At 63.3% G+C, this 111,864-nt stretch carries 109 protein-coding genes and 1 pseudogene (1 of these 110 only partly in view); 42 read left to right on the top strand and 68 right to left on the bottom strand.

The annotated features are described in order from the left end of the window. From U4Y90_RS26545 to U4Y90_RS26520, 6 genes are all read right to left on the bottom strand, one after another. On the bottom strand, positions 1-43 hold the 5' end (the start) of the coding sequence (locus U4Y90_RS26545; RefSeq protein WP_321799086.1) for a GntR family transcriptional regulator. 707 nt of this gene lie to the left of the window's left edge; 43 of the gene's 750 nt are visible here — the first part of the coding sequence; it begins with the start codon at positions 41-43; its stop codon lies beyond the left edge, outside the window. A 71-nt stretch (positions 44-114) separates the two neighbouring features. Beyond that, a complete protein-coding gene (locus tag U4Y90_RS26540; protein ID WP_321799079.1) occupies positions 115-1,305 on the bottom strand; it encodes a CoA transferase in 1,191 nt (396 codons plus the stop codon). Continuing rightward, the gene (locus U4Y90_RS26535; protein ID WP_321799078.1) at positions 1,302-2,486 is read right to left on the bottom strand and encodes an acyl-CoA dehydrogenase family protein; all 1,185 of its coding nucleotides are present in this window, start codon (positions 2,484-2,486) and stop codon (positions 1,302-1,304) included. The genes U4Y90_RS26540 and U4Y90_RS26535 overlap by 4 nt, the downstream gene beginning before the upstream one ends. A gap of 27 nt (positions 2,487-2,513) precedes the next feature. Next, entirely contained in the window at positions 2,514-3,914 is a 1,401-nt protein-coding gene (locus tag U4Y90_RS26530; RefSeq protein WP_321799077.1) for an MmgE/PrpD family protein, read from the bottom strand. Continuing rightward, the gene (locus U4Y90_RS26525; protein ID WP_415749416.1) at positions 3,911-5,257 is read right to left on the bottom strand and encodes an MFS transporter; all 1,347 of its coding nucleotides are present in this window, start codon (positions 5,255-5,257) and stop codon (positions 3,911-3,913) included. Before U4Y90_RS26525 ends, U4Y90_RS26530 begins: the two co-directional genes overlap by 4 nt. A gap of 174 nt (positions 5,258-5,431) precedes the next feature. Further along, positions 5,432-5,935, bottom strand: coding sequence for a MaoC family dehydratase (locus tag U4Y90_RS26520; RefSeq protein ID WP_008346896.1), 504 nt, complete (start codon positions 5,933-5,935; stop codon positions 5,432-5,434). Positions 5,936-6,236: 301 nt separating this feature from the next. Here U4Y90_RS26520 and U4Y90_RS26515 point away from each other — a divergent pair, with 301 nt between their 5' ends. Next, positions 6,237-6,518, top strand: a complete 282-nt coding sequence (locus U4Y90_RS26515) for a LysR substrate-binding domain-containing protein (protein ID WP_415749415.1) — start codon at positions 6,237-6,239, stop codon at positions 6,516-6,518. A gap of 108 nt (positions 6,519-6,626) precedes the next feature. On the opposite strand, the pseudogene U4Y90_RS26510 reads toward U4Y90_RS26515, so the two are convergent. From U4Y90_RS26510 to U4Y90_RS26495, 4 genes and pseudogenes are all read right to left on the bottom strand, one after another. Further along, positions 6,627-6,749: pseudogene (locus tag U4Y90_RS26510) on the bottom strand (LysR family transcriptional regulator); the annotation flags it as partial. 194 nt (positions 6,750-6,943) lie between these two features. Continuing rightward, positions 6,944-7,969: a histone deacetylase family protein gene (locus U4Y90_RS26505; RefSeq protein ID WP_321799073.1), complete on the bottom strand. Its 1,026-nt coding sequence runs from the start codon at positions 7,967-7,969 to the stop codon at positions 6,944-6,946. A gap of 10 nt (positions 7,970-7,979) precedes the next feature. Further along, the gene (locus U4Y90_RS26500) at positions 7,980-9,236 is read right to left on the bottom strand and encodes a Zn-dependent hydrolase (RefSeq protein ID WP_321799072.1); all 1,257 of its coding nucleotides are present in this window, start codon (positions 9,234-9,236) and stop codon (positions 7,980-7,982) included. A gap of 23 nt (positions 9,237-9,259) precedes the next feature. Continuing rightward, positions 9,260-10,570, bottom strand: a complete 1,311-nt coding sequence (locus U4Y90_RS26495; RefSeq protein WP_321799071.1) for an MFS transporter — start codon at positions 10,568-10,570, stop codon at positions 9,260-9,262. A gap of 128 nt (positions 10,571-10,698) precedes the next feature. Here U4Y90_RS26495 and U4Y90_RS26490 point away from each other — a divergent pair, with 128 nt between their 5' ends. After that, positions 10,699-11,655 (top strand): LysR family transcriptional regulator, encoded by a 957-nt coding sequence (locus tag U4Y90_RS26490; protein WP_321799070.1) that lies wholly within the window; start codon positions 10,699-10,701, stop codon positions 11,653-11,655. Between the two features lie 11 nt (positions 11,656-11,666). Here U4Y90_RS26490 and U4Y90_RS26485 read toward each other — a convergent pair whose 3' ends face one another. Beyond that, positions 11,667-11,891, bottom strand: coding sequence for a DUF6900 domain-containing protein (locus U4Y90_RS26485; RefSeq protein ID WP_321799068.1), 225 nt, complete (start codon positions 11,889-11,891; stop codon positions 11,667-11,669). A gap of 322 nt (positions 11,892-12,213) precedes the next feature. Here U4Y90_RS26485 and ptsP point away from each other — a divergent pair, with 322 nt between their 5' ends. Together ptsP and ptsG are read left to right on the top strand one after the other, a co-directional pair. Next, positions 12,214-14,745, top strand: a complete 2,532-nt coding sequence (gene ptsP / locus U4Y90_RS26480; RefSeq protein WP_321799067.1) for a phosphoenolpyruvate--protein phosphotransferase — start codon at positions 12,214-12,216, stop codon at positions 14,743-14,745. Positions 14,746-14,758: 13 nt separating this feature from the next. After that, positions 14,759-16,540: a PTS glucose transporter subunit IIBC gene (gene ptsG / locus U4Y90_RS26475; RefSeq protein ID WP_321799065.1), complete on the top strand. Its 1,782-nt coding sequence runs from the start codon at positions 14,759-14,761 to the stop codon at positions 16,538-16,540. A gap of 277 nt (positions 16,541-16,817) precedes the next feature. Here ptsG and U4Y90_RS26470 read toward each other — a convergent pair whose 3' ends face one another. Beyond that, positions 16,818-17,069: a hypothetical protein gene (locus tag U4Y90_RS26470; protein WP_321799063.1), complete on the bottom strand. Its 252-nt coding sequence runs from the start codon at positions 17,067-17,069 to the stop codon at positions 16,818-16,820. 181 nt (positions 17,070-17,250) lie between these two features. Here U4Y90_RS26470 and U4Y90_RS26465 point away from each other — a divergent pair, with 181 nt between their 5' ends. Both U4Y90_RS26465 and U4Y90_RS26460 read left to right on the top strand, forming a co-directional pair. Then, complete coding sequence (locus U4Y90_RS26465) at positions 17,251-17,931, top strand: dihydrofolate reductase family protein (protein ID WP_321799062.1); 681 nt, start codon at positions 17,251-17,253, stop codon at positions 17,929-17,931. A gap of 113 nt (positions 17,932-18,044) precedes the next feature. Continuing rightward, a complete protein-coding gene (locus U4Y90_RS26460) occupies positions 18,045-18,767 on the top strand; it encodes a DeoR/GlpR family DNA-binding transcription regulator (RefSeq protein ID WP_321799061.1) in 723 nt (240 codons plus the stop codon). Positions 18,768-18,840: 73 nt separating this feature from the next. Here U4Y90_RS26460 and U4Y90_RS26455 read toward each other — a convergent pair whose 3' ends face one another. The 8 genes from U4Y90_RS26455 to deoC all read right to left on the bottom strand — a co-directional run bounded on the left by U4Y90_RS26455 (position 18,841) and on the right by deoC (position 28,479). Next, positions 18,841-19,902 (bottom strand): ABC transporter permease, encoded by a 1,062-nt coding sequence (locus U4Y90_RS26455; RefSeq protein WP_321799060.1) that lies wholly within the window; start codon positions 19,900-19,902, stop codon positions 18,841-18,843. Next, positions 19,899-21,428: a sugar ABC transporter ATP-binding protein gene (locus tag U4Y90_RS26450; RefSeq protein WP_321799059.1), complete on the bottom strand. Its 1,530-nt coding sequence runs from the start codon at positions 21,426-21,428 to the stop codon at positions 19,899-19,901. The genes U4Y90_RS26455 and U4Y90_RS26450 overlap by 4 nt, the downstream gene beginning before the upstream one ends. Before the next feature lie 53 nt (positions 21,429-21,481). Beyond that, complete coding sequence (locus U4Y90_RS26445; RefSeq protein WP_321799057.1) at positions 21,482-22,486, bottom strand: autoinducer 2 ABC transporter substrate-binding protein; 1,005 nt, start codon at positions 22,484-22,486, stop codon at positions 21,482-21,484. 57 nt (positions 22,487-22,543) lie between these two features. After that, on the bottom strand, positions 22,544-23,587 hold the full coding sequence (locus U4Y90_RS26440) for an ABC transporter permease (RefSeq protein ID WP_321799055.1): 1,044 nt from the start codon (positions 23,585-23,587) through the stop codon (positions 22,544-22,546). Continuing rightward, positions 23,584-24,516, bottom strand: coding sequence for a ribokinase (gene rbsK, locus U4Y90_RS26435; RefSeq protein ID WP_321799053.1), 933 nt, complete (start codon positions 24,514-24,516; stop codon positions 23,584-23,586). Before rbsK ends, U4Y90_RS26440 begins: the two co-directional genes overlap by 4 nt. Next, positions 24,513-24,995, bottom strand: coding sequence for an RbsD/FucU family protein (locus U4Y90_RS26430; protein ID WP_321799083.1), 483 nt, complete (start codon positions 24,993-24,995; stop codon positions 24,513-24,515). The genes rbsK and U4Y90_RS26430 overlap by 4 nt, the downstream gene beginning before the upstream one ends. A gap of 62 nt (positions 24,996-25,057) precedes the next feature. Then, complete coding sequence (locus U4Y90_RS26425; protein ID WP_321799051.1) at positions 25,058-27,448, bottom strand: aldehyde dehydrogenase family protein; 2,391 nt, start codon at positions 27,446-27,448, stop codon at positions 25,058-25,060. Positions 27,449-27,474: 26 nt separating this feature from the next. Further along, entirely contained in the window at positions 27,475-28,479 is a 1,005-nt protein-coding gene (gene deoC, locus U4Y90_RS26420) for a deoxyribose-phosphate aldolase (RefSeq protein ID WP_321799049.1), read from the bottom strand. A gap of 186 nt (positions 28,480-28,665) precedes the next feature. Here deoC and U4Y90_RS26415 point away from each other — a divergent pair, with 186 nt between their 5' ends. After that, the gene (locus U4Y90_RS26415; RefSeq protein WP_321799048.1) at positions 28,666-29,205 is read left to right on the top strand and encodes a hemerythrin domain-containing protein; all 540 of its coding nucleotides are present in this window, start codon (positions 28,666-28,668) and stop codon (positions 29,203-29,205) included. A gap of 26 nt (positions 29,206-29,231) precedes the next feature. Beyond that, entirely contained in the window at positions 29,232-29,411 is a 180-nt protein-coding gene (locus U4Y90_RS26410; RefSeq protein WP_321799046.1) for a hypothetical protein, read from the top strand. A 27-nt stretch (positions 29,412-29,438) separates the two neighbouring features. Here U4Y90_RS26410 and U4Y90_RS26405 read toward each other — a convergent pair whose 3' ends face one another. The 5 genes from U4Y90_RS26405 to U4Y90_RS26385 form a co-directional block, all read right to left on the bottom strand. Further along, positions 29,439-29,741: a hypothetical protein gene (locus U4Y90_RS26405; protein ID WP_321799044.1), complete on the bottom strand. Its 303-nt coding sequence runs from the start codon at positions 29,739-29,741 to the stop codon at positions 29,439-29,441. Next, on the bottom strand, positions 29,738-30,112 hold the full coding sequence (locus U4Y90_RS26400; RefSeq protein WP_321799042.1) for a phage holin family protein: 375 nt from the start codon (positions 30,110-30,112) through the stop codon (positions 29,738-29,740). The genes U4Y90_RS26405 and U4Y90_RS26400 overlap by 4 nt, the downstream gene beginning before the upstream one ends. Positions 30,113-30,305: 193 nt before the next feature. Continuing rightward, positions 30,306-30,713 carry a DUF3597 domain-containing protein gene (locus tag U4Y90_RS26395; protein ID WP_321799041.1) on the bottom strand — a complete coding sequence of 136 codons (408 nt, stop codon included), beginning with the start codon at positions 30,711-30,713 and terminating at the stop codon, positions 30,306-30,308. A gap of 193 nt (positions 30,714-30,906) precedes the next feature. Further along, complete coding sequence (locus U4Y90_RS26390) at positions 30,907-32,223, bottom strand: MFS transporter (RefSeq protein WP_321799039.1); 1,317 nt, start codon at positions 32,221-32,223, stop codon at positions 30,907-30,909. 41 nt (positions 32,224-32,264) lie between these two features. After that, positions 32,265-33,539, bottom strand: a complete 1,275-nt coding sequence (locus U4Y90_RS26385; protein ID WP_321799037.1) for a glucarate dehydratase family protein — start codon at positions 33,537-33,539, stop codon at positions 32,265-32,267. Positions 33,540-33,704: 165 nt separating this feature from the next. Here U4Y90_RS26385 and U4Y90_RS26380 point away from each other — a divergent pair, with 165 nt between their 5' ends. Next, positions 33,705-34,406: a GntR family transcriptional regulator gene (locus U4Y90_RS26380; RefSeq protein ID WP_321799036.1), complete on the top strand. Its 702-nt coding sequence runs from the start codon at positions 33,705-33,707 to the stop codon at positions 34,404-34,406. 17 nt (positions 34,407-34,423) lie between these two features. Here U4Y90_RS26380 and U4Y90_RS26375 read toward each other — a convergent pair whose 3' ends face one another. The 11 genes from U4Y90_RS26375 to U4Y90_RS26325 all read right to left on the bottom strand — a co-directional run bounded on the left by U4Y90_RS26375 (position 34,424) and on the right by U4Y90_RS26325 (position 47,648). Further along, positions 34,424-35,680: an aromatic ring-hydroxylating dioxygenase subunit alpha gene (locus U4Y90_RS26375; protein WP_321799034.1), complete on the bottom strand. Its 1,257-nt coding sequence runs from the start codon at positions 35,678-35,680 to the stop codon at positions 34,424-34,426. 118 nt (positions 35,681-35,798) lie between these two features. After that, positions 35,799-36,725: a LysR substrate-binding domain-containing protein gene (locus tag U4Y90_RS26370; RefSeq protein ID WP_321799032.1), complete on the bottom strand. Its 927-nt coding sequence runs from the start codon at positions 36,723-36,725 to the stop codon at positions 35,799-35,801. 14 nt (positions 36,726-36,739) lie between these two features. Continuing rightward, complete coding sequence (locus U4Y90_RS26365; protein ID WP_321799031.1) at positions 36,740-37,741, bottom strand: LysR family transcriptional regulator; 1,002 nt, start codon at positions 37,739-37,741, stop codon at positions 36,740-36,742. A 54-nt stretch (positions 37,742-37,795) separates the two neighbouring features. Continuing rightward, positions 37,796-38,566 carry a pyrroline-5-carboxylate reductase gene (locus tag U4Y90_RS26360; protein ID WP_321799029.1) on the bottom strand — a complete coding sequence of 257 codons (771 nt, stop codon included), beginning with the start codon at positions 38,564-38,566 and terminating at the stop codon, positions 37,796-37,798. Between the two features lie 17 nt (positions 38,567-38,583). Next, positions 38,584-40,077, bottom strand: coding sequence for an aldehyde dehydrogenase (locus U4Y90_RS26355; protein ID WP_321799027.1), 1,494 nt, complete (start codon positions 40,075-40,077; stop codon positions 38,584-38,586). 17 nt (positions 40,078-40,094) lie between these two features. Continuing rightward, complete coding sequence (locus U4Y90_RS26350; RefSeq protein WP_321799025.1) at positions 40,095-41,426, bottom strand: FAD-binding oxidoreductase; 1,332 nt, start codon at positions 41,424-41,426, stop codon at positions 40,095-40,097. 9 nt (positions 41,427-41,435) lie between these two features. Beyond that, a complete protein-coding gene (locus tag U4Y90_RS26345) occupies positions 41,436-42,323 on the bottom strand; it encodes a dihydrodipicolinate synthase family protein (protein WP_321799023.1) in 888 nt (295 codons plus the stop codon). 94 nt (positions 42,324-42,417) lie between these two features. After that, positions 42,418-43,281 carry a glycine betaine ABC transporter substrate-binding protein gene (locus tag U4Y90_RS26340; protein ID WP_321799021.1) on the bottom strand — a complete coding sequence of 288 codons (864 nt, stop codon included), beginning with the start codon at positions 43,279-43,281 and terminating at the stop codon, positions 42,418-42,420. A 55-nt stretch (positions 43,282-43,336) separates the two neighbouring features. Next, entirely contained in the window at positions 43,337-44,224 is an 888-nt protein-coding gene (locus U4Y90_RS26335) for a proline/glycine betaine ABC transporter permease (protein WP_321799020.1), read from the bottom strand. Further along, the gene (locus U4Y90_RS26330; RefSeq protein WP_321799082.1) at positions 44,221-45,507 is read right to left on the bottom strand and encodes a glycine betaine/L-proline ABC transporter ATP-binding protein; all 1,287 of its coding nucleotides are present in this window, start codon (positions 45,505-45,507) and stop codon (positions 44,221-44,223) included. Before U4Y90_RS26330 ends, U4Y90_RS26335 begins: the two co-directional genes overlap by 4 nt. Positions 45,508-45,893: 386 nt before the next feature. Continuing rightward, positions 45,894-47,648 (bottom strand): cytochrome c biogenesis protein DipZ, encoded by a 1,755-nt coding sequence (locus tag U4Y90_RS26325; RefSeq protein ID WP_321799018.1) that lies wholly within the window; start codon positions 47,646-47,648, stop codon positions 45,894-45,896. 241 nt (positions 47,649-47,889) lie between these two features. Here U4Y90_RS26325 and U4Y90_RS26320 point away from each other — a divergent pair, with 241 nt between their 5' ends. After that, positions 47,890-48,465: a thioredoxin family protein gene (locus U4Y90_RS26320; RefSeq protein WP_321799017.1), complete on the top strand. Its 576-nt coding sequence runs from the start codon at positions 47,890-47,892 to the stop codon at positions 48,463-48,465. A 58-nt stretch (positions 48,466-48,523) separates the two neighbouring features. Here U4Y90_RS26320 and panS read toward each other — a convergent pair whose 3' ends face one another. Further along, entirely contained in the window at positions 48,524-49,483 is a 960-nt protein-coding gene (gene panS / locus U4Y90_RS26315; protein ID WP_321799015.1) for a ketopantoate/pantoate/pantothenate transporter PanS, read from the bottom strand. A 308-nt stretch (positions 49,484-49,791) separates the two neighbouring features. On the opposite strand from panS, the gene U4Y90_RS26310 reads away from it, so the two are divergent. Together U4Y90_RS26310 and U4Y90_RS26305 are read left to right on the top strand one after the other, a co-directional pair. Beyond that, positions 49,792-50,301, top strand: coding sequence for a DUF6622 family protein (locus U4Y90_RS26310; RefSeq protein WP_321799013.1), 510 nt, complete (start codon positions 49,792-49,794; stop codon positions 50,299-50,301). 193 nt (positions 50,302-50,494) lie between these two features. After that, a complete protein-coding gene (locus U4Y90_RS26305; protein ID WP_321799012.1) occupies positions 50,495-51,289 on the top strand; it encodes a DUF899 domain-containing protein in 795 nt (264 codons plus the stop codon). Positions 51,290-51,318: 29 nt separating this feature from the next. Here the strand turns inward: U4Y90_RS26305 and U4Y90_RS26300 are convergent, their stop codons facing one another. Next, positions 51,319-52,173, bottom strand: coding sequence for an alpha/beta hydrolase (locus tag U4Y90_RS26300; protein ID WP_321799010.1), 855 nt, complete (start codon positions 52,171-52,173; stop codon positions 51,319-51,321). A 123-nt stretch (positions 52,174-52,296) separates the two neighbouring features. On the opposite strand from U4Y90_RS26300, the gene U4Y90_RS26295 reads away from it, so the two are divergent. Further along, a complete protein-coding gene (locus tag U4Y90_RS26295; protein ID WP_321799008.1) occupies positions 52,297-52,677 on the top strand; it encodes a metalloregulator ArsR/SmtB family transcription factor in 381 nt (126 codons plus the stop codon). Then, positions 52,664-53,179: an SRPBCC domain-containing protein gene (locus U4Y90_RS26290; RefSeq protein ID WP_321799007.1), complete on the top strand. Its 516-nt coding sequence runs from the start codon at positions 52,664-52,666 to the stop codon at positions 53,177-53,179. The genes U4Y90_RS26295 and U4Y90_RS26290 overlap by 14 nt, the downstream gene beginning before the upstream one ends. 18 nt (positions 53,180-53,197) lie before the next feature. Here U4Y90_RS26290 and poxB read toward each other — a convergent pair whose 3' ends face one another. From poxB to U4Y90_RS26260, 6 genes are all read right to left on the bottom strand, one after another. Continuing rightward, a complete protein-coding gene (gene poxB / locus U4Y90_RS26285) occupies positions 53,198-54,919 on the bottom strand; it encodes a ubiquinone-dependent pyruvate dehydrogenase (RefSeq protein WP_321799005.1) in 1,722 nt (573 codons plus the stop codon). Positions 54,920-55,273: 354 nt separating this feature from the next. After that, on the bottom strand, positions 55,274-56,071 hold the full coding sequence (locus U4Y90_RS26280; protein WP_321799004.1) for a transporter substrate-binding domain-containing protein: 798 nt from the start codon (positions 56,069-56,071) through the stop codon (positions 55,274-55,276). Positions 56,072-56,119: 48 nt separating this feature from the next. Further along, complete coding sequence (locus U4Y90_RS26275; protein WP_321799003.1) at positions 56,120-56,848, bottom strand: amino acid ABC transporter ATP-binding protein; 729 nt, start codon at positions 56,846-56,848, stop codon at positions 56,120-56,122. Further along, entirely contained in the window at positions 56,832-57,485 is a 654-nt protein-coding gene (locus tag U4Y90_RS26270; protein WP_321799001.1) for an amino acid ABC transporter permease, read from the bottom strand. The genes U4Y90_RS26275 and U4Y90_RS26270 overlap by 17 nt, the downstream gene beginning before the upstream one ends. Continuing rightward, a complete protein-coding gene (locus U4Y90_RS26265) occupies positions 57,482-58,228 on the bottom strand; it encodes an amino acid ABC transporter permease (RefSeq protein WP_321798999.1) in 747 nt (248 codons plus the stop codon). The genes U4Y90_RS26270 and U4Y90_RS26265 overlap by 4 nt, the downstream gene beginning before the upstream one ends. A 103-nt stretch (positions 58,229-58,331) precedes the next feature. Beyond that, positions 58,332-59,177: an NAD(P)-dependent oxidoreductase gene (locus tag U4Y90_RS26260; protein ID WP_321798997.1), complete on the bottom strand. Its 846-nt coding sequence runs from the start codon at positions 59,175-59,177 to the stop codon at positions 58,332-58,334. Positions 59,178-59,317: 140 nt separating this feature from the next. On the opposite strand from U4Y90_RS26260, the gene U4Y90_RS26255 reads away from it, so the two are divergent. Beyond that, on the top strand, positions 59,318-60,079 hold the full coding sequence (locus U4Y90_RS26255) for a FadR/GntR family transcriptional regulator (RefSeq protein WP_321798995.1): 762 nt from the start codon (positions 59,318-59,320) through the stop codon (positions 60,077-60,079). Positions 60,080-60,125: 46 nt separating this feature from the next. Here U4Y90_RS26255 and U4Y90_RS26250 read toward each other — a convergent pair whose 3' ends face one another. The 3 genes from U4Y90_RS26250 to U4Y90_RS26240 form a co-directional block, all read right to left on the bottom strand. Further along, entirely contained in the window at positions 60,126-61,472 is a 1,347-nt protein-coding gene (locus U4Y90_RS26250; RefSeq protein WP_321798993.1) for an MFS transporter, read from the bottom strand. A gap of 221 nt (positions 61,473-61,693) precedes the next feature. Beyond that, positions 61,694-62,602, bottom strand: a complete 909-nt coding sequence (locus tag U4Y90_RS26245) for an SMP-30/gluconolactonase/LRE family protein (RefSeq protein WP_321798991.1) — start codon at positions 62,600-62,602, stop codon at positions 61,694-61,696. Further along, a complete protein-coding gene (locus tag U4Y90_RS26240) occupies positions 62,599-63,429 on the bottom strand; it encodes an NAD(P)-dependent oxidoreductase (protein ID WP_321798990.1) in 831 nt (276 codons plus the stop codon). The genes U4Y90_RS26245 and U4Y90_RS26240 overlap by 4 nt, the downstream gene beginning before the upstream one ends. 198 nt (positions 63,430-63,627) lie before the next feature. On the opposite strand from U4Y90_RS26240, the gene U4Y90_RS26235 reads away from it, so the two are divergent. After that, positions 63,628-64,617: a LacI family DNA-binding transcriptional regulator gene (locus U4Y90_RS26235; RefSeq protein WP_321798988.1), complete on the top strand. Its 990-nt coding sequence runs from the start codon at positions 63,628-63,630 to the stop codon at positions 64,615-64,617. A gap of 77 nt (positions 64,618-64,694) precedes the next feature. Here U4Y90_RS26235 and U4Y90_RS26230 read toward each other — a convergent pair whose 3' ends face one another. Further along, positions 64,695-65,984 (bottom strand): MFS transporter, encoded by a 1,290-nt coding sequence (locus tag U4Y90_RS26230; RefSeq protein ID WP_321798987.1) that lies wholly within the window; start codon positions 65,982-65,984, stop codon positions 64,695-64,697. A gap of 389 nt (positions 65,985-66,373) precedes the next feature. On the opposite strand from U4Y90_RS26230, the gene U4Y90_RS26225 reads away from it, so the two are divergent. Next, entirely contained in the window at positions 66,374-67,246 is an 873-nt protein-coding gene (locus tag U4Y90_RS26225; protein WP_321798985.1) for a DMT family transporter, read from the top strand. Positions 67,247-67,335: 89 nt separating this feature from the next. Beyond that, positions 67,336-67,497: a hypothetical protein gene (locus tag U4Y90_RS26220; protein ID WP_321798983.1), complete on the top strand. Its 162-nt coding sequence runs from the start codon at positions 67,336-67,338 to the stop codon at positions 67,495-67,497. A gap of 12 nt (positions 67,498-67,509) precedes the next feature. On the opposite strand, the gene U4Y90_RS26215 is transcribed toward U4Y90_RS26220, so the two are convergent. From U4Y90_RS26215 to U4Y90_RS26205, 3 genes are read right to left on the bottom strand one after another with little or no spacing between them, the layout of a single operon-like run. Further along, positions 67,510-68,319, bottom strand: coding sequence for an SDR family oxidoreductase (locus tag U4Y90_RS26215; protein ID WP_321798981.1), 810 nt, complete (start codon positions 68,317-68,319; stop codon positions 67,510-67,512). Positions 68,320-68,341: 22 nt separating this feature from the next. Further along, complete coding sequence (locus tag U4Y90_RS26210) at positions 68,342-68,650, bottom strand: non-heme iron oxygenase ferredoxin subunit (protein ID WP_321798979.1); 309 nt, start codon at positions 68,648-68,650, stop codon at positions 68,342-68,344. 17 nt (positions 68,651-68,667) lie between these two features. Then, the gene (locus U4Y90_RS26205) at positions 68,668-69,747 is read right to left on the bottom strand and encodes a fatty acid desaturase family protein (RefSeq protein ID WP_321798977.1); all 1,080 of its coding nucleotides are present in this window, start codon (positions 69,745-69,747) and stop codon (positions 68,668-68,670) included. A gap of 146 nt (positions 69,748-69,893) precedes the next feature. Here U4Y90_RS26205 and U4Y90_RS26200 point away from each other — a divergent pair, with 146 nt between their 5' ends. The 3 genes from U4Y90_RS26200 to U4Y90_RS26190 all read left to right on the top strand — a co-directional run bounded on the left by U4Y90_RS26200 (position 69,894) and on the right by U4Y90_RS26190 (position 73,102). Beyond that, a complete protein-coding gene (locus U4Y90_RS26200) occupies positions 69,894-70,946 on the top strand; it encodes a LacI family DNA-binding transcriptional regulator (protein ID WP_321798976.1) in 1,053 nt (350 codons plus the stop codon). Positions 70,947-71,027: 81 nt separating this feature from the next. Next, positions 71,028-71,273 carry a hypothetical protein gene (locus U4Y90_RS26195; RefSeq protein WP_321798974.1) on the top strand — a complete coding sequence of 82 codons (246 nt, stop codon included), beginning with the start codon at positions 71,028-71,030 and terminating at the stop codon, positions 71,271-71,273. A gap of 767 nt (positions 71,274-72,040) precedes the next feature. Further along, positions 72,041-73,102, top strand: coding sequence for a glycosyltransferase family 2 protein (locus U4Y90_RS26190; RefSeq protein ID WP_321798973.1), 1,062 nt, complete (start codon positions 72,041-72,043; stop codon positions 73,100-73,102). Between the two features lie 13 nt (positions 73,103-73,115). On the opposite strand, the gene U4Y90_RS26185 is transcribed toward U4Y90_RS26190, so the two are convergent. Continuing rightward, positions 73,116-73,754 (bottom strand): TetR/AcrR family transcriptional regulator, encoded by a 639-nt coding sequence (locus tag U4Y90_RS26185; RefSeq protein ID WP_321798972.1) that lies wholly within the window; start codon positions 73,752-73,754, stop codon positions 73,116-73,118. 112 nt (positions 73,755-73,866) lie between these two features. Between U4Y90_RS26185 and U4Y90_RS26180 the strand changes: the two genes are divergently transcribed. Both U4Y90_RS26180 and U4Y90_RS26175 read left to right on the top strand, forming a co-directional pair. Beyond that, entirely contained in the window at positions 73,867-74,706 is an 840-nt protein-coding gene (locus U4Y90_RS26180) for an NAD(P)H-binding protein (protein WP_321798970.1), read from the top strand. 39 nt (positions 74,707-74,745) lie between these two features. Further along, on the top strand, positions 74,746-75,003 hold the full coding sequence (locus tag U4Y90_RS26175; RefSeq protein ID WP_033536198.1) for a hypothetical protein: 258 nt from the start codon (positions 74,746-74,748) through the stop codon (positions 75,001-75,003). Between the two features lie 14 nt (positions 75,004-75,017). Here U4Y90_RS26175 and U4Y90_RS26170 read toward each other — a convergent pair whose 3' ends face one another. Further along, on the bottom strand, positions 75,018-76,430 hold the full coding sequence (locus U4Y90_RS26170; RefSeq protein ID WP_321798968.1) for a DUF308 domain-containing protein: 1,413 nt from the start codon (positions 76,428-76,430) through the stop codon (positions 75,018-75,020). Between the two features lie 173 nt (positions 76,431-76,603). Here U4Y90_RS26170 and U4Y90_RS26165 point away from each other — a divergent pair, with 173 nt between their 5' ends. The 5 genes from U4Y90_RS26165 (at position 76,604) to U4Y90_RS26145 (ending at position 82,265) form a co-directional block, all read left to right on the top strand. Then, positions 76,604-77,188, top strand: coding sequence for a DUF1349 domain-containing protein (locus tag U4Y90_RS26165; RefSeq protein WP_321798966.1), 585 nt, complete (start codon positions 76,604-76,606; stop codon positions 77,186-77,188). Between the two features lie 96 nt (positions 77,189-77,284). Then, entirely contained in the window at positions 77,285-78,367 is a 1,083-nt protein-coding gene (locus tag U4Y90_RS26160) for a LacI family DNA-binding transcriptional regulator (RefSeq protein ID WP_321798964.1), read from the top strand. Positions 78,368-78,471: 104 nt separating this feature from the next. Next, positions 78,472-79,446 carry a substrate-binding domain-containing protein gene (locus U4Y90_RS26155; RefSeq protein ID WP_321798963.1) on the top strand — a complete coding sequence of 325 codons (975 nt, stop codon included), beginning with the start codon at positions 78,472-78,474 and terminating at the stop codon, positions 79,444-79,446. A 3-nt stretch (positions 79,447-79,449) separates the two neighbouring features. Continuing rightward, positions 79,450-80,967 (top strand): sugar ABC transporter ATP-binding protein, encoded by a 1,518-nt coding sequence (locus tag U4Y90_RS26150; RefSeq protein WP_321798961.1) that lies wholly within the window; start codon positions 79,450-79,452, stop codon positions 80,965-80,967. A gap of 23 nt (positions 80,968-80,990) precedes the next feature. Further along, entirely contained in the window at positions 80,991-82,265 is a 1,275-nt protein-coding gene (locus U4Y90_RS26145) for an ABC transporter permease (RefSeq protein ID WP_321798959.1), read from the top strand. Here the strand turns inward: U4Y90_RS26145 and U4Y90_RS26140 are convergent, their stop codons facing one another. Then, a complete protein-coding gene (locus U4Y90_RS26140) occupies positions 82,266-83,054 on the bottom strand; it encodes an aldolase (RefSeq protein WP_321798958.1) in 789 nt (262 codons plus the stop codon). 242 nt (positions 83,055-83,296) lie between these two features. Here U4Y90_RS26140 and U4Y90_RS26135 point away from each other — a divergent pair, with 242 nt between their 5' ends. Beyond that, entirely contained in the window at positions 83,297-83,500 is a 204-nt protein-coding gene (locus U4Y90_RS26135) for a cold-shock protein (RefSeq protein ID WP_008347993.1), read from the top strand. Between the two features lie 299 nt (positions 83,501-83,799). Continuing rightward, on the top strand, positions 83,800-84,243 hold the full coding sequence (locus tag U4Y90_RS26130) for a hypothetical protein (protein ID WP_321798947.1): 444 nt from the start codon (positions 83,800-83,802) through the stop codon (positions 84,241-84,243). 215 nt (positions 84,244-84,458) lie between these two features. On the opposite strand, the gene U4Y90_RS26125 is transcribed toward U4Y90_RS26130, so the two are convergent. Next, positions 84,459-85,226: a sulfite exporter TauE/SafE family protein gene (locus U4Y90_RS26125; RefSeq protein ID WP_321798946.1), complete on the bottom strand. Its 768-nt coding sequence runs from the start codon at positions 85,224-85,226 to the stop codon at positions 84,459-84,461. A gap of 83 nt (positions 85,227-85,309) precedes the next feature. Here U4Y90_RS26125 and U4Y90_RS26120 point away from each other — a divergent pair, with 83 nt between their 5' ends. Then, positions 85,310-86,200 carry a LysR substrate-binding domain-containing protein gene (locus U4Y90_RS26120; protein ID WP_321798945.1) on the top strand — a complete coding sequence of 297 codons (891 nt, stop codon included), beginning with the start codon at positions 85,310-85,312 and terminating at the stop codon, positions 86,198-86,200. Here the strand turns inward: U4Y90_RS26120 and ppk2 are convergent. After that, positions 86,197-87,288 carry a polyphosphate kinase 2 gene (gene ppk2, locus U4Y90_RS26115; protein ID WP_321798943.1) on the bottom strand — a complete coding sequence of 364 codons (1,092 nt, stop codon included), beginning with the start codon at positions 87,286-87,288 and terminating at the stop codon, positions 86,197-86,199. The genes U4Y90_RS26120 and ppk2 overlap by 4 nt on opposite strands. A gap of 52 nt (positions 87,289-87,340) precedes the next feature. Continuing rightward, positions 87,341-87,562 (bottom strand): YdcH family protein, encoded by a 222-nt coding sequence (locus U4Y90_RS26110; protein ID WP_321798941.1) that lies wholly within the window; start codon positions 87,560-87,562, stop codon positions 87,341-87,343. Positions 87,563-87,784: 222 nt separating this feature from the next. Between U4Y90_RS26110 and U4Y90_RS26105 the strand changes: the two genes are divergently transcribed. Both U4Y90_RS26105 and U4Y90_RS26100 read left to right on the top strand, forming a co-directional pair. Beyond that, positions 87,785-88,093, top strand: coding sequence for a hypothetical protein (locus tag U4Y90_RS26105; RefSeq protein WP_321798940.1), 309 nt, complete (start codon positions 87,785-87,787; stop codon positions 88,091-88,093). A gap of 142 nt (positions 88,094-88,235) precedes the next feature. Beyond that, complete coding sequence (locus U4Y90_RS26100) at positions 88,236-88,883, top strand: VC0807 family protein (protein WP_321798938.1); 648 nt, start codon at positions 88,236-88,238, stop codon at positions 88,881-88,883. Here U4Y90_RS26100 and U4Y90_RS26095 read toward each other — a convergent pair. Both U4Y90_RS26095 and U4Y90_RS26090 read right to left on the bottom strand, forming a co-directional pair. Continuing rightward, positions 88,872-89,699 carry an alpha/beta fold hydrolase gene (locus U4Y90_RS26095; RefSeq protein WP_321798937.1) on the bottom strand — a complete coding sequence of 276 codons (828 nt, stop codon included), beginning with the start codon at positions 89,697-89,699 and terminating at the stop codon, positions 88,872-88,874. The genes U4Y90_RS26100 and U4Y90_RS26095 overlap by 12 nt on opposite strands. Before the next feature lie 22 nt (positions 89,700-89,721). Next, complete coding sequence (locus tag U4Y90_RS26090) at positions 89,722-89,895, bottom strand: hypothetical protein (protein WP_321798936.1); 174 nt, start codon at positions 89,893-89,895, stop codon at positions 89,722-89,724. Positions 89,896-90,380: 485 nt separating this feature from the next. On the opposite strand from U4Y90_RS26090, the gene U4Y90_RS26085 reads away from it, so the two are divergent. After that, positions 90,381-94,337 (top strand): response regulator, encoded by a 3,957-nt coding sequence (locus tag U4Y90_RS26085; protein WP_321798935.1) that lies wholly within the window; start codon positions 90,381-90,383, stop codon positions 94,335-94,337. Positions 94,338-94,353: 16 nt separating this feature from the next. Here U4Y90_RS26085 and U4Y90_RS26080 read toward each other — a convergent pair whose 3' ends face one another. Beyond that, positions 94,354-95,268 (bottom strand): response regulator, encoded by a 915-nt coding sequence (locus U4Y90_RS26080; protein WP_321798934.1) that lies wholly within the window; start codon positions 95,266-95,268, stop codon positions 94,354-94,356. A gap of 409 nt (positions 95,269-95,677) precedes the next feature. Between U4Y90_RS26080 and U4Y90_RS26075 the strand changes: the two genes are divergently transcribed. Continuing rightward, positions 95,678-97,051, top strand: coding sequence for a sigma-54 dependent transcriptional regulator (locus tag U4Y90_RS26075; protein WP_321798933.1), 1,374 nt, complete (start codon positions 95,678-95,680; stop codon positions 97,049-97,051). Positions 97,052-97,405: 354 nt separating this feature from the next. Continuing rightward, positions 97,406-98,764, top strand: a complete 1,359-nt coding sequence (locus U4Y90_RS26070) for an MATE family efflux transporter (protein WP_321798932.1) — start codon at positions 97,406-97,408, stop codon at positions 98,762-98,764. Here the strand turns inward: U4Y90_RS26070 and U4Y90_RS26065 are convergent. From U4Y90_RS26065 to U4Y90_RS26050, 4 genes are all read right to left on the bottom strand, one after another. Continuing rightward, positions 98,749-99,453: a class I SAM-dependent methyltransferase gene (locus U4Y90_RS26065; protein WP_321798930.1), complete on the bottom strand. Its 705-nt coding sequence runs from the start codon at positions 99,451-99,453 to the stop codon at positions 98,749-98,751. The genes U4Y90_RS26070 and U4Y90_RS26065 overlap by 16 nt on opposite strands. A gap of 14 nt (positions 99,454-99,467) precedes the next feature. Then, positions 99,468-100,664: an acyltransferase gene (locus tag U4Y90_RS26060; protein WP_321798929.1), complete on the bottom strand. Its 1,197-nt coding sequence runs from the start codon at positions 100,662-100,664 to the stop codon at positions 99,468-99,470. A gap of 147 nt (positions 100,665-100,811) precedes the next feature. Further along, complete coding sequence (locus U4Y90_RS26055) at positions 100,812-101,990, bottom strand: alpha/beta hydrolase (protein WP_321798927.1); 1,179 nt, start codon at positions 101,988-101,990, stop codon at positions 100,812-100,814. 41 nt (positions 101,991-102,031) lie between these two features. Then, positions 102,032-102,913, bottom strand: a complete 882-nt coding sequence (locus U4Y90_RS26050; protein WP_321798925.1) for a LysR family transcriptional regulator — start codon at positions 102,911-102,913, stop codon at positions 102,032-102,034. A 126-nt stretch (positions 102,914-103,039) separates the two neighbouring features. Between U4Y90_RS26050 and U4Y90_RS26045 the strand changes: the two genes are divergently transcribed. From U4Y90_RS26045 to U4Y90_RS26035, 3 genes are all read left to right on the top strand, one after another. Beyond that, positions 103,040-104,320: an MFS transporter gene (locus U4Y90_RS26045; protein WP_321798924.1), complete on the top strand. Its 1,281-nt coding sequence runs from the start codon at positions 103,040-103,042 to the stop codon at positions 104,318-104,320. Positions 104,321-104,327: 7 nt separating this feature from the next. Next, the gene (locus tag U4Y90_RS26040) at positions 104,328-105,197 is read left to right on the top strand and encodes an amidohydrolase family protein (protein WP_321798922.1); all 870 of its coding nucleotides are present in this window, start codon (positions 104,328-104,330) and stop codon (positions 105,195-105,197) included. 97 nt (positions 105,198-105,294) lie between these two features. Beyond that, positions 105,295-106,176, top strand: a complete 882-nt coding sequence (locus U4Y90_RS26035; RefSeq protein WP_321798920.1) for an isocitrate lyase/PEP mutase family protein — start codon at positions 105,295-105,297, stop codon at positions 106,174-106,176. A gap of 48 nt (positions 106,177-106,224) precedes the next feature. On the opposite strand, the gene U4Y90_RS26030 is transcribed toward U4Y90_RS26035, so the two are convergent. After that, positions 106,225-106,524 (bottom strand): DUF4148 domain-containing protein, encoded by a 300-nt coding sequence (locus tag U4Y90_RS26030; protein WP_321798918.1) that lies wholly within the window; start codon positions 106,522-106,524, stop codon positions 106,225-106,227. A gap of 228 nt (positions 106,525-106,752) precedes the next feature. Here U4Y90_RS26030 and U4Y90_RS26025 point away from each other — a divergent pair, with 228 nt between their 5' ends. Beyond that, positions 106,753-107,046, top strand: coding sequence for a DUF1330 domain-containing protein (locus U4Y90_RS26025; RefSeq protein WP_321798917.1), 294 nt, complete (start codon positions 106,753-106,755; stop codon positions 107,044-107,046). Positions 107,047-107,076: 30 nt separating this feature from the next. On the opposite strand, the gene U4Y90_RS26020 is transcribed toward U4Y90_RS26025, so the two are convergent. After that, complete coding sequence (locus U4Y90_RS26020; protein ID WP_321798915.1) at positions 107,077-107,799, bottom strand: haloacid dehalogenase type II; 723 nt, start codon at positions 107,797-107,799, stop codon at positions 107,077-107,079. 183 nt (positions 107,800-107,982) lie between these two features. On the opposite strand from U4Y90_RS26020, the gene U4Y90_RS26015 reads away from it, so the two are divergent. Next, entirely contained in the window at positions 107,983-108,693 is a 711-nt protein-coding gene (locus U4Y90_RS26015) for an SDR family oxidoreductase (RefSeq protein WP_321798914.1), read from the top strand. 68 nt (positions 108,694-108,761) lie between these two features. After that, positions 108,762-108,998: a 4-oxalocrotonate tautomerase family protein gene (locus U4Y90_RS26010; protein ID WP_321798913.1), complete on the top strand. Its 237-nt coding sequence runs from the start codon at positions 108,762-108,764 to the stop codon at positions 108,996-108,998. Positions 108,999-109,060: 62 nt separating this feature from the next. Here the strand turns inward: U4Y90_RS26010 and treA are convergent, their stop codons facing one another. Next, positions 109,061-110,710, bottom strand: coding sequence for an alpha,alpha-trehalase TreA (treA, locus tag U4Y90_RS26005; protein ID WP_321798911.1), 1,650 nt, complete (start codon positions 110,708-110,710; stop codon positions 109,061-109,063). A 134-nt stretch (positions 110,711-110,844) separates the two neighbouring features. After that, positions 110,845-111,738, bottom strand: a complete 894-nt coding sequence (locus U4Y90_RS26000) for a helix-turn-helix domain-containing protein (RefSeq protein WP_321798909.1) — start codon at positions 111,736-111,738, stop codon at positions 110,845-110,847. Positions 111,739-111,864: the final 126 nt, after the last annotated feature.

Below are 111,864 nucleotides of genomic sequence, written 5' to 3'. Positions count from 1 at the left end.
CCAGTTGCAGATAGCGCGGCTGCTGACCGAGCACGTTGACCATCTTTTGCACGCACGATGAAGGATTGACGGACGGACCCGCCTTTCGCGCGACATCATCCGGTGCAAGAATCATCATTGCACCGCGCCGCTTTCGCGCAATCGAGCGATCCGACCAGCATCGTAACCGAGTTCGGCCAGAAGCCTCTCATTGTCCTGCCCGAGCTCGGGCGCCGCACGCGCGGGCAAAGTCTCATTCACCCGCACCGGCGCCGCCACGTTGCGCACCTTTCCGAAGCGCGGATGCTCCGCTTCGGTCACGCCCTGCCGCTCCGCGACGAACGGATTGTCGAGCGCCTGCTTGACGTCGTAGACCGGCGCGGCAGGCACGCGCCCGCCCAGGCGTGCGAGCCATTCGGCGGTCGTCGCACGCGAGAGGGCCGCATCCAGCTCCTGCTCGACGAGATCGCGATTTGCGAGCCGCGCCTTGAAATTGCAGAAGCGTTCGTCGGTGATCCACGACGGCTTGTCGAGTATCTCGGCCAGCACGCCCCAGAACTTTTCCTTGTTGCACATCAGGAAGATCCAGCCATCCTTTGTCTTGTACAACTGGCTCGGCGTAAGCGAAGGATGCGCGGAACGCCGGTCGCGTCCGGTTACCGTGCCGCCATTCAGATACCACGTGCCGACATACGCGAGGTTATGCAGCGCGACGTCGAAGAGGCTCGTGTCCATGTCGCGGCCGATGCCTGTTGCACGCGCCTGCACGAGACCCGCGAGCAACGCCATCGCGGCCGTGGTGCCCGTCATCAGATCGATGATCGAGAGACCGAAGCGCGCGGGCGGACTGTCCGGCTCGCCAGTGACAGAGAGATAACCCGCTTCTGCCTGCATCAGATAGTCGTAGCCGGGCCACGATGCGCGGCTGCCGGTTCGTCCGTAGGCCGACAGATGCGCGCACACGATCGCCGGATTCGCGTCCTTCAACTGCTCGTAGGTGAGGCCCAGCTTCACGGGCAGATCGCCGCGCAGATTGTTGAAGACCGCATCGCTCGACTTCACGAGATCGAGCAGCACTTCGCGCCCTTCGGGCTTCTTCAGATCGAGCGTCAGGCTGCACTTGTTGCGATTGAACGCCTCGAAGAAATGGCTATCGCCTTCGCCGAAAAAATGCGGTCCCACGTTGCGGCCCACGTCGCCGCCTTCGCGGAAGTTCTCGATCTTGATGACTTCCGCGCCGAGATCGGCGAGATGTTGCGTCGCGAACGGACCCGCGCCGTATTGTTCGATGGCGACGATGCGTACGCCGGAGAGAGGCAGGCTCATGCGGGGTTCCTCGCAATCAGCATCTTGGCGATGATCAGGCGTTGCATCTCGTTGGTGCCTTCGCCGATGGTCAGGAGCGGCGCATCACGATAGAGCCGCTCCACGTTGTATTCCTTCGAGTAGCCATAGGCGCCATGAATACGCATGGCTTCCATGCTGTTCTCGACAGCCGCTTCGGTCGCGAAGTACTTCGCCATGCCCGCTTCCATGTCGCAGCGCAGGCCCTTGTCGTAGGCGCGTGCGGCGGAGTCCGTCAGGAGGCGCGCGGCTTCCACGCGTGTCGCCATTTCGCCGAGTTTCAGCGCGATGGCCTGATGCTCGCAGATCGGCTTGCCGAAGGTCTTGCGCTGCTGCGAATACGCAACCGCTTCATCGAGCGCGGCCTGGGCGACACCCACCCCGCGCGCCGCCACGTTGATGCGGCCCAGTTCGAGCCCGCTCAGGATCTGCTTGAGCCCCAGGCCTTCTTTCCCGCCGATCACGCTCGATACCGGCACACGGAAATCGCTGAACGTGAGCTCGCACGTATCGATGCCCTTGTAGCCGAGCTTCTGCAACTGCCGGCTCACCTCGAAACCCGGCCCCTTCTCGACGATCAGCAGGCTCATGCCCTTGTGGCGCGGCTGCGCTTCAGGATCGGTCTTGACGAGCAGCGCGAGGATGTTGCCGTACTTGCTGTTGGTGATCCAGGTCTTGCTGCCGTTGACGACATAGTGATCGCCGTCGCGCTTTGCGACCGTGCGGATCGCCTGAAGGTCCGTCCCGCAGTCCGGCTCGGTCAATCCAATGCCGCCGCGCAACTCACCCGTCGCCATGCGCGGCAGGAACTCGCGCTTCTGCGCCTCGGTGCCGTTGCGCTGGATCGTCATCGCCATGATGAGGTGCGAATTGATGATGCCGCTCACCGACATCCACACCGCCGAAATACGATCGACGATCTTTGCGTAGGTCGCCGTCGTGAGACCCAGACCGCCGTACTCGGTCGCGATCAGGCAACCGAAGAGGCCCATGTCCTTCATCTTCTCGACGATCTCGTGCGGATACTCGTCCTTCGCGTCGAGCTCGTGCACATAGGGCTTCACTTCCGTCTTGAGAAATCGGTCGAGCATGTCGAGAATGAGCGTCTCGTTCTCTTCGTACTCGCTCGTGTCCTGCTGTTGGTCGGCGTCGATGGTGGCCATTGCTTCTCCTGGATTCGTATGCATGTTTTACGCGAGCGCTTGCGCCAGACTGCGGGCCGGCTGTGTGTCGAGCGAGAGCACCGCTTCGCGGATGCGCTCGGCGGCAGCGCGAGAGACGTTGCGCTGCGCGTTGTCGAAGAACTTCGCGACGATGTCGTCGTTCGTGAGCGGCCTGTCCGACGAGCCGCGATTGATCGACTCGCGATGCGTCAGCGTGCGGCCGTCGCGCATATGGACGATCACTTCGCCCGTGTAGTGACGCGGGAAGGTCGAGTCCGGGTCTGCTTCGTGCGTGACGCGGGCTGCCACCGCGCGCACGGTTTCGTCGGCGAGCGCCTCGGCTTCCAGATCGTCGAGTGTGAAGCGGCCGCGCACCAGTCCGGTCGCGACGATGTACGGGATGCTGAACTGCGCGTCATAGCTGTTCGACGGCTTCTGCTTCGGCGCGACCGGCTCGCAGACGATCGGGATCGTCGGACCCGGCACGCGCACGACCACGCGCTCGATATCGCTCGCCTGCAAGCCGTGTGCGCGATGCAGCGCGACAGCCGCATCCGACGATGCATGCGTGAAGTGGCACGCGGGAATCGGCTTGAGCGCGACGCCGTCGATTTCCCATGTCTCGCCGAGGCCCGCTGTCGCGATGTCGATATCGCCGGCTTCGAGCGGCGTCTTCATGTAGAGGGCGTAGAGACCGAAGCGGCCTTCATAGGTCGCGCCGGGACCGATATAGCCATGCTTCGCGAGCGTCGCGGATGTCGCGCCCGCCACCGCCGCCCATCCCGGATGCAGACGCTTGGTCCATGCGCCGTCCTGCAGGAACTCCAGATTGCCCGAAGCCATCGACAACACGATGCCCTGCGCATGCTGCGCTTCTTCCACCGACAAACCCAGTAGACGCGCTGCGCCGAGCGAGCAGCCGAATGCGCCGACCAGTCCCGTCGGATGGAAGCCGGCGTTATGAAAGCCGCTCTTCGCCGCGGAGCCGACGCGTGTGGATACTTCCATCGCGCAAAGATAGGCGGTGAGCAGGTCCGCGCCGCTCGCGTTTTCGCGCTCCGCGAGATTGAACGCCACGGGCAACGCGCTCGCCGTCGAGTGGATCACGCCGCGCGCATGCGTATCGTCGAAGTCGAGGCTGTGGATCAGAAGACCGTTGAGCAGCATCGCATCGCGCAATGCGAGCTTTTGCTCGTGACCGAACACCGTCGCCTCGCCGCTGCCCAGTTCCTGCATGGCGGCGAGCGTCGAGCTTGCGTAAGGCAGCTTCAACGTCGCATATGCGAGTCCGATGCTGTCGAGGATCAGATGCTTCGCGCGCTCGCGTACGCTGTGCGGCACGTCGCTCAATTGCAGATGCGTCGTGAACGAGGCGAGGCGTTGCGATACGGTTCGGGCGTGCTGCTGAATGTCGTTTCGTGCGTTCATCGCGTGGCTCCCTGATGGTTGAGCGGCAGATCGTCGGCGTTGGCGTCTTCATCGGGCGAGACTTCTTCCAGCGAGAACTGGTTCGCATCCACGCCCAGGCTCAGCACGGCGATCACGAGCAGGATCAGAACGCCCGCGACCATGCCGAGCACGCCGAACAGGCCGAGTTGCGCGTACAGGATCACGGCGGCGTATGAGGTGAGCATCGACGCGACGCGTCCGCACACGCCCGCCACGCCCGTGCCGCGCAAGCGCAGCGCGGTCGGGAACAGTTCGGGCACGTAGCCGAAGAGGCCCAGCGTGACGATGCCGAAGATGCAACTGACGAGCGTGAAGCCCACGATGGCGATCGCCGCGTTGGCCGTCATTTGCGGATAGACGAAGCCGAGCACGATCGCGATGACGCTATAGAACACGAGACCCTTCGCACGTCCCAGACGGTCGGCGGTGAGATAGCCGAGCACCGCCCCGAACGGCGCGCCGAGGGACATCAGCGTCGTGAAGCCGAGCGACGTGACGATATCGCGTCCTTCGTGCACGAAGAAGGTCGGCAGCCAGGCGACGAAGCCGTACACCGCGACATTCACCGCCACCGCCGTCAACGCGGCCGTCAGCGTGCGACCGATCATGCAGCGGCGAAACAGTGCGGACAGCGGCGCACGCGGCACTTCCAGATTCTGCGTGCGGGCGCATTCCGTCAGCGGACCTTTTTGACGCGCGACTTCGGCTTCGATCGCGCTCACGGTTTCCTCGGCCTCCTGCGTGCGCCCGACCGATTCGAGCCAGCGCGGCGATTCCGGCATGCGATGACGCAGCGCCCACACGATCACCGCGCCGATGCCCGCGATGCCGAACATCCAGCGCCAGCCGAGATGCGGAATGACGACGTATCCGACGCTCGTCGCGAGCACGAGTCCCGAGTTGACGATGAGGCCGAGCAGCGAGATCCAGCGTCCCCGATACGCGGGCGGAATGAACTCGCACAAGGTGCCCGCCGCGACCACCAGCTCAGCGCCCAGCCCGATGCCCATGACGAAGCGCGCGCCGATCAGCCATTGGATAGTCGGCGCGAAGGCGGCCACGAAGGACATCAGCCCGAACAGCGCGAGATTGAACTGATACGACGAGCGGCGTCCGAAGCGGTCGCCGAGATAGCCCGACAGCCCCGCGCCGATCACCATGCCGAGAAAGCCCGACGAGACGAACAGCGCGTTGAGCTGCAGCGTCGAAAAGCCCGCCTTGAGCATGGCCGCGGACACGCCGCCCGCGAGATAGACGTCGAATGCATCGAGGCACGCGCCCGCGCTGATGAGGCCGAGAATCTTCCAGTGAAAACGCGACATCGGCAGCCGGTCCAGCCGGGCGCCCGAGCTTACGTAATGACTCACAGTTGTCTCCAGTACTGTGACGATGAACCGTCGCGCCGCCGTGCGTCGATGCGTCGATGCAATCGAACGGTCTTGTATGCGAAACGGAAACGGAATGCCGGCGCGGGAAAGCGCCGGCGATATGCGAGCTCAGTCTTCGGCGGTGCCGTGCCCGCGTTTGGCGATCAGCGCGGTACGGATGAAGTCCATGACGGGCTTGCCGTCCTGATTGAACGCACGCGTGTGCACCGTGACGATGCCCTGCGTCGGGCGTGATTTCGATTCGCGCACTTCGAGCACTTCCGACTCCGCATAGAGCGTATCGCCCGCAAAAACGGGGCCCGTCAGGCGGATTTCCTTCCAGCCGAGATTGGCGATCGCCTTGCCGCTCACGTCGTTCACCGACATGCCCAGCACGATCGCGACGGTCAGGCCGCTGCTCACCAGGAGCTTGCCGAACTCGCTCTTCGAAGCGTGATGCGCGTCGCAGTGCATCGGGTGGAAGTTCATCGTCAGCAGCGAGAACTGAATGTTGTCCGCGTCCGTGATCGTGCGGCCCGGGCGATGCTCGTAGATATCGCCGACGGTGAAATCCTCCAGATAACGACCGTAGCTGGCCCGGTAACGCTGTTTGCCTACTCTGTCCGAATGCATCTTGTCCCGCCTCCTGTCTTAAACATCACTTTGTACGGACAAAGTATCGTCCGCAACGTCGGCGGCGTCAAGCTGGAATGTGTAGCGGTAAACCCTGTTCAGCTCGCGTGGCGGCTATCGTCCCGCATCACGGCATAGGGTCGGCTGCGGATGCCTCGTACTCCATGGATTCGCGTGGGCCGTATCGGGCTGAAAGTTCTTCGCTGTTCATCGTGCTTTCTTCCGTGAATCGGCTGCCGACGTCCAGATTCGAGCCGCCGGCATCGGCCTGCTGGCGAGCACCTCGGATCTCCTCGCGACCATGCTGGCGGGCGAGGTTGCGAGACGCTATCCGCATATCCGCCTGCGACTGACCATCGGGTACGCGGGGCACTTGCAGGACTGGCTCGAAGCGGGGGATATCGACGCCGCGCTACTCTATGGGCAGAAGGAAACGCCTGCGCTTCATGTGAAGGCATTGCTCGAGGAAAGCCTGTGGGTGGTCGCCGAGCCGTCCGCGCGGCTGTCGCGTAAGCGGCCGGTCGCGCTGACGCGTGTCGCGCGCGAGTCGTTCATCTGGCCGGACGCACGCTGGCTCGGGTAATCGACTCGACCGTGCGGAGCGTTTTCCGCGCTGGCCGGACAGCGTGCTGTTGGTGAAGCCCGCGCGATGAAAGATCGAGAAGAGGTGATGGCGAAACGCTTCCCACGCATGGGACGTGCCGAGCACGAAGCGCTCATTCGCGAGGTTCGTAAGCTTCAGCACTTTCTTCTCCGACAACGGATGCGCGGTTGGCAGGAGCGCAACCATCGGCTCGCGGCCGAACACGCGCATTTTGACGCCGGGTGCCGAGAACGATCCGATCATGAAGCCGACGAACGGCAGCAGCGCAGCGGTGAGGCGGCGTCCGCCGTCAATGCCGGCGTCAACTGATACTTGAAATTCAACTCATCCGTATTGAAGAGCGCCGAGCCGCTGTAGCCGCGCGGATTCGGACCAGACGTCGACGTGTTCCCCAAGCGCAGCGCTCAACCGCGCGCAGCCGTGAACCCACCAAAAAACGCCCGCGCATTCGCTTCGAGACTTTCCAGGTGATATCCGCCTTCCTGAACGATCACCGAAGGCAAATCAAGTCCGCCGATCGCCGAGCCGAGCCGCCCAAACCCTTCGGTCGTCACAGCGACCTGCGCTTGCGGATCGTCCTTGTAGATATCGAACCCGAGCGCCAGCACGAGCGCATCCGGCTCGAAGCGTTTCAACACGCCCAATGCATCATCGAGTTTTTCGAAAAACACCGCTTCGGATGAACCATGTGGCATCGGCAGATTGACGTTGAAGCCGTCGCCCGCGCCCGCGCCTCGTTCTTCCTCATAGCCCGCGACGACCGGATAAAAATTGGTCGGATCGCCGTGAATGGAGATGTACAGCACGTCGTCGCGTCCGTAGAAAATTTCCTGCACGCCCTGACCGTGATGCATGTCGGTATCGAGAATCGCGACGCGTCCGAATCGGCCGCGCAACGCCTGCGCCGCGATCGCCGCGTTGTTCAGATAGCAGAATCCGCCGGCCGCATCGGCGCGCGCATGATGTCCGGGCGGACGGCACAACGCGTACGTTTCACGCGCGCCATCGTTGACGGCCGATGCCGCCGCCAGCGCGCCCTGCGCCGACCAGTACGCCGAACGCCACGTATTCGCGCCGACCGGACAACTGCCGTCGGCGAGATAACGCGCTGCTTTGCCGAGAATGCCTCTCAACGGATTCGGATCGCGGACATAGATATTCGACATGATCTCGTCGCCCCAGTCGTCGGGCATCTTCTTCCACTCACGATGACCCTCTTCGAGAAAGCGCAGATAGTTCATGTCATGCACGGCGGCGATCGCAGCCATGCCGTGATCCTTCGGCTCGATCACATCGAAATCGAGCGACTTCGCCGCGGCGACGAGCCGCGCCGCGCGCTCGGGCACTTCCTGCGGCGCGCGCATCTGTCCGCGCGACATGTAGCTGCGCGGATGATGCAGCAGTTGCTCAGGGTGAAAGAACGTTTTCATCGGGATTCCCTTATTGCGCATCGATAGTGGCAGAAACGCCCGCGCGCGCGAGCACCGCATTGAGCAGCACGTTTGCGCCGTGCGTCACGTCCTCGGGCAAGGCGTCTTCGGCTTCGTTGTGCGAAAGCCCGTCGACGCACGGAATGAACACCATCGCCGTCGGGCAATGGCGCGCCAGATGAATCGCATCGTGACCCGCGCCGCTGACGATGCGCTCGTTCGAGTAACCCAGCGCATCGACCGCCCGCGCGACATGTGCGACGCAATCCTGGTCGAACGGCGTCGCGGGACTGCGCCAGTACGTGTCGACCGATACTTCGACGCCGCGCGCCTTCGCGACGCTCGCAAAGGCTGCGCGCAGATCGCGCTCCATCGCATCGACTTCGTTATCGTCGTGATGACGCAGATCGACGGTGAACGCCACCTTCGCCGCAATCGTATTGCGCGACGCATTCGCGATGCCCACCTGCCCGATCGTCACGAGTCCGCGCGGCGCGTAGCGTGCGACGATCTTCTCCAGTTCCAGCGCCATCTGCGCCGCCGCGAAATACGCGTCCTTGCGATACGGCATCGGCGTCGTGCCCGCATGGGCGGCGATGCCGGTCACGGTGACATCGAGCCAGCGGATCGCCTGTCCGCCCGTCACGACGCCGATCGTCGTGCCGTTCGCTTCCAGCACCGGTCCCTGTTCGATGTGCGCCTCGAAGTACGAATCGACGGCCTGGCCTTGCACCGCGCGCGTGCCGCGATAACCGCTTTGCGTGAGCGCATCGGCGAGCGTGATGCCTTGCGCATCCTGCTTCGCGAGCGCTTCGTCCAGCGACGTGACGCCGGTGAACACCGCCGATCCGAGCATCGCCGGCGTGAAGCGCGCGCCCTCCTCGTTCGTCCACGAAACGATTTCGATCGGCTTCTCCGTGACGATGTCCGCATCGTTCAATGCGCGCACGAGTTCGAGCGCGGCCAGCACGCCATACACGCCGTCGAAGCGCCCGCCTTCGGGCTGCGTGTCGAGATGGCTGCCGATCAGAACCGGCGCCGCGTCGTCTTGCGCACCGTCGCGGCGCGCAAACAGATTGCCGATCTCATCGACGGACACCGTCATGCCCGCATCGCGGCACCATTGCGCGAAGAGATCGCGGCCGCGCACGTCTTCTTCGGTCAGGGCGAGCCGGCGCACGCCGCCCTTCTCCGTCGCGCCGATCCGGGCCATGTCCATGAGGCTTTGCCAGAGACGCTCACCATCGATTTGCAGCAGGTCTGTCATGTTCGATTCCATTGCTTTCAGATTCACATCGCGCCCACGGACTCGGCGTGCTCCGCATGCGACGCCCGGCGCGCATCGAGCGCGACGATGGACAGCAGCGAGATTCCCGCGAGACACGTATAGAACACCGCGAGCGGCCACCATTGTCCCGTGTAGCGATGCGCGAGCCAGGTGCCGACGAGCGGCGTCAGTCCGCCTGCGATCGCGCCGCACACCTGATACGCGAGCGAGATGCCGGAGTAACGCACGCGCGTCGGAAACACGCCGCTGACGAAGCCCGCGATCACCGAATAGAAGCTCGCCATGCAGACCACCGCGATCGCGATGCCGATGACCATCGGCACGGCCGAGCCGCTTTGCACGAGCACGAACATCGGATACGGCGAAATCATCGCGAGCAATGCCGTGATCTTCAGGAAGCGCGCGCCGCCCATGCGTTCGGCGAGCCACGCGGCGACGGGCTGCGCGAGCAACTGGATGATGGCGACGGCGAACAGGCAATCGAGAATGAGCGAGCGTGTGACGCCGACGTATTGCGTCGTGTACGCGATCATGAACGTGTTCGTGAAGTACACACCGGCAATGCCGATCGTGTTCGCGCCGATGCACAGCAGCACGAGGCCCCACGCGGAGCTGAACACTTCGGCGATCGGCAGCTTGGCCGTCCGGTTCGATTCCTTCACGCGCGCGAATTCCGGCGACTCGTTCACGCCGAGACGAATCACGATGCCGACGATCAGCAGCACCGCGCTCGCGAGAAACGGAACGCGCCAGCCCCACGACATGAAATCGGCCTTGTCCATCGACGTCACCGCGCGAAACGCGATCAGCGACAGGATCAGCCCCGCCGGGCTGCCGAGCTGCGCGAACGATGCGAAAAACGTGCGGCGTCCTTGCGGCGCATGTTCGCCCGCCATCAGCACCGCGCCGCCCCACTCGCCGCCGACCGCGATGCCCTGCACGACGCGCAGCACCACGAGCAGCACCGGCGCGAGCATGCCGACCTTCGAATACTCGGGCAGCAGGCCGACGCCGACGGTCGCGACGCCCATCATCATCAGCGTCGTCATCAGCGCCTTCTTGCGGCCGATCTTGTCGCCGAGATGCCCGAACACGATGCCGCCGAGCGGACGCGCGAAAAAGCCCACAGCGAAGGTCGCGAACGATGCCATCGTGCTGACGAACCGGTCGCCCGACGGAAAGTAGAGCTCGCCGAAGACGAGCGCCGCCGCGGTCGCATAAATATAAAAGTCGTACCACTCGATCATCGTGCCGATGAACGCCGCGGTCGCGGCGCGTCCCGGCTGACGGGTACTGACGATGGCTTGGGTCATGCTGGCTCCGATGCACCTGAGATGCGTTGACGGTCGATAGGCGTCTTTATCGTCAGCCATAAATTATTAGTCAAATTTCGCGTTATTATTCAGCGCATAAATTCAGCTAATAGTTCGACGAAACCACGATGCGCAACGAAATCGCCCGCTTCCTGAACGACCGCCTTGACTGGAATTTGCTGCGCACGTATCTGGTCATCATGCAGGAGCGCAGCCTGAGCCGCGCGGCGGCGCGCCTCTACGTGACGCAGCCCGCCGTGAGCCAGGCGCTGCGGCGCCTGGAGGAAACGCTGGGGCGCAAGCTGATCGAGCGGCGCGGCCCGTATTTCGCACCGACGCAGGCGGGCGAAGAGGTCTATCGGATCGCGAGCGATATTTACGGCAATATCTCGCGGCTCGAAACCGAGCTCGACGACCGCACCGAGGACATCAACGGGTCCATTCGTCTCCTGACGATCAGCCGCATCGAATCGCCTGTCTACGACGAATTCCTGGCCGACTTTCATCGGGCGTATCCGCGCATCGATCTGCAAATCGAGGTGATGCGTTCATCGGACATCATTTCGTCGCTGCTGCAGAAGACGGCGACGGCGGGGCTCGGCCTGTGCCGCACGCCGCACGAGAAGCTGGACATGCGCTGCTTTCTGCGCCAGCGCTACGCGATCTTCTGCGGCAGGCATCATCGCCTGTTCGGCAAATCGACGCTGACCATGGACGACCTGCTCGCCGAGAACTTCGTGTCGTTCACGAGCGATCAGATCGGCGACAGTCTCTCGCCGCTCACCGTGTTTCGCGATCAGAAGGGCTTCACCGGGCGCATCGTGGCTTCGTCACCGAGTCTCGACGAAGTGCGCCGGCTGATTTTCGCGGGCTTCGGCATCGGCTGCCTGCCCGAGCACATCGTGCGCGACGACATCGCGCAGCAACGTCTGTGGCGCCTGCCGCCGGAGGAAGGGCTCGTCGATGTCGACGTGCATCTGCTGTGGCATCGCGAGCGGAAGATGAATGCGGCGGACCATGCGTTTCTCGACAGCATGGAGCGCTGCATGCGGCGCTATTCGCTCGCGGAACGGCTGGGCAAATAGCGCGGCTTCGTTCAGGCGCACTGTCCTTTCACGCGTTCGGCGCGCGTCACCGTGTGCCCCACCAGCAAGCCGAAATCATAGGCGCGTTCGAGCGCGCGTCCGATGTCCTCGACGCGGCACATGCGTATGTCGGCGCTCGGCTTGCCCATCGGATCGAACGATTGAATGCCGAGCTCGTCGCGGGCAATCGTCAACAGGGGCTCCCAGTAGGCTTCGGATTTATTGCGGTAGATCATGATTCGGGTTCCTTTTGCTTGCATTTGCAACATATCAAGCTTAATAGGATCGCTGGCCAAATCATGCGACGGATCGCCGCGAATGGAATGTCATCTCTAGAAAACAATGTTGCACCGCGAAACAATAGCCCGCCTTTTGCCACCGTTCCTCCCGAAACGGGAACACGGTGTTTCAGAATCCGAATCAATGTGAACGTTCCGATGCGAAACGCATGCGCTAGCGAACGTCCATTCATTCGGCCAGCGAATCATGGAGCCGTTGCCTATGATTGATTTCAGGCCGGTTCCAGCTCATATCGTCAAAGGACAAGGAGTCGTTCACATGAAAGCTCCTCAAGGTTTGGCACGAATCGAGTTGATGGCGCCGTTGTCAGGCGTGATGGTGCAGCTCGAAACCGTTCCCGATCCGGTTTTCGCACAGAAGATGGTCGGCGACGGCGTGTCGATCGATCCCACATCCAACGAGTTGCTCGCCCCGCTTTCCGGCACGGTCACGCAATTGCATCGCGCGGCGCACGCGGCGACGATCACCGGTGCAAACGGTCTCCAGGTGCTGATCCACATCGGCCTCGACACGGTGATGCTGCGCGGCGAGGGCTTCACGCCGCTCGTCAAGGAAGGCGACACCGTCACGACGGGCCAGCCGCTGATCCGCTTCGATCCGGTCGTCGTCGGCGCGCGGGCCGTGAGCCTGCTCACGCAGATGGTCATCGCCAACGGCGAGCTCGTCACGCGTTACGTGCCCGCGACGGGTCTCGTCACGGCGGGCCAGGACGTCGCGTTGACGGTAGAGTTCGTCGGCGGCGCACGCGATGAAGCGAGCGGCGGCGCGGCAGGCGCGGTTCAGTCCGACGAAATCGAGTTGCCGAATCCGCAAGGCCTGCACGCGCGGCCCGCAGCCGTGTTCGCGGCCGAAGCGAAGAAGTACAAATCCGACATCCGTGTCTTGCGCGGCGGCGACAGCGCGAACGCGAAGTCCGTCGTCGCGCTGATGGCGCTCGCGACGAGCTTCGGCGACAAGCTGCGCGTCGAGGCCGCCGGCCCCGATGCGGGCGAAGCCGCCGCGGCGCTCGCGCGTCTGCTCGCGTCGGGCTCGGGCGAGAAGCCGGGCGATGCGCCCGCGCCTGCCGCGGACGCCGCCGAAGCCGTCGCGCTGAAACGCGCAGCGCCCACCGACGCCAACGAATTCACCGGCGTATCGGCGTCGCCGGGGCTGGCGGTCGGCAAGATCGTGCAGTTCCGTCAGGAAGTCATCGAGGTGTCCGAAGCGGGTGAATCGCCGCAACGTGAACGCGCTCGGCTTGACGCGGCGCATCACGAAGCGCGTCAGCAGATCGAGGCGTTGAAGGCGAAGCTGACCGATCCGTCCAAGGCGCAGATTCTCGACGCGCATCTCGAACTGCTCGACGATCCCGATCTCAACGACGCGGCCATCGCCGGCATCAGCGACGGCAAGAGCGCGGGCTTCGCGTGGCGCGCCGCGTTCGAGACGCAGGCGAACAATCTGGAGAAGCTCGACAACGCGCTGCTGCGCGAACGCGCGGGCGATATCCGCGATGTCGGCCGACGCGTGCTGGCGCTGCTCGCCGGTGTGAAGCAGGCGCATATCGATGTGCCCGCCGAATCGATCCTCATTGCCGAGGAGCTTTCGCCTTCCGATACGGCCTCGCTCGATCGCAGCAAGGTGCTCGGCTTCTGCACGACGACCGGCGGCGCGACGAGCCACGTTGCGATTCTCGCGCGCTCGCTCGGCATTCCGGCGGTCTGCGGCATCGACGAGGACGCGCTGCAGTTGCCTGACGGCACGCTCGTCGTGCTCGATGGCTCGCACGGAAGCCTGCGGCGCAATCCCGGCGCCGACGATCTGGCGAAGGCGCGCGAGCGCATCGAGCGTCAGACGAAAAAGCGCGAGGAAGAGAAAGTCGCCGCGAGCAAGCGCGCCGTCACCGCCGACGGACATCGCGTCGAAGTGGTCGCGAACATCCGCAATGCGCAGGAAGCGCGCGACGCGGTCGCCGCGGGCGCGGAAGGCGTCGGGCTGCTGCGCTCCGAGTTCCTGTTCGACAACCGCGACACCGCGCCGTCGGAAGACGAACAGGCCGCCGAATATTGCGCGGTCGCCGAAGCGCTCGGCCGCGAGCGTCCGCTCGTCGTGCGCACGCTCGATGTGGGCGGCGACAAGCCGCTGTCCTATCTGCCGCTGCCGAAGGAGGACAACCCGTTCCTCGGCCTGCGCGGCGTGCGCGTGAGCCTCGATCGTCCCGATTTCTTCCGCGTGCAGCTAAGGGCGATTCTGCGGGCCGCGCCGATCGGCAATCTGCACATCATGTTCCCGATGGTCGCGGCCATCGAGGAAGTCCGTGCGGCGAAGAAGATTCTTCAGGAAGAAGCGGGCGATCGCATCGGTGGCGTCAAGGTCGGCGTGATGATCGAAGTGCCGTCGGCCGCGCTGATCGCCGAGCCGCTCGCGCGCGAGGTCGATTTCTTCTCGATCGGCACCAACGATCTGACGCAGTACACCGTCGCGATGGATCGCGGTCATCCGAAGCTCGCGAAACAGGCGGACGCGCTGCATCCCGCGGTGCTGCGGCTGATCGGCATGACGGTCGAAGGCGCGCACAAGCACGGCAAATGGGTCGGCATCTGCGGCGGTATCGCGTCCGATGCGATGGCCGTGCCGGTGCTCGTCGGGCTCGGCGTCGACGAGCTGTCGGTCAGCGTGCCGGCCGTCGGCTCGATCAAGGCGCAGCTCGCGCGCCTCACGATGGACGAAGCGCGCAAGCTCGCGGCGCAAGTGATCACGCTCGGCACGGCGGCGGAAGTGCGCGCCCTGCTCGCCCCCTACGCTGAATAAGAGGAAACCTGTCATGTTCAAAAACGCATTCGGCGTGGTGCAGAAGGTCGGCAAATCGCTGATGCTGCCGGTCGCGGTGCTGCCGGTCGCCGGCCTTTTGCTCGGCCTCGGCGCGACCGATTTCCACGGCTACGTGCCGGCCATCGTGCTCGCGCTGATGAAGAACGCGGGCGACGTGATCTTCGGCAACCTGCCGCTCATTTTCGCGATCGGCGTCGCGCTCGGCTTCACGGAGAACGACGGCGTATCGGGCATCGCCGCGACCATCGGCTATCTCGTGATGACGGCGACGCTCGGCGTGATCGCGAAGGTCGAAGGCGTCGAGCCCGACATGATCATGGGCATTCCGTCGATCCAGACCGGCGTGTTCGGCGGCATTCTCGCGGGCGGCCTTGCGGCCTGGATGTTCAACCGTTATTACCGGATCACGCTGCCGGCCTATCTCGGCTTCTTCGCCGGCAAACGCTTCGTGCCGATCGTCACGGCCATTGGTTCGATCGTGCTCGGCGCGGTGCTGTCGGTGGTGTGGCCGCCGATCGGCGGCGTGATCAAGGCGTTCTCGCAATGGGCCGCGGTGTCCGATCCGCGCACCGCCGCGACCGTGTACGGTTTCGTCGAACGTCTGCTGATTCCGTTCGGTCTGCACCACATCTGGAATGTTCCGTTCTTCTTCGAAGCCGGCAGCTTCCTCGATCCGACGACCGGCAAGGTGGTGCATGGCGACATCAACCGTTTCTTCGCCGGCGATCCCACCGCGGGCATTCTGTCGGGCGCGTTCCTGTTCAAGATGTTCGGCCTGCCCGCTGCCGCGATCGCGATCTGGCATTGCGCGAAGCCCGAGAAGAAGGTCGCGGTCGGCGGCATGATGGTGTCGGCGGCGCTGACTTCCTTTCTCACGGGCATCACCGAGCCGATCGAGTTCGCGTTTCTGTTCGTCGCGCCCGTGCTGTACTTCATCCACGCATGTCTTGCGGCATCGGCGCAGTTCGTCGCCAATACGCTCAACATGCACATGGGCTTCACGTTCTCGCAAGGCGCGATCGACTTCCTGATGTTCAACCTGATCGGCAACAAGGCGACGCACGCGTGGTACGTGTTCATCCTCGGGCCGATCTATGCGGCGATCTATTACGTCGTGTTCCGCTTCGTGATCACCCGCTTCAACCTGAAGACGCCGGGCCGTGAGGACGATACCGTCGAGACCGCTGCGGTCAGCTCCAGCGGAGAAGGCGGACGATCGCGCGATCTCGTGCTCGCGTTTGGCGGTCGATCGAACATCAAGAGCCTCGATGCATGTATCACGCGGCTGCGCATTACCGTGAACGATCCATCGCTCGTCAACGATGCGAGGCTGAAGGCGCTCGGCGCGGCGGGCGTCGTGCGCGTTGGCAACGGCGTGCAGGCGATTTTCGGGCCGCTGTCGGAGAACATGAAGACCGACATGCAGGAGTACCTGAAGACAGCGGGCAGCGACGCCGATCTGCCGGTAGCGGGTGCGTCCGCTGCTGCTGCGTCGGAAGCGATGAGCGCGCCGGCTGCGGCGTCGGCGCCGGATGCCGCGCAGCAGAAGGCGCGCGCGGAGAAGATTCGCGCGGCGCTGGGCGGCGCGGCCAATATTCTGAAGCTCGAACCGCTTGCGGCCACGCGCTTGCGTGTCGCGCTCGGCGACGCATCGCGGCTCGACGGCGCCGCGTTGAAGGCCGCGGGTGTGCCCGCGACCCAGGCGCTGGCTAACGGTGAGGTGGATTTGATCGTGGGGCTGGAGGCGGAGAACCTGGCGGGCGCGATGCGGTGAGGTGAAGGGAAGGAACGGGGCATCGCGTGCTGCCGTGCACGCGCGGCCCTTCTTGCGCCATACCGTGCGCGTCACGGTCATTGCCTGTCGCCGGCGGCTCTCGGTGCCCTGAGTCATGGCATGAAAAATCGCTCATGAACGATGAGTCCGCCATGCACGAAACCCGCCGCGAGACTCGTGCAGCCGCTATAGCTGACGAGCCCGAGCGGACGTGCGACGAGGAAGCGATGCGCGAACGCGCATCGGAGAGCAGGAATTCGAACTGTGCGAGCGGCGCTTATTCTTCGCCGGTCACCCATTTTTTGGTGGCGTGGTAGCCGCGTCTGGATGTATCGGCGATGGCGTGGCCGGCCGACTTCGCGCCGTCGCCGATCGCGTGCGCGGCATCGCGGGCCGCGTGTCCGGTCTGGCGTCCGGCCGATTTCACGTCTTCCTTGAACTGGTGCGCGCCCGATTCGACGCTCGCGTGCGCAAGCGGGCTGAGCGCGATCAGCAAGGCCGGCACGATGAGCAGAGTAGTCTTTTTCATGCCGATGATTTTCGCATATCGCGCGGGCGCGCGACGCGAGGCCGGAATCCGACATGATTCACCGCGTTCCGAAAAAAAACGGAACGACCTGCGATATTTTTTCGTCTGCGTGATCTTCACAGGCGGCATGGCGCTTGCATCGACGTGCCCGTCGGAGCCATTTTCCCGCCTGGAGAAGAAGATGCATATCGCCTGTCACATGATGTCGTCGCTCGATGGCCGCAGTCTCACCGATAACTGGAATCTCGATTTCGCGTCGCCGACCTACGAAGACACCGCCGCTCGCTTCGAGGCCGATGCCTGGGTGTGCGGCCGCGTGACGATGCAGGAAATCTCGCACGCCAAGGACCGCGACTATCCGCGCGGTCTCGCCAAAGGTCCCGTTCCGCGCAGCGATCATTTCGCGAAACGCGACGCGAGCCAGTACGCGATTTCCGTCGATCCGAAGGGACGTGTCGCGTGGAAAAGCAACACGGCGCTCGAATCGCATATCGTCGAAGTGCTGGCCGAGAACGTCGAGGACGATTATCTCGCGTATCTGCAATCGATCGACGCGTCGTACGTGTTCGGCGGCAAGGACGATATCGAGTTGAAACGCGTCGTCGATACGCTCGAACGCGAGTTGAAGATCGAGAAGCTGATCGTCGAAGGTGGCGGACATGTATCGGGTGCGTTCGTCAATTCGCAGCTTGCCGATGAAGTCAGCGTACTGATCGTTCCGCTCGTCGATGGACGCGAAGCCCATACGTCATCGTTCGAAATCGCGATGGACAAGTGGCGAACGCCGACCTATCTCAAGCTCGAATCGGTCGAAAAACTGGAACACGACATCGTCTGGCTGCGTTATACGCGCAAGCCGTGAGCTCTCGGGATTTACCCGCGCCACGCGTCTCGGGTCGCTAAAAATGCGACTTGCATTGTTATAATCCTCCCATCTCGCGCACAAAAGCTAACATTACTTATCGCGCCGCCCTGATGGCCAAGAACGACCGCCTGCGCATCCTTTCTGGTGCGCTCGAAAAACAGAACGTAATGCGTCTGCGCGATGCCGCCGCTTTGCTCGGCGTATCGGAGATGACAGTGCGCCGTGATATCGCCGCGCATCCCGGCCAGTTCACGTATCTCGGCGGCTATATCGTCAGCGCCGCCGACGTGCCCAACGCGGGTTACACCATCGAGGAAGAGAAAGACCATTTCGCGCAGGCGAAAGCGATTGCATCGAATCATGCGGCGCGCCTGCTCGTGGACAGCGAAACCATCTTCATCGACTGCGGCACGACCCTGACGACGCTGGCGCGGCAGATTCCCATGGAGATGCATCTCACCGTCGTGTGCTATTCGCTCAACGTCGCAGAAATCCTGCGGCGCAAGCCGAATGTGCGGATGATCCTGCTCGGCGGCGTGTACGTGCCGTCATCGGAATCGTTTGCCAGCGACGAGAGCGTCGAAACGTTGCGGCGCATGGGGATCAACAAGGCGTTCATGTCGGCGGGCGGCGTCGATGAAGCGCGCGGCGTCACGTGCTGGAATTTTCATGAAGTCGCGATCAAGCAGGCCGCAATGGCGAGCGCGGTGGAACGGCATCTCGTCGTCGATGCGAGCAAGTTCGGCAAGGTGAAAGCGGTGCGCTTCTCGCAACTCTCGGAGTTCGACTCCGTGATCACCGAGCAAGGACAGGCACTTGGCAAACGCGTCTGAATCGTTCAGATAAAAAACAAAAAGGCTCGTTCAGGATTTGAACGAGCCTTTTTGTTCCGCTTTTTAAGAGGCTTTACTGCTTGCGCCCCAGCGCGAACAGCGTCCCCGCGACGAGAATGAAGGCGCCGATGATCACCTTCTGCCAGGTGCTCGGCACGCCGACGAGAATCAGCACGCTATTGATGAGCGTCACGAGCACGACACCCAGCAGCGTGCCCACCACCGTGCCCGTGCCGCCCGTGATGCGCGCGCCGCCGAGAATCACCGCCGCGATCACATCGAGTTCCGTGCCGACGAGATCGAACGGATTCGCGAGGCGGTTCGTCGATACGTGCAGGATGCCCGCGACGCCCGCCAGCAGGCCGGTATAGCCGAATACGAACAGATGGATCGCGCGCAGGTTGTAGCCCAGACGTTCGGCGATCGCGAGCGAGCCGCCCATCGCATAGACGCCGCGGCCCATCATCGTGCGATTGAGCAGCCACCATGTGACGACGGCCGCGATCACGAGTGCGAGCACGGATACCGGCAACACGGCGCGCAAGCCATCCGGCGTGTGATAGAAAAATAGCGGCAAGCGCCCGAAGGTATCCATGCTGTGCGGAATGTTCATGAAGAACTGCGTGCCGACGAAAGTCAGCAGCAACCCGCGATACAGATACTGCGTGCCGATGGTGACGATCAGCGAAGGCGCCTTCAACCGATGCACCAGCATCCCGTTGATCACGCCGAGCACCACGCCGCCGAGCGCGCCCGCGAGCAGAATCAGCACGAACGGACACTCGGGCCACCACGCGAAGACGGCCTTGGTGATCGAATACATCGTCAACGCGGCGATGGCCGTGAACGATACGTCGATCCCGCCCGATGCCAGCACGACCAGCGTGCCGAGCGCGAAGAGCGAGACCGTCGTCGCCGAATGCAGCATGTCGAACAGCGTGGCGAACTGAAAGAAGCGCGGGTTGATGCTGCCCACGACCAGACACGTCACCACGATCAGCCCGACCGTGAACCACTCCGGATTGCGCATCAGTTGCGCGTACAGATTGCCCTTGCGCACACGCGGCGCGACTTCGGCCACCTGCTGCGGCATCGTCTCGCTTCCCGTGCGGCGGATGGATTCGCTCATGCTCATGCTGCCTCTGAAAGTAGCGCGTGATAAAGATCGGCCTCGTTCAACCGGTCCGCGCGATATTCGTTCGCGACGCGGCCTTTCTTCATCAACAGAATACGGTCGCAGTTCTGCAGCAACTCGGGCAAGTCGTCGCTGATCAGGATGATGCCGATGCCCTCCTTCGACAGCCGCTGCATGATGCGATAAATGATGTCCTTCGATCCCACGTCGACGCCGACCGTCGGGCCATGCAGAATCAGCACGCGTGGGTCGATGGCGAGCCAGCGGCCGATCAGCACGCGCTGCTGGTTGCCGCCCGAAAGCGATTGCACCGGCTTGTCGACATCGGGCGTCGCGATCTGCAAGTCCTTCACCGTGCGTTCCGCGAGCGCTTGCGCGCGTTTGCGGTCGATCTGCCCGAAGCGGTCGCGCAGGCTCGCGATCATCGCGGTGACGACGTTGTCGCGAATCGGCTTGTCGAGGAACAAGCCTTCGTTCAGCCGATCTTCCGGCACATAGCCGATGCGCTGCGCCTTCGCATCCGCCGGCGAATGCAGACGCACGCGGTTGCCGTCCAGGGTCACGGTGCCCACGTCGGCGGGCACGACGCCCGCGAGCGCTCGCGCGAGCTCGTTGCGGCCCGAATCGAGCAGCCCCGTTACGCCGAGGATCTCGCCCTTGTGCAGCTTGAACGACACATCGGCGAACTGACCTTTGCTGCCGAGTCCCTGCACATCGAGCACGACCTGCGATGCGCCTTCGTCCCCTTGCGCGCGATAGCGTTCCGTCGACAGATGCTTGCCCGTCATGAGCTCGCTGATCTGTGCCTTCGTGTAGTTTTCGATCGGCCCTTGCGCCATCTTCTGGCCGTCGCGCAACACGATCACTTCGCCGCCGATCGCATAGCACTCGTCGAGCTTGTGACTCACGAACAGTACGGCGACGCCGTCCGCGCGCAGACGTGCAAGCACGGCGATGAGATTGTCGACTTCCTTCTGCGTGAGCGATGTCGTCGGCTCGTCCATGATGACGAACTTCGCCTCGCTGGCGATCGCACGCGCGATCGCGACGAGCTGACGCGTTGCGAGCGGCAGTTGTTCGATGAGCGTCTTCTGAAACTCCGCGTCGCCCGGCAGGCCGACGGCTTCGAGCGCGCGCGCTGCCGTCTGGGCGAGCGCACGGCGATCGAACGTGCGCGCGAGCTTGCCCGCGTGCTCCGCGAGTTCCGACGTCAGCGCGACATTCTCCGCGACACTCATGTTCGGCAGCAGCGACAAGTCCTGATACACCGTCTCGATACCCGCCGAAAGCGATTCGAGGGGCGACAGCTTCTTGTGACGCACGCCTTCGATCACGAGCTCGCCTTCGTCGGGCGGCTGCGCGCCCGAAATGATCTTGATGAGCGTGCTCTTGCCGCAACCGTTCTCGCCCAGCAAGTGATAGATCTGGCCGCGCTCGAATGCGAGGCTCACGCCACGCAGCGCATACACGCCGGTGAAGCGCTTGTGGATATCGACGACTTCGAGGAGCGGTGTCGTTGTGGTCATGTCTGTCCAGGGCATGCGGCGCGCATCGGAAGAAGCGCGCCGCGCGCATAACATCAGAAGTTGTATTGCTTGTAGTTCGTCTTGTCGACGTCGACCCAGCCGGTACCGCGCACGATCACGCCCTTGCCCGGGCCTTTGGTGACCGTCACCTTGTTGTAGCCGGTGATGCCGAGGTCCGCGCCGTTCTGCACTTCCTTGCCGTCGACGAGCATCTGCGCGACCTTGTTCATCGCGAGGCCGGCGAGCTTCGGATCCCAGAACGCGATGCCGTTGATCGCGCCGCTTTCGAGGAACTTGCCCGCTTCCGTCGGCAGGCCCGTGCCGTACACGCAGATCTTGCCGACCTTGCCCGCTTCTTCGACCGCGCGGCCGATGCCGATCACGTCGAGCGACGACGAGCCCTGGAAGCCGGTCAGATCCGGATGCTTGCGCAGCACTTCCTTCGCGACCTGATATGCGCGCTCACCGTCGTTGTTGGTTTCGAGCTTCGGCTCGACCAGATCCATCTTCGGATATTTGGCCTTCGCATTGCCGATGCCGCCATCCGCCCATTGAACCTGCGAGCGCGAGCCGAGCGAGCCGACGAGAACCGCCCACTTGCCCTGCTGGCCCATGCACTTCGCGAGACGCTCGTTCAGGCCCGCGCCATACGCGGTGTTGTCGAAGGCTTCGATGTCGACCATCGTGTTCTTCGCGTTGTCCGCTTCATGCGTGACGACCTTGATGCCGCGATCCATCGCTTTCTTCAGCGCGGGTTCGAGCGTCGGCGGATCGTAGGGCACGACGGCGATCGCGGTGACCTTCTTCGCGATCAGATCCTCGATGATCTTCAGTTGCTGCGCCGCGTCGGCGCGGCCCGGCCCCGTCTGATACGCGTTGATGTTCGGGTTCTCCTTGCCGAACTCCTTCACGCCTTCATCCATGCGATTGAACCAGTTGATGCCGGTCACCTTCACGACCGTCACGATGGTCTCGTTCGTTGCGGCCTGTGCTGCCGCAATCGCGCCTGCCGCGAGTGCGATCGCCGTGAGCGCGGTGCCGAGTCTGTTGAGCTTCATTGCGCTGTCTCCTTTATTCCTTATGTATCGATTGGTCTTGATAAATCACACGCAACACTAACGTCCGGTCGATGCGGGCGGCGGTGGAATATTGCTCTTGGGCGCGGCCCCGCCGATGCCGAAGATCGCGCGTACGCGATCGCCACCCGCGAATGCGAGCGATGCGAGCAACAGAAAGCCCCACGCGCAATCGCCGAAAAACTGCGATACGCCGAGCAGATTGAAGAGGCTCGACAGAAACTGCAGCACCGTCGCGGCGAGAAACACGCAGACGATGCGTCCATACCCGCCTGCCGGATTCACGCCACCCATCACGGCGATCAGGATCGCGATCAGCAGGTACGAATTGCCGTAGTCCCACTTCGCGCTCGACGTATGCGTTGCGCTGATGAGACCCGCGAGCGATGCCATCACGCCGCACATGCCGTACGTGAGGATCAGCATGCGCGCGCGCGGAATGCCCGCGTAGAACGCGGCTTTCGGGTTCGTGCCCATCAGATAGAGACGCAGGCCGAACGGCGTGCGCTTCAGGATCCAGCCGAGCAGCAGGACCGCTGCGATGAAGATCCAAAGCGAAATGGGCACTTGCAGGAAGGTGCCGTTGCCGATATTCGACAGCGGATCGACGTATTCCACGCGCACCGATGCGCCGTTGCTCAACACGACCGCGATGCCGGTGAACAGCAACTGCGTGCCGAGCGTGCAGAGAATGGGCGTGAGCTTCAGCTTCGCGATCACGACGCCGTTCAGCAAGCCGCCGATCGCGCCCATCGCCACGACGATGCAGACGAACACCGCCGTGTAGAGCGCGGGCGAATCGTCGGCGGAGACCATATGCGGCAGCAGCATCGCCGCGACCATGCCGGAGAGGTTCGCAAGCCCGACGCCCGACAGGTCGATGCCGCCGTTGCCAGACACCATCGACAACATGATGCCGAGCGCGAGCAGGCCGAGCTCGGGCAACTGGCCGCCCATCGACTGAAGATTGTCGATGTCGAGGAACTGTCCGTGCGACATCCACGTCGCGACGATCACGACGAGCACGTTCACGCCGATCAGGAAATTGAACTGGCGATCAGCGAGCCACTTCGACGCTTTCATTGCGTGACGCTCCTTTCCGCTAGCAGCGCGTTGATTTCATCGAGACGCGGCATCGACGGCGCGGTGCCCGCACGCGTCACCGAGATGCTCGCCAGCGCACAGCCGAAACGCACTGCATCGGTGGGGCTTTCGCCGCGTGCGAGCGCGGCCGCGAAACCGCCGGTGAAGCCATCGCCCGCGCCCGCCGTCTCGACGACGCGGCCGCAATCGAATGCCGGCACGAGCGTCGATTCATTCGGCGTATGCAAGAGCGCGCCCGCTTCGCCGAGCGTGACGATCACGGCGCGCGCGCCCTTCTTCAACAGCATATCGGCGGCGCGGCGTGCATCGTCGACGTTGGCGATGGCCACGCCCGTCAGCGCGGTCGCTTCGGTTTCGTTCGGCGTGATGTAGTCGCACAACGGATAGATATCGTCGGGAAGCGGCAACGCCGGCGCGGGATTGAAGACGGTCGTCACGCCATGCTTGCGCGCGAGTTCGAGTCCACGGCGCGCGGCCGGAATCGGTTGTTCGAGCTGCGTGACGAAGACACCGGCGCGCGCGATGTCGTCTTCGATCGCATCGACGTCTTCGGGCGCGAGCGTGCCCGCCGCGCCCGCCGCGACGATGATCGCGTTGCCGCCCGTGTTTTCATCGATGTAAATATGCGCGGCGCCCGTCGCGACGTCGCTCATTACGGTTGCGCGCGACGTGATGCCTTCGCTCGTCCACGTCGCCTGCGCGATATCGCCGAACGCGTCCGCGCCGATGCGCGTGCAGAAGATCACGTCGGCGCCCGCGCGCGCGGCCGCCACCGCCTGATTCGAGCCCTTGCCGCCAGGCCCCATCTTGAACGCGGAGCCCGCGACCGTCTCGCCGAGCAGCGGCATGCGTTGCGCGCGAAACGCGAGGTCCGTCACATAGATGCCGAGAATGACGACGCTCTTCATCGCGTGCCTCCATGCGCCGCCTCGGGCGCGTCGGGCGCGAGTTGCACGCCCTTCTTGAAGATGAAGCATCCGTAGCCGCGCGCTTCACCCGTCGCGATCACGCAATAGGCTTGCTTCGCGCGCTCGTAGAACGCGAAACGTTCGACCGGCGCGAACGGCAACTCGCGGCCCTCCGCATCGTCCACTTCGCGTTGTGCCTCGCGCTGCACTGCAGGCAACTTGGTTGCATCGCCCACTATTTCCATGCGGCCGGCGGGATCGTCGACGAATGTATCGAGCGGCAGCACCGACAGCACGGCGCGCACCGCACGCGGCGCGCTCACGCCGTCCATGCGCAGGACACGGCCCAGCACCGTTTTCCGCCCGATCGAATCGGCGGGGAAATGAGCGTCGCAGATCACCACTTCGTCGCCGTGACCCATCGCGGCGAGCGCGTACAGGATATCGGCGTTCAAGAGCGGATCGATGTTCTTCAGCACAGCGTCTCCTCCATGCATGAGCGCGTCTCGTATCGAGATCTGCGCCCGGTCGATTCTTTGAATCAGTCTCCGTACGGAACCCAGATGTTCTTCACCTGAACCGCCTGACGAAGGAACGGCAGCCCTTCGCTCGCGGCATCGTGCCAGTCGAACACGCGGCCCTGATCGACGAACGTGCGCTTCAGGTTGCCGATCGACTCGCGCTCGGCCATCGCGGAGATCGATGCGCCGTGGAAGCACCAGAGCGCATCGACGTCGTCGTGTTGCGCAAGCGTCTGGGCCAGCGAGCGCGCATCGCCCGTGACGATGTTCAGCGCGCCGCCCGGCACATCCGACGTCTCGACGACCTGATAGAAGTCCGTCGCCATCAGCGGACACGTTTCGCTCGGCACGACGACGACGCGATTGCCCAGCGCGAGCGCGGGCGCGACGAGCGACACGAAGCCGAGCAAAGGCGCTTCGTCCGGACACACGATGCCGATCACGCCGAGCGCCTCATGCATCGCGAGCGCGACGCCATGCAGCGGCGGCGCATGCACGGCGCCGTCGTACTTGTCGGCCCATGCGGCATAAGTGAAGAAACGCGCAATCGATGCATCGACTTCGCGCTTCGCGTCGCGCTCGCTCGAACCGGCACGCGCGACGAGTTGCCTCGCGAACTCGTCGGCACGCGCGCTCAGGTTCTCCGCGAGGTAATACAGCACCTGCGCGCGGTTGTGCGCACTCGCCGACGACCATTTCGTCATGCCGCGCGCGGCCGCCACCGCATTGCGGATGTCCTTGCGATTGCCCTCGCCCGCTTCACCGACGATATCGCCAGCGGGCGAACGCACGAGCCGCGAATATCCGCTGTCGGGACGCGCCTGCTTGCCGCCGATAAAGAGCTTCGCCGTGCGATCGAGCGCGCTGACATTGCCCGCATCGACGAGAGAATCCGGTTGCGCCTGCAAAGGTTTCGATTCGCCGCGAACCGGTAGCCTGGCCCAGGCGCGCGGCTTCAGGTATTCGTAAATGCCCTCGCGTCCGCCTTCGCGGCCGAAGCCCGACTCGCGATATCCGCCGAAGCCGACGGCCGCATCGAAGAGATTGGTCGCGTTGATCCACACGACGCCGCATTGCAGGCGCGGCGCGACATCGAGCGCGCGGCTGATGTTCTCGCTCCACACGCTCGCGGCCAGGCCGTAACGTGTGTTGTTCGCGAGCGCGACGGCTTCTTCCGGCGTGCGGAAGCTCATCGTCACGAGCACGGGGCCGAAGATCTCTTCCTGCGCGAGCGTCGACGCGGGCGCGACGTTCGTGACGAGCGTCGGCGGAAAGAACGCGCCGTTCTCGGGCAACGTGGCGCGCGGCGATCGATAGATCTCGCAGCCTTCGCTCTCGCCCTTGTCGACGAGCGCGCGAATGCGTTCGAGCTGGATATCGTCGACAACGGCGCTCATGTCGATGCCCTTGTCGAGCGACGTCCCGACGCGCAGCGTGTCCATGCGGCGCTTGAGCTTCTCGACAAAGCGCGCTTCGATGCCTTCCTGCACGAGCAGACGCGAGCCCGCGCAACAGACTTGTCCCTGGTTGAACCAGATCGCATCGACGACGCCTTCGACCGCGCTGTCGAGATCGGCATCGTCGAACACGATGAACGGCGACTTGCCGCCGAGTTCGAGCGTGAGCGACTTGCCCGAGCCCGCCGTGCTCGCGCGAATCTGGCGGCCCACTTCGGTCGATCCCGTGAACGCGATCTTCGCGACGCGCGAGTGCTCGACGAGCGCCGCGCCCGTGCCGCCATCGCCGGTGACGACATTGAGCACGCCCTTGGGAAGACCCGCGCGATGCGCCAGCTCCGCAAACAGCAGCGCGGTCAATGACGTGAATTCAGCGGGCTTCAACACGACGGTATTGCCGAGCGCGAGCGCGGGCGCGATCTTCCATGCGAGCATCAGCAGCGGAAAATTCCACGGCACGATCTGACCGATGACGCCGAGCGGCGCCCAGTCCGCAAACTCCTTGTCCTGCAACTGCGCCCAACCCGCGTGATGCAGAAAGTGCCTTGCCACGAGGGGTATGTCGATGTCGCGCGACTCGCGGATCGGCTTGCCGTTGTCGAGCGATTCGAGCACGGCGAGCAGGCGGCTGTGCCGTTGCACCATGCGCGAGAGCGCATACAGATGACGCGCGCGCCCCGCTCCGCCGAGCGCTTGCCAGCCTTCGAGCGCATCGTGCGCGGCTTGAACGGCGGCATCGACATCGGCTTGCGCGCCTTGTGCGATGGAGGCGAGCACGCGGCCCGTCGCGGGCTCGCGCGAGTCGAAGCGGCCGGCGTCGTCGCCATCGCGCCACGCGCCGTTGATGAAGTGACCGAAGCGCCCGTGATGCTGTTCGAGCCATGCGCGCGCGGCGCGATCGTCTTCCGGTGCGGGTCCGTATTCCATCGAGGAGAAGTATTCGGCAACGCTCATGAGGCTATCTATTGAAGTCCGTGGAGTCAGGCGACAGGATGGCGGTTGAACGCCGAATAGCGTCCGCTCACATGATGTTCGAGCTGGCGTTCGATATCCGCGAGCAGACTCGATGCGCCGATGCGCAACAGATCCGGCTCGAGCCATTCGCGTCCGAGCTCTTCCTTCATGAGGATCTGATATTCGAGCACCGATTTAGCGGTGGACACGCCGCCCGCCGGCTTGAAGCCGATCATGACGCCGGTGCGCGCGAGATAGTCGCGGATCATGCGCACCATCACGAGCGACACGTCGAGCGTCGCGTTGACACCCTCCTTGCCCGTCGATGTCTTGATGAAATCGGCGCCGGCCATCATGCAGATCATCGACGCCTTCGCGACATTCGACAGCGTGCGGATATCGCCGGTGGCGAGAATCGCCTTTACATGCGCATCGCCGCAGGCCGCGCGGAAATCGCGCATCTCGTCATAGAGCGCTTTCCAGTTGCCCGTCAGCACATGCTCGCGCGTGACGACGATATCGATTTCGGCCGCGCCATCTTTCACCGATGCCTCGATCTCGCGCAATTTGAGGTCGTGCGGATTGAGGCCGGCGGGAAAGCCCGTCGAAACGGCTGCGACCGGAATGCCGCTGCCTTCGAGCGCGTTCACGGCGGTCTTGACGTAGCGGTGATACACGCACACCGCGCCCGTTTTGATCGACCCGGGATTCATGCCGAGCGCGGCGAGCAGATCGTCGCGCAGCGGACGGCGTGCTTTTGCGCAGAGACGTTCGACGCGACCGTGGGTGTCGTCGCCGGAGAGCGTCGTGAGATCGATGCACGTGATGGCCTTCAGCAGCCACGCCGCCTGCGCGTCCTTTTTGACGGCACGGCGCGTGCCGAGCGTCGAGGCGCGGCGTGCGACCGCCGACTGGTTCACGCGCAGGCCGTCGAGCCACGAGAGATCGAACGGCACGCCGGGATTGCGGGCGCTGTGAGCCTGAGTCTTTCCGGGCCACGCGACGATGGACTTCGATGCAGTTTCCAGCATGAGATCGGTGTGCCGGCGTCTTGTGCGACGCACAACAGTTTTTGATAGGTTGATCTCAGTTTAAAGCATTCTTGTTAGGATCGTGACATAGGGAAAGTTCGGAGGCGGGTGTTGGCCGATCCATGCTTCGTGGGTCCGCGCTTTGCTGTGCAACGGGACCATCCACTTCCCGACAAGGAGCACACGATGCCGCGCCAAGCCACCACCCAGACGACGAACGCCGCTTCACGCGCCGCCCGAGGCCCGGACGCGATTCAGGTGTTGACGGAGGATCATCGCGCCGTGCAAAAACTCTTCGATGCATTCGATAAAACGCAGAATGACGACCTCGACGCCAAAACCGCGCTCGTGCGACGCGCCTGCGAAGAGCTGACCGTTCATGCAATGATCGAAGAAGAGCTGCTCTATCCGGCCGCGCAGGAGGCTTTGGATGAAGACGATCGGCCCGATGTCGAAGAGGCTTATGTCGAGCACTTTCTCGTGAAGGTATTGATCGACAAATTCACCACGCTGAAAGCGGGCGACAAAGGATTCGACGCGACCTTCAAGGTGTTGAGCGAGATGGTCCGTCACCACATCGACGAAGAGGAGTCGGATCTGTTCCCGAAACTGCGGAAGTCCGGCGCCGATCTGAATGCGCTGGGTTTCAAGATGATCGAGCGCAAGGAACGACTGGAAGCGAAGATCCCGAAGGATGCGGGCGACAACACGATGCGCCTGCATTGAACCGCCCGACGTTTTCCGGAGCCGCCATGAAAAACCCATGGGTGAAGAAGAATCCGTTCCTCAGCATGTGGCTTTCCGGTGCGAATGCGATCATCGGGTCGACGCGAGGCCGCGCCACCGCGCAGGCGAAGCGGCAAGCGTCGACACTCTGGTCGGCCGCGCTGACGCCGCCGCGCAAGCCGAAAAAGCAGCGAGCGCGGCGTTGAGCGCCAACGTGCCGCCACCCTGATCGGTCATGCGCGCAGCGCGTCGAGCAAATCGGCGAACGCCCGATGCGTCGACGCGCTCAATCCCGCGCCCACCGCTGTTTGCACCGTGCGTCGAACGCCGAGAATGGCGCCGCCGACGAGCGCGAGCGCGATCAACTCCGCATTCGGCGAACGCAGGAACCACGGCGCAGGTCGCGTGGCCGCCGGCAGCGTTCGCGGCGCGCGTGTGACGCGAACGGGTTCGTTCGCAATGTGCGCGGCGATCAGTTCCCTGCGAGATTCCGCCATGCGCGCAAGCACGGCTTTCTCGGCTTCGGCATGTTTCATTGCGCGGCCTCCCTGATTGCATCCACATCTTGACGCAACGCCTCGCGCAGCAACTGAAACGGCTCGGACGGTTTGCGCGACATCATCACGATGACGGCGATGAGCGCGACCGCGAGCCACGCACCCGCGACGCACCACGCCGTCAACACCAGATACGGCGTGCCGACGGCTGTCACGATCACCGCGATCGACACGAATGACAGCGTGAACAGCGCGCCGATCGTGAGCGCGACGAGCGCGACCACCTCATGCAGCACGCGCTTCTTGGTTTCCGCGAGTTCGATGGGAATCAGTTCGCCATAGTCGACGAGCCTTCTCGTGCAGAAATGGCCGATCCTGCGCCAGTTGGCGATTTTTCTCTGGATTGTCATCGTAGCTTCTCCGGCGCGGCGGTAGTCGGACAGCGTGATACGCCTCGACATCAGCAGCCCGCATGCCAGCATCCGGGCGCGTCGCGTCATTCATTTCGGCATCCTAATCAATTCACGCGACGAACAACTGGTTAATCGAAAGACGCACACCGGCCAGCGCATCGCGCGCGTCTTCCATCTGACGAAACCGCCCTTACTTCAGATCGTCCGGCACCTTTCCGCCGTTTTCGGCCAGCTTCTGCATGACTTGCTTGTGAAGCCAGATGTTCATCGCGGCCGAATCTTCAGTGTTGCCCGAGTAATTCAGTTCCGAAGCCAGTTCCTTGCGCGCCGACAAGCTGCTGTCGAGGCCGAGCAGCTTCATCAGGTCGACGATGGACGTGCGCCAGTTGAGTTGTTCGCCGTGGCTCGCCTGCATCTGCGTCAACACCGCTTCGACATCCACTTCCTTCATCGGCGCGGCGGGCTGCGCGGGTGCGGCGGTCGACGCTGCCGGCGCGGCGTCGGGCGCTGCCGGTTGAGCCGGGCTCGCGCTCGTGCCCGCCGCCGGTGCGCTGTCGTGATGGAAGATCTTGTTCAGGATATTGGAAAAGATACTCATGACGCCTCCTGTTGAAGTGGGTACACGCAAAGCGCAAGTCCCGTGCCGCCGCGCACGATGCGGAATCACGCTTGCGGGCGCGTTGCCGTGCCGGAACGAGAACGATAACGCGATTTCCCCTTCATCTCAGCGGCGCTGCAAAGCGGCCGAGGCGTCACGGCCTCCGGGACGCAGCGCGGTTTTAATGTCTCCCTTACTTATGCACGCCCGGCTGCAGCGTCGGCGCGGCGCGCCCTTCGCGCGGCGCCATGCGGGCGACGAACACGATCCCGGCGGCCAGGACCGACATCACCGCGAGACCCGTCAATCCGCCTTGAATCGAACCCGTCTTTTGTTCCAGAAAACCGAACGTGGCCGGCGCGACGAAACCGCCGAGGTTGCCGATCGAATTGATCAACGCGAGCACGGGCGCCGCGATGCGCGCATCGAGATAGCCTTGCGGAATCGGCCAGAACAGCGACGAAGCAGCCTTGAAGCCGATCGCCGCAAAGCAGATCGCGATGAACGAAAAGACCGGGCTGCCGAGCCCCGCGGCGTACATGCCGAGCGCCGCGATCAGCAGAACGCACGCGACCCACGCCTGCTGAAACTTGAAGCGCGCCGCGAGCGCCGCGAACAGATACATCGCGACAATGGAAATGAGCCACGGAATCGAATTGAACAGGCCGACCTGGAAGTCGTTCAGATGCCCCATCTTGCGGATGATGCTCGGCAACCAGAAGGTCGCGCCGTAGATCGTCAGCGAGACCGAGAAATAGATCAGGCAAAAGATCAGTATCTGCGGGTCGCGCAAGAGACTCCATGACGACGGCTTTTTCGCATGCACCGCATCGCGGCGGCGCTGCTCATCCTCGATCTCCGTGACGATCGCATCCTGCTCGGCGCGCGAGAGCCACTTCGCGTCGCGCGGCTTCGAGTCGAGCCAGAACCACACGAAGCCCGCGAGCACGACCGACGCCATGCCTTCGATGATGAACATCCACTGCCAGCCATGCAGGCCCGCGCCTTCGATCAGCATCAGCCCGCCCGAGATCGGGCCCGAGAACACCGACGCGAGCGCCGAGCCGCTCAGAAAGACGGCCATCGCCTTGCCGCGTTCATCGCGCGGCAGCCATTGGGTGAAATAGAACACGACGCCCGGAAAGAAGCCCGCTTCGGCCGCGCCGAGCACGAGACGCATCGCATAGAACGAAGTCTCGCCCCGCACGAAAGCCATGCCCACCGCCGCGAGTCCCCACGTGATCATGATGCGCGTGAGCCACGCCTTCGCGCCGAAGCGCTGCATCAGCATGTTCGACGGCACTTCGAACACCGCGTAGCTCACGAAGAACAGACCCGCGCCGAGCCCGTAGGCCGCCGCGCCGATGCCGAGATCCGCGCTCAGATGCTGCCGCACGAAACCGATGTTCACCCGGTCGATGTAATTGACGATGAACATCACGACGAAAAGCGGCAGCACATGCCACTTGATCTTGCGAACGGCGCTCGACAGCGCGCTGGAACTGCTCATGATTCGTCTCCTGAATGGGGCGCTGCGTATATTTTTTGAGCTTAGAAACGCGGATTCTTGCCGGTGAAGTCCGGCTGATACTTGCGCATCTGCGAGAGGTCGTCGCGATTGCGCACGCCGCACGTCTTGTATTGTTCGTGCAATTCGGCGAGCTTCTCGCGATCGAGCTCGACGCCCAGACCCGGCGTCGTCGGCACGCGCACCGCGCCGTTGTCGAACGCCACGCGGCCGCCCTTGATGACCTCCTCTTCCTGCCACGGGTAATGCGTGTCGCACGCATAGGTGAGGTTCGGCACGCTGGCCGCGACATGCGTCATCGCCATCAGGCTGATGCCGAGATGCGAGTTCGAATGCATCGACATGCCGAAGCCCCAGAGCTTCGCCATGCGCGCGAGCGTCTGCGTCGCACGCAGGCCGCCCCAGTAGTGGTGATCGGAGAGCAGCACCTTGATCGAGCCCATGTTGCAGCCGCGACGGAAGTCGTCCATCGTCGTGATGACCATGTTGGTCGCGAGCGGCAGCTTCGTATGTTTCTGCAGTTCGGCCATGCCTCCGAGGCCGGGGCACGGATCTTCGTAGTATTCGAGAATTTCGTCGAGTTGCGGCGCAGCCTTGATGCTGGTTTCGAGCGTCCAGTTCGCATTCGGATCGAGACGCAGCGGCATGCCGGGGAACGCCTTCGCGAGCGCCTGCATGCACGCGATTTCATGCGCCGGCTCGAACACGCCGCCCTTCAGCTTGATGCTCTGGAAACCGTACAGGTCGATCATGCGCCGCGCCTGCGCGACGATCTGCTCCGGGCTGATGCCCTCGCCCCACGCGTCCGGTGCGTACGGCGTGTCGATGTGCTCGGCGTACTTGAAGAACAGATATGCGCTGTACGGCACCGCGTCGCGCACCTTGCCGCCCAGCAGATCGACGACCGGCGCGCCGACGATCTGGCCTTGCAGATCGAGCATCGCCACTTCGAGCGTGCTGATGACCTTCGGCGCATTCTTCGCGGCGTGCGAGCCGGGCGCCAACTCGAATTCGACGGCGCCGGGCGTCGCCTTGATGGTCGCGCGCACGCGCTCTTCCATCTGGTTCAGATCGAACGGCGACAGGCCGATCACGAGGTCTTTCGCCTGATCGAGCACGCGCAGCATCGGCTCGTCGCCGTATGTCTCCGAAATGCCGACGCGCCCGTCGTTCGTCTCCAGTTCGACGATCGCACGCAGCGCCCACGGCTCGTGGATGCCCGCCGCGTTGAGCAACGGGCCGTCGCGGAAAGCGATCGGCGTGATTCGAACGTGGGTAATGGCGATATCGCGGGTCATGTCGGATGTCCGGAAGTAGCGAGGAATAGCCGCATGGTAAAGCACTAATATATTAGTGCGTCAGTCGGGTTAACGCTGATCCGCCATTTCCATACCGGGCCGCCGTTCGGACCGTCGCGCGGCTATAGTACTAATGTTTCAGTTGCCAATCGCCATCCGCTTGACATGAAAAACGCCGCTTCCGCATCGATCCATCGTCTCGACCGCTCTCGACACGCCGCGCCGCAAGTCTTCGAGCGGCTGCGCGAAATGATCCTGTCGCTCGAACTGGCGCCCGGCACGGTCTTGTCGCGCGCCGAACTCGCGACGCGTTACGGCCTCAGTCAGACGCCCGTGCGCGACGCGCTGATGAAGCTCGGCGAGGAAGGACTCGTCGACATCTTTCCGCAGCACGCAACGGTCGTGAGCCAGATCAACGTGGCGTCGGCGATGCAGGCGCACTTTCTGCGCCGTTCGATCGAACTGGAAGTGGTGCGCACGCTCGCCCGGGACCACAAGGCGTCGCTGGTCGCGCGGCTGCGCGCGACGATCGCGGAGCAGATGGAATGGATGAATCCGGAGGATGTCGAGCAGTTTTCATCGCTCGATCAGGCGTTTCACCGGCAGATGTATGAGGCTGCGGGCGTGCCGCAGCTTTGGGATCTGGTGCGTCGACTGAGCGGCCATATCGACCGTTTGCGCCGGTTGCATCTGCCGGTCGATGGCAAGACGCTGGCGGTAGTGCGCGATCACACCGCGATCGTCGATGCCATCGAGAAAGGCGATGCCGATGCCGCCGATGCCGCGTTGCGCAAGCATCTGTCAGGCACGCTGAGCCAGGTGGACGAAATCCGCACGCGTCACCCGACGTTCGTGACCGATCACTGAGCGGCGCGCACCGCCTTTCAGACGCCGTGCGCGCTCAGGCGAGCCGAGTACCAGCGCGAGAACTGCTCCACATAGCTTTCCGTGAACGGCGAGAACACGGCCGGCCGGAATGCCGGGTCCTGTGTGCCCTCGTGAGTGATTTCGACGAGATGCTTGTCCTGCGCGTTCGTCGCGACCCACACTTCGGTCAGATCCTGAAGCTGATAATCGACGCCTTCGACCGCATCCGCGTGCACGAGCCATTTCGAACGCACGAGCGTTTTGTCCGGCGCGAGCGGAATGATGTACGAAATCACCGCATGGTCGCTCATCACGTGCGTCCATGAGTTGTGCGTCCACAGATGCGTGTCGCCGAGATCGCGCCGCTGCAGCTTGCCCAGCAGCTTTTCGCTCGCGACCTTCGTGCTCATGGTCTGCGATTCGCCGTGGCCTGCGATCACGAGTTGCTGCGTTCTGAACTGCGTGACGGCGTCTTCGTCCAGCCATTCGACGGTCGCGCTCGTGAAGCCGTCTTGCTCCCAGCTCGCCTGACATGCGGCATTACGCGATTTGTAGGCCGCGAGCTCGCGCAGCGATTCCTCGCTGAGGTTCTCGGGACAGAAGCCGAAATCCTCGGGCAAAAACGACGCGGTCAGTTCGGGATGCGTCGCGGCGCAGTGATAGCACTCGCGATTGTTCTCGATCACGAGCTTCCAGTTGCCGTTCTCGACGATCTCCGACTCGAACGCGATCTTCGTGTTGCGCAGGTCGTAAGGGGCGAAGCGCGGCGCCATCGTGTCTTCGAGCCGGGCGATGTCCGGCGGCGGCGTATCGGCGAGACACACGAAAATATGCGTGCCGACGATGCGCGTATGAACCGGCAACAGGCTTCTGCACGTCGCGTCGAAATCCTTGCCCATGTGGGCGGCGTGGCGCAGGCTGCCGTCGAGATCGTAAGTCCACTGGTGATACGGGCATACCAGCATGCCGACGGTCGATTTCCCCGGCTCCTTCAGGCGCGCGCCGCGATGGCGGCAGACGTTGCGATAGGTGCGGATGTTCTCGTCGTCGTCGCGAACGATGATGATCGACGCCCGGCCGATATCGACGGTCGAGACATCGCCCGACTCCGGCACGTCCGCTGTCACGCCGACCAGAATCCAGTGCTTCTGGAAGAAAACCTCGACGTCCTTCTCGAACACGTCCTGCCGCCCGAACAACTCACCGGGCAATCCATGGCCGGGCTCGCGGCTGCGGATCAGTTCGCCATGCGTCTTGACTTGCACTTCGGACATCGTCGCTCTCCAGCGTTCAGGGGCATCCGGACCTGGAATGGTCCTGCAATGTTCCGAGTATCGAATCGCTGGAAAATAGCGTCAATGCGCTTTATTTTCGATGTCGAATGACTTTGGGTTATGCGAGCGCGCCCGCGCGCAGCCATTCGATCAGACCGCCGATCGCGGGCGTGAAGGCGCGGCCGTGCGGCACCACGGCGAAGTAGGAATCGGTCGGCTTGAACGATCCGACCTCCAGCCTGACGAGCTCTCCGCTCCCGATGAAATCGCGCACGAGCCGGCCCCAGCCGAGCGCCACGCCCTGGCCGTAACGCGCCGCCTGGATCGCGTCGGTGTAGAGGCTGCAACGCAGCGCGTAATTCAGGCGCATCGGCCGCACGCCGAGGGCCTGGAACCATGCTTCCCAGCCCATCCAGCCTTCGGACGTCGAATCCGACTCGACGAGCACGGCCCCCGCCAGTTCTTCGAGCGTTGCCGGCGCGGGCCGCGCCGCGAGCCACGACGGCGAACAGACCGGAAAGACTTCTTCGTCGAACAGCAAGGTCGCGGTGCCGTCCGGCCACAGGCCGTTGCCGAAGCGCACGGCGACGTCGATTTCCTTGTGCCGCAGATCCGCCGTGAACATCTGCGTGGCGAGGCGCAGTTGCAGATCGGGCTGCGCGGCCTTCAGCGACGCGAGCCGCGGCAGCAGACAGAAGTGCGAGAACGCGGAGGTCGCCGCGAGCACGAGTTCCTGCTGCACGGGTCCACGCGCGAGGCGATCGAACACGCTCGCGATTTTCTGCATCGATTCGGCGACGACACGGTATAGCGCGTCGCCTTCGTCGGTCAGCTCGATCGCGCGATGCAGACGGCGAAAGAGCCGCGTGCCGAGCGTTTCTTCGAGGAACCGGACCTGCCGGCTCACCGCGGCTTGCGTGACGCCCAGTTCGTGGGCCGCGAGCGTGAAGCTGCCGAGCCGCGCGACGGCTTCGAACTCGACCAGCGCGGTCACCGACGGAATGAGCCGCCGATAGCCTTTCGTCTTTTCGATTGCCGGCTTCATGCGGGGCTCGGCGCTCATACGATCGCTTTCGATTCGGCCGCGGGCCATCCCTGCATCATCGCGCCGATCTCCTCGTCGAGCCATTGGCGAAACAGAATGTATTCCGGCCGCGATTTCGCGTTGCGATGCGTGCTTACGTAGTGATGCCGGTCGTGGAACACGAGCGCATCGTCGACGGGGCGAACCAGCTTTTTCTGCTCGACCTGACGATGCACGAGATGATGCCAGCCGAGCAAGGTGCCCTCGCCGGCTTCGGCCTGCGCGACGAGCAGGCGATAGTCGTTGCTTTCGAGGTTGTCGTGCTGATCGAGGCGTTCGGAACCGTCGCCCTGCTGATACCAGTTTTTCCACACGCGCCAGTCGACGTGTTCGCACACTTGCGCGCGCCCGAGCAGCGACAGGCTCAGCGTGGGATGCGCGAGCAGATCGAGCGGCTTCAATGCGCGCCCGTGAAAATAGCGCTCGTAGAACGGCGCGCTGCACACCGGATAGACGACATCGTGAAAGAGCGGCTCGACTTCATATTCCGCGTCGCGCGGCGGATTTTTCGTGATGATGACATCCGGCTCCATCAGATCGTCGAGCTCCATGAAGTGCTCGGTCACCATCACATGCAGGCGGATATTCGGAAACCGCTGGCGAAACGCGGGCAGCCTGAACGAGAGCCAGAGCGCCGAGAACGTATGCGTGACGCAGAGCGTCAGCGCCTGACGATCGACGCGCCGCACCGCCTGCGCCGCCTCCGCGATGTTCATGATCGAGAGATACGACGCGTTGTACAGAATGCGCCCCGCGTCGGTCAGCGCGATGTGTCTGCCGGTGCGCTCGAAGAGCGCGACTTCGAGCGTGTCTTCCAGCTCCTTGATCTGCCGGCTCACGGCCGCCTGCGTGACGCACAGCACTTCCGCGGCCTGCGTGAAGCTTTCGTAACGCGCGGCGGTGACGAAGCACCGGAGCGCGCGCAGCGATGGCATCTGGGCGAGAAGCCTGTCCGCGAACTGCTGTTTCTTCTGCATGTGCATCACCTTCCAGGGGCTCGCGATTATCGCTTGTTCTCGTGTGCCGCGTGCTCATTCGCGCCCTTGCACCCGGCGCATGATGGCGTCGAGCGCTTGCGCGTAGTGCGCGTAGGTACCGCGCTCCGACAGCTCGCGGTTGAGCTGCTCGTTGAGGCCGCGAGGCGTGCTCGCGTGTCCGACCATCGCCGAGAAAGGCTCTGTGTCGAGCGTCGTTTCATGAGCGAGCCCCACATGATAGCCCGACAAAAACGAACGCGCGGACGCATACGGCACGCCTTGCTTCACGAGCCACGACGCCTGCTCCTCCAGCAGCGCGAAGAAAGCCGCCATCGTCGCGGTTGCGGCGGACAAGGCGTTGAACTGGTGTTCGTCGTCCACTTCGACCGCTTCGCCGAGCGGCGCGAACAGCGTACGAGCGATGTCGTCGCGCGGGCAGATCGCCGTGCTGCCCTTGCCTGCCGCCACCGCGGGCAAAGGCACCGCCCGCACGACCCGAGCCGAACGGCGCACGAGCGCGCGAATCTCGTCGAGCGACTTCCCCGCGATGAAGCTGATGACGTGATGCCGCGCATCGAAGGTCAGTTCGCCGAGCACGTCCGCGGCGATCTGCGGCACGACCGCGAGACACACGACATCCGATGAATCGAGCACGTCCTGATTGCTTGCGCCAACCGCGATACGCGCGTCGCGCGCGGCGAGCCGCGCCGCTGTTTGCGCGTTGCGCGGCGACAGCGCGACGCGCTCGAAAGGCACATCGAAACGAATCATGCCGTTCACGACCGCCTCCGTGATCGTGCCGGTGCCGATGAAGCCAATGCGCATGTTGCCTCGTCTGATGGTTAGTCGAGCTTCAGCCAGGTCGTCTTCAGCTCGCAGTATTGGTCGTGCGCGTAGACCGACTTGTCGCGTCCGCCGAAGCCGGACTGCTTGAAGCCGCCGAACGGTGTCGAGAGATCGCCCTCGCCGAAGCAGTTCACGGTCACGGTGCCCGCGCGGATGCGCGCGGCGACCTTGTGCGCCTGGTTCACGTTGTCGGTCCACAGCGATGCCGCGAGTCCGTAGCATGTGTCGTTCGCGATGCGCACGGCCTCGTCGACATCAGCATATTCGATAAAGCACACGACCGGGCCGAAGACTTCGTCGCGCGCGATGCTCATGTCCGGCGTGACGTTATCGAAGATGGTCGGCTCGACGAACCAGCCGCCCGTCTCCGTGAGCGTCGCGTTGCCGCCGCACGCGACGCGCGCGCCTTCGGCCTTCGCCTTCTCGATATGGCCGAGCACCTTGCGGTAATGCGCCTCTTCGATCAGCGAGCCGAGCTTGACATCGGGATCGAGCGGATCGCCGGTCTTCCAGCCTTCGAGCACGGCCTGCACCTTCTGCAGCAGTTCGGCCTTGTGGCTCGAATGCACGAGAATGCGCGAGCCCGCGCTGCAGTTCTCGCCCATGTTCCAGAACGCCGCCGCGACCGCCTGCTCCGCAACGGCATCGAGATTGGCGACGTCGGGCAACACGACTTGCGGGTTCTTGCCACCGCATTCCAGCACGACGCGCTTCATGTTCGTATCGGCGGAATAGCGCAGGAAGCGCTTGCCGGTTTCGGTCGAGCCCGTGAACGCGATGAGATCGACGTCCGCATGGGTGCCGAGCGCCTGCCCCGCGCTTTCCCCGAAGCCCGTCACCACGCTGAACACGCCGGGCGGCACGCCCGCTTCGAGCGCGAGATCGGCGATACGCAACGTCGACAGCGACGTCTGTTCCGCGGGCTTGACGATGACGCTATTGCCCACCGACAGCGCCGGCCCGATCTTCCACGCGAGCATCAACGCCGGAAAGTTCCACGGCAGCACCGCGCCTACGACGCCGATCGGCTCGCGCGTGATCATGCTGACGACACTCGAACCCGATGGCGACAGCGCGTCGTAACGCTTGTCGGTGACCTCGGCATGCCAGCGGATGCACGCCGCCGATTCGGGGATATCGAGCCCCATGCATTCGCTGATCGGCTTGCCCGCTTCGAGCGCTTCGAGCAGTGCGAGCTCCTCGGCGTTCTCGTCGATCAATTGCGCAAGACGCTGCAAAACCGCCTTTCTTTGCGATGGCGCCGTCTTCGACCACACGCCCGATTCGAACGCCTCGCGCGCCGCGACAACCGCGCGGTCGATGTCCTTGCCATCGCACTTCGCGATCTCCGCGAGCACTTTGCCCGTCGACGGATTCAGCGTGCCGAAGGTTTCGTTCGATGCCGCATTGCAGCGCGCGCCCGCGATAAGCGCGCGACCGTCGAGCGACAGATGCTCGGCCTGACGTTTCCATTCCTGATGCGTCGTCATGTCATGTCCTCACAGATTCAAAGCTCGGCGCCCGCCGAGAATTCCTTCACCCAGATCGCCGCCGATACCGCGACATCCGCGATCGGTCGAACGGGCAACGAGCGCGGATGCGGCTGTTTCAAGAGTTGATCGATCAGATCGTTCGTTTGCCCGAGCGCATGTTCGGCGATGAGCTTGCCTGCCGCCGACCCGCGGCTCAGGCCCAGTCCGTTGCAGCCGACCGCTTCGTACACGCCGTCCTCGCGCAATCCGAAGAGCGCGCCGTTGTTCGCCGACAGGCACAACGCGCCGCCCCACGTGTATTGCAGCTCGACATCCTCGAGCATCGGAAAACGGCGATCGAACGAACGTTGATGCAGATGCTTCGCCTTCGCGAGATCGCCTTCCGATACCGAAAGATTCGGCCGGAACGCGAAATGGTTGCGCACGCAAATGCGATTGGTCGCGAGACGGCGCACGGTGGTGCCCATCGGGTCCGCGGGAATGAGCGCCCACGAATCCGTTCCGCCGAGTGCCGCGATCTCGTCGTCGTTCATCACGCGCGACATCGACGCGAACGTGTAGACCGGCAGCAAGCCGTTCGGATGGCCGCCGAACGTCGCCGCATACGCGTTGGTGCACAGCACGACGCGCTTCGCTTCGATCTTGCCGTTCGCGAAGATCAACTGTTTCGTCTGGCCGCGCGTTTCCATGTTCTTCACCGCGCTCAGTTCGAACACTGTCACGTTCGAGGGCTGCGTCGCCGCGAGGCCGCGCATGAGCGCCGCTGGCTGGACCGTGCTGCATCCCGGCGTAAACAACGCGCTCTGGTAGAAGCGCGTGCCGCACACCTTTGCGATCGCGGCGTCGTCGAGCCATTCGCACGGCTCGTTGATGCGCGCGAGTCCGTCCGCGAAGTGAGTCAGCGCCGCGTGCCCCTTCTTGTTCACCGAGGCGTGAAACTTCCCGTCGTCGCGCCAGTTGCAATCGATGCCGTGTTGTCTGACGGTACGGCGCACATAATCGATGCCGTGACGTTGCAGCCGCACGTCCGCCTTGTCGGCCTCGACACTGCGCGAGTAGCTTTCGCTGCTGATGTCATGCGGCAGATCGACGAAAAAGCCGGAGTTGCGCCCTGCCGTCGTCCGTCCGATGCGATCGGCCTCGACGAGTGCGATCGATGCCTCCGGCGCAAGCTCGGCGAGCCGCCGCGCCGCACACAGACCGGTGATGCCGCCGCCCACCACCACGTAGTCGAAGCGCTGCTCGCCCGTCACGCTTCTCGCGGGCGCAGCGGCCGGCAGGGTTTCCCACCAGCCGTTCACGCCGTCAGGCGCGGGAAACCGCATGAAGTCCAGTTTCGAGCTCATTCACGTGACTTACTGAGCGTTGCGCAGCAGGGGTTGAACGATCTTGGCAAAGGCGCTGCGCTCTTCGTCGTCGAGCGTGCCGAGCGGCGCACGCGCATGGCCGACGCGCGTGCCCGCGAGCTCGCAGCCGTAACGCACGTACTGGATGAACTTGCCGCTGCGCTCCAGCAGTTCGAGCACGGGAAGCAATTGCGTCATCAGCTTGCGGCCCGCGATGAAGTCGCCGCGTTTCACACAGGCTTCGAGCAAGTCCGTATGCGCTTCAGGCAAAAAGTTCGATGCGCCCGCCACCCAGCTCCGCGCGCCCCATGCGAAGAATTCGAGCGCCTGATCGTCCATGCCGCAACTGAGCACGAAGCGCTCCGGCAGTTGCGTCGCGAGATGATGCAGATGCGCGATGTCGCCCGTGCTCTCCTTCATCGCGGCGAAGTTCGGGCGCTGCAGCAGCCTGTCGAGGACTTCGTCGCCGATGGGCGTGCCCGTGCGCGCGGGAAAGTTGTAGAGCATGATCGGCATGTCGAGCGCGTCGTCGACTTTCTGCAAGTGATCGAGCAGTTCGTCTTGCGTCGGCTGCACGTAGTAAGGCGCGGCGACCAGCAACGCGTCGTAGCCCGCGCGCTTCGCTTCATGACCGAGCCGCAGGACTTCCTTCGTCGTGGTTGCGTTGATGCCGGCGGTGAGATACGTCTTTCCGCCGACCGCCGACGCCACCGTATCGAACGTCTTCACGCGCTCTTCGAAGCTGAGCGCATAGTATTCGCCCGTCGTGCCGCCGACGCCCATGCCCGACACGCGGCCCACGAGACTGGCGGCATGCTTGCCGAGCATGTCGTGATCGATTTCGCCATCGGCCTTGAACGGGGTGACGAGCGGGGTATGTACGCCTTCGAAGCTCATTTTGGTCTCTCTGATGAATGGATCGTTTCGACATGCGCGGCGCTCATCGGGCGAGCGCTCGAGCATGTAAATACTTCGGTAACGTGCTTCTGAATCACTGTTCCAGCCAAGCCTTGACCTTGTCCGGATGCGCATCGACGAACTTCTTCGCGGCCGTCGCGTAATCGTTGGTCGAATTGCCTTCGAACTCGATCGCTTCCACATCCGCCAGCGTCAGTTTGAAGTGCTTGAAGAAGACATCCGCGCGCGGAAACTTCTTCGCGAACTGCTTGGATGCGAACGCGTGAACCTGCTCTTCGCCGCCGAGCGTGCCCTTCGGGTCCTTCAGATAGCGCATCTGCCATTTCTGGAACAACCAGTGCGGGCTCCAGACGGTCGCGACGATCCATTGCTTCGACCCGTATGCGCGTTGAATCGACGCGAGCATGCCGGCCTCGCTCGCCGATTGCAGCTTGTAGCCCGACAGGTCATACGCCTTGATGGTCTTCTCCGATGCCTGCATGAGACCGCCACCCGGCTCGATGCCCTGGATCACACCGTTGAGCTGCTTCTGCACCTCCGGTTTCTTCAGATCTTCGATCGACGAAAGTTGCGACTCCGGCACATACGCGGGCACGGCCCAGCCGTTCTTGCCACCCGTGTAGATAATGCCGACGTCGTCGAGCGTGTCCTTGTAGCGTGCGACATACTGACCATGCGTCACCGGCAGCCAGCCGCCGACCATGATGTCGAGATCGCCGCGCGATACACCTTGATACTGTATGCCGATATCCGCCTGAACGAACTGCACCGGCTGCTGAAGCCTGGTTTCGAGCACGTACTTGGACACATTGGCGACCGCGAGCACGTCTGCCCAGTTGGTGACCGCCATCTTGATGGGCTCGGCGGAGATCGCAGGACTTGCGCCGATCCCGAACGCCACGATGGTGAACAACGACGCGATGAATCTGCTTTTCATTTCGTACTCCGTATCTCTTTAAACAGGATGTGGACAGGGCCGACGCTCGTATCGCTCAGGTCTGCGCGGAGGTTCCGGTAGCGGCAGGCTTTGCCGGCGTGGAAATGACCTTCTTCTTTTTCTTCGCTTTCATGCCGAAGCTTTCCGTCAGGCGATCGAGGATGATCGCGAGCAGCACCACGCCGAGTCCGCCTTCGAAGCCGATGCCGATATCGAGCCGCTGAATGCCGCTCAGCACGTACTCGCCCAGACCGCCCGCGCCGATCATCGAAGCGACCACCACCATCGACAGCGCCATCATGATCGTCTGGTTCACGCCCGCCATGATCGAAGGCAGTGCATTGGGCAACTGAATCTTCCAGAGCAGTTGCGCATCCGTGCTGCCGAACGCGCGGCCCGCTTCGAGCAATTCCTCGCGCACCTGGCGGATGCCGAGTGTCGTCAATCGCACGACGGGCGGCATCGCGAACACGATCGTGGCGATCACCGCGGGCACGCGGCCCAGGCCGAACAGAATGACCGCGGGAATCAGGTACACGAACGCGGGCATCGTCTGCATGAAGTCGAGCAGGGAACGCAGCACGACTTCCACACGTTTGTTGCGCGCGCCCCAGATGCCGAGCGGCACGCCGATCACGAGACTGAAGAACGTCGCCGCGACGACGAGCGCGAGCGTCGACACCGTCTGCGCCCAGAGACCCATATAGTTGATCACATAGAGCGCCGCGCCGACGAACACCGCGAACACGACGCCCTTTCTCCACAGCGCGAGCGCCATGAGAATCACGAGCATCGCGATGAAAGGCACCGCGCCCAGGCCGTCTTCGAGCACCTTGATCACCGCGCCGAGCGCGGCGGAAAACGCGTCGAAGCCGCCGCGAAAATGTGAGAAAAGAAAGTTGACTGCGTCTTCGGCGAACTTTCCAAAGATCGAGGAATTCATGCTGCCCTCCGCTCCATGACCTGCTTGAGAATCGCGCGGCAGGACACCACGCCCGCGAGTCTGCCTTGTTCATCGGTGACCGGCACGTCGTGCTCCTGGCTGAGTGCGATGGTCGCGAGTTCATGCAAATCGGCTGTCAGCGCAACGGCCGCGACATCGCGAAGCAACGCGTCGCTGATCGGCCGGCTACCGCTCTTGTGCAGCGACGCGGGCGTCACGCAGCCCTGATAGCGCCCCGCCTCGTCGCAGACATATCCGCACTCGGCGCCGCTGTCGATCAGGCCGTTCAGATAGCGCTCGGACGGCGCGCTCGTATTGCACGCGATGAGTCCGCGCTCGACCTTCGTCATCAGGCTGGATGCGTCGAGAAAGCGCGACACGTCGACGTTGCGGAAGAAGTCGCGCACATAGTCATCGACGGGAGATTGAATGAGTTCCGCCGGCGTGCCGACCTGAATCAGGCGGCCGTCCTTCATGATGCCGATGCGCCCGCCGATCTTCACCGCTTCCTCGATGTCGTGCGAAATAAAAACGATCGTGCGCTGCTCTTCCTTCTGCAAACGCAACAGCTCGTTCTGCATTTCGAAGCGGATGAGCGGATCGAGTGCGGAAAACGCTTCGTCCATCAACAGCACGGCAGGATTCACCGCCAGCGCGCGCGCAAGACCGACGCGCTGCTGCATGCCGCCCGACAGTTCGCTCGGCAACAGCTTTTCGTACGAAGCAAGGCCGACGCGCGTCAATGCGGCGCGCGCGACTTCATAACGATCCGCCTTCTTCTTGCCCGCGACTTCGAGGCCGTAAGCGATGTTGTCGATGACCGAGCGGTTCGGCAGCAGCGCAAAAGACTGGAACACCATCGCCATTTTTTCCCGGCGCACGGCGCGCAGCTCGGGCGTGCTCATCGGCGCGATGTCGCGGCCTTCGAGAATCACCTGCCCCGAGGTCGGCTCGATCAGCCGGTTGAGCAGGCGCACGAGCGTCGATTTGCCCGAGCCGGAGAGGCCCATGATGACGAAGATCTCGCCTGCGTTGACGGCGAGGCTCACATCGTCGACGGCGACCATGTTGCCCGTCTGGGCGAAGATCTCGTTTCGGCCGAGACCTTGTTTCAAGAGCTCCTGAGCGCGTTCCGGCTTCGCGCCGAAGATCTTCGAAAGGTTCTTGACCGTGAGGATCTCGGTCTGGGATGCCGCGACCGAACGGGCCGGCGACGCGCTTGCGGACCGCGCGGAAGCCGTGTTCGTGACGTCGTTCGGTGCGAGCGTTAGGCTGGGAATCATCGGGTCATTCCACCTAGCAAGTTCAGAAAAGGGATTTGTCGCTGCCGGAGCATCCCGGCGTTCTTTGCGTTGAAAGAAGCGTACATGTCCAATTTCGATCACCCACCGACATTTTCTGGGCACTTTTCGATACTTCTGGTAATGCAAGCCGGCGGTGCGGAGCGCGCCCGGACATGGCGCATTCGTGCAGGCGGGCTACAGAGCCATGACTGGCGCGGCTTTGCGGGCAACGAACTCACTCGCGGACGACGTTCGCCTCGCGGACCGGGGCGGCAGACGCTAGGGAATGCACCTAGCCGGCGCTGTTTCAATGACTTTTTCTGATGGTAAACACGCGGACGCCGCGCAAAAGCGCGGCGTCGAAGCCGAGAAAGTTCGCAAGCGCGTTAGCCGAAGGTAAAGCTATACGCCCGCGCTCCCGGATCGAGAAACTCGATCTCGAAGGTGCGATCTTCAACCGCGCCGGCTTGGCGCACGAGCTGATAAAGACGCGCGCTCGTCACGACGCCGGCGCCATCGGCGGCTATGTCTGCGCCGTGCGATGCGCCCGGCGCGGCGCCGTCGATCGTCACGCGAAAGCGCACCGGCCTGCCGTCCGCCGAAGGCGCCAGAACGAGATGCAGATCGCGCGCATGGAAGCGATAAGCGATGCGCGCGTGCGGCGCGGCCGGCACCGCGAACTCGCCGCCGACATTCCACTTTCCTTCGAGCGCCCAGTCGTTGAGTGAAAGCCGCGCGGGCAATGTATAGGTTTCGACGGCATCGGGCATCACGCGTTGCGGCGACGCGAAGCCCTGCGCCTGCCTGTAGCCCACATATGTTTCGTCGGAGCCGATGTTCGCGGGATCGGCTGCCGCCTGAGCGCCGCTGACCTGCACCGCCTGCGTGTCGTGCGTGTTCGTCGGCTGGCCGTTTTCGGCGAGCAACTGGCGGATCGCGCTCTCGGCTTCACGATAACCGCCCTCGCCGAAGTGATGAAAGCGCACGCGACCTTGCGCATCGACGATGTAGAACGCCGGCCAGTATCGATTGCCGAACGCGCGCCAGATGGCGTAGTCGTTATCGATGGCCACGGGATAGCCGATGTTCAGATTCGCAAGCGCGTGCTTCACGTTGCCGGTGTCGCGCTCGAAGCCGAACTCGGGCGTATGCACGCCGACGACCACAAGCCCTTCATTACCGTAACGTTGCGACCACGTCTTGAGATAAGGCAAGGTGCGCAGGCAGTTGATGCATGAATATGTCCAGAAGTTGACCACGACCACCTTGCCGCGCAATGAATCGGCGGACAGCGGCGCGGCGTTGAGCCACGTCGTCGCGCCGTCGAGCGACGGAAGCCGTCCCTGCACGGGAAGCGCGGACGGCATCGAGACACGCATCATCCGCGCGTCGGGCCTGACATCGCGCGGTGCCTGCTGCGTCTTCAGCACGCCGACGAGCCTGCTTTCGATGCCGTTCGTCGGCGCACCGGGGATATGCGCGAGCACGTGGGTATCGAGGCCCGTCGCGATTGCGGCCACGGTCAATACGACGAGCGCGCCGGTCGCTCGGCGCAGATGCCCGCCCACGCCGAGCGAACGCTTGACGATATCCAGCGCGCGCTTGCCGAGACTGGACGCCACGGCAAGCGAGCTCGCCGCGCCGACCGCATAGGCGACGAGCGCCGCAGCCGTGTGCCAGGTCGCGCCATGCAGTGCCGCACTCGTGAGGATTACGCCGAGGATCGGGCCCGCGCACGGCGCCCACAGGAGGCCGGTCGCCGCGCCGAGCAACATCGATGAAGCGATACGGCGTGTCGTCCCTTGCGTCTGCGAACGCGCGACGATGCGATCCGCAAGCGCCGACAACGGAAGCGTGAGCCGCTCGGCGATCGATGGAAAGAGCAAGGCCGCGCCGAACAGCGCGAGCGTCGCGAGCGCGATCCAGCGGCCGTACTGGCTCAGTTGCGCAGCGCCCGCGAGACCCGCGACGCCGATGCCGGTCACGAGCGCGAACGTGCCCGCGAGGCCGGCGAGCAGCGGCAGGCGGTCGGTGACGAAGGGCTTGTCCGAGCGCGCGAACACGAACGGCACGACCGGCAGGATGCAGGGACTCAGGACGGTGAACACGCCGCCGAGGAACGCGATGACGATGAGTGACATGAGATCGGTCTTCTCCAGAGAGCGGTGGACGGACCGGCATCGAACGCCGGAGCACGGGCACATCGGGCCATGTGCCGTATTCCAGCGCCTTCATGTATCGCGGGGATTTCAGAAACGGCGCGCCGCGCAACGCCGTGTATCGACAGCGTCGCCGGATACATGGCGATACAAACGGGACACGCGCCCGATACATCGGCGCGTTTCAATACGCTCCAACGTCCAGGCGAAAGGAGAATCCACCATGTTCGACCGTCTCAAGATCGCGGCCGTCGCGACGGCGATGACCGCCGCGCTCGGCGCCGTCGCAGCGCTCGCCGCATTCTCGTCGACCGGTTCCGCCGCCGGCATGAAGACCGTTCAGCAGACCGGCACGCAGGCGCCCGACTTCACCGGCATCGACAACTGGATCAACAGCTCGCCGCTCGATCTCAAACAGTTGCGCGGCAAGGTCGTGCTCGTCGACTTCTGGACCTTCGATTGCATCAACTGCGCGCATACGCTGCCGCATGTGAAGGACTGGTACGCGCGCTATCGGGACAAAGGGCTCGTCGTGGTCGGTGTGCATACGCCCGAGTACACGTTCGAGCGCGACACCGGCAATCTGAAGAAAGCGATCGCGCGATATGGGATCGAATATCCGGTCGCGCAGGACAATCGCTATGCAACGTGGAACGCGTACGACAACCAGTATTGGCCAGCGCTCTATCTGATCGATCAGAACGGGAAGATCGTCTATACCCACTTCGGCGAAGGACGTTATGCCCAGACTGAAGAAGCGATTCGCGGATTGCTCGGCTTGAGCGGCAAGCAAGAGTGAACAAAAAAGCGCGCCACAACGGGCGCGCTTCGATCTTCGCATCGATCGATGCGGCCGCTCAGCCCTGTCGCGCGACAGCGCGTTGCGCGTTCGCATCGTGCGTCGAGCCCTTGGCGGGACGTCCGGCCCAATAACCCGCGAGCATCGAGCCCGACAGGTTGTGCCACACCGAGAACAGCGCGCCGGGCAACGCGGCGATCGGCGTGAAATACAGTTTGCCGAGCGTCGCCGCGAGGCCCGAGTTCTGCATGCCGACTTCGATCGCGAGCGTGCGGCACACGGCTTCATCGAAGCCGAGCAGACGGCCGCCCCAGTAGCCGCCCAAAAGCCCGATGCCGTTATGCAGCACCACGCCCACCGCGACGACCATGCCCACCGAGGCAATGCTCTTCTGCGTGCCGCCGACCACCGCGGCGATGATGAGCAGGATCGACACCATCGACACGAGCGGCAGCATCCATTCGATCCTGCGCACGAGCTTGCCGAACAGATGATTCACGACGAGGCCGATGACGATCGGCAGCGCGACGATCTGCACGATGCTCATCAGCATGCCGTGCACGTCGACGGCGATCGACGCATCGACGTAGAGACGCGTGAGCAGCGGCGTCGCGAACACGCCGACGAGCGTCGATAGCGCGCTGATCGTGACGGACAGCGCCACGTCGCCGCGCGCGAGATAGATCATCACGTTCGACGCCGTGCCGCTCGCGACGCTGCCGACGAGCACCATGCCCGCCATCAGATCGGGCGGCATGTGCAGCGCCTTCGCGATCACCCAGGCGGCGAGCGGCATCACGAGGTAATGCAGCACGATGCCCGCGATGACCGGTGCGGGCCGCGTGAACACGCGCCTGAAGTCGTCGATCGAAAGCGTCACGCCCATCGACAGCATGATGATCGTCAGCAGCGTGGTGACGTGCGGCGCGATGCCCGTCACGGACGAAGGGGCGCAATAGGCGGCGACAGAAGCCAGTACGGCCCAGAGCGGGAAAAGGCGGGTGATGCGGGCAAGCATGAAAACGATCCTCGAATGTCGTTGCGTGTCGTGTGTATCGGCGAAAGCGGCGGTGCGCGGGATGACCGGACGGACGCAGACGGACGAAAGCTTGCCTTCGTGGGGCGGACGCGGCCCGCGATGCCGCTGCGCGCGGGTACGCGCGCGCGCGGCCGAACGGCGGGCAGGCGCCGCATTTTACCCGGCGCGCGGCCCGTATTCGGAAGCCGCTTAATTCCCGCGATGCGCGAGCCGCCGCGCCGGCTCATTCGCCGCTAATTCCGCGGCCTCATGATGCGCATCAAACAACCGCTTTCAAGGAGATGATCATGACGCCAATCGCCATCGTTCAAGGCACGCCGACATGGGTCTGGGTGCTGCTCGCGTTTCTGCTGTTTCGCGGCTTCAAGGCGATGCAGGCGAGCACGACGCCGCTTTCGAAGCTCGCGATCGTGCCGGTGATTTTCGCGGGCATGGGCATCGCGCATCTGATGTCGTCGCCGCTAACGGGATGGATCGCCGTCGCCGTGTGGATCATCACGCTCGGCGCGGGTATCGTGGGAGGCGTGTTCGTCGCGAGCCAGAGCCGCTTCATCGTCGACCCGATCGCGCGAACGGTGATGCTGCCGGGGTCCATGTTGCCGATGCTGCTGATCGCCGCGACGTTCATCGCGAAGTTCTGGCTGGGCTTCGAGATGGCGACCGTAACCAACCTGGCCGCGCTCTCGACCTACGGTGTGATCGATGCCGCCGTGTCGGGCATTGTCGCGGGCATCTTCGCCGGACGCTTCTTCACATACTGGAAAACGATGCATGCGCTGCGCGCTTCGTGGGCCTGATCGAGCTTGCGAGGTCGTGATTACCGATGGACTCTGTAACAGCCATCCATCGCTAGCCCGCATCAGGAAAAACTTACGAGCACGGCCCGATGCAAATGGCGTCAAACTTGTTACTCCCGGCCATCCGCTTTCGAGTCCAGACTTACTCACGGCAAACAACAGCGAGTGTTCGAATCAGGAGGTTGCAAAAGCCATGACTACATCAGACAAAAAAGAAACGACGGGCGCACAAAGCGACATGCGTACGCCGCCCGTCGTGTCGCAGGCGGAGTGGGAAGCGGCGCGTCAGCAGTTGCTCGTGAAGGAAAAGGCCCATACGCGCGCACGCGACGCGCTCGCCGCCGAGCGTCGTCGCATGCCGTGGACCGCCGTGAAGACGGACTATCTATTCGAAGGGCCCGAAGGCAAGATCGGCTTTCTCGATCTGTTCGACGGGCGGCGTCAGTTGATCGTCTATCGCGCGTTCTATGAGCCTGGCGTGTTCGGCTGGCCCGAGCATGCGTGCCGGGGCTGCTCGATGGTCGCCGATCAGGTCGCTCACCTCGCGCACCTGAATGCACGCGATACCACGCTCGTTTTCGTATCGCGCGCGCCGCAGGCGGACATCGCGCGGCTGAAACAGCGCATGGGCTGGGACATTCCATGGTTCACGCTGACTGATCGTTTCGATGCCGATTTCGGCGTCGACGAATGGCACGGCACGAACGTGTTCTTCCGCGATGGAGATCGCGCATTCCGCACCTACTTCCTCAACAATCGCGGCGACGAGCAGATGGGCAACACATGGAACTATCTCGACATCACGCCGCTCGGCCGTCAGGAGCTATGGGAAGACTCGCCCGAAGGTTATCCGCAGACGCCGACCTACAAGTGGTGGAACTGGCATGACAGTTATGTCGACGATGCCCCGCCCGACAAAAAGTGGGTCGAAGTATCCGATGCGGGCGAAGCGGCGTTCAGGGCCGAAAGCGCGAAAAATAAAACGTGAAATCGTTGCAGAGACGGTCGTCGTCGACATCACTGACGTTCACGCATCGCGAACGTCAGCCATTCTCCGACGATCGCCTCGGGCGCATCCTCCTGCATCAGATGTCCTGACCCCTGCACTCGCGTAAAGCGCGCACCCGGAATCAGCGACGCGAGTTCGACACCGCGCTCGACCGGTATCCACGCGTCTTCCTCGCCCCATAAAATCGACACGGGGCACTTCAATTCGCCATAGCGCTGTTGCACCTCATCCGTAAAGCGCTGATCCATCTGCGCGATCTGTCGATAAAACGCGGCCTGCCCTTCGTCGCCCGTCCATGGCTGCGTATAGATGCGCAACGTCTCTTCCGGCAGTGGCCGATACGCCGCGCCTCGCAGATACGCATCGAGCATCGCCTGATGCATGTACGGCGGCACGCCCGCGAACGCCGCCTCATGCCGACGCACGTGACGCACGAAGGGTGATCCCCAGGGCGCGACGGCGACCGGATCGACGAGCATCAGCGAACGATATGCACAGCCGTCGAGCAACGCGGCCCTGAGCGATGTCGCGCCGCCGAAGTCATGCGCGAGCACGTCGGGCAAAGCGCCATTCCAGCCAGCGTTCCAATGCGCGAGAAGCGCCGCGAGCACGCGGTTCTGCACGCCGAGCGAGACGTCCTGTCCGTCGCGCATTTCCGACGCGCCGTAGCCCAGCAGATCGAAGTAATGCACGCGCCGCGAGCGTGCCGCAACCGGTGCGATGCGTCGCCATACCTGCGACGAAAACGGTGTCCCGTGCACCAGCACGAGCGGCGCGCCCTCGCCGATCACGCCGTAGCGCACGGCTTGCCCTTCGAAATCGAAAACATGATCGAGCGGCAAGCTCTCTTTCGGTTCGCTCATGGCATTTCTCTCGAATGTCGATCCATGAGGATAAAGCACGTGGCCGAACGCCGCACTTGATGATCGCGTGCGGATTGTCTATATTCCTTCTCAGTTATATAACCAACCGGCCAGTAAATCGCGATGCGCGAAGAAGACTTGAATCAGGTGTTCGCGGCTCTCGCCGATCCGACGCGCCGCGCGATCCTTGCGCGCCTCGCGAGCGGCGAGGCCACCGTGAACGAACTGGCCGAGCCGTTCGACATGACTCAGCCGTCTATCTCCAAGCATCTCAAGGTGCTGGAACGCGCGAAGCTGATTTCCCGATCGCGCGCCGCGCAGACACGCCCTTGCCGTCTCGAACCCGCCGCGCTCAACGAAGTGGCGAACTGGGTCGAAGCGTATCGGTCGCTTTGGGATGCGAGCTTCGACCGGCTCGATGCGTTGCTGAGCACGAAGACGAAGGCAAAGGCGAAGCCGAAGAAACCATCGACCTCGAAAGGAAGAAAACATGCAGCAAAGTAACGATACGGCCGTGCAAAGCGTGGCCTTCGAAATGAACCGCGTCTTCGATGCGCCCTGCGAGCGCGTCTGGCAGGCATGGAGCGAAGCCGGGCAAATCGCGCGCTGGTGGGGCCCGAAAGGCTGCACGCTGGATTTGCTTCGCTTCGAGTTCCGTCCCGGCGGTTTCTTCCATTACGCGATGAAGTTCGCCGGCGCGCCCGCGATGTGGGGCCGCTTCAACTATCGCGAGATCGTGGAGCGTGAGCGCATCGTGTGGCTCAACTCGTTCGCGAACGAGAACTGTGGCATCGCTCGCGCGCCGTTCAGCGAGGTGTGCCCGCTGGAGATCGAGAACGTCGTCACGTTCAGCGAAGCGAACGGCAAGACATCGATCGCGCTGCGTGCGAAGCCGTTCGGCGCAAGCGCGGAAGAGCAACGCTATTTCGACGCGTTGCGCCCGTCGCTCGAGCAAGGATATGGCAGCACGCTCGATCAGCTCGCCGAGTTGCTGCGCGGCGCATGACGCGCCGCGCATGGCGCTTCAACGCAGATTCGTGCGCGCGAGTTCGACGATCTCGTCGCCGCGGCCGCTCAGGATCGCTCGCAACATATAGAGGCTGAAGCCCTTCGCCTGCGACAGTTCGATGGTCGGCGGCATCGCGAGTTCATGCTTCGACGTGACGACATCGACGAGCGCCGGCCCCTTGTGCGCGAAGGCTTCCCGCAACGCATTCTCGAGTTGCTCGGACTCTTCGACGCGCACCGACCAGATGCCCGCGCCCTTTGCGATCTGCGCGAAATCGGTCTTGCTGAGATCAACGTTGGTGTCGAGATAGCCGCCCGCCTTCAATTCCATCGAGACGAAGCCGAGCAGGCTGTTGTTGAACACGACGACCTTGATCGGCAAGTCGAGTTGCACAGCGGAAAGAAGATCGCCGAGCAGCATCGACAAGCCGCCATCGCCCGATAGCGACACGACTTGCCGTTGCGGCCGGGCGGCTTGTGCGCCGAGCGCCTGTGGCATCGCGTTGGCCATCGAGCCGTGATTGAACGAGCCGTGCAACTGGCGCTTGCCGTTCATCGTCAGATAGCGCGCGGCCCAGAGCGTCGGCGTGCCGACGTCCACGGTGAAGATCGCGTCTTCGGCGGCGATTTCATCGACGAGCTTCGTCAGATATTGCGGATGGATCGGCCGTCCGGGCGCGGACGGCGTCGCGAGATCGTCGAGGTCCTTGCGCGCGCTGGCATAGTGCTTCAGCGCGTTCTCGAGGAATCGTCGCTCGCCCTTGCGCTGCAGTTTCGGCAGGAGCGCGGCGAGCGTCTGCTTGATCGTGCCGACGAGCCCCATTTCCAGCGGCGCGCGGCGTCCGAGTTGCGAGCCGCGCCAGTCGATCTGCACGATCTTCGCCTGCGGCGGATAGAACGGTCGATACGGGAAATCGCAACCGAGCAGGAGCAGCGTGTCGCACGACATCATCGCGTGATAGCCCGAACTGAATCCGATGAGTCCGGTCATGCCGACATCGAACGGATTGTCGTATTCGATGAATTGCTTGCCGCGCAACGCATGCACGATGGGTGCGCCGAGCGTATCGGCAAGCGCGACCACTTCGTCGTGCGAGCCCGCGACGCCGCTGCCGCACATGATCGTCACCGCTTCGCAACCGTTCAGGAGGCTCGCGAGCTTGTCAAGATCCGCATCGGCAGGCACGATCGCGCCCGGCGCGCTCGCGGTCCAGCGCGGCTCCACGCCCGGGCCTTCGCTCAATGCGACATCGCCCGGCAACACGATGACCGCGACGCCGCGCTGATCGATCGCCGCGCGCATCGCGCGTTCTAGCACGCGTGGAAACTGTGAAGCGTTCGACACCAACTCCACGAAGTGGCTGCATTCCTTGAACAACTCCTGCGGATGTGTTTCCTGGAAGTAGCCGAGACCGATTTCCGTCGACGGAATATGCGCCGCGATGGCGAGCACCGGCTGATGATTGCGATGGCAATCGTAGAGCCCGTTGATGAGATGCAGATTGCCCGGCCCGCAACTGCCCGCGCACACGGCGAGCTTGCCCGTCGCGGCAGCGTCCGCTCCGGCCGCGAAAGCGGCGGCTTCTTCATGACGCGTGTGCATCCATCGGATCGAACCCACGCGGTCGAGGCTGAACGCCAACCCGTTCAGGCTGTCGCCCGTGACGCCCCAGATGCGCTCCACGCCCGCTGCCGCGAGCGTCTTCGCCAGATAGTCCGCTATCGTGTTCTTTGCCATGGTACTTCCCGGAATAAAGAGAGGATGACAAATGAATGACGAAGTCGCTCATAGAGCGACGCGCCGCGCGTCCCTGTTGGTTCAACGCATGCAGGATTCGAAACGCAGAAGCGAGTGTACGCCGGAGCACGGCGGCTTGTCAGACACGGCGTCGGAGGGCCGCAGGCTGTGGCGGTTCAGCCTGCTTCGTGGAAAATTTCGGGATATTGAAATAGCGGCATTTCAAATGCAACATTCCCGATGGAATCTGGCATGCGAAATACCGCTGCAACAGGCCGGGTCGATCGACCCGGCCGTTCGGGCACGTCACGCGGACGCGGGAAAATCCCGCGGCACGCGCACGAAAGCTGAAGCTCAGGCGCCCTTGCGCATGTTCTCCGGCAGATCGCGCCCGTGATACTTCTTGTAGATGGTATTGAGATTACCGCTCTTCATATTCGTGCCGACCCAGTTGTTCACCCATTCCTTCAGGCGCGGCTGGTCCTTGTTCATCGCGATGCCGAGATCGAAGGTCTTCTGCTCGAACTTCATTTCGATATTGCGCTGTGGCGCGCGATCCTGCATTTCCTTCAGGTTCGAAGGCGTGCTCGAGAAGATATCGACCTGGCCCGTGACCATCGACGTGATGAGCGTCGCATCGTCCTCATAGCGCTGAATCTGCGCGCCCTTCGCCTGTTGCGTCGTAAGCGTGTCGTTCACCGTCGCGCGCGTGAGGCCGATGGTCTTGCCGTCGAGGTCCGCGTAGCTCTTCACGTTGGCCGACTTCACGCCGCCCACGATGATCGAGATCACCGCATAGGGGTTCGAGAAATCTACCACTTTCGCGCGTTCCGGCGTCACCGACAGCGAGGAGATCACGAGGTCCGCGCGCTTCGCCTGCAGCGTCGGAATGCGCGCGGCATTGGTGATCTGCACGAGTTCGAGCTTCACGCCGAGATCTTTCGCGAGCGCGGCCGCGGTATCGACATCGGAGCCCGCGGGCTTCAGGTTCTGGTCCGCATAGCTGAAGAGCGGCGTGCCGATCGCAATCGCGACGCGCACGACGCCCGCCTTCTTGATGTCGTCGAGCTGGTCGGCCAGCGCGGTGTGCGCCGCGCCTGCCATCATCAACGTTGCGAGAGCCGCGCGTGCAATGATCGATTTCGCTTTCAAGTGATGTCTCCGTCGTTATTAGCGTTGCTGGATTGGATGCTGCGAATTTCAAAGCCCGTTATCGAGGAATGCGCGCAATTCAGGCGTGCGCGGCGCATCGAGCATGCTGCCGTCGCCCACTTCCCATACCTTTCCCTGATGCATGTAGATGATGCGATCCGCCACGCGCTTCGCAAAAGCCATCTCGTGCGTGACAAGCAGCATCGTCATGCCGTCGGCCGCGAGGTCTTCCATCACGCGCAGCACTTCGCCCGTCAATTGCGGATCGAGTGCGGATGTCACTTCGTCGAACAGCATCACCTTCGGCGACATCGCGAGCGAACGCGCGATCGCCACGCGTTGCTGCTGTCCGCCCGACAACTGTTCGGGATACGCATCGGCCTTCTGACCGAGACCGACCTGCTCCAGCACGTTCATCGCGATACGCCGCGCTTCGTCGCGCGCCATCTTCTTCACATGGCGTAGCGCGAGCATGATGTTCTCTTCGACCGTCAGATGCGGGAACAGGTTATAGCTTTGAAATACGATGCCGACTTCGCGGCGCAACAGATGGAGATCGACCTTCGGGTCGTCGACGCGAATGCCGCACACTTCGATCTGCCCCTGATCTATCGTCTCCAGCCTGTCGATGCAACGCAACGCCGTGCTCTTGCCCGAGCCGCTCGCGCCGATCACGGCGATCATCTCGCCCTTGTTGACTTCGAAGGACACGCCCTTGAGAACATGATTGGAGCCGAAGCTCTTGTGAATATCGCCGACCTTAACGATTGCTGACATTGAGCTTGTTCTCCATCGATTGGCTCCAGCGAGAAAGCGGATAGCACAAGACGAAATAGAAAGCGCCGACCAGTCCGAAGATCAGGAACGGCTGGAAGATCGAGTTGTTGATGATCTGGCCCGCGCGCGTGAGTTCGACGAAGCCGATCACCGACGCGAGCGACGTCATCTTGATGAGTTGCACGAGAAAGCCGACCGTCGGCGGCAGCGCGAGCCGCATCGCCTGCGGAATGATCACGAGGCGCAGCGTCTGCCAGCGCGTGAGCGACAGGCACTCCGATGCTTCCCATTGCGGCTTCGGCATCGCTTCGATGCAACCGCGCCAGATGTCGCCGAGATAGGCGCTCGAATAGACCATCAACGCGAGACCGGCCGCAACGAGCGCGGGCACCTGATAGCCATAGACCGACAAACCGAAGTACACGATGAACAGCAGGATCAGCAGCGGAATGCCTTGAATCGCTTCTATATAGACAAGCGCGGTGCGCGCAAGCCATGCGCGCGGCGAGATGCGCGCGAGCATCACGACGAAGCCGCCGATGCCGCCGAGCACGAACGCGAGCGCGGAAAGCACGAGCGTCCAGCCGATCGATTGCACCAGATAGACGAGATGCGATGACGTGAATCCGCCGCTCATGCCGCACCTCCGGGAATGACCGTATCGACTCGCTGCGGATCGGGCGGCGTCTTGCCGGCACGTCTCGCGGCAAGACGGATCGCGCGCCGGCGCTTGAAGAGATGCTCGCCCACGGCCCACGCGATGAGCTTGATGACGAGCGACAACGCGAGATATAGCGCCGCGACCACGATGTACGTTTCGAGCGAGCGGAACGTATCGGACTGCACGGTGTTGGCGACCGCCGTGAGCTCTTCCGCGGAAATCTGCGAGGCGATCGCGGACGCCTGCATCATCAGCAGGAACTGGCTCGTCAACGCGGGATAGACCTTCTCGATGGACGGCTGAAGCATCACATGCCAGCCGATGCGCCACTTCGAAAGCCCGAGGCATTCGGCAGCTTCGATCTGTCCGCGCGGCACCGATTCCAGTCCCGCGCGAATGATCTCGGCGGCATACGCGCCGATGTTGATGGTCATCGCGAGCGCGGCGGCCGCGAACGTCGGCATGCGCAAGCCGATGCTCGCGAGGCCGAAGTACAGCAAAAAGATCTGCACCAGGAACGGCGTATTGCGCACCGCCTCGATATAGACGATGCACAGGCGCGAGAGCACCGGCACCCTGGCGCGCTTGGCGAATGCCACCAGCATGCCGAGAATCAGCCCGAAGAACACGGCCACGCAGGTCATCTTGAGCGTGAGCCATGCGCCCAGCAGGAACGTCGGCCAGTACGGCAGCAGCGGTGAGAAATCGAGAGAAAACATGGCGGCGAATGTTCCCTGTGAGGCTGGACGCTATGTCAAACACGGCCAGCGCTGGATGTATGACGACATACTACAAATGTCGTGATACTGCATTTCGCATGCATTAAACCGGGTCGAACGGGCCCGTCGTTGTGAATGTCCCGCCTTGCAGCACCGCCACGGGATCGGTCGGCTCGGGCGGTGGCGTCGCTTCGATCTTGTCGCGGAACTGCTCGGACGAGTCGCGTGGAATGAAGCCGAGATGCGCGGCGCAGCGGTTGTCCCACCATGTGTGGGCATTCGCGGACATGCCGAAGACGATCGTGTGGCCAACGTCCTTCGTGAAGAGGCTGCGGCGCAACAGCGCGTGAAAGTCGTCGTAGCTCATCCAGCTCGCCATCATGCGGCGGTCCTTCGGTTCGGGAAACACGGAGCCGATGCGAATGCTCACCGTCTCGATGCCATAGCGGTCGAAATACATCTGCGCCATGTCTTCGCCGAAGGATTTCGACAGGCCGTAGTAGCCATCGGGACGCTTGCGCGCGTCGGCGTCGATTCGTTCGTCCTGCCGATAGAAACCCGTCACATGATTCGAGCTCGCGAACACGATGCGCCTGACGGACTGACGGCGCGCCGCTTCATAGAGATTGAACACGCCCTTGATGTTGGCTTCCAGAATCTCTTCGAACGGACGCTCGACCGATACCCCGCCGAGGTGGATGATCGCATCACAATCCTTCGCGAGCGCATCGACGGCCTGACGGTCGGCCAGATCGCAAGGAACGATTTCTTCGTGAGGCGCGGCATCGCCCGGCGCGGCGCCGGGCAAGTCGGAGATGCGCACGCGTCGCGCGAACTCGGCGACGCGATGCCGGATCGCCCGGCCGATTCCGCCCGCGGCGCCCGTCAGCAGCAGACGATCGAATGGCGCGACGTCGTCGGCGAACGGCGTGCTGGTGTGTTGTTCCATCGCGTTGTGTCTCCTGAAGGCTTCGTCAGGGATTACCCTGCGCGCATCTTCTTGTACGTTGTCATATCACCGCATCACGCATATCATCATTTGCAGAACGATTTGTCAATGTGTGTAAAACCGATGCCAACGAGAATGCCGTGACGCTATCACCCGAACTTCATGCCGACACCGACGCATCTTCGATTGCAGTCCCCGGCGCACGACGCAGCCTCACCGCGCAACTGGTGGACGCACTGCGCGCGCAAATCGATGCGCGGGAGTTGAAGGCCGGCAGCCGCCTCGCGACCGAGGCGGAGATGGTGCAGCGTTTCGGCGTGAGCCGCACCGTCGTGCGTGAGGCGCTGTCGCGTCTGCAAGCGGCGGGGCTCGTCGAAACGCGGCATGGCATCGGCACGTTCGTGTGCGAAGCGGGCGCATCGCCGCTGCTGCACCTCGATCCCGCCGATGTCGCCGGCTCCATCGATGCATTGGCGATTCTCGAATTGCGCATCAGCCTCGAAACGGAAAGCGCGGGACTCGCCGCGACGCGTTGCGATGCCGCGCGCCTTGCCACGATGCGCGCCGCTCTAGCCGACTTCTCGCAGAGCGTGGGCGAAGCAAGCGATACGGTATCGCCCGATCTGCGCTTTCACATGGAGATCGCGCACGCGACGGGCAACCGCTATTTCGTCGAGATCATGGAGCACCTGGGCACACGCATGATCCCGCGCACGAGGATCACGGCGACGCCGATTCCGCGCGATCGCTACGCGGAATATCTGACGCGCGTGAATCGCGAGCATGAGCAGATCGCCGATGCGATCGAACGCGGCGATGCCGATTCGGCACGCACCGCGATGCGTCTGCATCTGATCAACAGCCGGGAGAGGTTGCGGCGGGCGCAGTCAACGCCCGAGTGAGCGCGCAAGGACCGCACATCGATACGGTCCCTGTATCGACACAACTTCAACGCGCCATGTTGGGCTCGCCATCCTCGATATCGTGCGCGCCGGAAATCGTCTCCAGCGCCTGATCGTGATGCAGCAGCAGGACCGCCGCCACGCCGACCATGCCCGCGCCGGCAAGGCACAGCAGGCCCGCGCCGAAGCCGCCCGTGCTGTCCTTGATCCAGCCCATCGCATAAGGACCGAAGAAGCCCGCGAGATTGCCGAGCGAGTTGATCGCCGCGATGCCGCCCGCCGCCGCCGCACCCGAGAGAAACGAAGCGGGCAGCGTCCAGATCACCGGCAGGCAGCCGAAGATGCCGAAGCCCGCGATCGACAGCGCGACCATCTTCAACACCGGGTTATCGAGTCCCGCCGATGCCGCGATGCCGCCCGCCGCCACCATCAGCGCAATCGCGACATGCCAGCGGCGCTCGAGCTTGCGATCCGAATGACGCCCCCACAGCACCATGCTGATCACGCCGACGACATAGGGCAACGACGTGACGAAGCCTGTCTGCACGTTGGAGAGGCCGAACGCCTTGACGATCTGCGGCAGGAAGAAGCTGAGGCCGTAGTTGGTCGCATTCGCGCCGAAGTAGATCAACGCAATCGCCAGCACGCGCGGATTGAAAATGGCTTCCTTCACGCTGAACGCATGCACGGATTCGCGATGCGCCCGCTCCTGCGCCTGCCGATTGACGAGCCAGTCACGCTCTTCCTTCGCGAGCCAGTGCGCGTCCGAAGGTCGGTCGGTCAGATAGAAGTACACGACGAACGCGAGCAGCAACGCCGGAATCGCTTCGATCAGATACAGCCATTGCCAGCCCTGCATGCCGTTGATGCCGTCCATCTGCAGGAGCGCGCCCGAGATCGGTCCGCCGATCACGGTGGACAGCGGAATCGCCGCCATGAAGTAGCCGACGACACGGCCCCGATATTTCGCCGGGAACCACAAGGTCAGCAGAAAGATGATGCCGGGAAAGAAGCCCGCTTCCGCGACGCCGAGCAGAATCCGCAAGCCATAGAACACGTAGGCGTTCGACAGGCCCGTTGCCTGCGCGATGTGCGGAATGTAGGCCATCGCCGCCGCGAGGATGCCCCAGGTGAACATGATGCGCGCGATCCAGCGGCGCGCGCCGAATCGTTCGAGCAACAGATTGGACGGAACCTCGAAAAAGAAATACGCGATAAAGAAAATGCCGGCGCCGAAACCGAACATGCTCGCCGTAAAGCCGAGCGCCTTGTTCATCTGCAACGCGGCAAAGCCCACGTTGACGCGGTCCAGATAGGCGATGAAGTAACACAAGATCAGGAACGGCACGAGGCGAACCATCACGCGCTTCATGGTGCGAGCTTCAAGGTCCATCAATGTCTCCTCCGGATAAGAGAATCTCGGTACTCGGGATACCTGCGGAGACTACTCTTTAAGAAGGAACTACAGCATTGGTGTTTGTTCTTGGTATCGGTTCCTAAGCTTGACTTGCGTGTCGATTCGACGCGCGCCAATGCGGTGCGTCGAATCGTTTGCGTCCCAAACTGTGCGAAAAAAATACCAACTAGGCGAACGATCGCCCGGTTTCGCGAGCTTTATGCGACCGGTAACAGCCCTGCGTATTCCGGCTCCGGTAAGCCTTGCACGCCGGGGTTCAATGCGAACACGTAGCCGTCGTCGTCAGTGGCATTCGATGCCGGACGAATCGTCGTGACATAGAGCGTCTTCAGATCGCTGCCGCCGAACGCGCACATCGACGGCTTGCTCGCGGGCAACGCGATCTCGCGATCGAGCTCGCCTCGCGGCGTGAAGCGCAGCAGGCGTGCGGCGTCGTTCGCGCAGGTCCAATAGCAGCCGTCCGCGTCGACCGCGGCGCCGTCGGGGCGGCCCGTGTAGTGATGCAGATCGGCGAACACGCGCTGCGCACCGGGCGTGCCGGTGTCGGGGTCGAAGTCGAAAGCCCACACGATGCGGCGCAGCGGATGCGAATCCGACAGATACATCGTCCGGCCATCGGGCGACCACGCGAGGCCGTTCTGGGTGATCAGACCGTCGACGACCGGCCCCGACAGCGCGCCCCGCTCGTCGAAGCGATACAGAGCACCGACCGCGCTCGCGAGCGACATGTCCTGCACCATCGTCCCGGCCCAGAAGCGCCCTTGCCTGTCGCAACGGCCATCGTTGAAGCGCATGCCCGTCGCGGGAAATGACGGCGCGGCGAGTTTCACCGCGTGCGCGTCGCCCGCATCGGAGAGCGTCACGCCGAACATGCCGCTCTCCATGCCCGCGACAACACGGCCGGCCTTGTCGAACGCAAAGCACGCGACCTGTTCGTCGAATGCCCAGTCCGTGCGACGCGCGCTTTCAATCTCGAGCCGGACGATACGGCGCGCCGGAATATCGACCCAGTACAACGCGCCCTCTTGCGCGCGCCAGACCGGACATTCGCCGACTGTCGCACGGCCCGCCGCGTCGAGCCGTTCCGCGCGCACGCCGGCGCTCATCGCTTGCGCTCCATCGGCTCACCCAGCACGAATGCGCCGCCCTGGAAGCGCTGCGCGGGGTCGTCGCGCTCGGCGGTCGGTCCGGTCACCGGAAAGAGCCCGTCGAACTGCGCCGAGCTGTCCTGCGGCTTGAAGCCGAGGAAGCCGGCCTTCGCGTTGTCCCACCACTTCACCGGATTGTCCGATGCACCGTACACGACCGCATGCCCGACGCGATTCGTGAAAAGCGAACAGCGCACGAGCTCGATGAAATCGCGGTAGCTCAGATACGTGACGAGCATGCGCGGATTCTTCGGCTCCTCGAAGGAAGAACCAATGCGCAGGTTCACCGTCTCGATGCCGAAGCGGTCGAAGTAATAGCGCGCCAGCGATTCGCCGAAACACTTGGTCACGCCATAGAGGCTGTCCGGGCGATGCGGCGAATCCGCGTCGAGCACTTCGGTGACCGGATGAAAGCCGATTGCATGGTTCGAGCTCGCGAACACGATGCGCTTCACGCCGTAACGGCGCGCCGCTTCATAGATGTTGTACGTGCCGCGGATATTCGCCTCGATCAGATCGTCGAACGGCGCGTCGATCGAGATGCCGCCGAGATGCACGATCGCATCGACGCCCTCGACGAGCTGCATCACCTTCTCGCGATCCGCGAGATCGACGGCGCTGACTTCTTCGTGGCTTGCTGCGTCATCGAGCGGTGCGATGTCGGAGAGCCGCACGACGTCCGCCCATTGCGCGAGCGCGCCGCGCAACTGACGACCCAGATTGCCGGCCGCGCCGGTCAGAAGCAGGCGCTTGAACGGCTTGGCCGCTGCGTTTGGCTGATTCATCGAGACTCCTGTCGAATTCGTGATAAAGCGTTGAAAGCAAAAAGGAAGAAAACGTTTTCTGGAATGATGAGACGGTTCTGCGCGCCATCAGTTCAAGATTGGCATGCAACACGCCGCATGCAAAATGCAAGATGCGATGTCATCGTTTCCTGATTTTCTGCGACAATCCGTTAACAGTGCGAAAACGTTACCCTCCGAATGAAGAAAAGTTCCCCGACCATTCGCGATGTCGCCGCCGCAGCGGGCGTATCTGTCGCGACCGTCTCCAAGTACATCAATGGGGCGCAGCGCTTTTCCGCGCCGGTCGAAGCGAAGCTCAAGGAAGCGATCGATTCGCTCGGCTATCGTTCGAACCCGCTCGCGCGTTCGATGATCACCGGCAAGACGCGCACCATCGGCCTCACGATCCTCGACATCAGCAATCCGCACTTCACCCATGTCGTGAAGGGCGCGAACCGCATCGCGCTGCGGCACGACTACACGCTGCTGCTCGTCGACATCGACGAAAACCAGGCGCGCGAGCGGCCGCTCATCGAGGCGCTCGCTCAGCGCGTGGACGGACTGCTCGTCAGCTCGCGCCTGCCCGACGAAGACGCGCAGTGGATGCTCGACCTCGACAAGCCCGTCGTGCTCCTGCGCAACGCCGAGCTGCCGATTCCGAGCGTCGGCATCAATAGCCGCCTCGCCACCTACATGCTCGCGCGGCATCTGCTCGATCTCGGGCATCGCCGTATCGCGTATCTCGGCTTCGAGCATGCGCGCATCAACGATGAGCGGATTCGCGGCGCGCGCGATTGTCTCGCCGAAGCGGGCCTCGAACTCGACATCTACGAGGCCCATGCGCCGACTTCGCTTGCCGGCGAGCAGGCTTGCTCGCGCGTGATGCTCGGTCCGAAGCGGCCGCAAGCGGTGATCTGCTACAACGACCTGATCGCGCTCGGCTTCATGAAGGAAGCCGCATCGCTCGGCATTCGCGTGCCGCAGGACGTGTCGGTGACCGGCATCGACAACGTGCCCTACGGTGCGTACGCCGCGCCCGGCCTCACGACCGTCGACATTCAAAGCGAGAAGATGGGCGAGCTCGCGATGCAAAAACTGATCGACGCCCTCGCCGGTCATCCCGATCCGGGCAACTCCATGTTCGAACCGCGGCTGATCGTGCGTGAATCGACTGCCGCGGCTGCATGACGCGCGCCGCGCCGCCTGCGCATTTCGATTGCTGGCGGCGCGGCGCATGATGAATCGGTTCACGCGTCGATGCGTGATTACGCCTGGAGCTTCGCCGGCGTCATCTTCGGCGTGAGCATGTGCATGATCGCGAAGGCGATGAGATAGGCCGATGCGCCGATCGCGAACAGCACCCAGTAGTGACCCGTGCGTTGCAGCACCTGGCCGATCACTTCCGAGAACAGCACGCCGCCGATCGAACCGGCCATGCCGCCGATGCCGACCACCGCGCCCACCGCACGACGCGGGAACAGGTCCGATGCCGTCGTGAAGAGATTGGCCGACCAGCCCTGGTGCGCCGCCGCCGCGAGACCCACGATACCCACTGCGACCCACAGATTCTCGGCTTGGGATACGAATGCGATCGGCAATACGGCGCATGCGCAGATCAGCATGGCGGTCTTGCGCGCCGCATTCACGGTCCAGCCCGCGCGCAGCAGTGCGGAAGAAATCCAGCCGCCGCCGATGCTGCCGATGGTGGTGATCGCATAGATCACGACGAGCGGCAAGCCGATATGCTGCATGTCCATGCCGCGCGATTCGTTGAGCCACTTCGGCAGCCAGAACAGATAGAACCACCACACCGGGTCGGTCAGGAACTTGCCGACGATGAACGCCCACGTCTCGCGCTTGCTGATGAGTTCCTTGAAACCCGGCGCGCGTGCCTTGGCGTTGGCTGCATCGGCGGCGTTGGTGTCATCGCCTTCATCGGCGATTTCGTCGTCGTGCGCGCGGCCGTCCGGCTGGCGATACATCACGAACCACACGACGAGCCATACGAGGCCGATCGCGCCGACCATCACGAATGCCGCGCGCCAGCCGAAGGCCACCGCGAGCGCCGGAATGAGCGCCGGTGCGAACACCGCGCCGATGTTCGCGCCGGAGTTGAAGATGCCGGTCGCGAGCGCGCGCTCACGGCGCGGGAACCATTCGGCGGTCGTCTTGATGGCGGCCGGGAAGTTGCCGCCCTCGCCGATGCCGAGCAGCGCGCGGACCATCGCGAAGCCCATCACCGAGCCGACGGCCGCATGCAGCATCGCGGCGATACTCCAGATGAACATCGCGAGCGCGTAGGAGATGCGCGTGCCGAGCCAGTCGACGATGCGCCCGAAGCAAAGGAGACCGATCGCGTAGAACGCCGAGAACGCGATCACGATGCGACCGTACTGCACCTGCGTCCAGCCGATGTCGTGCTGCAGCATCGGGGCGAGCAGACCGAGAATCTGCCGGTCCATGTAATTGATGACCGTGGCGAAGAAAAGCAGCGCGCACACGGTCCAGCGATAGCGGCTGGCGGTACGCACGACGCCGGCAACGACAGTGTTCATGAAAGTCTCCGGACGCGGCGGCGCTCGTCGTGCCGCGTTCTTTGTTGCGTGAACGGCGACGAGCGCCGTGGGCGATGGCTGTGCGTCGACGTGAAAACGCGAGCCGGCCGGGTTTGGAAAACGTTTTTTCGAAGAATAGTGGGTTTGCCGTCGACTGGCTATCCTGGTATTTGCCCTAATCACGCGCGAAATGCCGTCTGCTTGATGTTTCATGGGGCCGCGCTCCATGCCACCTGCAAGTTAATCGTTTTCTGGAAGCTTTCGGTCTACGGCTCTTACGGTCGATTGCATCAAGCATTCCGCATGCAAAATGCCGGCGATGGCCTTCGGTCGGCGCTGGCCGCCTGTATGATCGAACCCCGACGAACGACAACCACAATCCGACTTCCATGCCTGCTCGTCTGACGGGATTCATCTGTCTGCTCGTCACCGCCACCGGCTGGGCACTGAACTGGCCCGCCATGAAAGTTTTGCTGCGCGAGTGGCCACCGCTTTTTTCGCGCGGCGTCGCCGGCGTCGCGGCCGCCGTGCTGCTCGGCATCGTCGCGAAATGCGTCGGGGAAAACACGCGCGTGCCGCGCGCGCTGATCCCGAGGCTGTTGCTCGCGTCGGCGATCAATGTCTTCGCGTGGATGGGCTTTTCCACGCTCTCGATGAAATGGTTGTCGGTCAGCGAAGGCGCGCTGCTCGTCTACACGATGCCGATCTGGGCGATGCTGCTCGCGTGGCCGATCGCCAAGCGCAAGCCTTCCGTCGCCGGCTTTTGCGCGCTCGCGCTGGGTCTCGCGGGCGTTCTCGTGCTGTTGTGGGCGCACGGTCTTTCGTTCGACGGCGGCAAGCTCGCCGGCATCGCGTTCGCGCTCTCGGCCGCGGTGCTGTTCGCGCTCGGCACAGTGATCACGCACGGTCCGATGCCCATCCCGCCGATCACGCTCGTCGCGTGGCAAGTCGGCATCGGCTGTGCGCCGATGATCGCGCTCGGGCTCTATATCGAGCATCCGGTCTTTTCCGCGCTCGGCCCCGACGGCTGGGCCGTGCTCGTCTACATGAGCCTCGTGCCGATGGCCGTCTGCTATCTCGCGTGGTTCGCGACGCTGCGCCGGCTGCCCGCCGATGTCGCATCGATCGGCATGCTGCTCGTGCCGATCATGGGCATCGTCGCGGCCGCGCTCACGCTGGGCGAGCCGCTCGGCGCACGCGAAGCCATTGCGATGGCGCTTACGCTCTCGGGCGTCGCGCTCGCGATGAGGCAGCCCCGATAAAGCGCGTCACTCAGGCCGCCGACGATTAAAGTTTTGTTAAACGTCTGCCGATAAGGGACGTTACAACTCTTATCGTTCAGTCATTCCCCATGTTTCGTAATGCTAAGGTCCGGACCAATGTCGGGACCAAATTTGCCGTGCTCGCCTGCGCGAAGAACGCGGCGCTCGTCGGTGAAGCGGAGCACTCGACCGCCGAACTGCGCGATCAGGCAGAGCGCCTCGAGCGCGCCGTCAGCACGTTCCGCGTGTGATGCGACGATCGTTCAGAGCGGCTCCGACGGATGAGGCGCGTCATCGTAGGCGCCCCATACCGATTGATCGAAGTTGATCATCGAGCCGCTCATGAGGCCCGACTCCGCGCTTGCAAGATAAGCGACCGCACGCGCCGCTTCGTTCGTGTTGATCAATCGCCCGAAGGGTTGCGCGGCCGCGGCGCGTTCGAGCCAGCCGTCGTCCGCACCATGATGTGTGCGCTGGATGCGGTCTTCGCCTTCGCTCGCCATCCAGCCGAGATTCAGCCCGTTCACGCGAATGCGATTGCGAAGCAGCGCATAAGCCGTATTCTGCGTGAGCGTCGCGAGCGCGCCCTTCGACGCGCAATACGCGGCGATGAACGGCTGACCCGCCAGCGCAGACATCGAGCAGATGTTGACGATCGCGCCTTCCGTCTGTTCGCGCTTCATGATGCGGATGGTGTCCTGCATCAGGAAGAACGGCGCGCGCACGTTCGTCGCGAACATGCGGTCGAAGAGTTCCGGATCGGTGTCGAGAATCGTGCCGCGCTCGGTCGTCGCAGCGGCGTTCACCAGCACGTCGATGCGGCCGAACTGTTCGTCCGCGGCCGCGATGACCGCGCGGCAATCTTCCACGCGCGACAGATCGGCCGCGACGAAGCGCACTTGCGCTCCGCTCGCTTCGGCAAGCTCGCGCGCTTTCCTTTCTCCCTTGTCCTTCGAGCGCGCGCAAATCACGATGCCGTGCGCGCCGCGCTCCGCGAAGAGCGCCGCCACCGCCGCGCCGAGACCTTGCGCGCCGCCGGTGATGATCGCCACCTTGCCTTCGAACTGGCTCATCGTGCTTCTCTGTGTCGGGGCGTCAGACTTCGATGAAGATGCGCCCGCCCTCCACTTTAGCGGGGTACGTGCGCAACTTTTCGCAAACGGGCGCGCATAGCGGCTGGCCGTCGCGGATATCGAAGCGCCCGTTGTGCTTCGGACATTCGATGACGTGATCCATGACGAATCCGTCACTCAGATGGACATGCTCGTGCGTGCATAGACCGTCGCTCGCGTACACGTCATCGTTCACGCGGTAGATCGCGAAGGTGCGACCGTCGTGATCGAAGCGCATCACGTCTTCATCTTCGATATCGTCGAATGCGGCTGCATCGATCCATTGCGTCATGAAAGTTGTCTCCTTGGTCATGCCTGTGTCGCGGCGGGCACCGGCCGCTCGACGTGATACGACGGATCGCGCGTTTGCCGCACGAGCGCCGGAAGGATCTCCGCATAGGCCGCGATCGTGCTCGCATACGGCGGCGGCATGTCGTGCTTCACCGCTTCGTGCAGACGCGGCAGCGCGTGATACGGCACCATCGGAAACATGTGATGTTCGACGTGATAGTTCATGTTCAGATAGAGAAACCGGAACACGGGATTCATCATCACGGTGCGGCAGTTCTTGCGATGATCGAGCACGTTCTCAGGCATGCCCGCATGTTGAGTGAGGCCGAAGAAGAGATAGAGCCACGCGCCGTACAGGCTCGGCAAGCCGATATAAAGCAGCGGCAAAATCGAATGGAACACGAAGCACGCGCCGATCACCGTTGCATGGATCGCGAGCGTGACGCGCGCTTCCAGAATCACCTTCGGCCATTCCGATTCCGGAACGTAGGTCTTTTCCTCCTCGCCGATATGGCCGAATGCGGATGAAATGATCTTCGGCACTTCACCCGCCGCGTGCTTCAGCGCAAACACGTTCAGCGCGAGGCTCAGCCAGTCCGTGGGAAGCGGCACCGCAATCTCGCGATCGCGCCCGACCACGAGCGTATCCGTGTGATGACGCGCGTGGCTCCAGCGCCAGATCGTCGGACGGCGAAACACCTGAAACGAAGCAAGCTGATAGAGCGCCTTGTTCATCCATGGCGTCTTGAAAGCGGTGCCATGACCGCTTTCGTGCCAGCGCGAATCCGCGGGGCTGCAATAGAGCGTGCCATAGAGAAGAAACGCGGGGATCGCCCATAGCGAGTGCGCGTGCCACGCGAACCAGGCAAGCACGCCGCTCGCAACGATCGCCGCATACCACAGCAACGTGTCGCGAATGGCGCGTGCATCGCCGCGCTGCATCAGACTCTTCATGACTGGCCGCGGCACCGCGCACTTGTACCAGTCCGCGTTGACGAGACCCGCGGCCTTCGCGCGCTCGCCCGCACCGCCGATCAACTGGTAATCGCGATATCCATCCCGCGCGCCTGCGCCTCGGGACTGCTCCGATTCCATCATGTCACCTCATCCGATGATTGGAATTACATCATTCGTTATTGTTGGATCGATGATAGGAGCGTGCCCATTCTCTGCGCAAGGTGCGCGTGCATTTGCTATCTTTAGGCATCATCGCGCCCGTTTGAAACACATCAATTACATCAGAGATGAGCAAGCGTCCCACTCTTCAATCAGTGGCCGAAGCTGCCGGCGTCAGTCCCGCGACTGTCGACAGGGTGTTCAACGGACGCATCAACGTGCGCGAGGGCACGGCGTTGCGCGTCATCGAGGCGGCCGAGCGCATCGGCTATCACGGCGCCGGACTGATGCGCGATCGTCTGCGGGCGCAACGCGGCGAGCATCGTGAGCGATATACGCTGGGCTTTTGTCTGCAGAAGCGCGCCGATCCGTTCTATCAGACCTTTGCGCGAATCCTGTCGGACGCGGCAACACGCCATGAGCCCGAACATTGCAGCGCCGTCATCGAATACATGGACGAACTCGATCCGGCTTCCATCGCGCGCACGCTGCTTTCGCTCGGGGAGCAAGCGGATGCGCTCGGCGTGGTCGCGGTGGATCATCCTCACGTGACGGCCGCCATCGAGACGCTTCACGGCCAGGGCAAGCCCACTGTCACACTGTTATCGGATCTGAGCGCGCCCTTGCGCGCGGGCTATATCGGCGTCGATCCGCGCAAGAGCGGACGCACCGCAGCGTGGGCCGTGAGCCGCCTCACGCATCGCGACGCGGGTACGGTCGGGGTGTTCGTCGGCACGCCGCGCTATCTCGGTCAGGAAAGCTGCGAGATCAGCTTTCGCTCGTATTTGCGCGAGCATGCGCCCGGTTTGCGCGTGCTCGATACGCAGATCAATCTCGAAGACAAGCAACTCGCCTATGAAGCAACGCTCGCGATGCTCGCCCGTCATGCCGATCTCGCCGGTCTGTACATCCCCGGCGGCGGCGTGGGCGGCGTGATTCGCGCGCTGCGCGAAGAAGCCAAAGGACGCCGCATCGTGACGGTGTGCAGCGACCTGATGCCGGACCGGTACGAAGCGCTCGTCGAAGGCATCATCGATCTCGTCATCGACACACCGCTTCAACGCATCGCGGAAACGGCCATTCAGGCGATGCTGCGCGCGTTGCAAGCGCTGCCGGGCGAAGCCGCGCAAGCGAGTCAATATCCGCAGCCGGCGCAGCTCTACACCCCGGAAAACGTGTGAGCACGCCTGACGCGCTCATCGTCAACTCATTCTTCGGGCCTAGTCTCCTTGTCGAGTTCCACTCATTCAAGGAGAACGATCATGAAGAAACTCGCCGCCGCGCTCCTCGCCGCCACCGTCACGGTGCCGATGCTTTCCTACGCGCAATCGCCCACGCCCGCCGACGCCGCAACGCAGGATGGCAGTTCGCAACACGCCGATGCCCGCCATTCCGACAGCGTGTACGACCGCGAATACGGAGCCAGCACCGACGGCACCGTGCAAGGCGGCTGGACGACACAACCGTCGCCGCAGGCGCTCGGGCAATCGCTTTATAACCATCGCTGAACGTGCGATGACATCTGAAGCTAGCGTGTAATTTTTTCCTGTTCGCCGATGCAACATGCGGCGACAGGAAAAATATGCAGCGCCCGACTACAGTTGCTTGCACATGAAACCGTTTGTCACGCTTCGATGCTCGAGATGGTCGTCCCATGTGGCGAAGCGTACGGAGCGCAACGGTACGAGTCTGGACGATAACGTTTGCGAGGCACAAGGCATCGCGAATGCGGCGGCGTGTCGGTAACGCAGGGAAGCGATTCGACAAAATGCGGACTTCGCGTGGCCCGATTTTCTACTAGTATGTCCCGAAGGGCTTCATGTGGCGGTGTCACTGCTTCGTTGCTTTGAAGGGCTAACATGTAGCCGCCTGGGGGAACCCTCCCGGCAGAAGCCGCTCTATAGCGTTTGTTCCATCGACATGCACATCAGGCCGGGGCATCCGGGGCCGGCCATATGATGTGACATGCTCCAACAATAAAAAGCGTCGCAGGTTCTTTCATCGGTAGCCCGTGCGGCCATCTTTGAGCGCTTGCGCCGCATCGGCATTTCGAACGGACCTTTCCCGTGTCGTACGGTGATCGAGCCGGCCGCATCCATCAGACCAACTGCATGTCCCGCCGCGCCGTGTTTCACGCGGCACGTGCGCGATTGCACGTGCCGCGGTTGCGCGGGACGGCGGGACACAGACGACGGCTCTTCGCATCATGCGTGCGAAGAGACAGAGCCCAATCATTCGACGGAGAGCGTCATCCATGCCGTTTGAGAGTGACTCCTTGCGAGACACCAGTCCGCTGCTCAGCATCGTCGTGGCGGCGTATAACATCGAGGGATACATCGAGGAAGCACTCGAATCTCTCCTCGCCCAACCTCATATCGACGCGATGAAGATCATCGTGGTCGATGACGGTTCTCCCGACGAGACCTACGCGGCAGCACGCGCAGTCGTCGAGCGCGATCGCGGCGTGCACATCGAATTGCTGCACCAGGAAAACGGCGGCTTGAGCGCCGCGCGCAATACGGGCCTTGCCGCCGTGCGCACGCCGTATGTCGGCTTCCTGGATGGCGACGATATCTATCTGAAGGGCTTCAGCGAAGCCATGATTCCCATCCTCGCCGAACGCAAATGGGATCTGGTCGAATACAACGTCAAGATCATCGACGACGACGGACGCGAGCTCGACGAAATCAAGCTCGCCGACGAGACGACGAGCGGCGGCCATCCGATGAACCGCGCGGCCCTGCAGCACTTCGCCGACACGTTTCACACCTTCGCGTGGGCGCGTGTTTACCGCACCGACCTGTTCGACGAAGCACCGTTTCCTGTGGGAAGAAATTACGAGGACATGGCCCTCGTGCCCTCGACCTATCTTCGCGCGAGCAGTATCTATCGCATCCCCACGCCACTGATCGGCTATCGCCGGCGCTTCGGCAGCATCACGCAAACCGCCAAGCTGCGCGACATGCACAACCTGCGCGTCACCGGGCAGGAAGCGCTCGCGCATTGCGACGGCGGCGAGATGGACGATTTCTGGCTCACGGTGTTCGACAAGCTCTTTCACCGGGCATGCCACGTTTGCGCGCGCGTCGATCGCGCATCCTTCAAGCAGGCCTCCGAGACGCTCACGGCGATGGCCGTCGATCATCGGAAGATGCGCGAGAAACTCACCGAGCGCAGCGGCCGTGAAGTCGTCGAGCTCGCGCCTTTCGATCTGAACGTGCGCGCGGACCGCTCGATCCACTTCCTGAAAGGGCTCGTGAAGAAAGTATTGCGACGCAGCCTCGATCATCATCAGCGGGCGCGCCGCCCGAGCACGTCGAATCAACTGAGCGGATAAGCACGCACCGCTCTCAAAGCTCTTCGATGGCCCGCAAGCTCATTCGCTTGTAGGCGTCGACGAGCAATGCGCCCTCGCCGCGCTTGTGCGCGACGGCGAGGCGCATCGTCTCCTCGCCTAGCTGCCAGATCAGGAACGCGAGCGCGTTGACACGCTTGCTGTCCGCGCGCGGCATCACGCGCCGGATGGCCGCTGCGAGCAAAGCGCCGCACGCGCGGCTCTCCGCGATCTCGATGTGCATCAATTCCTTGTCCGAGCGCAGCGCCGACGAAATGTCCCGCATCACGGGCTTGTCCAGCACGATCGCATGGTACTGGTCGACCAGCGAGGCGAACGCGCTCGACAATTGCGCCTTGTCGCGCACGGCGTCGAAGGCTTCGCGCACGCAGCGACGGCTCTCGGCCGCGTAAAGCTCGGCGAGCGTGCGCACGATCGCGCGCTTGTCCGGAAAGTATTGATACAGCGAACCGATCGATATCTCCGCGAGCCCGGCGATCTCGCTCATCTTCACGTGCTCGCTGCCCTTCTCCGCGATCAGTTGTTGCGCGATCTCCAGAATGCGATCCAGACGCTCGCGGCTGCGTTGCTGCGCGGGCTGCCTGCGCGCGACGCCTGCTTCCGCTGCCCGTGCTCGTGACGGTTTCTCTTGCATGGCGATTCCTTTGCGGCATGAACGCGCGCTCAAAAGTGCTTGACAGTCGAATGTGAGTATCTATCATGTTTTAAACGTGAGCAACTCTCACATTTAAACTCAGGAGACGGTCATGACTCGTTCGGAATTCGACGGCGCGCCCATTCTCGTTCTGGGCGCCAATGGCAAAACAGGACGACGTGTGGCAGAGCGGCTGCGCGCACAAGGACTCTCGGTCCGCGCATGCGCGCGATCCACGCAGCCTCGTTTCGACTGGAACGATCGCGCGACGTGGCGAGCGGCGCTCGACGGCGTGAAGCGCGCATACGTGACGTATCAACCGGATCTCGCGGTGCCCGGCGCGCTCGATACGGTCAGCGCATTCTTCGACACGGCGCTGTCAGCCGGCGCCGAACGGATCGTGCTGCTTTCGGGACGCGGCGAGGAAGAAGCGCAAGCCGCCGAACATGCGCTGCAGCGCTCGGGCGCGCGCTGGACCATTCTGCGTTGCAGCTGGTTCATGCAGAACTTCAGCGAGAGCTTCCTGCTCGATCCGATCCGCGAAGGCACGCTCGCGCTGCCTGCAGGCGACATTAAGGAGCCGTTCGTCGATGCGGAAGACATCGCCGATGCAGCCGTCGCGGCGCTCACGCAACCGGGCCACGAAAACCGGCTCTACGAACTCACCGGCCCTCGCGCAATCTCGTTCGGCGAAGCGCTCGAATGCATCGCGAAGGCGTCGAAGCGTGATCTTCACTTCGTTCCTGTTGCGCCGGAAGCCTTTCGCGCGGGGCTGCTCGACGCCGGCGTATCGAAGCCGGAGACCGAGCTGATTCTGTATCTCTTCACCACCGTGCTCGATGGCCGCAACGAAAGGCCTGCCGACGGCCTGCGCGCCGCCTTGCATCGCGATGCCCGTTCGTTCGAAGACTATGCGGCGCGAGTCGCGGCAAGCGGCCTCTGGAACGCGTGAGGTGGGAAAGCCGTGGTTATTTCGCGGTAGACTTTGGAAATGGAAAAATGTCCCTACTGTGAGCGAATCCGTGACGAATGGGATTGTCACGGTCAGGAATGCCGCACCGCCATCGCCCGCGCGCTGCGCAGGCAGCGGATGGGATTGCCGATGGTGCCCAAAGTCATCCGCAATGAAATTCCGCCGGGCGCGTCGACGGGCGAAGTCATCGCACAGTTGTCGCGTCAGCGCTTGCGCGCGCGCCGGGCGAACGAAGAACGCCGCGCGCGCAAGGAAGCCGAAGACCTCGATCTGTAGCGGCGAGCGTCATATCAAACGCGCGCGGGCGGATCGACATTCGATCCGCCGCGCTGTGCAAGCGTCCCTTCCTCACGCCATGCGCGCCGCGATGCACGCATCTTCGCCAGCGCCATGCGCGCGACCTTGAGCCATGCATAAGGTCGCGGATCGGCGACCATGCTGAGCGCGCGTGCGTAGTCGAGCGTGAGGCCGGGCGTCCAGGCCATCGTCACCGCGCGCTTGCGCACCTGTGCCGCGATCCACAGTTCGGGCGTCACGATCATCCTGAAGAGCGCGTCCCAGCCCGCGCGCGGCCCGTACAAGCGCCCCGCCGCGCCTTCGAGTGCTGCGTCGAGCGCGCGCGAAACGCTGCTCGAACAATTGCGATACGTGAGGTTATATGTCGTGTCCTCGCGATACTCGCGCCAGAAACGATCGAGCCGGACCGGATCGTAGTTGCGGATGCGCACCCGCACCGTCGACGGGCACCATGCGTTCGATTCGATCGCATAGCTCGGTTGAAACAGGCCGGGCACATCGTTCTCGCGCGTGGCGCGCAAGAGGCGCGCGAAGTCGTCGGGCGAGCGATCGATCTCGACGGCCGGATAAAGACTCACGTAGACGCCTTCCGGCGATTCGAGCGCCGCGTGCCCGGTCGAAATCACGCCGTTGCGATCCACTGCGGCGATATAACGATCGACGATCGGATGCCATTGCGTCTCCGCCTTCGACGATCCCACCGGCGTCCATACGTGCACCGTGAGCGCCGCTTCGTCGGCTGCGGGCGGGCCATCCCATTCGCGGGCTTGCAATGGCGGGCGCGCGAGATCGTGCCCCTCGCCCGCAACGCTCGCCGCTTCCGCGCTCGCGTCGCCCCATACGGCCGGGTTGCTCGTCAGCTTGCGCACGCGCGTTGCGATCATGATCAGATTCCATCCCGCGAAGATGAAGAATGCGCCGATGCAATACGGCACCGTGCCCTTGTAATGCGTCGGATACGGCTGAATCATGAAGACGCCCAGAACGATTTCGAAGATCGCAAAGCCGAGCGCGACACGATAGCGCCGGTAACGCACGACGAGCGCCGAGGTCGCCTGCAACAGGCCGTCGAACAGAAACGCGAGGCTGATCAATATCGAAAGGATGAAGTGACCATGATGATTGCCCTCGAATATCAGCGTCGCCGTGAGCACGAACGCGATGCCCTTCGCATAGCGCAATCTGCGCTGGCCGCCGACGCCCGCCCATGAGACCGCGAGCGTGAGCGCGCCTTCGATCAGCAGCAGCCAGCCGACGAACGCGATCGGAAAGCCCAGCGCGCCGTCGAGCGCGTCGATGAACACGCCGATGCCGATAACGAGCAAGAGCCAGCCCGTCACCGTGAGGCTGCGCCAGCGGTTGCGCAAATAGTCCACGCCCAGCAGGATCATCATCAGCTTGACCATCGTGCTCTCTTTTCGAAAAGTGACGGTAAGTGCCCGTACATGGTAGTGCAGTCGCCACGCAAAACGGTTACGTCCGACCGATCGGCGCGCTGCACTGCACCACGAACGGCCGGCGTGTCGGCGAACGCGCCATGACATACTGGCTCTGCCCATTCTCACGCGACGGAGACGCCATGTTCGAGCAATGCCGATGGATCAACGAGCCCGCGCAATGGCGCATCGAGAGCGACACGCTCTTCGTCGCCACCGACATCAACACCGATTTCTGGCGCAACACGCACTACGGGTTCGTGCGCGACAACGGCCACGTATTCGCGGCGAGCGTGAATGGCGACTTCACCGCGGAGGTCGCGGTCGACGGCGATTTCTCCGCGCTCTACGACCAGGCGGGCCTGATGGTGCGCGAAAGCGCGCAACGCTGGATCAAATGCGGCGCCGAATACAACGACGGCGCGCTCACGTTCAGCACCGTTCTCACCGACGGCTCATCCGACTGGTCGCTCGGCGCGCGCGCCAACGCCAACCGCTTCCAGCTTCGCATGACCATCGCGCAAGGCGTCCTGAAGGTGCAATGCAGCGCCGATGAACGCAACTGGACGCTCATGCGTCTCGCGCCGTTTCAGTCGAGCGAAGCGAACGCGCGATGGCTCGTCGGCCCGATGTGCTGCACACCCGAGCGCGGCGGCCTCACGGTCCGTTTCTCAGACTTCAGGATCGGACCGCCCATCGTGAAGGACTTGCACGACATCGCGATGTAACGCGACGCATCCGGCTCGGTAAAAACACTCACTTGCTCCGCCCGGCCGCGCTTTCTAATATTTTGAAACGTTTCAGAATATCGATGACATCGCGCCTTGGACTCGAGAAAAAAACCGGCCAGCACGTTGAAGGACGTTGCCAACGCGGCGGGCGTTTCGCTCGGCACCGCGTCGAAGGTCATGGCGGGCGCGCAAGGCGTGAGCCCTGCGCGGCGGCAGCAGGTCCGGGACGCGGCGCGTCAGCTCGGCTATCGGCGCAACAGCCTCGCGGCGGAGTTGCGCAGCAACCGCTCCACTTCCATCGGCTTCGTCGTTCCCGATCTGACGAACTCGTTCTTCATCGAGTTGTTGTGCGTGGTCGAGGATCACGCACTCGCGAGCGGTTATCGGCTGCTGCTCGCGCATGCACAGGAGGATCCCGAGCGCGAAGCCGAACGCATCCGCTTCGTGCTCTCGCGGCAAGTTGCCGGCATGATCATCATTCCCTGTCACGGCTACGATCACGCGATAGAAGAACTGCGCGAATGCGATGTGCCGCTCGTGATGGCCGATCGCGTCGACAACAGCTTTCCCGCGAATACCGTCACCACCGATAGCCGGCGCGCCGCGCGCGACGGCACCGATCATCTGATCGCGCTCGGGCACAAGCGCATTACCTTCATCGTCAACGCGCTCGATCTCGTCAACAGCCGCGAGCGCGCGGACGGCTATCTCGATGCGATGAAGCGCGCGGGTCTCGCGCGTCATGCGCGTGTCGTCGTGTGCGGGATGACGGATACCGAGAGTCATGCGGCAACGCTCGGCTTGCTGTCGGAACGCGACCGTCCTACCGCGCTGTTCACGGGCGCGAACGTCGCGACGCTCGGCGCATTGCGCGCGATACGCGACGCCGAATTGCGGCTGCCGGACGACATCTCGCTGCTCTCCTTCGACGATGCGCCGTGGATGTCGGTGCTGCATCCGCGCATCAGCTCGATTCATCAGCCCGTGGAGGCCGTGGGACGCGCGATCTGGCAACTGCTGCATAAGCAGTTGCAAGGCGAAGCAGCGGAGCCGGTGCATCTGCGCATGAAAGCTGATTTGCGCGTGCGCGAGAGCACCGCGCCGCCGATCAAGCCGGCCGAAAAGGAAAGCCCTGCCGCACGCACCCGCAAACGAACCGCGCTCGCGGATCGCTGAGCGTGCGCGCTATAACGTTTTATTTTTCGAAGGCCGCAACCAGCGAGAGCAACACCCCCTTGAAACCAGACCCGAAGCTGGCGACCATAACTGGAGAGACGAGAATGGACAGCAAACGACGCATCATCACCGCGAGTCTCATCGCCGTGCCGCTGGCCGGCGCGGTCGGCACGTTCTCCGCGCTCATCGCGCAACCGGCGTTCGCGCAGCAGAAGAAATACCGCTTCGGGTTCTCGCAGGTCACGACCGTCGAGCCGTGGCGCGTGCAGTTCAACAAGGACATGAAGGCCGAAGCCGCGAAGCATCCCGAGGTCGAGTTGATCATTGCCGATGCAGGAGACCGCACCGACAAGCAGAACGCCGACATGGAGAACTTCATCGCGCAGAAGATGGACGCGATCTTCATCTCGCCCAAGGAGTCGGCGGGACTCACGGGCGTCGTCGAAAAGGCCTTCAAGGCAGGCATTCCCGTGTTCGTGCTCGATCGCGAAGTGAACGGCGATCAGTTCACGCAGTTCATCGGCGGGGATAACGTGCAGATCGGGCAGGAAGCGGGCAACTTCATCGTCAAGCTGATGGGCGGCCCGGGCAAGGCGCAAGGCAATCTCGTCGAGATCTGGGGCGGCTTCGGCGCGCAGCCGGCGCACGATCGCCACGACGGCGCGGACAAGGTCCTCGGCAAGGAGAAAGGCATCAAGCGCGTGGGCGAGCGCGTCGATTGCGACTGGAAGCAGGACAAGGCCTACGACTACATGAAGACCGTGCTGCGAGTGCAGCCGAAGATCGACGTGGTCTATGCGCACAACGATCCGATGGCCTATGGCGCGTACCTCGCCGCGAAGGATGCGGGCCGCGAGAAGAGCATCAAGTTCGTGGGTATCGACGGCCTGCCGCAGGAAGGCGCGACCTGGGTCGATCAAGGCCTGCTCGCGGGCACGTTCATGTACCCGACGCCGGGGGCGGAAGGCATCCGCCAGTCGCTCAAGGTGTTGCACGGCGACAAGGTGCCGAAGAAGGTCACGCTGCCGACGCAAGGCATCTTCGCCGACAACGCGAAGCAGTACATCGCTAGCCACTGAGCGATGGCAAGCGTGAGCGCGCCGCTCATCGAAGCCGCGGGCCTGTCGATCTCGTTCAACGGCAGCGCCGCGCTGTCGGACGTCGATTTCGATGTCGCCGCGGGCGAGGTGCATGCGCTCGTCGGCGAAAACGGCGCGGGCAAGTCGAGCCTGATGAAGATTCTCGGCGGCCTCTATGCGCCCGATGCGGGCAGCATTCGCGTGCGCGGCGAGCCGACGCGCATGTCGAGCGTGAATGACGCGACGCGCGCGGGCGTCGCGATCATTCATCAGGAGCTGAATCTCGTCGATACGCTGTCCGCCGTCGACAACATCTTTCTCGGCAAGGAAATACGCACGCGCATGGGCTTTCCCGATCGTCGCGCGATGCGTGCCGCCGCGGCGAGCGTGCTCGCGCAACTGGGCTTTCGCCTGGCCCCGGAGACGCTCGTCGGCACGCTGCGCGTCGGCGAGAAGCAGCTCGTCGAGATCGCGAAGGCATTGCTCGCGGATGCGCGCGTGCTGATCATGGACGAGCCGACGTCCGCGCTGTCCGACACCGAAACGCAGGCCCTGCTCGCGCTCACGAAGGACTTGCGCGCGCGCGGCATCGGCATCGTGCTCATCAGCCATCGACTGGGCGAAGTGTTCGCGGTCGCCGATCGCGTGACCGTGTTGCGCGACGGAAGACGCATCGCGACCCTGCAGATGCGGCAAGTGGAATCGTCGGAAGCGCTCGTCTCGATGATGATCGGCAAGGACTTCGCGCCGCCTGAGCGCACGGAAGCGGAAGCGCCGCAGGAACGGCCGCTCGCGGTCGACGTGCGCGGGCTCACGTTGTCGGGACCGGCGCGCGCGCTCGTATCGGATGTGTCGTTCACCGTGCAGCAAGGCGAGGTGTTCGGCATCTCGGGACTGCTCGGCGCGGGCAAGACGGAAATACTGGAGGCGATCTTCGGTGTCTCGCCGTATCGGCGCGAAGGCGAGATACGCATCGCGGGTCATGCGCGCACGATCGATGCGCCGGATCGCGCCGCCGCGGCCGGGCTCGCGTTCGTCACCGAGGACCGCAAGAAAGACGGCCTCGTGCTCGATCAATCGCTCGAAGCGAATCTGGTCTTGCCGTCGCTGTCACGCGCGCCGGGGTTTCCGTTCTATCGGCGCGCTCGCATGCATGCGTGGGCGAACGGTCAGGCGCGCGCATCGAACGTGAAGCATCGCAGTCTCGCCCAGGACGCGAGCACCTTGTCGGGCGGCAATCAGCAGAAGCTCATCATCGGCAAATGGCTGATGACGAGACCGCGCATTCTCCTGCTCGACGAACCCACGCGGGGCGTCGATGTCGCGGCGAAGGCCGAGATCTATCGACAGATACTCGCGGCGGCGCGCGGCGGCGTAACGGTGATCGTCGCGAGCTCGGAGATCGACGAACTGATGCTGCTCTCCGACCGCATTCTCGTCATGTGCGAAGGACACGCGCGCGGCGTGCTGGCGCGCGAGCAATTCTCGGGCGATGTGCTCATCAAGATGGCGTCGCCCTGAAGCAAGAACCGGAGACTCGCACCATGCTGCAAGCGCAGGACCAACTCGCCGAGCCCGCGGTCAACGCCCGCCGGCGGCACCTGAGCACGTTCCTCACGTATCTGAAGTATTACCTGGGGCTCATCGTGCTGCTCGTGGTGGGCGCGTTCACGTCGCCGCACGCGGCCGACGGCGGCAACATCTTTCTGTCGAGCGCGAATATCTCCGACGTGTTTCGTCAGGTGGCGAACGTCGGCGTGATTTCCATCGGCATGACGCTCGTGATCATCACGGCCGGCATCGATCTGTCGGTCGGCGCGATCATGGGGCTCGGCGGCGTGCTCACCGCGATGCTGCTCACCACCGACGGCTGGAATCGCGCGACATACGCGTCGCTCGCGCTCGATGCGATCGCCGTCTTCGCGATCGTGTTCGCCGCGCTCGGCGTCGCGCGCGGCATCCTGCGCGCCCGCGATACGCAGACGGTGCGCGTCGCGGAACGCGCGCCCGTCGCGATGCAGGCGGGCATTGCGTCGATCGTCGCGGCGGCGGCGTGCGCGTATATCGCGCTGCACGGCGGACATCGCATGCCCTTGCTCGCGGTGATGTGGATCGTGCCGCTCGCGGGCTTCACGCTCGGCGCGCTGAACGGCTGGATCATCACGCGAGGACGCATGCAGCCTTTCATCGTGACGCTCGCCGCGATGGTCGGCGTGCTCGGCGCCGCGCGCCTGATCGCCGGCCAGGACACGGCCGTCTATTCGATCTACAGCGGCACCAACGCGACGACCGATATCGAAGCATTGCGCGCGCTGCTGTTCAATGTCGTGCCGGTGCCCGCGCTCTTCTTTCTCGTGATCGCGGTGGTCGTCGGCTTCGTGATGAATCGCACCGTGTTCGGCAAGTATCTGTATGCGATCGGCGGCAACGAGAAATGCGCGGTCGTGTCGGGACTCAATGTCGCGCGCCACAAGATGGCCGCTTATGCGATTTCGGGGCTGCTGTCGGCGCTCGTCGGCGTGCTTTACGCGGCGCAGTACCGGCAAGGCAAGGCGGATGCCGGCATGGGCTGGGAACTGGATGCGATCGCCGCCGTGGTGATCGGCGGCACGAGTCTTTCGGGCGGCGTCGGACGCGTGTCGGGCACGGTTGCGGGCGTGCTGATCTTCGGCTTCTTGAGCAACATCCTGCTGCTCAACGATATCGACAGCAATACGCAGCTCGTGCTGAAGGGCTTGATCATCGTGATCGCCGTGTTCCTGCAGCAGACGGACATGGGCAGACGCGGGTGGTTCAGGCGCTTCGGTGCGAAGAAGTAGTCAGGCCTCGAAGTCGATGCCCCGCGCGCGCAACTGCCGCATGCCGCTCGCGAGATGCGCCCGCGCGCTCTCGGCATCGCCCGCGCGCATCTGCTCGGATGTGCGCTGCGCGACCTCATGCGGCACCGGCTTGAGCGGCCGGTTCGCGCTCATCGCGCGCAATTGCACTTCGGCCGCGCGCTCCAGATAGTAGAGATCGTCCCATGCCTCGGCGATGGTCGCGCCTGCGACCATCACGCCGTGATTCTTGAGGAAGAGGATATCGGCGTCGCCCATCGCGCCGGCAATGCGGTCGCCCTCGGCATTGTCGAGCGCCAGGCCGTTATAGTTCTCGTCGACCGCCGTGCGGCCATAGAACTTCAACGAGGTCTGCCCGAGCCACAGAAGCGGCGGCCCGTCGAGCAGGCACAGCGCGGTCGCGTTCGGCATATGCGTGTGGAAAGCCGCCTTCACGCGCGGCATCAGCTTGTGCACGCGCGCGTGAATATGGAATGCGGTCGCTTCGGGCTCGCCCTCACCAGCGATCACGTTCCCGTCGAAATCGCAGATCAGCAGCCGCGACGCTGTGATCTCGCCGAATGCATAGCCGTACGGGTTCACCAGGAACAGATCGTCGTGACCCGGCACCGTCGCGGAAAAATGATTGCAGACGCCCTCTTCGAACCCGTGCAGCGCCGCGAGCCGAAAGCAGGCTGCGAGCTGCCGGCGCGCCTCGGCGATCTCGGGCGCATCGAGCCGGACAGAAACGGGTGCGACGCGTTGCGCGGGGTTGGAGATGGTATGTGCCATATGATCGTGCCTTTGTCGTTTGCCCGACCGGACAGTCGAGGATAAGCAAGCGGGCGCCGAATAATGCCTGAACAAAAACATTTCAGCGAGACCGGCACCGCCGAGCGAGTATGACGTGTTTATGTCCCGTCTCTTAGCAGAAACGCTTATTTGAACTCGGCGTTCTGGCGTGGTAAAACTCACTGCCGCTCGACATTCGAAGCGCATCTCCAACGTAATTCGTCTCAATAGGGTTTGGAAAAATGGCAACAGGTACTGTGAAGTGGTTCAACGATGCAAAGGGTTTTGGTTTCATCACGCCGGACGACGGCGGTGAAGATCTGTTTGCACATTTCTCCGAAATCCAGTCCAAGGGTTTCAAGTCGCTCCAGGAGAACCAAAAGGTGAGCTTCGAAGTCAAGCAAGGCCCGAAGGGCAAGCAAGCTTCGACGATCCAGCCGCTGTAAGTTCAGCGCTGTCGCCTCAAGGCACGAAACGGCCCGTACGGGCCGTTTTGCATTGGTGCCCGACATGGGTGCCCGAAATAAATACCGACGCATTATTCATTGACCGGATGGACGGCTTTTGGCGGGTGCAAACATGCTGAATCGAGCATGCCGGATATATAAATAAATCCGTAGAATTGATAACTTCTTCGCAAGCTCATGCAATTCGCATCGACGCGAAATAATTTCCGCTGTTTCACGTGAAGCCGGCAAGTAATCGGAAAAAATACCGCACGCTCGTTCGGCACCAGACGAGAGCATTGCTCGTCTCCCTTTGGTTCCTCACCAGCGATACGCACGCGCAATCGTTCGCGGCCAATCAAAAGGCGGCGCGCTTTGTCGCCGAGGTGGTCATGAACGACTTCCGCACGGCGCAAGCGGGCGGCGGTTATGTCTTTTCCTACGATAGCCACGAAACCGAAGCGTCCCTCTCCGCGAGGCTCGACCGCTGGTTCTCGGGCGCCGATCCCCAGGCGATCCCCATGGAGCCCGCCGAAAAGCAGGCGCTGTTCGGCTTTTACTGGGCCGCGAGCATGATGCCCGCGCATTCGCCGTGTTTCCGCGATATCGCCGATCCGGCCTGCGGCGAGGATCTGTCGAAGTGGATGGCGCGCGAGCTCGACGACGATCCGCGATTCATCCGGGCCTACGAGTCCGCGAGAACGCCGCTCGGCCTGCCGCCAATCGAACGCAACGCGCACTGAACGGCGGGCGCGCGTGGCGCTCGTGATGGGCTTCGGTCCGCTCGTTGCCGCGTAAACACACGGCCCGGACGTGCCGGACCGGCGCGGGCTTCGGCGTCTCGGGCGCATCGATGTCGTCGTCGCGCAGGCGGTACAGCAACGCGATCTTCGCCGCGACACTCACGAGCAGCGAAAGCGCGCCGATGGTTTCGAGCAAGGCGGGAATCATGATGGTCTCATCGACGCGACAACATCGGTCCGTAGGTTTTCACGAAGAATGCGATCGTGATGCCGGCGCTGACGATCAGCGTGCCCGCACGGATCCAGTGCGGCGGCGCGCGCCGGCCTAGCTGCGCGCCGCTGTAACCGCCGGCGACCGCCGCGAGCAGCATCGCGATCGTCTCCGGCCAGCGCACGGCCTGCGCCGCCGCGAAGGTCAGCACCGCCACCGAGTTGGCCGCGCTCACCAGCAGCGTGCGCGGCGCGTTCAGGCTTTTCAGGTCGCGCGAATCGAGCAGGCCCCAGACGGCCATCATCATGATGCCGACCGCGCCGCCGAAATATCCGCCGTACACGCCGAGCGCGAACTGGATCGACAGCACCGCCGGGGCGCCGATATGCCAGCGCCGCCGCAACGCCTCGCCGAGCTTGCGGCCGAACGCCAGCGTGAGGCTCGCGCACAACAGAAGCCACGGCAGCACGAAGGAAAATGTCCTGGACGACGTGGACAACAAAAGCGCCGCGCCGACGAACCCGCCGATGAGCGTCGTCACGAGCATCTTGCGGATCGACACGGACCCGACGGGAGAGAGGCCGTCGCGATAGGCCCACGCGCTGACCACGCCGCCCGGGAAGAGCGCCACCGTGCTCGAAGCGTTCGCCTGAACCGGTGGCAAGCCGGCGGCGATCATCGCCGGAAGGCTCACGAACGAGCCGCCGCCTGCCAGCGCGTTCATCGCGCCCGCGAGAAAACCGGCGCCGATAACCAGAATAAAGGGTTCCATGCGACAGATGCTAACGACGCCGTGAGCCGCTTACAATCTGGCATTTCCAATGTGAGGCTTCGGTCTTTCCGAAGGATGCGGGCATGCGCTTCGATCTGACCGACATGCGGCTGTTCCTGACCGTGATCGAGCGCGGCAGCATCACGGCGGGCGCGCAGGCGATGCACCTGGCGCTGGCTTCGGCGAGCGAGCGCATCGCAGGAATGGAGGCCGCGCTCGGCGCGCCGCTGCTCGAACGCAACCGGCGCGGCGTGCAGGCGACCGCCGCGGGCGACGCCTTCGTGCGCCACGCGCGCGCGATTCTCGGTCAGGTCGAGCAGATGCGCGGCGAACTGCGCGCGTTCGCGACCGGCCTCAAAGGCCGCATCCGGATGATGTCGAACACGGCGGCGCTGGCGGCCTTCCTGCCGCCCCGGCTCTCGCGTTTTCTCGCCGCCTATCCGGATCTTTCGATAGATCTCGACGAGCGCCCGAGCGTCGAAATCGTGCAGGCGATCGCGGAAAGCCGCGCGGATCTCGGCGTGGTTTCAGATACGGCCGACCTCGGACGGCTGGAGACTCATCTGCTTACGCAGGATCAACTGGTGGTCGTGGCGAACCGCGCCCATCGGATCGCGGGGGAACGCGCGGTGGCGTTCGCGGAGATTGTCGGCGAGGCGTTCGTCGGACTATCGGATGCCGCGCTCGAACTGCATCTGGCCGAGCGCGCGTCACGGCTCGGCAGGCAGATCGGCTATCGCATCCGCATGCGCAGCATCGACAACGTCGGCATGCTGGTCGAGGCGGGCATCGGGCTCGTGATTTTGTCGGAGGCATCGGCGCGCATGCTGGAGCGGCCGACGCTTGCCATCGTGCCGCTCTCGGAGCCGTGGGCGACGCGCCGGCTGCATCTGTGCGCCCGTGACTTCGACGCACTCACCCCGCACGCGCGCCTGCTCGCCCAAACGTTGATGGACGACGCTAACGCGAGCTAGAACGGCCGCCCGACGATGAACGGATCGACCGCGCCGATCGCCTTCAGGTCGCGATTCGCATATGGCAGCTTGTGCAGCACGTAGCGCATCGCGTTGAGGCGCGCGCGCTTCTTGCAATCGGAACGCACGACGGTCCAGGGCGTGTCGGCGCTGTCGGTGTGCGCGAACATCGCTTCCTTGGCGTCGGTGTAGGCATCCCACTTGTCGAGCGACGCGAGATCCACGGGGCTCAGCTTCCACTGCTTGAGCGGATGAATCTCACGCTCCTTGAAGCGGCGGCGCTGCTCGGCGCGGCTCACGGAGAACCATAGCTTGATGACGTGCGTGCCGCTTTGCGAAAGATGCCGCTCGAACGCGGGCACCTGCTGCATGAAGTCGTCGTATTCGCGCGGCGAGCAGAAGCCCATCACGCGCTCGACGCCCGCGCGGTTGTACCACGAGCGGTCGAAGAGCACCAACTCGCCCGCCGTCGGCAGATGCTCGACATAGCGCTGAAAATACCATTGACCGCGCTCGCGCTCGGACGGCTTTTCCAGCGCAACCACGCGGGCGCCGCGCGGATTCAGATGTTCCATGAAGCGTTTGATGGCGCCGCCCTTGCCCGCCGCGTCGCGCCCTTCGAAGAGAATCACGACGCGTTGGCCGGTGTCCCGCACCCACGCCTGCAACTTCAGCAACTCCACTTGCAGACGATACTTCTGCTTTTCGTACGCCCGCCGCGACATCAGATTCCGGTACGGATAGCCGCCCTCGCGCCACGACGGCGACAGTTCATCGTCAGGATCGGGCGATGCCCTGGCCGATCGCCGCACGGTTGCGCCATCGAAAAGATGAGCGCGCAGCGTGGATATTTCGTCCGGCGACATCCCGCCGATCAAGGTTCTCACGGTATCGACGAGCGATAGCGTTTGTTCGCCTTCTCGAGACTCGAACCGCTCGAGTATGTCGTCCACGCTGTTGGTCAGCAGGCCATGCGCCGCTTCGATCGCGCGGCCCGTTTCTTCTTGTTCGATGCTGGCCGGCATCGCTCGCGCCACGACATCGCCGTCGTCCGATCCGGCTGCCTTTTCTGGCGATATCAACTTCATCGGCTCCTCATTGTTGTTGCTCCGGCGTCTCTGCCCTTGCGTCTTCTCTTTGTCAGGCCGCTTCGTGCGCTTTTCTCAAGACCGCGTACAGCTTGTCTTTCAATAGCAGCTTTTCTTTTTTCAGCGATTCGATGACGAACGAGTCTGCGGGCGTCACGCCGGTCTCCATGTTGTGGATCTGGTGATCCAGCTCGTTGTGACGCTCGAAGAGCCGCGAAAAATGATCGTCCTCGGTCTTGAGGCGCGAGATGAGGTCGCGATATTCGGGAAACATGCGGTGATCCTCCGACTAGTTGAAATCAGTAGTTCGAAGTACATATTACCGACCGGAGCAACTCATTTCTTAGACGATTATCAAGTCACACTGCGTTAGATCGTCGCAGACCGCGCTCGGGCGCACCTAGGCAAAACCCTCTTCCATGCAGGTATCGTCCTTGCACACAATGAGATGACCGGCCGGGCATCCGCGTGGCTGGCACGAACCAAGGAGGCCGTCATGAGGACAAGCAATCGCGCGCAGGGGCGCGCCGTGCAAATTGCGTTGATCGCCGGCGCTGCCGGCTTGTGCTTCGCCACGGCGGCCAGCGCGGACAGCCAGGCCGCCAAAAAGATGGGGCAGATGGGCGTCATCAACCAGACACTGCAGCCCAAGCCCTTGAAACCGGCGACGCCGAACACGCCGAACGCGACGTCGACCACGCCGAACTACAACGCCAATTCAACCTACAACCCCAATGCCGGCAACACCGCGAACGGAGCGACGCCCGGAACTCCCGCCGCCGCGGGCGCACCCCCGAGGAAGTAGCGTCGACCCAGTGCGGGCGGCGGTCTGAACGCGCCAACGCCCGCCCCCGCGGAACCCGCACGCGCGCATCCGTACATTCGCGCACGTCCGATCTTTTATACTTGGCTCAAGGCCAGCGCCCACAGCGCACATTCCTGAGTCCATGAAAAAGATCAAACCCGGTCTCGTGCTCGAACTCGCCGCCAATCTGCTGCTCCCGTGGCTCGCGTATCGGCTTGCGCTGCCGCACTGGGGCGATGTCGGCGCGCTCTACGCATCGGCCGCGCCGCCGCTCGTGTGGAGCATCGCCGAATTCGCTCGCTCGCGCCGCGTCGATGCGCTTTCCGCGCTCGTGCTGTTCGGCATCGCGCTGTCGATCGTGATGCTCGCGATGGGCGGCAGCCCGCGCATCCTGCTCGTGCGCGAATCGCTCGCGGCAGGCGCGACCGGCATCGTCTTTCTGATCTCGCTGTTCTTCGAACGTCCGCTCATCTTCTATCTCGCGCGCGCCACCGTCACGCGCGAGCAGGAAAACGGCGCCGAGCGTTTCGAGGCGTACTGGCGCGACAGCGCTTCGCTGCGCGCGTCGCTGCGGCTCATGACGCTCGTGTGGGGCGTCGGGCTCTCTGTCGAAACCGCGCTGCGCTTCTGGTTCGCATGGACCTGGCCCGTCGAGCGCTATCTGGTCGTGTCGCCAGTCGTGAGCTACGTGATCTACGGCGGATTGCTCGCGTGGACGTTCTGGTTTCGCGCGCGGCTCATCGAGCGGCAGGGCGAAAGCGCGGCATCGCGCGACGGTCTACTCGGCTAGGCGATCGGCGCGCGCCGCATCGGCGATATGCCCCGCGATCGCCGCATTCACCGCGCCGGCATGCGTCAGCGGCCCCATGTGTCCGGCATCCGGCACGACGATCAGCTTCGCCGCCGGCATCAGGTCGGGCAGCGTCTCGGCGATCAGCCGCGTCGGCGCGGGCGCGTGTTCACCACGCATGACGAGCGTGGGGATGCGCAGCTTCGCATATGCGCTCGCCGGCGTCGGCTCGTGGATCAGCGCGCGAAAATCGAGCGGCGCTTTCGGCACCCAGCGCGTGAGCATCGCCTGCACGGACGGCCGCAGTGCGGACCACGCGCCGTGCCCGCCCCAGTAGTCGACGAACGAACGCGCCGCGCCGCGCAGATCGCCCGCGACGACGCCCTCCGCCGTGCGCGCCGCGATCGCGAGAATCTCCGCGAATTCGGTCGCGCCGCGCGCGCCCATGCCTTTGAGCAGATGAAACGCCGAAGGCTCGTAGAGCGTGATGCTGGCGACGCCATGCGGCCGCTCCAGCGCCGCGCGCAACGCGACGCCACCGCCGTACGAATGTCCGACGAGATGCACCTTGCCGCGCTGACGATCGATGATCTCGACGGTGCGAGCCGCTTCGTCCGCGAGCGTGAATGCCCGCTCGCCGCCCCACGGACCGACGCTGTCGCAGCCGTAATGCTCGGGCGCGATCAGCGTGTAACGCGCCGTACCGGCATTGAGCGCGTCGAGCGTTTCGCCGAGCTGGCGCCATTGGTTCGCGCCCGCGCCCGAGCAATGCAGCGCGATGACCGGCGCGGCGGTGTGTTCGTCGTTCAAAGCCATCGTCGTTCTCACTTGTGAATGATCAGGCGTCGGTGTCGCACGCACGCATGCGGCGCTCGAGTTCACCGATATCCGCGCACGATCCGAGATATTCATCGCGGCGGCTGTGCTCCGCGCGGTCCAGCAGCATGCCGGTCCAGCAGACCAGATGCGGCAGCATGATGTCCTTTGCCATATTGATTAGGTATCCCAACATGATTCACTCCACTTGCATCAACGAATCTTTCGATGAAATGCCGGCTGAGCGATCGTGCAGGACGGGTCAATCGGGAGTCGCTGAGGCGGCGGGTGTCGGCATTCGATGCAGGCACCGTGCCAGTTCAGCGAATCGCTTGTGCTACAAGGCTCGGCGCGATTTCAGCCGCCGCGGTCCGGCACGACTGTCGGGCGCGAGCCAACGCTTTCGGCCCTGAAAGGCGGCGACGATCGAACAGATCGGCGGGCTTTAGGACAAGGCGACTCCATGCTCTCGAAACCAGCCGGGCAGCGAAAATATTCCCGTCGCGCCGGCTCAAGCTTTCGTGCCTTCGCGCCGTAAACACGCCGGATAGCCGCGCGAAACGCATGCGGCGCCTCGCCTGTTCGTCGACCGGCCTCCTCCGAATGGCGCGATAAGATACGGCAGCATTCGATCGTCGCGCCGGCCTGGCGCCCTGCAATCGCTCATTCGGAGACAACGGCGTGCACAGTCGCCATTCGCTCACTTTCAGGATGACGGTGTTTATCGGCGTCGTCTGCATGCTCATCGTCGGCACCGATCTGTGGCGCAGCGTCGCGGCGCGCCGCGTGCAGATCGACGAGATGACGACCGCGACGTCCAACCTCGCGCGCGCGATGGCGCAGCACGCGAACGACACCTTCAAGGAAGCCGATACGACGCTCATCGGCATGGTGGAGCGCGTCGAGGAAGACGGCACCTCGCCGCAGGCGCTCGCGCGCCTGCACCGCTCGCTCGTGTCGCGGGTCGAGCAGTTGCCGCAACTGAACGGCCTCTTCATCTACGACAAAAACGGCGCCTGGCTCGTCAATTCCCAGCCCAGGCTCGAATCGCGGTTCAACAACTCGGATCGCGAGTACTTCGAATATCACCGCGCGCACACCGATCAGGGTTCGCACATCGGGCCGCCCGTCAAGAGCCGCTCGACGGGCAAATGGATCGTGCCGGTGTCGCGCCGCATCGATGCTCCCGACGGCAGCTTCGCGGGCGTCGCGCTCGCGACCATCGACATCGATTTCTTCTCGCGTTTCTACGACAGTCTCGATCTCGGCCAGTCGGGCGCGGCGGTGCTCGTTTTGAATTCGGGCGTGATGGTCGTGCGCCGGCCGTTCGAAGACCGTTTCGTCGGCAAGAACGTGAACGACACGGCGCTCTATCGCTCGCATCTGGAACAGGGCCGCGCCGGCGTGTTCACGACGCGCTCGTCGCAAGATCACATCACGCGCCTGAACAGCCTGCGGGAATTGCAGGACTATCCGCTCTTCGTCGCGGCGGCGCTCGCGGAGGACGAAATCCTCGCGCCGTGGTGGCGCGACACGCTCTGGCACGCGTCGGTCACGACCGTGCTCGCGCTCGTGATCGCGATGTTCGGCGCGCGGCTCGTGCGCCAGGTCACCGCGCGCACGCGCATCGAGCAGGCACTCGCGCGCAGCCTCGCGACGACCCAGACCGTGCTCGACACCGCGATCAGCCCGATCATCACCGTGGACGAGCGCGGCGCGGTGCGCTCGTTCAACTCGGCGGGCGAAAAGGTATTCGGATACAAGGCGAGCGAAGTCATCGGGCAAAACATCCGGATGCTGGTGCCCCCGCCGCATCTGGATGCGTATAACGAATACATCATGCAATTCAAAGGCGATAGCGGCGTCACGACCGCCGACTGCGAGCTTGCCGGACAGCGCAAGGACGGCACGTCGTTTCCCGCGCACGTCTCCACGGGCGCAATGCGGCTCGATGGTGCATTGCATTTTGTATCGGTAATTACGGATATTTCCCGACAAAGAAAGGAACGCAGCGAACTGGCGCACGCGCGCGACCAGTTGCTGCTGGCTGCCGACATCGCCGAACTGGGCATCTGGTCGTGGGATCTCGCGACCGACAAGCTGCACTGGAACGCGCGCATGTTCGAGATTTACCAATACCCGCCCGAGATGCTCGATAACGGTCTGCACTTCGAGCATTGGCGGCTGCGCATTCATCCCGATGATCACGACGCGATCATGGCGGACCTGCGCGCGGCGGTCGCGGGAGAAACCGAGACGTTGCCGCCGTTTCGCATCGTCCTGCCGGACGGCACGACGCGGCGCATCCAGAGCGGTCTGCGCATGCAGCGCAACGCGAACGGCGCGCCCCTCGTGATGACCGGCGTGAACTACGACGTCACCGACCAGTACGAACTGGAATTCCATCTGCGCAACGCGAAGGAACAGGCCGATGCGGCGAGCGCGGCGAAGTCGTCGTTTCTCGCGAACATGAGCCACGAAATCCGCACGCCGATGAACGCGGTGCTCGGCATGCTGCATCTCGTGCAACTGACGGCGCTCAACGCGCGCCAGCAAGATTACGTGAGCAAGGCCGAGACCGCCGCGAAGTCGTTGCTGAACCTGCTCAACGACATCCTCGATTATTCGAAGATCGAAGCGGGCAAGCTGCAACTCGACAGTCATCCGTTCGAGCCGGAAAAGCTGATGGAGGAGCTGGGCATCGTGCTATCGGGCAATCAGGGAGCGAAGGATGTCGAAGTGCTGTTCGACCTCGATCCGTCCTTGCCGGCGGTGCTCGTCGGCGACAGCTTCAGGCTTCAGCAGGTGCTGATCAACCTCGCGGGCAACGCGCTCAAGTTCACGTCGGCGGGGCAGATCGTCGTGAGCGTGCATCGCATCGAAGACTCTAGCGATGCGACGGGCGATGCGGCACGCGTGCGCATCGCGGTGAGCGACAGCGGCATCGGCATCAGCGAGGCACAGCTCGGGCGCATTTTCGAAGGCTTCACGCAGGCGGAGGCGTCGACGTCGCGCCGCTACGGCGGCTCCGGTCTCGGGCTCGTCATCAGCAAGCGGCTCGTCGCGATGATGGGCGGCCAGCTCGAAGTGGCAAGCCGCGTGGGCGAAGGCAGCCGCTTCTGGTTCGACATCACGCTCGGAGTGGACACGACGGGCGTGCGGGTGCATGACGACGGCGCGATCCTCGAGCGTGGCGCGCGCATTCTCATCGCCGACGACAACCCGGTCGCAGGCGAGATCATGTCGCGCACGGTGCGCTCGCTCGGCTGGCACGCGGACATCGTGACGAGCGGAATCGAGGCGGTCGCGCGCATCGGCGAGGCGGCCATGAGCGATGCGCCCTACGACATCGTCCTGCTCGACTGGCGCATGCCGGGACTCGACGGACTGAGCGCGGCCAGGCGCATCAGTGCGATGAAGGACCGCGCCACGCCGCCGCTCGTGTTGCTCGTCACGGCGTTCGGACGCGAAGTGTTGCGCGAGTCGCAGGAAGGCGGCGCCGCGCCCTTCGCCGGTTTCCTGACCAAGCCCGTGACGCCGAAGCAGCTCGCCGCCGCGATCCGCGCCGCGCTGCCTCGCGGGATCGACGCGATGCCGGCCGCCAGGCCGCAACCGGCGAACAAGGCGCGCCGCCTCACCGGACTCGCGTTGCTCGTAGTCGAGGACAACGCACTCAACCGTCAGGTCGCCGAAGGTCTGCTGCTGGCGGAGGGCGCGTCCGTGACGCTCGCGGAAGACGGCCGCGCGGGCGTCGACCGGGTCTTGGCCGCCGACGTGCGCTTCGATGCGGTGCTGATGGACGTGCAAATGCCCGATCTCGACGGACTCGAAGCGACGCGTCTCATTCGCGCGGACGGCCGCTTCGCCGCGCTGCCGATCATCGCGATGACGGCCAATGCATCCGGCGCGGATCGCGACGCCTGTTTGCAGGCCGGCATGAACGAACACGTGGGCAAGCCGATCGATGTCGAGCGGCTGGTCACGGTGCTGCGCGCGTGCACGGGTCGCACGCCGATGGCGCCGCATACGGAGCGCACCGACGCAGACGCGGACGCCGATCCGGTCATCGAGCCGCGCGATTCGATCGTGGCGCGCTTCGGCGGCAATACGGATCTGATCCGCAATGCGGTCGACCGCTTCGGCGCACAGACCGACAGGCAACTGGCGCAGCTTGCGTCTGCGCTCGCGGCGCACGACGCGCAAGGTGTCGCATCGATGCTGCATGCGATCAAGGGCAGCGCCGGCACGATCGGCGCGGCAGCGCTCGCGAAGCTCGCAAGCACGCTCGAACACGATGCACACATGCTCGACGCAACGCGCGCAAGGCTATCGCACATGCAGCAGTTGCTCGCATCGAGCGTGACGCAACTCGTCGATGAATTCGGTCGGCCCCGAACGCCTACGCAGCGCACGGCGAGCGCGTCGCCACTGGAAGACGACGACTGGCGCGCGCGTCTCACCGCGATCGTCGCATTGCTCGATGCATCGAATCTGCAAGCGATCGCGCTATCCGAGAACCTGTCGCCGCATGCGCCGAGCGTGCATCGCGAGGACTTCGAGGAATTTCTCGCGCGGGTGCGCGCACTCGATTTCGCGCGCGCATCGGAGATCGCGCGCGACATGCTCGAACAGGTTTGAGGCGGGACGCTACGGCTCAAGCACCGCGGGTGTCGCGAGCGTACACCGGAAACGGATGAACATTCGCACCGCCCGCCGACTCCAGCAGCGCGCGCAATTCTTCCCGCGCCTTGCACGCCGAAGCCAGCGCGCCCTGCACACGCGCCTGAAGCACCGCGGAACGGGCCGGCTTCGCGATGACATCCGCCGCACCCGAATCGAGCGTGCGCTGCTCGGTTTCGACATCGCGCCCATCGGTCAGCACGACGATCGGCACGTGCGCCAGTTCGGTCAGCAACGCGCGCACGGCGTCGCAAGGGTTATCGCAGCAACGCGCATCCAGCACGATCGCATCCGGCTCCTTGTCTTGCGCGAGACGCAGCGCGGCGTCGCAATCCTTCACCAGGTCGACTGCGCCGATGCCTTCGAGCGCGTGGCGATGCGCGTCGATCATGTCGTCCGCGAGAATGCCGAGCACGCGCACGCCCGTGGGTTTCGACGCCGCAGGCTTCGCGCCCTCCTCGTGCCGTCGCGCAAGCGCCTCCATCACGCGCTGCCGCAGGCGAAGTTGTGCCCGCACACGCGCTTGCAGGCGCGGCGCGACGAGCGGTTTGATCACGTAATCGGCCGCGCCCATGCGAAAGGCGTCGACTTCGAGCGCCGGCGCGTCGTGACTGGTGACGAAGATCACCGGCACGCGCGCGAGCTTCGCATCCTTCTTGAGGATCTCGCAGACATCGAAGCCCGTCATGTTGGGCAGATTGGCGTCGAGCAGGATGAGGTCCGGCGTCGCGTCATGCGCGAGCGCAAGCGCGGCCTCGCCGGTGGTCGCAAAACGCTGATTGGGGAATTCCGCGAGCATGTCCCCGATGATGCGGATCATCGCCGGATCGTCGTCGACGAGAAGCAAGCGCGGCTGATACGTTGAAGTGGAGTTCTCTGCTTTATCCATGTTCGAACGGGTATTCATCAGACAAGACGCACTTTGCGAACTGTACGCTCGCCCTGCGTGCGCCGCAAACTGAAATTGCATGAAGGTATTAATTATCTGATATTTCAGGCTTCGTCAGATTCAATTGAGCAAATACTTATACAGCTAATCATATTCATAAGCGAATAAGTAATTCGTTCCGATCATTCTTCCGAGCAAAGGCTTTGCAGCATAAGGCGCGCGTCAAAAAAGCACGTGCGATCAGTGCATTTCCGCACGGACGTCCCGCAAAAAATGCTATGACGTTTTTAATCGATTCTGCCGATCAATGTAAACATTCAAAATCAGCTTATCGTTTGCGAGGCTTTTTACATTACGGCAACCGGGCGCATACTTGGCGCTACATCTACTAAAAAAGCTGAGAAAAGCCATGTACGGGGAAGCCAGAACGCTCTACTTCGTGGGCCGCGGGGTATCGGAGGATCTGTCCGAGCGGCTGCACGCTCGTGGCTGGACCATCGAGCGCATCGATCCGGCCAAGCCACCCAAATCCGCGAGACACAGCAAACGCGCCGCAGCCGGGATCGTCGACCTGACGAGCCGCGGCTTTGCCGCCGAAGCGGCGACGCTCACCGGGTTGCTGGCAAGTTATCAGATCGGCTGGGTTGCGACCGTCGACGCCGAGCATGTCGAAAGCCCCGAGATTTGCCGCCTGATTCGCGATTTCTGCTTCGACTACGTGACGGTGCCCTCTGCCGCCGACCGTATCGTCGATGCGGTCGGACATGCGTACGGCATGGTCTCCCTGCATGACACCGCGAGCAACGATCCGCGCAAGGACGAATGCAAGGAAGGCAGCATGGTCGGCTCTTGCGATGCGATGCAGGCGCTGTATCGCTCGATTCGCAAGGTCGCGATGACCGATGCGCCCGTATTCATCTCCGGCGAATCGGGCACGGGCAAGGAACTCACCGCCGTTGCGATTCACGAGCGGTCGGTGCGCCGCGAGCAGCCGTTCGTCGCGATCAATTGCGGCGCGATTCCCGCGCACTTGCTGCAATCGGAGCTCTTCGGCTATGAGCGCGGCGCGTTCACCGGCGCCAATCAGCGCAAGATCGGACGCGTGGAAGCAGCCGACGGCGGCACGCTCTTTCTCGATGAAATCGGCGATCTGCCGCTCGAAAGCCAGGCGAGTCTGCTGCGCTTCCTGCAGGAGCGCAAGATCGAGCGCCTGGGCGGACAAGGGTCGACGGATGTCGATGTACGCATCATCTCGGCGACGCACGTCGACATGCAGGCGGCCATGCTCGAAGGACGCTTTCGCGCGGACTTGTACCATCGCCTGTGTGTGTTGCAGATCGACGAGCCGCCGTTGCGCGTGCGCGGCAAGGATATCGAACTGCTTGCGAATCACATGCTCGAGCGCTTCAGAAAAGATGCGAGCCGGCGGCTGCGAGGCTTCGCGCCGTGCGCAATCGCGGCGCTCCATAACTATGGCTGGCCCGGCAATGTGCGCGAGTTGATCAATCGCGTGCGCCGCGCCATCGTCATGTCGGAAGGACGGCAGATTCTCGCAAGCGATCTCGAACTCGGCGAATATGCGGAAGCCGCGCCGATGACGCTCGCGCAAGCACGCGAAGCGGCCGAGCGACAGGCTATCGAAGTGGCGCTCTTGCGGCATCGCGGACGGCTCGGTGAAGCGGCCGACGAACTGGGCATCTCGCGCGTCACGCTGTATCGCATGCTGACCGCGTATGGTTTGCGCGCGAAAACGGACAGGCCGCTGGAAGCGTCGGGCGCCTAGCGTTTCATGTCGGTGCGCGTGAATGGTGCGCGATTCATGATTCGCTTAACAGCGCGATCGAGGAACCTTCATTGGCGTTCGTCACTCCAACCACCGCATCGTGAAAGGCTGAAGCGGCATCCGCGCATCACGCGCAGATAGCCTCGTCACGCATTTCCTCTCGTAGCCCACTGGCCTGTTCTCGCGCGGCCAGTTCGTGCGCTACTCAGTTTCGTTTCATTCATATGCGGCCCGCCCGAGTCCTTGGCGCGCTCATATCGCGCACATGCGCCATGCCATCACTCTGACTCGCACGCCGGATGCGTCGCGACCGTGTATCTGGCGTGCCTAGCGAGTAACGTCGGATTGTCAGTCATGGTTTCGCATAACAACGCTTCTCTCGTTCGTCAGTTCTCGAACTACGCCGTGCCCACCGTGCTCGCCGCATGGGTGTACTGCATGCACTCCGTCATCAGCGGCATCTTCATCGGACGCCATGTCGGCGCCGATGCGCTTGCCGCGTTGAATCTGCTCGTGCCCCTGCTTTATCTGCCGTATGCATTCAGCGTGATGATCGGTGTCGGCGGATCGACGCTCGTCTCTCGTCTGCTCGGCGAGCGGCGCGAGCGCGATGCCGCCGAAGCATTCACGCAGGCGCTCTGGCTGCTCGGTCTATGCGGCGTCGTCTTTGGACTGGCGATTCATCTTTATGCCGATACATTCGTGCAATGGACCGGCGCGCGCGGAGAACTCGCGCGCCTCGCGAAAGACTTCCTGCATGCTTATGCGCCGTTCGTCCTGTTCCCGACCGCATGTTATGCGCTCGAACTGTTCCTGCGCATAGAAGGCGCGGCCAGATTCGGCCTGGTCTGCCTCATCGCGGGCGGCATCGCCGATGTCGCGCTGACCTGGTGGATGGTGAGTCACATGCAATGGGGCATGCGCGGCGCGGCGCTTGCATCGGGCATCAGTCAGGCGCTCGCCTGCATTCCGATGCTGGCCTATCACTTCGTCAAGGCGCGCCACGTTCGTCCCGTCGCGCATGCTTTCGCGCGGCTCGATCACGCATGGCGCATGGCCTATAACGGGGTATCGGAATTTCTCGGCGAAATCGCGCCGAGCGTCACGCTCTTCGCGTTCAATCACGCGGTATTGCGCTGGCTCGGCGACACGGGTCTCGTCGCGTTCGCGGTCGTCGAATACATGACGATGATCGCGTCGGTCACGATGGTCGCGCTCGTGCAGAGCATGCAACCCATCGTGAGCTTTCAGCGCGGCGCGGGCAACGCACACGCCGTGTCACGCGCGTTTTCGATCGGCATCGCGGTCACCGCCGGCTTCGCGATCGCCGCCGCGTTCGCGATTCTCACGCTCGCGCAGCCGCTCGGCGCGCTCTTCGTGCCCGACAGTCCGCAGGCGCAAGCACTTCTGCGCGATGCGTTGCCCTGGTGTGCGCTCGCGTTCCTGCCTGCCGCGATCAATGTCGCAATCAGCGGCTATCTGACCGCCATCGAGGCGCCGCTCGCATCGATGATCGTCGCGCTGCTGAGAAGCTGGCTGTTGCTGCTGATGATGCTCTGGCTCCTGACCGAGTGGCTCGGGCCGCGCGGTCTTTGGATGACCGTCGCCGTTACCGAAGTGGCTACGCTCGTCGCGAGCATCGTGTTGTATCGCACGCGCGGGCGGCGCTTCGATCTGTGCGCGTCCGCGACGGCCAATCAGGCGCTCTTGTAGGCGATGAGTCCGGCCCATTCGCGGCCGTCGAGCGGAAAGTACTCCGGATTCAGGCCGCGCGGACACGGCGTGAATTCCGTGCACTCGATGCGAAAGCCCGCGTGCAGAAACTCGCGTGCGAGGATGGTGGGATCCATCAGGTTGACCGTCGCGGGCAAGAGCTTCGGCACGAGAGCATAGCGATCCGAATCGTCGGTCAGGCCGGGCCATGCACTGCCCGATGCAACCGCGCGCTCATAGTCCGGAATCATCTTCGCCATGAATCGATGATAAGGCGTGAAGCACAGCACGAACGCCTTGCCGCCGGGCTTGAGCCAGTCGTGCATCCTGGCGACGCCCGCGCGGAAATCGTCGGGTGCGAGGAAATGCAGCACGTGCGACGCGAGAATTGCATCGAGAGAAGATTCTTCGAGATCGTATCGCGGGAATGCGCCCTCCAGCAGCACGAGATTGTGCTCGAGCCCTGCCGGCGCCGCCCGCCTGATCTGCTCCAGTTGCGCGCGCGAAATATCGTTGGCGATCACGCGCGTGCGCCTGCTCAGCGAAGGCAAGGATGCGGTTCCGTAGCCCGCGCCGATATCGAGCGCGACGCCCCCACGCTTGCGCGCGAAGCGAATGAATGCGCGCGTGTATTTCGACAGCGGGAAAGCCGAGCCATGGCGACTTTCGGTCAGGCGTTCACCGCTCATGCGCATCCTCGCGATCAGGCGTCGCGCGTCAGATGAAAACGTCGATCGACCGATGCGAGCAAGCGTCTCGACAAGCGCGTCGCACGCCCTTGAATCAGCCTGTCCGACATGCGCGACAGTGCATAAGAAACGACCAGCACCGCGATCAGCGTCGCGCCGAATAGCGCAAGCGACGTTTCTCCATTCTTCTGTCCGAACGTGCGATCGAAGAAATGAAACGTCACATAGACGCAGATGAAGTGCCAAAGATAAATACCATAACTTTCACGGCCGAGCGCGGCGGCGCAGCGTCGAACGAATATGACGCGCGACGCGGCGTGCGGCCTGTCGCGATGCTTGCGTGCATGACGCGAGCACACGAACAAGAGAAACGCGACGGCACTGCAGGCGGCGAACACGGGCGCGAGTGCATGCGCCTTGTCGAGCCATACGCCGAGCGCGGCGGTCATCAGCGCAAATCCCAATGCCAGCGAAAAGTAGAGCCACGATACGCGCTTCGTCACATCGGACGCGCCGAGCAAATGCGAGCGGAACGCGTACCATGCCCACATGCCGACGATGAAGCACGGCCCCTGCACGGGCGGCCAGAAATAGCTGAAGGTGTTATTGGCCACGTTGCAATCGAGCGTGCCGTTGCAATCGCTCATCGACATCACGGCGCACGACAGGCCGAGCAACAGCACGGTTGCCAGCAGCAGACGCGCACGATTCATCGCGAGAAAGAACAGCAGCGGCGCGATCATATAGAAAAGCATTTCCACGCCGATCGACCATCCTCCCGGCACGACGTTATTGATCGCCGTCGGCGAGAGCGCATGCAGAAAGAGCATGTTGAGCAGCACGTCCATCGGGCCGTGCGCGCCGAGAATCCATGCGCGTTCGATGCCCGAGCGCGTCGCACCATAACTGATGAGACCGTACACCGCGATCGCGGCGTAATACATCGGTGCAATGCGAAAGAAGCGTTTGATATAGAAGCGCAGCGTCACATGACGCGCATCCGCGCAACGCGCGTGATCCATTTCGAGCGTCATGAAGATCGTGATCGCGCTGATCACGAAGAAAAGCTGCACGCCGTATTGGCCCATGCGCGCAATGAGCGTTACGGCGCCAAGCAGATTGGGAAACTGAAACGACAGGTGTACTGCAACGACCCCGACGATCGCGAGCGCCCGGCCTGCGTCGAGCGCGGCAACACGTCCTTTATCCATCGATACTCTCCTCGCGGTTCAATCCGACCTACAAACAAGGCCGCGAGGCCCGTGGACAAACGCGTTTCAAGTGAAGTTCCGCCGAATCGGCTATCAGACCGCAACTCTTACATGAGGAAACTTCATACACGTATGGATACATTTTCTCTAGATCGCGGGCGCATCCTGCCTCAGAAAGCGCAGGACGCGGCTGACCACCGTGCTCGGCTGTTCCTGCTGAACCCAATGCCCCGCTCCTTCGATCAGATGCGCCGCGCGAAAATTGGTGCAGGCCAGTACGCGCATCGCTTCGAAATCGCCCGGTCGCTGGTAATAGCCCCAATCGCTCGCGCCGGCTATGAAGCATGACGGCACGTCGATCGTGCATCCCGACCAGGTCCGCAACGCCGATGCATAACGCGGGTCGGTGCCGCAGCGATACCAGTTCAGTCCGCCCTGGAATCCGGTGCGCGCATATTCGGCCGCGTAGACATTCAAATCCGCATCGGACAGCCACGCACATGCGGCGATCCGCCCGGCGTCCGGCATGTGCTCCGCGACGGTCTGCGGCATCGTCGCGTCGGCGTTCATCACGTAGTACGCGGGAAGCAGCGCCAGTTGATCGGCCGTGACCGCTGCGAGCGGATGCGGGTGATTGCCCGGCCAGTCCGCGCTCTTGACGTGGTAATACGCGCGCAGGAACGCCGCGAGGCCTTGGGGCGCGCGCAACATGTCGTCGTTGGCCTGCGCACCCGAGTAATACCATTGATAGTGCTTGCGCGGCGGGTCGAGCGATGCAAGCGCCGCGACCGCTTCGGCCATGACCGATGGCGCTGTTTCCACGCGCGCGAGCCTCGCATCGTTCTTCGCCGTGTTGAACGGAAATGCGGGTGGCCCCGCGAACGGCGCGCTCATCATCGCGACCGACGCGAACACATCGGGGCGAATGAGTGCGCACCACGCGGCCACGGGCGAGCCGAAGTCATGACCGATGACCGATGCAACCCTGCGATAGCCCAGCGCCGACACGAGGCCCAGCACATCGCGCACGAGGTTCGGAAAGGTGAACTCGTCGAGATCGGCATCGAACGAGGCCGCGCCGCCGATGGTGCGCCCATAACCTCGCTGATCCGGTGCGACGACATGAAAGCCCGCATCGGCGAGCGGCTTCATAACCTTGCGCCAGCTAAAAGCAAGTTCCGGAAAGCCGTGCAGCAGCACGATGCAAGGTCGTCCGGGCGCATCGAAGCCCGCTTCGAGCACATGCATCGAAAGGCCATTGCCGTTGTCGATCATGCGCGCGCGAATGCCCTCCGGCAAAGGCAGATCGTTCGACGGTTGATTCATGTGTGTCTCCTGAACGGGCATGCGTGCATCTTGCGACGCGCTCATGCTTCGAGCAAGGCCGCGAAACGGTCCGCGAGCGTCGGGCGCGAGCGCGTCGGCCATATCGCGCTGAGTTCGAAGGGCGGCAGGTTATCGCCGTCGCGCACCTCGCAGAAGCGCACGCCGGCGAATTGCAATGCCGTCACGGATTGCGGCAGAAGCGATGCGCCGCATCCCGCCGCGACGCAAGCCAGCACGGTCAGCGAACGATTCGCGTCCTGCACGACATTCGCCTCGCATCCCGCCTTGCGAAAAGCACTCAGGATACCCGCGCGCACGACCGGCAGTTGATCGCTCGGAAACCAGACGAGGCCGGCATCGGATAACTCTTTCAAACCGACTTTTCCGTCATCGCCAATGGAGAAAGACCACGGCAGCACGGCCAGCAAGCGTTCTCGCGCGATCAGTTTCTCGCGCATGCGTCCGCCGACGGCCACAGGCGTATGCAGCAGACCGATATCGATCGTGCCTTTCTCCAGCGCGCTCGCCTGTTCCGCGTTGCTCATTTCCCTCAGTATGAGTTCGACATTGGGCACCTCGCCGCGCAGCGCGGCAATGGCCCGCGGCAACAGACTGAAAAGCGCCGCCGATGCGAAGCCGATCGTCAAACGCCCGCCGCGTTGCGCGCCGATTTCACGGGCGCGATGCGACGCGGCATCGATACGCGCGACGCTCAGTCTGATGTCTTCGACGATCGCCTCGCCCGCCGCCGTCAACTGTGCGCCGCGTCGCGTGCGCTCGAAAAGCTTCACGCCGAGATCGCGCTCCATGCGTGAAAGCGCCTGGCTCAACGCGGGTTGCGCGATATCGAGCACTTCGGCCGCGCGCGTGACGCTGCCTGCATCGACCACGGCGAGGAAGTATTTGAGGTTGCGCGTCTCCATGCCGCGAGCATATCAAAATGCAATGAAAGATGAACATATCCATAGTATGCGAGGCCGACCTTCGTTTCTAGAATGCAATGGCATAGTGAACAAGAGCCGGCCCGAGGCCCGCACAGGAGACGCAAGATGAATTGGTACCGTGAGATTTCCACGGCGGAAAAACGCACGCTATGGGGATGCTTTGCAGGCTGGGCGCTCGATGGCGTCGACACGCAGTTATTCAGCCTCGTCATTCCGACGCTCATCGCGACATGGGGCATCGGCAAGGGACAAGCGGGCCTGATCGGCGGCGCGACGCTCGTCGCGGGCGCGTTGGGCGGGCTTTTCGCCGGCGTGCTGTCCGATCGCATCGGGCGCGTCAAGGCCTTGCAAGTGACGGTGCTCTGGTTCTCGCTCTTCACGTTTCTCAGCGCCTTCGCACAAAACTTCGAGCAGTTGCTCGTGCTCAAGTCGCTTCAAGGGCTCGGCTTCGGCGGCGAATGGACGGCGGGCGCCGTGTTGCTGAGCGAAACGATTCGCGCTAAGCATCGCGGCAAAGCGATGGGCATCGTGCAAAGCGCATGGGGTTTCGGCTGGGCCGGCGCGGTATTGCTCTATACGGTCGTGTTTTCGTGGGTCTCGCCCGATTGGGCGTGGCGTGTGCTGTTCGCGGTCGGCCTGATACCGGCGCTGCTCGTCGTTTATATGCGCCGCAATATCGAAGAGCCGCCTCGCGAATCGAAACCGAGCGAAGAACCCGAGCCACGTCAGGGCGCATTCGCGATCCTGGCCGGCATCTTCCATCCCTCGGTGCTGCGCACGACGATCGTCGGTGGATTGATCGGACTCGGCGCGCATGGCGGCTATCACGCGATAACGACATGGCTGCCCACTTACCTCAAAACCGAGCGTCATCTATCGGTGCTCGGCACGGGCGGCTATCTGACGGTGGTGATCACCGCGTTCATCATCGGATGTTTTGTCAGTGCGTGGCTGCAAGACAAGATCGGTCGGCGGAAGAACGTGATTCTCTTCGCGATCTGCTGCGCGATCACGGTCAACGTCTATGTCTTCTTGCCGATCGGCGATGTCGCGATGCTCATCTTGAGCTTCCCGCTCGGTCTGTTCTCCGCGGGCATTCCCGCCACGCTCGGCGCACTCTTCAACGAACTCTATCCGCAGGGCGTGCGCGGCACCGGCGTCGGCTTCTGCTACAACTTCGGACGCGTGGTGTCCGCCGTGTTTCCGGTGCTCGTCGGGCACATGGGCAATTCGATGCCGCTCGGACAGGCGCTCGGCATCGACGCGGGCATCGCGTATGGACTTGTCGTCATCGCCGCGTTGCTGTTGCCCGAGACGAAAGGCCGCCGCATTGCGACTGTCCCCGCTCAAGCCGCATCGGGCGAGCGCTCGCCCAAGCATGTCTGATACTTCCATGACGCACTCACTTCACGCCACGCTCGCCGACGAGAACTGGCTCGAATCGACGCCCGCCGCGATCGAAGCGATCGACAGCCACGCGCATGTCTTCGTGCGCGGCCTTCCGCTCGCGCCGCATCGCCGTCATGCGCCCGACTATGACGCGACGCTCGATGACTACGCCGAGCACTTGCGCGCCAACGGTGTATCGCATGCCGTGCTCGTGCAGCCCAGTTTTCTGGGCACGGACAATTCATTCTTCGTCGACGTGCTGCAGCGCTATCCGCGGCGCTTTCGCGGCGTGGCCGTCATCGATCCTTCGATCAGCGACGCCGAGTTGCATCGGCTCGCGGCGCTCGGTGTCGTCGGCATGCGGCTCAATCTGATCGGCCTCGCCTTGCCCGATCTGCGCGAAACCCGTTGGCGCGAATTGTTCGAGCGCATCAATGCGCTGGGCTGGCATGTCGAGATTCATCGCAGTGCCGTGGATCTGCCGATGCTCATCACGCCGCTCGTCGAACAGGGCTGCACGATCGTGATCGACCATTTCGGCCGTCCCGATCCCGCATTCGGCGCGGACGATCCGGGCTTTCGTTATCTTCTGAAGACGGCCAGAAGCGGACGTGTGTGGGTCAAGCTATCGGCGGCTTATCGCAGCGTGTGCGGCGAGAGTGGCGCATCGCTCGGTCAGACGCTCACTCGCGCATTGCTCGATTCGTTCGGTGCATCCCGGCTCGTGTGGGGCAGCGACTGGCCGCATACGCAGCATCGAAGCCTGATCGACTACGGCGCTTCGCGCGATGCGCTCGACCGCTGGATTCCGGACGCATCGCTGCGTACCATCGTGTTGCGCGACTCGGCGCGTGCGCTGTTCCGCTTCCCGTGATGCTCGCGCGAGCATCGAAGCGCAACGCGCGTTAGCATTGCAGACGCTGGCGCATACATCGGCGCCGAACACGAAATCTCTTTCCGGAACCGAAGCCATGACCACTTCATCTTCCCGCCGCCGTGCTGCGTTCCGCGAACGGGTCAACGCACGCAGCGCCCTGCTCCTGCCTGGCGCGTTCAACGCGATGAGCGCGCGTGTCGCCGCCGATCTGGGTTTCGAAGCGATCTACATCACCGGCGCGGGCGTCACGAACATGTCGCTCGGCATGCCGGATCTCGGCTTCATGGGCCTCGCGGAAATCGCCGAACATACGGCGCGCATTCGCGATGCGGTGGAGGTGCCGCTCATCGTCGATGCGGATACGGGCTTCGGCAATGCGCTCAATGTGCGCCATACCGTGCGCACGCTGGAGCGCGCGGGCGCCGATGCGATTCAGCTCGAGGATCAGGTGATGCCGAAGAAATGCGGCCATTTCGCGGGCAAGGCCGTGATCTCGACGAATGAGATGACAGGCAAGATACGCGCGGCCGTGGATGCACGCGAAGACGATAACTTTCTGATCGTCGCGCGCACCGATGCCTGCGCGGTGGAAGGTTTCGATGCGGCGATCGAGCGCGCGCGAGCATTCGTCGAAGCGGGAGCGGACGTTCTCTTTGTCGAAGCGATCGAAACGCCGGAGCAAATCGCATCGCTGCCCAAGCTGCTCGATGCGCCGCAACTGATCAACATCGTGATCGGCGGCAAGACGCCGGTGACGGATCAGGCGGATCTCCAGCGCCTGGGTTTCAGCCTCGTGCTCTATGCGAACGCCGCCTTGCAAAGCGCCGTGCGCGGCATGCAGACCGCGCTAGGCGCATTGAAATCGCAAGGGCGGCTCGATGAAGATCCCGCCGTCGTCACGCCATTCGCCGAGCGTCAGCGCCTCGTGAACAAGCCGCTTTACGACGAGCTCGATCGCAAATACGCGGCGGACTGATTGCTGCGCCTGAAGCGGACATGAAATCCCGCTTCAGGCATTCGCACTTCAGCGCGAGTACATCGCGTTCCAGTCGGATTGCGACACGCGCGCACCGCCCGATTGCGTCGTGCCGTTAGCCGCGCCGCCATAAGCCGTCGCGCCGTCGCGTGCGGCGAGCTTCGCTTCGGCCGCCTGAATCGCTTCGGGATAATGCGCCTGATCGCCGTCGCCCACGTGATAACCGACGCTCTCCAATGCGGCGAGTTCCGCACGCACCTGAGCGCGCGTGATCTGGCTTTGCGCGAACGAAGCGACGGGAACGACAAGAGCGGTGGCGACGACTGCTGCGCGGATGATCGACTTCATGATGAAACTCCAGTGTTATGAGGTGCTTGGCTTCGAACTCAGTGTCGTTCGAAGCAGTGAGAGCAGTCTATGACGCTGAATCTCTCGGGTTAACCCCTAGCACAGGAAAGCACCTTTCACTGAAACGCGCTGAATCGATAATTTGCTATGCTGGCCGCCGGACTGAGCGCACCAGCGCGCTGCGTTCGCCTCATGGCGCAAAGCGCCCGTCAAACACTGGAGATAAAGATGGCAAAAGGATATTGGGTCAGCGTGTACAAGACGATCATGAAACCCGAGCAGGCTGCGCAGTACGCGAAGATCGCGACGCAAGCGATCGCGGAAGGCGGCGGCCGTCCGCTCGTTCGCGGGGTCGCGGCGATGGTGCAAGGCGAAGGCGCCATCGAGCGCACGGTGGTCATCGAATTCGATTCGCTCGACGCAGCGGTCGCTGCCTATAACAGCGCAACGTACAAGCACGCACTGGAAGTGCTGGGCGATTCCGTGGTGCGCGATTTCCGTATCGTCGAAGGCGTCGCTTAGTCCGTCTTCACTGGCCGATGTTCGCGGCGTTCATGCGCCTGCGGCATCGGCCAGTTCGTTCATGTCGTTCGCGACGGCATCCCAGTCGCTTTCGGCTTTCAGATCCACTGTCTGACCGGGACCGCGCTCATACGGACGCGCGACGAACGCCGTACGCAAGCCGCACTTTCTTGCGGCCGCGAGATCGTCGTTGTGCGCAGCGACGAGACATACTTCGTCCGGCTTCAGCATCAGCACGTCGGCCGTGCGCAGATACGCCTGCGGATCGGGCTTGTAGATCTGCGCGATCTCCGCGCCGAGAATCGCATCCCATGGCAAGCCGGCGCGCTTGGCCATATCCACCATCAGACGAATGTTGCCGTTCGAAAGCGGTGCGATGATATGGCGTGCCTTGAGTCTTTGCAGGCCCGCAATCGAATCCGGCCACGGATCGAGTCGATGCCACGCGAGATTCAGTTCGTCGAGCACTTCGGCAGGAACAGACTTCGGTTCAATGCCGAACTCCGGCAGCACATCCAGCAAATTCTCGCGATGCAGCACATCGAGCCGCACGAATGGCCGCTCGCCGCCGATGACCTTGCGCATCGCGGGCACATAGCGGCCGCGCCACGCATCGGCGAAAGCCTCGGGCCGCGCGCCCGCCGCGCCGTAGCGTTGCAGGAACGGTGCGGCCTCGCGCGCGACGCCGCCGCGCCAGTCGACGACGGTGCCGAATACGTCGAATACGAATGCCTTTACGTTATGCAATCCCACGTCGTCTCTCCCGTTGAGTCATTCGTCTGATCGATTCGCGCGGCGCGCATTTGTTCCTCGCGCGCAAGACTGATTGTCCACCGCGGGTGTACGCAATGAACCTCGAAAGGCCTAGATTACGAGCCATCGGAGCCTTCGGTCCGATCCGCAACAGGCCCACATCAACATCTATCGAGGTTCATCATGAGCAACACCAACAAGGTCGCCATCGTCACCGGTGCATCGCAAGGCATCGGCGCCGAAATCGTCAACGCGTTTCGCGCACAAGGTTATCGCGTCGTCGCGACAGCCCGTTCCATTCGGCAGCCGGACGATCCGAATATCGTCGCGGTCGCGGGCGATATCGGCGAACGCGCCACCGCGCAGCGCGTCGTGGAAGCGGCGATCGCCAACTTCGGCCGCATCGACACGCTCGTGAACAATGCCGGCATCTTCATCGCCAAACCCTTCACGCAATATACGCAGGAAGACTATGCCGCGGTCCTCAACGTGAATGTCAACGGCTTCTTCCATGTCACGCAACTGGCCATCGAGCAGATGGAAAAGAACCAGAGCGGGCATGTCGTCAACATCACGACGACGCTCGTCGATCATGCGGTGAGCGGCGTGCCTTCGGTCCTCGCGTCGCTGACGAAGGGCGGTCTGAATGCCGCGACGAAATCGCTTGCGATCGAATATGCGAAGTCCGGCATTCGTGCGAACGCCGTGTCGCCCGGCATCATCAAGTCGCCGATGCACGCGTCCGAAACGCACGAAGCACTCGGCGCCCTGCATCCGATGGGACGCATGGGTGAAATGAGCGACATCGCGAATGCCGTGCTGTATCTTGATTCCGCACCTTTCGTGACGGGCGAGATCCTGCACGTCGATGGCGGTCAAAGCGCGGGACATTGATCGATTCTTTACCGGTTTCGAACGCGCCCGTGCGGGCGCTTCGCCGTCTGCCACTCAAGGAGATCGCCATGCCGATCGTTACGATTCAGGTGACACGCGAAGGCAACAAGCCCGGCACGAACGCCGTCACTGCCGATGAAAAGAAGCAGCTCATCGAGGGCGCAAGCCGGCTCTTGCTCGATGTGTTGAACAAGCCACTCGATGCCACGTTCGTCGTCATCGAGGAGGTGGAACTGGAGAACTGGGGTGTGGGCGGCCTGCCGGTGACGGAATATCGGCGACAAAAACAGGCGAAGCAAAGTTGATACGCATCGCGTGCTGACATCGCCGAATGAGATACATCGGCGATGTCAGTCGCTTCGATTGCCTATTGCGCCGACGGATAAAGATCGAGCAGCTTCAGCGTCACGCCGTTCGTCCATCCGAAGCCGTCCTGCAACGGATACTCGCCGCCTCCGCCGCCGCCCGTTCCCTCGCCTTCCACGATGTACTTCTCGACGAGCTTCTGCTGCGTCTTGTAGACGTTATTCACGTCGCCAAGAAAGCGCGTGCCGATCTGCTGCGCGAGGTCGCTGCGTCCATAGCGCTTCAGGCCTTGGACCGCGATCCAGTGCAACGGCGCCCAGCCGTTCGGCGCGTCCCATTGCTGTGTGGTGTTGTAGGTGGTGGTGGTGAGTCCGCCCGGTTTCAGCAGAATCGCTTCGACTGTTTTCGCGGTCTTGTGCGCGCGCTCCGGCCATGCGGCGTTCGCGAAGAGCGGATACAGCATCGCCGCCGACGGATTATTGCGCGGTTGCCCGAGCTTCCAGTCGTAATCACCGTAGTATCCATTCTTGTTCCAGAGATACTTGTTGATGGCGATCGCACGCCTGGCCGCCCGCCCGACGAACTCGCCGACGCAACCGAAATCGCGCGCCTCGCCGCAGCCGATCGCGATCGTCGTTTCGAGGTGGAACATCAGGCTATTCAAATCGACCGGAATGATCGATGTCGTGCGGATCGTCGCGAGCGTCATGTTGTCGCCGAACCAACGCGAACTGAAATCCCAGCCGCTTTCGGCCGCCGCGCGCAAATCGCGATAAACCTCGTTCGCCGGACGATCCGTGACCAGCTTGGCCGTGGCGACGTCTTCCGAATATGACTCGTCACGCGGCGTGTCACGTGCGTCCCAATAGCGATTGAGCACGGTCTTGTCCGGCAGCATCACGACGTTGCGCACCGCTCCGCCCGGCTGCAGCGTATCCGCGCCCTTCATCCAATAGCTATATTCACGCCGCAATTGCGGCAAATACTTCTGATAGACACGCCCGCCTTCCTTGTGCGCGGCAAGTTCGACCATATACGAGAAGAACGGCGGCTGCGAGCGGCTCACGTAATAGGTACGATTGCCGTTCGGAATATGTCCGATCGTATCGATCAGATACGCGAAGTTATCGAGCATATCGTCGACGAGATCTTCGCGGCCCGCTTCCTGAAGACCCAGCATCGTGAAATAGGTATCCCAGTAGTAGCCCTCGCGAAAACGTCCTCCCGGCACGACATATTGCTTGGGCATCGGTATCAGCGAGCTATTGGGCGGCACGTTCGCGCTCGTCGTCAGACGCGTGAGCTCTGGCCAAAGCCAGTCGATGTGCTCGACGAGCGACTGATTCGGTGGCGGCGTGATGACCTGATCGGTGGGCGGCGTGAAGTACTGTCCGACAAAGGTCTTCAGCGAAAAGCCCGGCACCGACATCTGCTGGTGATAAGCCTGAACGATCTGCGCCGGGTCGATCTTGGGCACTGCATCGACGAAAGTCTTCTGATCCGGATAAATGCCTTGTGTCTGCACGGCGACGAAAAGATCGCCGTATAACTCGCTCGGTGGCGGCGGCAGCGTATAACTGCTTTGTGCGTCGGCATACGCAAGATTGGCCGCCGCGCTCATGACGAGCCAGGCGCCCAGCATTCCGCGTGCCTTGAAGTGGAAGCGCCGCGACGCCCGTTGCGCCGCTCGATGCGATGACAGTGCGATCATGCTCACTCCTTCGAAGGGTGATTGAACCGGACTGGTCTCGCTCGCGCCGTTCTTGTTTTTGATCGATTCAGAGCACGGCGAAGCATCGCACGCTTGCACGATGGTGGCAACCCTTCGACACCGAAGCCGTCAGGCTATTGGATGGCCAGCGCCTTGTGCGCTTCGGCCTGAAATTGCGTGGGCGTGACGCCCGTCTGCTTGCGGAAATAGCGGCTGAAGTAGGCGATATCCGCGAAGCCCAATCCATGCGCGATCTGCTTGACCGACATGTTCGAATACACGAGATCGCGTTGTGCCTCGCGCACGAGATGCTCGTTGATCATCGCGAGCGGCGAGCTCGATATCTCTTCGCGGCACACGCGCCCGAGTTGCGTGACGGTCATGCCGAGCTTTTGCGCATAGAAATCCACGGGACGATGCTCACGAAAATGTGTGGCCACCAGTTCCCTGAAGCGCTTGATCTGTTGTGCGCGCCTTTCCGTCGACGCGACATTCGGCGTGGACGCGCTCTCGCACAGCCGCGCGACATGAATGAACAATGCGATCAATAACGACATGCCCGCCGCCATGTGTCCACGGTTCGTCGCGCGAAATTCCTTTTCCAGCAAATCGATGATCGGCATGAACGCGCTGTCCTTCACGGACTGAGCATTCATCCGCGAGACGCCCGCGCGTTGCAGCACCGGAATGAGTCCCGGCGCGGCAATCGAAGCAAGCGCCTCGATCGATCGTTGCGCGACGGTCACGACGAGACCGTCGACGTTCGGCGCAAAGTTGAATCCATGTACTGTTTGCGCGGGCAGCAGGATGACGCACGGCGGCACGATATCGATCATGCTGTTCTCGATCAGCACCTGACCGCCGCCGGCACGAATGTACAGAAATTGCAAGAGCGCGTCATGGCGATGAGCATCGATATGCCAGTCGTTGGGCGCGCTGCGCTCGACGATCCATTCGAAGTTGTACGCGTCATACCACGGCGGACGCGCCGATTCTCCGTACAAGTTGTAGTTAGGGATTTTCCTCATGTCGCGCGTCTCCTGATGCACAAATTGTCCTGTCGTCTGCCGCCTTTGTCCAATTTTTCATGCATCGCCGTGAATATACTTTTTTCACGGACAAGGCCATCGGTGCCTTGGCATCGGACAGACTCA

The organism is Caballeronia sp. J97, from assembly GCF_905220305.1.
Taxonomy (GTDB): Bacteria; Pseudomonadota; Gammaproteobacteria; order Burkholderiales; family Burkholderiaceae; genus Caballeronia.
This window is presented reverse-complemented; position numbering and strand designations above follow the sequence as displayed.

What these genes read in the sequence shown, in the direction of transcription:
- U4Y90_RS26540 (WP_321799079.1), bottom strand. Translation starts at nt 1,305, where the DNA reads ATGAGCCTGCCTCTCTCCGGCGTACGCATCGTCGCCATCGAACAATAC.
- U4Y90_RS26535 (WP_321799078.1), bottom strand. Translation starts at nt 2,486, where the DNA reads ATGGCCACCATCGACGCCGACCAACAGCAGGACACGAGCGAGTACGAA.
- U4Y90_RS26530 (WP_321799077.1), bottom strand. Translation starts at nt 3,914, where the DNA reads ATGAACGCACGAAACGACATTCAGCAGCACGCCCGAACCGTATCGCAA.
- U4Y90_RS26525 (WP_415749416.1), bottom strand. Translation starts at nt 5,257, where the DNA reads ATGTCGCGTTTTCACTGGAAGATTCTCGGCCTCATCAGCGCGGGCGCG.
- U4Y90_RS26520 (WP_008346896.1), bottom strand. Translation starts at nt 5,935, where the DNA reads ATGCATTCGGACAGAGTAGGCAAACAGCGTTACCGGGCCAGCTACGGT.
- U4Y90_RS26515 (WP_415749415.1), top strand. Translation starts at nt 6,237, where the DNA reads ATGCTGGCGGGCGAGGTTGCGAGACGCTATCCGCATATCCGCCTGCGA.
- U4Y90_RS26505 (WP_321799073.1), bottom strand. Translation starts at nt 7,969, where the DNA reads ATGAAAACGTTCTTTCACCCTGAGCAACTGCTGCATCATCCGCGCAGC.
- U4Y90_RS26500 (WP_321799072.1), bottom strand. Translation starts at nt 9,236, where the DNA reads ATGACAGACCTGCTGCAAATCGATGGTGAGCGTCTCTGGCAAAGCCTC.
- U4Y90_RS26495 (WP_321799071.1), bottom strand. Translation starts at nt 10,570, where the DNA reads ATGACCCAAGCCATCGTCAGTACCCGTCAGCCGGGACGCGCCGCGACC.
- U4Y90_RS26490 (WP_321799070.1), top strand. Translation starts at nt 10,699, where the DNA reads ATGCGCAACGAAATCGCCCGCTTCCTGAACGACCGCCTTGACTGGAAT.
- U4Y90_RS26485 (WP_321799068.1), bottom strand. Translation starts at nt 11,891, where the DNA reads ATGATCTACCGCAATAAATCCGAAGCCTACTGGGAGCCCCTGTTGACG.
- ptsP (WP_321799067.1), top strand. Translation starts at nt 12,214, where the DNA reads ATGAAAGCTCCTCAAGGTTTGGCACGAATCGAGTTGATGGCGCCGTTG.
- ptsG (WP_321799065.1), top strand. Translation starts at nt 14,759, where the DNA reads ATGTTCAAAAACGCATTCGGCGTGGTGCAGAAGGTCGGCAAATCGCTG.
- U4Y90_RS26470 (WP_321799063.1), bottom strand. Translation starts at nt 17,069, where the DNA reads ATGAAAAAGACTACTCTGCTCATCGTGCCGGCCTTGCTGATCGCGCTC.
- U4Y90_RS26465 (WP_321799062.1), top strand. Translation starts at nt 17,251, where the DNA reads ATGCATATCGCCTGTCACATGATGTCGTCGCTCGATGGCCGCAGTCTC.
- U4Y90_RS26460 (WP_321799061.1), top strand. Translation starts at nt 18,045, where the DNA reads ATGGCCAAGAACGACCGCCTGCGCATCCTTTCTGGTGCGCTCGAAAAA.
- U4Y90_RS26455 (WP_321799060.1), bottom strand. Translation starts at nt 19,902, where the DNA reads ATGAGCATGAGCGAATCCATCCGCCGCACGGGAAGCGAGACGATGCCG.
- U4Y90_RS26450 (WP_321799059.1), bottom strand. Translation starts at nt 21,428, where the DNA reads ATGACCACAACGACACCGCTCCTCGAAGTCGTCGATATCCACAAGCGC.
- U4Y90_RS26445 (WP_321799057.1), bottom strand. Translation starts at nt 22,486, where the DNA reads ATGAAGCTCAACAGACTCGGCACCGCGCTCACGGCGATCGCACTCGCG.
- U4Y90_RS26440 (WP_321799055.1), bottom strand. Translation starts at nt 23,587, where the DNA reads ATGAAAGCGTCGAAGTGGCTCGCTGATCGCCAGTTCAATTTCCTGATC.
- rbsK (WP_321799053.1), bottom strand. Translation starts at nt 24,516, where the DNA reads ATGAAGAGCGTCGTCATTCTCGGCATCTATGTGACGGACCTCGCGTTT.
- U4Y90_RS26425 (WP_321799051.1), bottom strand. Translation starts at nt 27,448, where the DNA reads ATGAGCGTTGCCGAATACTTCTCCTCGATGGAATACGGACCCGCACCG.
- deoC (WP_321799049.1), bottom strand. Translation starts at nt 28,479, where the DNA reads ATGCTGGAAACTGCATCGAAGTCCATCGTCGCGTGGCCCGGAAAGACT.
- U4Y90_RS26415 (WP_321799048.1), top strand. Translation starts at nt 28,666, where the DNA reads ATGCCGCGCCAAGCCACCACCCAGACGACGAACGCCGCTTCACGCGCC.
- U4Y90_RS26410 (WP_321799046.1), top strand. Translation starts at nt 29,232, where the DNA reads ATGAAAAACCCATGGGTGAAGAAGAATCCGTTCCTCAGCATGTGGCTT.
- U4Y90_RS26405 (WP_321799044.1), bottom strand. Translation starts at nt 29,741, where the DNA reads ATGAAACATGCCGAAGCCGAGAAAGCCGTGCTTGCGCGCATGGCGGAA.
- U4Y90_RS26400 (WP_321799042.1), bottom strand. Translation starts at nt 30,112, where the DNA reads ATGACAATCCAGAGAAAAATCGCCAACTGGCGCAGGATCGGCCATTTC.
- U4Y90_RS26395 (WP_321799041.1), bottom strand. Translation starts at nt 30,713, where the DNA reads ATGAGTATCTTTTCCAATATCCTGAACAAGATCTTCCATCACGACAGC.
- U4Y90_RS26390 (WP_321799039.1), bottom strand. Translation starts at nt 32,223, where the DNA reads ATGAGCAGTTCCAGCGCGCTGTCGAGCGCCGTTCGCAAGATCAAGTGG.
- U4Y90_RS26385 (WP_321799037.1), bottom strand. Translation starts at nt 33,539, where the DNA reads ATGACCCGCGATATCGCCATTACCCACGTTCGAATCACGCCGATCGCT.
- U4Y90_RS26380 (WP_321799036.1), top strand. Translation starts at nt 33,705, where the DNA reads ATGAAAAACGCCGCTTCCGCATCGATCCATCGTCTCGACCGCTCTCGA.
- U4Y90_RS26375 (WP_321799034.1), bottom strand. Translation starts at nt 35,680, where the DNA reads ATGTCCGAAGTGCAAGTCAAGACGCATGGCGAACTGATCCGCAGCCGC.
- U4Y90_RS26370 (WP_321799032.1), bottom strand. Translation starts at nt 36,725, where the DNA reads ATGAAGCCGGCAATCGAAAAGACGAAAGGCTATCGGCGGCTCATTCCG.
- U4Y90_RS26365 (WP_321799031.1), bottom strand. Translation starts at nt 37,741, where the DNA reads ATGCAGAAGAAACAGCAGTTCGCGGACAGGCTTCTCGCCCAGATGCCA.
- U4Y90_RS26360 (WP_321799029.1), bottom strand. Translation starts at nt 38,566, where the DNA reads ATGCGCATTGGCTTCATCGGCACCGGCACGATCACGGAGGCGGTCGTG.
- U4Y90_RS26355 (WP_321799027.1), bottom strand. Translation starts at nt 40,077, where the DNA reads ATGACGACGCATCAGGAATGGAAACGTCAGGCCGAGCATCTGTCGCTC.
- U4Y90_RS26350 (WP_321799025.1), bottom strand. Translation starts at nt 41,426, where the DNA reads ATGAGCTCGAAACTGGACTTCATGCGGTTTCCCGCGCCTGACGGCGTG.
- U4Y90_RS26345 (WP_321799023.1), bottom strand. Translation starts at nt 42,323, where the DNA reads ATGAGCTTCGAAGGCGTACATACCCCGCTCGTCACCCCGTTCAAGGCC.
- U4Y90_RS26340 (WP_321799021.1), bottom strand. Translation starts at nt 43,281, where the DNA reads ATGAAAAGCAGATTCATCGCGTCGTTGTTCACCATCGTGGCGTTCGGG.
- U4Y90_RS26335 (WP_321799020.1), bottom strand. Translation starts at nt 44,224, where the DNA reads ATGAATTCCTCGATCTTTGGAAAGTTCGCCGAAGACGCAGTCAACTTT.
- U4Y90_RS26330 (WP_321799082.1), bottom strand. Translation starts at nt 45,507, where the DNA reads ATGATTCCCAGCCTAACGCTCGCACCGAACGACGTCACGAACACGGCT.
- U4Y90_RS26325 (WP_321799018.1), bottom strand. Translation starts at nt 47,648, where the DNA reads ATGTCACTCATCGTCATCGCGTTCCTCGGCGGCGTGTTCACCGTCCTG.
- U4Y90_RS26320 (WP_321799017.1), top strand. Translation starts at nt 47,890, where the DNA reads ATGTTCGACCGTCTCAAGATCGCGGCCGTCGCGACGGCGATGACCGCC.
- panS (WP_321799015.1), bottom strand. Translation starts at nt 49,483, where the DNA reads ATGCTTGCCCGCATCACCCGCCTTTTCCCGCTCTGGGCCGTACTGGCT.
- U4Y90_RS26310 (WP_321799013.1), top strand. Translation starts at nt 49,792, where the DNA reads ATGACGCCAATCGCCATCGTTCAAGGCACGCCGACATGGGTCTGGGTG.
- U4Y90_RS26305 (WP_321799012.1), top strand. Translation starts at nt 50,495, where the DNA reads ATGACTACATCAGACAAAAAAGAAACGACGGGCGCACAAAGCGACATG.
- U4Y90_RS26300 (WP_321799010.1), bottom strand. Translation starts at nt 52,173, where the DNA reads ATGAGCGAACCGAAAGAGAGCTTGCCGCTCGATCATGTTTTCGATTTC.
- U4Y90_RS26295 (WP_321799008.1), top strand. Translation starts at nt 52,297, where the DNA reads ATGCGCGAAGAAGACTTGAATCAGGTGTTCGCGGCTCTCGCCGATCCG.
- U4Y90_RS26290 (WP_321799007.1), top strand. Translation starts at nt 52,664, where the DNA reads ATGCAGCAAAGTAACGATACGGCCGTGCAAAGCGTGGCCTTCGAAATG.
- poxB (WP_321799005.1), bottom strand. Translation starts at nt 54,919, where the DNA reads ATGGCAAAGAACACGATAGCGGACTATCTGGCGAAGACGCTCGCGGCA.
- U4Y90_RS26275 (WP_321799003.1), bottom strand. Translation starts at nt 56,848, where the DNA reads ATGTCAGCAATCGTTAAGGTCGGCGATATTCACAAGAGCTTCGGCTCC.
- U4Y90_RS26270 (WP_321799001.1), bottom strand. Translation starts at nt 57,485, where the DNA reads ATGAGCGGCGGATTCACGTCATCGCATCTCGTCTATCTGGTGCAATCG.
- U4Y90_RS26265 (WP_321798999.1), bottom strand. Translation starts at nt 58,228, where the DNA reads ATGTTTTCTCTCGATTTCTCACCGCTGCTGCCGTACTGGCCGACGTTC.
- U4Y90_RS26260 (WP_321798997.1), bottom strand. Translation starts at nt 59,177, where the DNA reads ATGGAACAACACACCAGCACGCCGTTCGCCGACGACGTCGCGCCATTC.
- U4Y90_RS26250 (WP_321798993.1), bottom strand. Translation starts at nt 61,472, where the DNA reads ATGGACCTTGAAGCTCGCACCATGAAGCGCGTGATGGTTCGCCTCGTG.
- U4Y90_RS26245 (WP_321798991.1), bottom strand. Translation starts at nt 62,602, where the DNA reads ATGAGCGCCGGCGTGCGCGCGGAACGGCTCGACGCGGCGGGCCGTGCG.
- U4Y90_RS26240 (WP_321798990.1), bottom strand. Translation starts at nt 63,429, where the DNA reads ATGAATCAGCCAAACGCAGCGGCCAAGCCGTTCAAGCGCCTGCTTCTG.
- U4Y90_RS26235 (WP_321798988.1), top strand. Translation starts at nt 63,628, where the DNA reads ATGAAGAAAAGTTCCCCGACCATTCGCGATGTCGCCGCCGCAGCGGGC.
- U4Y90_RS26230 (WP_321798987.1), bottom strand. Translation starts at nt 65,984, where the DNA reads ATGAACACTGTCGTTGCCGGCGTCGTGCGTACCGCCAGCCGCTATCGC.
- U4Y90_RS26225 (WP_321798985.1), top strand. Translation starts at nt 66,374, where the DNA reads ATGCCTGCTCGTCTGACGGGATTCATCTGTCTGCTCGTCACCGCCACC.
- U4Y90_RS26220 (WP_321798983.1), top strand. Translation starts at nt 67,336, where the DNA reads ATGTTTCGTAATGCTAAGGTCCGGACCAATGTCGGGACCAAATTTGCC.
- U4Y90_RS26215 (WP_321798981.1), bottom strand. Translation starts at nt 68,319, where the DNA reads ATGAGCCAGTTCGAAGGCAAGGTGGCGATCATCACCGGCGGCGCGCAA.
- U4Y90_RS26210 (WP_321798979.1), bottom strand. Translation starts at nt 68,650, where the DNA reads ATGACGCAATGGATCGATGCAGCCGCATTCGACGATATCGAAGATGAA.
- U4Y90_RS26205 (WP_321798977.1), bottom strand. Translation starts at nt 69,747, where the DNA reads ATGATGGAATCGGAGCAGTCCCGAGGCGCAGGCGCGCGGGATGGATAT.
- U4Y90_RS26200 (WP_321798976.1), top strand. Translation starts at nt 69,894, where the DNA reads ATGAGCAAGCGTCCCACTCTTCAATCAGTGGCCGAAGCTGCCGGCGTC.
- U4Y90_RS26195 (WP_321798974.1), top strand. Translation starts at nt 71,028, where the DNA reads ATGAAGAAACTCGCCGCCGCGCTCCTCGCCGCCACCGTCACGGTGCCG.
- U4Y90_RS26185 (WP_321798972.1), bottom strand. Translation starts at nt 73,754, where the DNA reads ATGCAAGAGAAACCGTCACGAGCACGGGCAGCGGAAGCAGGCGTCGCG.
- U4Y90_RS26180 (WP_321798970.1), top strand. Translation starts at nt 73,867, where the DNA reads ATGACTCGTTCGGAATTCGACGGCGCGCCCATTCTCGTTCTGGGCGCC.
- U4Y90_RS26175 (WP_033536198.1), top strand. Translation starts at nt 74,746, where the DNA reads ATGGAAAAATGTCCCTACTGTGAGCGAATCCGTGACGAATGGGATTGT.
- U4Y90_RS26170 (WP_321798968.1), bottom strand. Translation starts at nt 76,430, where the DNA reads ATGGTCAAGCTGATGATGATCCTGCTGGGCGTGGACTATTTGCGCAAC.
- U4Y90_RS26165 (WP_321798966.1), top strand. Translation starts at nt 76,604, where the DNA reads ATGTTCGAGCAATGCCGATGGATCAACGAGCCCGCGCAATGGCGCATC.
- U4Y90_RS26155 (WP_321798963.1), top strand. Translation starts at nt 78,472, where the DNA reads ATGGACAGCAAACGACGCATCATCACCGCGAGTCTCATCGCCGTGCCG.
- U4Y90_RS26150 (WP_321798961.1), top strand. Translation starts at nt 79,450, where the DNA reads ATGGCAAGCGTGAGCGCGCCGCTCATCGAAGCCGCGGGCCTGTCGATC.
- U4Y90_RS26145 (WP_321798959.1), top strand. Translation starts at nt 80,991, where the DNA reads ATGCTGCAAGCGCAGGACCAACTCGCCGAGCCCGCGGTCAACGCCCGC.
- U4Y90_RS26140 (WP_321798958.1), bottom strand. Translation starts at nt 83,054, where the DNA reads ATGGCACATACCATCTCCAACCCCGCGCAACGCGTCGCACCCGTTTCT.
- U4Y90_RS26135 (WP_008347993.1), top strand. Translation starts at nt 83,297, where the DNA reads ATGGCAACAGGTACTGTGAAGTGGTTCAACGATGCAAAGGGTTTTGGT.
- U4Y90_RS26125 (WP_321798946.1), bottom strand. Translation starts at nt 85,226, where the DNA reads ATGGAACCCTTTATTCTGGTTATCGGCGCCGGTTTTCTCGCGGGCGCG.
- U4Y90_RS26120 (WP_321798945.1), top strand. Translation starts at nt 85,310, where the DNA reads ATGCGCTTCGATCTGACCGACATGCGGCTGTTCCTGACCGTGATCGAG.
- ppk2 (WP_321798943.1), bottom strand. Translation starts at nt 87,288, where the DNA reads ATGAAGTTGATATCGCCAGAAAAGGCAGCCGGATCGGACGACGGCGAT.
- U4Y90_RS26110 (WP_321798941.1), bottom strand. Translation starts at nt 87,562, where the DNA reads ATGTTTCCCGAATATCGCGACCTCATCTCGCGCCTCAAGACCGAGGAC.
- U4Y90_RS26105 (WP_321798940.1), top strand. Translation starts at nt 87,785, where the DNA reads ATGAGGACAAGCAATCGCGCGCAGGGGCGCGCCGTGCAAATTGCGTTG.
- U4Y90_RS26100 (WP_321798938.1), top strand. Translation starts at nt 88,236, where the DNA reads ATGAAAAAGATCAAACCCGGTCTCGTGCTCGAACTCGCCGCCAATCTG.
- U4Y90_RS26095 (WP_321798937.1), bottom strand. Translation starts at nt 89,699, where the DNA reads ATGGCTTTGAACGACGAACACACCGCCGCGCCGGTCATCGCGCTGCAT.
- U4Y90_RS26090 (WP_321798936.1), bottom strand. Translation starts at nt 89,895, where the DNA reads ATGTTGGGATACCTAATCAATATGGCAAAGGACATCATGCTGCCGCAT.
- U4Y90_RS26080 (WP_321798934.1), bottom strand. Translation starts at nt 95,268, where the DNA reads ATGGATAAAGCAGAGAACTCCACTTCAACGTATCAGCCGCGCTTGCTT.
- U4Y90_RS26075 (WP_321798933.1), top strand. Translation starts at nt 95,678, where the DNA reads ATGTACGGGGAAGCCAGAACGCTCTACTTCGTGGGCCGCGGGGTATCG.
- U4Y90_RS26070 (WP_321798932.1), top strand. Translation starts at nt 97,406, where the DNA reads ATGGTTTCGCATAACAACGCTTCTCTCGTTCGTCAGTTCTCGAACTAC.
- U4Y90_RS26065 (WP_321798930.1), bottom strand. Translation starts at nt 99,453, where the DNA reads ATGAGCGGTGAACGCCTGACCGAAAGTCGCCATGGCTCGGCTTTCCCG.
- U4Y90_RS26060 (WP_321798929.1), bottom strand. Translation starts at nt 100,664, where the DNA reads ATGGATAAAGGACGTGTTGCCGCGCTCGACGCAGGCCGGGCGCTCGCG.
- U4Y90_RS26055 (WP_321798927.1), bottom strand. Translation starts at nt 101,990, where the DNA reads ATGAATCAACCGTCGAACGATCTGCCTTTGCCGGAGGGCATTCGCGCG.
- U4Y90_RS26050 (WP_321798925.1), bottom strand. Translation starts at nt 102,913, where the DNA reads ATGGAGACGCGCAACCTCAAATACTTCCTCGCCGTGGTCGATGCAGGC.
- U4Y90_RS26045 (WP_321798924.1), top strand. Translation starts at nt 103,040, where the DNA reads ATGAATTGGTACCGTGAGATTTCCACGGCGGAAAAACGCACGCTATGG.
- U4Y90_RS26040 (WP_321798922.1), top strand. Translation starts at nt 104,328, where the DNA reads ATGACGCACTCACTTCACGCCACGCTCGCCGACGAGAACTGGCTCGAA.
- U4Y90_RS26035 (WP_321798920.1), top strand. Translation starts at nt 105,295, where the DNA reads ATGACCACTTCATCTTCCCGCCGCCGTGCTGCGTTCCGCGAACGGGTC.
- U4Y90_RS26030 (WP_321798918.1), bottom strand. Translation starts at nt 106,524, where the DNA reads ATGAAGTCGATCATCCGCGCAGCAGTCGTCGCCACCGCTCTTGTCGTT.
- U4Y90_RS26025 (WP_321798917.1), top strand. Translation starts at nt 106,753, where the DNA reads ATGGCAAAAGGATATTGGGTCAGCGTGTACAAGACGATCATGAAACCC.
- U4Y90_RS26015 (WP_321798914.1), top strand. Translation starts at nt 107,983, where the DNA reads ATGAGCAACACCAACAAGGTCGCCATCGTCACCGGTGCATCGCAAGGC.
- U4Y90_RS26010 (WP_321798913.1), top strand. Translation starts at nt 108,762, where the DNA reads ATGCCGATCGTTACGATTCAGGTGACACGCGAAGGCAACAAGCCCGGC.
- treA (WP_321798911.1), bottom strand. Translation starts at nt 110,710, where the DNA reads ATGATCGCACTGTCATCGCATCGAGCGGCGCAACGGGCGTCGCGGCGC.
- U4Y90_RS26000 (WP_321798909.1), bottom strand. Translation starts at nt 111,738, where the DNA reads ATGAGGAAAATCCCTAACTACAACTTGTACGGAGAATCGGCGCGTCCG.